This is a genomic window from Niallia sp. 01092, from assembly GCF_052318935.1.
In the GTDB taxonomy this organism is placed as follows: Bacteria; Bacillota; Bacilli; order Bacillales; family Cytobacillaceae; genus Niallia.
The window spans coordinates 115343-225422 of record NZ_JBQRKO010000004.1 but is presented as its reverse complement, the minus strand read 5'-3'; the positions used below and the strand labels follow the sequence as shown (position 1 = coordinate 225422).

At 36.0% G+C, this 110080-nt stretch carries 90 protein-coding genes, 5 pseudogenes and 2 riboswitches (1 of these 97 only partly in view); of the genes and pseudogenes, 26 read left to right on the top strand and 69 right to left on the bottom strand.

What is annotated here, in order from left to right:
• Positions 1–215: 215 nt before the first annotated feature.
• The 12 genes from ilvD to ACTXGU_RS06130 form a co-directional block, all read right to left on the bottom strand.
• Complete coding sequence (gene ilvD / locus ACTXGU_RS06185; protein WP_443480613.1) at positions 216–1892, bottom strand: dihydroxy-acid dehydratase; 1677 nt, start codon at positions 1890–1892, stop codon at positions 216–218.
• A gap of 305 nt (positions 1893–2197) precedes the next feature.
• The gene (locus ACTXGU_RS06180) at positions 2198–3331 is read right to left on the bottom strand and encodes an alpha-hydroxy acid oxidase (RefSeq protein WP_443480612.1); all 1134 of its coding nucleotides are present in this window, start codon (positions 3329–3331) and stop codon (positions 2198–2200) included.
• 89 nt (positions 3332–3420) lie between these two features.
• Positions 3421–4779, bottom strand: coding sequence for an MmgE/PrpD family protein (locus tag ACTXGU_RS06175; protein ID WP_443480611.1), 1359 nt, complete (start codon positions 4777–4779; stop codon positions 3421–3423).
• The gene (locus tag ACTXGU_RS06170; protein WP_443480610.1) at positions 4770–5921 is read right to left on the bottom strand and encodes a M20 peptidase aminoacylase family protein; all 1152 of its coding nucleotides are present in this window, start codon (positions 5919–5921) and stop codon (positions 4770–4772) included. Before ACTXGU_RS06170 ends, ACTXGU_RS06175 begins: the two co-directional genes overlap by 10 nt.
• The gene (locus ACTXGU_RS06165) at positions 5902–6687 is read right to left on the bottom strand and encodes an amino acid ABC transporter ATP-binding protein (protein WP_443480609.1); all 786 of its coding nucleotides are present in this window, start codon (positions 6685–6687) and stop codon (positions 5902–5904) included. The genes ACTXGU_RS06170 and ACTXGU_RS06165 overlap by 20 nt, the downstream gene beginning before the upstream one ends.
• A gap of 12 nt (positions 6688–6699) precedes the next feature.
• Positions 6700–7365 (bottom strand): amino acid ABC transporter permease, encoded by a 666-nt coding sequence (locus tag ACTXGU_RS06160; protein ID WP_443480608.1) that lies wholly within the window; start codon positions 7363–7365, stop codon positions 6700–6702.
• 22 nt (positions 7366–7387) lie between these two features.
• Positions 7388–8173: an amino acid ABC transporter substrate-binding protein gene (locus ACTXGU_RS06155; RefSeq protein ID WP_443480607.1), complete on the bottom strand. Its 786-nt coding sequence runs from the start codon at positions 8171–8173 to the stop codon at positions 7388–7390.
• A gap of 252 nt (positions 8174–8425) precedes the next feature.
• On the bottom strand, positions 8426–8911 hold the full coding sequence (locus ACTXGU_RS06150) for a GNAT family N-acetyltransferase (RefSeq protein ID WP_443480606.1): 486 nt from the start codon (positions 8909–8911) through the stop codon (positions 8426–8428).
• A gap of 24 nt (positions 8912–8935) precedes the next feature.
• Positions 8936–10297 carry an adenylosuccinate lyase gene (purB, locus tag ACTXGU_RS06145; RefSeq protein WP_443480605.1) on the bottom strand — a complete coding sequence of 454 codons (1362 nt, stop codon included), beginning with the start codon at positions 10295–10297 and terminating at the stop codon, positions 8936–8938.
• An 87-nt stretch (positions 10298–10384) separates the two neighbouring features.
• A riboswitch (SAM riboswitch) is annotated at positions 10385–10490 on the bottom strand.
• A gap of 237 nt (positions 10491–10727) precedes the next feature.
• The gene (gene mobB, locus ACTXGU_RS06140) at positions 10728–11204 is read right to left on the bottom strand and encodes a molybdopterin-guanine dinucleotide biosynthesis protein B (protein WP_443480604.1); all 477 of its coding nucleotides are present in this window, start codon (positions 11202–11204) and stop codon (positions 10728–10730) included.
• Positions 11201–12463 carry a molybdopterin molybdotransferase MoeA gene (locus ACTXGU_RS06135; protein ID WP_443480603.1) on the bottom strand — a complete coding sequence of 421 codons (1263 nt, stop codon included), beginning with the start codon at positions 12461–12463 and terminating at the stop codon, positions 11201–11203. Before ACTXGU_RS06135 ends, mobB begins: the two co-directional genes overlap by 4 nt.
• A 43-nt stretch (positions 12464–12506) precedes the next feature.
• On the bottom strand, positions 12507–13091 hold the full coding sequence (locus ACTXGU_RS06130; RefSeq protein ID WP_443480602.1) for a molybdenum cofactor guanylyltransferase: 585 nt from the start codon (positions 13089–13091) through the stop codon (positions 12507–12509).
• Between the two features lie 610 nt (positions 13092–13701).
• On the opposite strand from ACTXGU_RS06130, the gene ACTXGU_RS06125 reads away from it, so the two are divergent.
• From ACTXGU_RS06125 to ACTXGU_RS06115, 3 genes are all read left to right on the top strand, one after another.
• Positions 13702–14325: a VanZ family protein gene (locus ACTXGU_RS06125; protein WP_443480601.1), complete on the top strand. Its 624-nt coding sequence runs from the start codon at positions 13702–13704 to the stop codon at positions 14323–14325.
• 287 nt (positions 14326–14612) lie between these two features.
• Complete coding sequence (locus ACTXGU_RS06120; protein ID WP_443480600.1) at positions 14613–15806, top strand: glycosyltransferase; 1194 nt, start codon at positions 14613–14615, stop codon at positions 15804–15806.
• Between the two features lie 49 nt (positions 15807–15855).
• Positions 15856–17289 carry an oligosaccharide flippase family protein gene (locus tag ACTXGU_RS06115; RefSeq protein ID WP_443480599.1) on the top strand — a complete coding sequence of 478 codons (1434 nt, stop codon included), beginning with the start codon at positions 15856–15858 and terminating at the stop codon, positions 17287–17289.
• A gap of 138 nt (positions 17290–17427) precedes the next feature.
• Here ACTXGU_RS06115 and murB read toward each other — a convergent pair whose 3' ends face one another.
• The 16 genes and pseudogenes from murB to ACTXGU_RS06035 form a co-directional block, all read right to left on the bottom strand.
• Positions 17428–18339 (bottom strand): UDP-N-acetylmuramate dehydrogenase, encoded by a 912-nt coding sequence (gene murB, locus ACTXGU_RS06110; protein WP_443480626.1) that lies wholly within the window; start codon positions 18337–18339, stop codon positions 17428–17430.
• 1017 nt (positions 18340–19356) lie between these two features.
• Positions 19357–20210, bottom strand: a pseudogene (locus tag ACTXGU_RS06105) (ABC transporter ATP-binding protein).
• A 68-nt stretch (positions 20211–20278) separates the two neighbouring features.
• Positions 20279–20905 (bottom strand): annotated as a pseudogene (locus tag ACTXGU_RS06100) (LysE family translocator).
• Between the two features lie 101 nt (positions 20906–21006).
• Positions 21007–21357 carry a histidine kinase N-terminal 7TM domain-containing protein gene (locus ACTXGU_RS06095; protein WP_443480625.1) on the bottom strand — a complete coding sequence of 117 codons (351 nt, stop codon included), beginning with the start codon at positions 21355–21357 and terminating at the stop codon, positions 21007–21009.
• A gap of 65 nt (positions 21358–21422) precedes the next feature.
• The gene (locus ACTXGU_RS06090; RefSeq protein WP_443480598.1) at positions 21423–22820 is read right to left on the bottom strand and encodes a protoporphyrinogen oxidase; all 1398 of its coding nucleotides are present in this window, start codon (positions 22818–22820) and stop codon (positions 21423–21425) included.
• A 181-nt stretch (positions 22821–23001) separates the two neighbouring features.
• The gene (gene tuaH, locus ACTXGU_RS06085; protein WP_443480597.1) at positions 23002–24165 is read right to left on the bottom strand and encodes a teichuronic acid biosynthesis protein TuaH; all 1164 of its coding nucleotides are present in this window, start codon (positions 24163–24165) and stop codon (positions 23002–23004) included.
• Between the two features lie 22 nt (positions 24166–24187).
• Positions 24188–24946 (bottom strand): teichuronic acid biosynthesis protein TuaG, encoded by a 759-nt coding sequence (gene tuaG / locus ACTXGU_RS06080; RefSeq protein WP_443480596.1) that lies wholly within the window; start codon positions 24944–24946, stop codon positions 24188–24190.
• A gap of 84 nt (positions 24947–25030) precedes the next feature.
• A complete protein-coding gene (locus ACTXGU_RS06075; RefSeq protein ID WP_443480595.1) occupies positions 25031–25717 on the bottom strand; it encodes a hypothetical protein in 687 nt (228 codons plus the stop codon).
• Positions 25714–27174 (bottom strand): teichuronic acid biosynthesis protein TuaE, encoded by a 1461-nt coding sequence (gene tuaE, locus ACTXGU_RS06070; RefSeq protein WP_443480594.1) that lies wholly within the window; start codon positions 27172–27174, stop codon positions 25714–25716. Before tuaE ends, ACTXGU_RS06075 begins: the two co-directional genes overlap by 4 nt.
• Positions 27175–27197: 23 nt before the next feature.
• A complete protein-coding gene (locus tag ACTXGU_RS06065; protein ID WP_443480593.1) occupies positions 27198–28136 on the bottom strand; it encodes an NAD-dependent epimerase/dehydratase family protein in 939 nt (312 codons plus the stop codon).
• A gap of 186 nt (positions 28137–28322) precedes the next feature.
• A pseudogene (locus ACTXGU_RS06060) lies at positions 28323–28469 on the bottom strand (glycosyltransferase); the annotation flags it as partial.
• A gap of 185 nt (positions 28470–28654) precedes the next feature.
• Positions 28655–29095 carry an oligosaccharide flippase family protein gene (locus tag ACTXGU_RS06055; protein ID WP_443480624.1) on the bottom strand — a complete coding sequence of 147 codons (441 nt, stop codon included), beginning with the start codon at positions 29093–29095 and terminating at the stop codon, positions 28655–28657.
• Positions 29096–29116: 21 nt separating this feature from the next.
• Positions 29117–29776, bottom strand: coding sequence for a sugar transferase (locus tag ACTXGU_RS06050; RefSeq protein ID WP_443480592.1), 660 nt, complete (start codon positions 29774–29776; stop codon positions 29117–29119).
• Between the two features lie 468 nt (positions 29777–30244).
• Positions 30245–31048 (bottom strand): DUF4097 family beta strand repeat-containing protein, encoded by an 804-nt coding sequence (locus ACTXGU_RS06045; protein ID WP_443480591.1) that lies wholly within the window; start codon positions 31046–31048, stop codon positions 30245–30247.
• Positions 31045–31602, bottom strand: coding sequence for an HAAS signaling domain-containing protein (locus tag ACTXGU_RS06040; RefSeq protein ID WP_443480590.1), 558 nt, complete (start codon positions 31600–31602; stop codon positions 31045–31047). Before ACTXGU_RS06040 ends, ACTXGU_RS06045 begins: the two co-directional genes overlap by 4 nt.
• Positions 31595–31918 (bottom strand): PadR family transcriptional regulator, encoded by a 324-nt coding sequence (locus ACTXGU_RS06035; RefSeq protein WP_443480589.1) that lies wholly within the window; start codon positions 31916–31918, stop codon positions 31595–31597. Before ACTXGU_RS06035 ends, ACTXGU_RS06040 begins: the two co-directional genes overlap by 8 nt.
• 563 nt (positions 31919–32481) lie before the next feature.
• Here ACTXGU_RS06035 and ACTXGU_RS06030 point away from each other — a divergent pair.
• From ACTXGU_RS06030 to ACTXGU_RS06020, 3 genes are all read left to right on the top strand, one after another.
• Entirely contained in the window at positions 32482–33363 is an 882-nt protein-coding gene (locus tag ACTXGU_RS06030) for a dihydrodipicolinate synthase family protein (RefSeq protein WP_443480588.1), read from the top strand.
• A 149-nt stretch (positions 33364–33512) separates the two neighbouring features.
• The gene (locus ACTXGU_RS06025; RefSeq protein ID WP_443480587.1) at positions 33513–34202 is read left to right on the top strand and encodes a metal-dependent hydrolase; all 690 of its coding nucleotides are present in this window, start codon (positions 33513–33515) and stop codon (positions 34200–34202) included.
• A 135-nt stretch (positions 34203–34337) separates the two neighbouring features.
• Positions 34338–34583 (top strand): YkuS family protein, encoded by a 246-nt coding sequence (locus ACTXGU_RS06020; protein WP_443480586.1) that lies wholly within the window; start codon positions 34338–34340, stop codon positions 34581–34583.
• A 140-nt stretch (positions 34584–34723) separates the two neighbouring features.
• Here the strand turns inward: ACTXGU_RS06020 and ACTXGU_RS06015 are convergent, their stop codons facing one another.
• Both ACTXGU_RS06015 and ACTXGU_RS06010 read right to left on the bottom strand, forming a co-directional pair.
• Entirely contained in the window at positions 34724–35395 is a 672-nt protein-coding gene (locus ACTXGU_RS06015) for a DUF975 family protein (RefSeq protein WP_443480585.1), read from the bottom strand.
• Positions 35396–35622: 227 nt separating this feature from the next.
• On the bottom strand, positions 35623–36549 hold the full coding sequence (locus tag ACTXGU_RS06010) for a DMT family transporter (protein WP_443480584.1): 927 nt from the start codon (positions 36547–36549) through the stop codon (positions 35623–35625).
• 387 nt (positions 36550–36936) lie between these two features.
• Between ACTXGU_RS06010 and brnQ the strand changes: the two genes are divergently transcribed.
• On the top strand, positions 36937–38328 hold the full coding sequence (gene brnQ, locus ACTXGU_RS06005; protein ID WP_443480583.1) for a branched-chain amino acid transport system II carrier protein: 1392 nt from the start codon (positions 36937–36939) through the stop codon (positions 38326–38328).
• Between the two features lie 246 nt (positions 38329–38574).
• The gene (locus ACTXGU_RS06000) at positions 38575–40026 is read left to right on the top strand and encodes a SulP family inorganic anion transporter (RefSeq protein WP_443480623.1); all 1452 of its coding nucleotides are present in this window, start codon (positions 38575–38577) and stop codon (positions 40024–40026) included.
• A gap of 162 nt (positions 40027–40188) precedes the next feature.
• Here ACTXGU_RS06000 and nifV read toward each other — a convergent pair whose 3' ends face one another.
• From nifV to modA, 14 genes are all read right to left on the bottom strand, one after another.
• A complete protein-coding gene (nifV, locus tag ACTXGU_RS05995; protein ID WP_443480582.1) occupies positions 40189–41313 on the bottom strand; it encodes a homocitrate synthase in 1125 nt (374 codons plus the stop codon).
• Between the two features lie 32 nt (positions 41314–41345).
• Positions 41346–41657 carry an iron-sulfur cluster biosynthesis family protein gene (locus ACTXGU_RS05990; RefSeq protein WP_443480581.1) on the bottom strand — a complete coding sequence of 104 codons (312 nt, stop codon included), beginning with the start codon at positions 41655–41657 and terminating at the stop codon, positions 41346–41348.
• Positions 41648–41977 (bottom strand): nitrogenase-stabilizing/protective protein NifW, encoded by a 330-nt coding sequence (locus tag ACTXGU_RS05985; protein WP_443480580.1) that lies wholly within the window; start codon positions 41975–41977, stop codon positions 41648–41650. The genes ACTXGU_RS05990 and ACTXGU_RS05985 overlap by 10 nt, the downstream gene beginning before the upstream one ends.
• The gene (locus ACTXGU_RS05980; protein ID WP_443480579.1) at positions 41974–42747 is read right to left on the bottom strand and encodes a HesA/MoeB/ThiF family protein; all 774 of its coding nucleotides are present in this window, start codon (positions 42745–42747) and stop codon (positions 41974–41976) included. Before ACTXGU_RS05980 ends, ACTXGU_RS05985 begins: the two co-directional genes overlap by 4 nt.
• 26 nt (positions 42748–42773) lie before the next feature.
• A complete protein-coding gene (gene nifX, locus ACTXGU_RS05975) occupies positions 42774–43163 on the bottom strand; it encodes a nitrogen fixation protein NifX (protein ID WP_443480578.1) in 390 nt (129 codons plus the stop codon).
• Positions 43164–43180: 17 nt separating this feature from the next.
• Positions 43181–44467, bottom strand: coding sequence for a nitrogenase iron-molybdenum cofactor biosynthesis protein NifN (gene nifN / locus ACTXGU_RS05970; protein ID WP_443480577.1), 1287 nt, complete (start codon positions 44465–44467; stop codon positions 43181–43183).
• A gap of 4 nt (positions 44468–44471) precedes the next feature.
• Entirely contained in the window at positions 44472–45827 is a 1356-nt protein-coding gene (gene nifE, locus ACTXGU_RS05965; RefSeq protein ID WP_443480576.1) for a nitrogenase iron-molybdenum cofactor biosynthesis protein NifE, read from the bottom strand.
• Between the two features lie 105 nt (positions 45828–45932).
• Positions 45933–47462 carry a nitrogenase molybdenum-iron protein subunit beta gene (nifK, locus tag ACTXGU_RS05960; protein WP_443480575.1) on the bottom strand — a complete coding sequence of 510 codons (1530 nt, stop codon included), beginning with the start codon at positions 47460–47462 and terminating at the stop codon, positions 45933–45935.
• A 20-nt stretch (positions 47463–47482) separates the two neighbouring features.
• A complete protein-coding gene (gene nifD / locus ACTXGU_RS05955) occupies positions 47483–48916 on the bottom strand; it encodes a nitrogenase molybdenum-iron protein alpha chain (protein WP_443480574.1) in 1434 nt (477 codons plus the stop codon).
• Positions 48917–48947: 31 nt separating this feature from the next.
• Positions 48948–49823: a nitrogenase iron protein gene (nifH, locus tag ACTXGU_RS05950; RefSeq protein WP_443480573.1), complete on the bottom strand. Its 876-nt coding sequence runs from the start codon at positions 49821–49823 to the stop codon at positions 48948–48950.
• 40 nt (positions 49824–49863) lie between these two features.
• Positions 49864–51240: a nitrogenase cofactor biosynthesis protein NifB gene (gene nifB, locus ACTXGU_RS05945; protein ID WP_443480572.1), complete on the bottom strand. Its 1377-nt coding sequence runs from the start codon at positions 51238–51240 to the stop codon at positions 49864–49866.
• A gap of 684 nt (positions 51241–51924) precedes the next feature.
• The gene (locus ACTXGU_RS05940; RefSeq protein ID WP_443480571.1) at positions 51925–52563 is read right to left on the bottom strand and encodes an ATP-binding cassette domain-containing protein; all 639 of its coding nucleotides are present in this window, start codon (positions 52561–52563) and stop codon (positions 51925–51927) included.
• Positions 52564–52583: 20 nt separating this feature from the next.
• Positions 52584–53261 carry a molybdate ABC transporter permease subunit gene (gene modB / locus ACTXGU_RS05935; RefSeq protein ID WP_443480570.1) on the bottom strand — a complete coding sequence of 226 codons (678 nt, stop codon included), beginning with the start codon at positions 53259–53261 and terminating at the stop codon, positions 52584–52586.
• A 95-nt stretch (positions 53262–53356) separates the two neighbouring features.
• On the bottom strand, positions 53357–54160 hold the full coding sequence (gene modA / locus ACTXGU_RS05930; protein WP_443480569.1) for a molybdate ABC transporter substrate-binding protein: 804 nt from the start codon (positions 54158–54160) through the stop codon (positions 53357–53359).
• A gap of 194 nt (positions 54161–54354) precedes the next feature.
• On the opposite strand from modA, the gene ACTXGU_RS05925 reads away from it, so the two are divergent.
• The 5 genes from ACTXGU_RS05925 (at position 54355) to ACTXGU_RS05905 (ending at position 62625) form a co-directional block, all read left to right on the top strand.
• On the top strand, positions 54355–55308 hold the full coding sequence (locus tag ACTXGU_RS05925) for a substrate-binding domain-containing protein (RefSeq protein WP_443480568.1): 954 nt from the start codon (positions 54355–54357) through the stop codon (positions 55306–55308).
• 298 nt (positions 55309–55606) lie between these two features.
• Positions 55607–56623, top strand: coding sequence for a 2-oxoacid:acceptor oxidoreductase family protein (locus tag ACTXGU_RS05920; RefSeq protein ID WP_443480567.1), 1017 nt, complete (start codon positions 55607–55609; stop codon positions 56621–56623).
• Positions 56624–58918 (top strand): thiamine pyrophosphate-dependent enzyme, encoded by a 2295-nt coding sequence (locus ACTXGU_RS05915; protein WP_443480566.1) that lies wholly within the window; start codon positions 56624–56626, stop codon positions 58916–58918.
• Between the two features lie 271 nt (positions 58919–59189).
• Positions 59190–61073: a squalene--hopene cyclase gene (shc, locus tag ACTXGU_RS05910; protein WP_443480565.1), complete on the top strand. Its 1884-nt coding sequence runs from the start codon at positions 59190–59192 to the stop codon at positions 61071–61073.
• A gap of 370 nt (positions 61074–61443) precedes the next feature.
• Positions 61444–62625, top strand: a complete 1182-nt coding sequence (locus tag ACTXGU_RS05905; RefSeq protein WP_443480564.1) for a DHH family phosphoesterase — start codon at positions 61444–61446, stop codon at positions 62623–62625.
• Positions 62626–62703: 78 nt separating this feature from the next.
• Here the strand turns inward: ACTXGU_RS05905 and ACTXGU_RS05900 are convergent, their stop codons facing one another.
• The 13 genes from ACTXGU_RS05900 to ACTXGU_RS05840 form a co-directional block, all read right to left on the bottom strand.
• A complete protein-coding gene (locus ACTXGU_RS05900; protein WP_443480563.1) occupies positions 62704–63648 on the bottom strand; it encodes a sugar ABC transporter substrate-binding protein in 945 nt (314 codons plus the stop codon).
• A gap of 33 nt (positions 63649–63681) precedes the next feature.
• Complete coding sequence (locus ACTXGU_RS05895) at positions 63682–65742, bottom strand: PAS domain S-box protein (RefSeq protein ID WP_443480562.1); 2061 nt, start codon at positions 65740–65742, stop codon at positions 63682–63684.
• Positions 65684–66547 (bottom strand): CheR family methyltransferase, encoded by an 864-nt coding sequence (locus tag ACTXGU_RS05890; RefSeq protein WP_443480561.1) that lies wholly within the window; start codon positions 66545–66547, stop codon positions 65684–65686. The genes ACTXGU_RS05895 and ACTXGU_RS05890 overlap by 59 nt, the downstream gene beginning before the upstream one ends.
• Positions 66548–69286, bottom strand: coding sequence for a response regulator (locus ACTXGU_RS05885; protein WP_443480560.1), 2739 nt, complete (start codon positions 69284–69286; stop codon positions 66548–66550).
• 542 nt (positions 69287–69828) lie between these two features.
• Entirely contained in the window at positions 69829–70434 is a 606-nt protein-coding gene (locus ACTXGU_RS05880) for an NAD(P)-binding protein (protein ID WP_443480559.1), read from the bottom strand.
• Positions 70415–71173: a sirohydrochlorin chelatase gene (locus ACTXGU_RS05875; protein ID WP_443480558.1), complete on the bottom strand. Its 759-nt coding sequence runs from the start codon at positions 71171–71173 to the stop codon at positions 70415–70417. Before ACTXGU_RS05875 ends, ACTXGU_RS05880 begins: the two co-directional genes overlap by 20 nt.
• The gene (gene cobA, locus ACTXGU_RS05870; RefSeq protein WP_443480622.1) at positions 71173–71949 is read right to left on the bottom strand and encodes a uroporphyrinogen-III C-methyltransferase; all 777 of its coding nucleotides are present in this window, start codon (positions 71947–71949) and stop codon (positions 71173–71175) included. Before cobA ends, ACTXGU_RS05875 begins: the two co-directional genes overlap by 1 nt.
• Positions 71950–72090: 141 nt before the next feature.
• Positions 72091–72693 (bottom strand): adenylyl-sulfate kinase, encoded by a 603-nt coding sequence (cysC, locus tag ACTXGU_RS05865; protein WP_443480557.1) that lies wholly within the window; start codon positions 72691–72693, stop codon positions 72091–72093.
• 18 nt (positions 72694–72711) lie between these two features.
• Positions 72712–73860, bottom strand: coding sequence for a sulfate adenylyltransferase (sat, locus tag ACTXGU_RS05860; protein WP_443480556.1), 1149 nt, complete (start codon positions 73858–73860; stop codon positions 72712–72714).
• A gap of 167 nt (positions 73861–74027) precedes the next feature.
• Positions 74028–75104: an inorganic phosphate transporter gene (locus tag ACTXGU_RS05855; protein ID WP_443480555.1), complete on the bottom strand. Its 1077-nt coding sequence runs from the start codon at positions 75102–75104 to the stop codon at positions 74028–74030.
• A 19-nt stretch (positions 75105–75123) separates the two neighbouring features.
• Positions 75124–75813, bottom strand: a complete 690-nt coding sequence (locus ACTXGU_RS05850) for a phosphoadenylyl-sulfate reductase (protein WP_443480621.1) — start codon at positions 75811–75813, stop codon at positions 75124–75126.
• Between the two features lie 118 nt (positions 75814–75931).
• Complete coding sequence (locus tag ACTXGU_RS05845; protein ID WP_443480554.1) at positions 75932–76078, bottom strand: YezD family protein; 147 nt, start codon at positions 76076–76078, stop codon at positions 75932–75934.
• A 90-nt stretch (positions 76079–76168) separates the two neighbouring features.
• A riboswitch (SAM riboswitch) is annotated at positions 76169–76275 on the bottom strand.
• A 252-nt stretch (positions 76276–76527) separates the two neighbouring features.
• The gene (locus ACTXGU_RS05840) at positions 76528–77427 is read right to left on the bottom strand and encodes a LysR family transcriptional regulator (protein ID WP_443480553.1); all 900 of its coding nucleotides are present in this window, start codon (positions 77425–77427) and stop codon (positions 76528–76530) included.
• A gap of 295 nt (positions 77428–77722) precedes the next feature.
• On the opposite strand from ACTXGU_RS05840, the gene ACTXGU_RS05835 reads away from it, so the two are divergent.
• Together ACTXGU_RS05835 and cysI are read left to right on the top strand one after the other, a co-directional pair.
• Positions 77723–79525, top strand: a complete 1803-nt coding sequence (locus ACTXGU_RS05835; protein ID WP_443480620.1) for an assimilatory sulfite reductase (NADPH) flavoprotein subunit — start codon at positions 77723–77725, stop codon at positions 79523–79525.
• Between the two features lie 115 nt (positions 79526–79640).
• Positions 79641–81359: an assimilatory sulfite reductase (NADPH) hemoprotein subunit gene (gene cysI / locus ACTXGU_RS05830; protein WP_443480552.1), complete on the top strand. Its 1719-nt coding sequence runs from the start codon at positions 79641–79643 to the stop codon at positions 81357–81359.
• A gap of 300 nt (positions 81360–81659) precedes the next feature.
• On the opposite strand, the gene mmuM is transcribed toward cysI, so the two are convergent.
• The 4 genes from mmuM to ACTXGU_RS05810 all read right to left on the bottom strand — a co-directional run bounded on the left by mmuM (position 81660) and on the right by ACTXGU_RS05810 (position 85552).
• Positions 81660–82607 (bottom strand): homocysteine S-methyltransferase, encoded by a 948-nt coding sequence (gene mmuM, locus ACTXGU_RS05825; protein WP_443480551.1) that lies wholly within the window; start codon positions 82605–82607, stop codon positions 81660–81662.
• Between the two features lie 37 nt (positions 82608–82644).
• Positions 82645–83286 carry a GntR family transcriptional regulator gene (locus tag ACTXGU_RS05820; protein WP_443480619.1) on the bottom strand — a complete coding sequence of 214 codons (642 nt, stop codon included), beginning with the start codon at positions 83284–83286 and terminating at the stop codon, positions 82645–82647.
• A gap of 105 nt (positions 83287–83391) precedes the next feature.
• Complete coding sequence (locus ACTXGU_RS05815) at positions 83392–84294, bottom strand: DMT family transporter (protein ID WP_443480550.1); 903 nt, start codon at positions 84292–84294, stop codon at positions 83392–83394.
• 82 nt (positions 84295–84376) lie between these two features.
• Positions 84377–85552, bottom strand: a complete 1176-nt coding sequence (locus tag ACTXGU_RS05810) for a trans-sulfuration enzyme family protein (protein ID WP_443480549.1) — start codon at positions 85550–85552, stop codon at positions 84377–84379.
• A gap of 452 nt (positions 85553–86004) precedes the next feature.
• On the opposite strand from ACTXGU_RS05810, the gene ACTXGU_RS05805 reads away from it, so the two are divergent.
• Positions 86005–87426: an amino acid permease gene (locus tag ACTXGU_RS05805; protein WP_443480548.1), complete on the top strand. Its 1422-nt coding sequence runs from the start codon at positions 86005–86007 to the stop codon at positions 87424–87426.
• A gap of 65 nt (positions 87427–87491) precedes the next feature.
• Here ACTXGU_RS05805 and ACTXGU_RS05800 read toward each other — a convergent pair whose 3' ends face one another.
• From ACTXGU_RS05800 to ACTXGU_RS05790, 3 genes and pseudogenes are all read right to left on the bottom strand, one after another.
• Positions 87492–88337: an Ig-like domain-containing protein gene (locus tag ACTXGU_RS05800; RefSeq protein ID WP_443480547.1), complete on the bottom strand. Its 846-nt coding sequence runs from the start codon at positions 88335–88337 to the stop codon at positions 87492–87494.
• 86 nt (positions 88338–88423) lie between these two features.
• Positions 88424–91355 (bottom strand): annotated as a pseudogene (locus ACTXGU_RS05795) (Tn3 family transposase).
• Between the two features lie 2 nt (positions 91356–91357).
• The gene (locus tag ACTXGU_RS05790) at positions 91358–91915 is read right to left on the bottom strand and encodes a recombinase family protein (RefSeq protein WP_443480546.1); all 558 of its coding nucleotides are present in this window, start codon (positions 91913–91915) and stop codon (positions 91358–91360) included.
• A gap of 239 nt (positions 91916–92154) precedes the next feature.
• On the opposite strand from ACTXGU_RS05790, the gene ACTXGU_RS05785 reads away from it, so the two are divergent.
• The 4 genes and pseudogenes from ACTXGU_RS05785 to ACTXGU_RS05770 all read left to right on the top strand — a co-directional run.
• Positions 92155–92727 (top strand): TetR/AcrR family transcriptional regulator, encoded by a 573-nt coding sequence (locus ACTXGU_RS05785; protein ID WP_443480545.1) that lies wholly within the window; start codon positions 92155–92157, stop codon positions 92725–92727.
• Positions 92728–92897: 170 nt separating this feature from the next.
• Positions 92898–94031, top strand: a complete 1134-nt coding sequence (locus tag ACTXGU_RS05780; RefSeq protein ID WP_443480544.1) for an NADH-dependent flavin oxidoreductase — start codon at positions 92898–92900, stop codon at positions 94029–94031.
• Positions 94032–94115: 84 nt separating this feature from the next.
• Positions 94116–94958, top strand: a complete 843-nt coding sequence (locus ACTXGU_RS05775; protein ID WP_443480543.1) for an SDR family NAD(P)-dependent oxidoreductase — start codon at positions 94116–94118, stop codon at positions 94956–94958.
• Positions 94959–94988: 30 nt separating this feature from the next.
• Positions 94989–95135 (top strand): annotated as a pseudogene (locus ACTXGU_RS05770) (alcohol dehydrogenase); the annotation flags it as partial.
• Here ACTXGU_RS05770 and ACTXGU_RS05765 read toward each other — a convergent pair.
• Genes ACTXGU_RS05765 through ACTXGU_RS05755 form a run of 3 tightly spaced genes read right to left on the bottom strand, consistent with a single transcriptional unit; the run spans position 95124 to position 97463 of the window.
• The gene (locus ACTXGU_RS05765) at positions 95124–95837 is read right to left on the bottom strand and encodes a hypothetical protein (protein ID WP_443480542.1); all 714 of its coding nucleotides are present in this window, start codon (positions 95835–95837) and stop codon (positions 95124–95126) included. The pseudogene ACTXGU_RS05770 and the gene ACTXGU_RS05765 sit on opposite strands and share 12 nt — an antisense overlap.
• On the bottom strand, positions 95782–96327 hold the full coding sequence (locus tag ACTXGU_RS05760; RefSeq protein WP_443480541.1) for a transposase: 546 nt from the start codon (positions 96325–96327) through the stop codon (positions 95782–95784). The genes ACTXGU_RS05765 and ACTXGU_RS05760 overlap by 56 nt, the downstream gene beginning before the upstream one ends.
• Positions 96324–97463, bottom strand: coding sequence for a tyrosine-type recombinase/integrase (locus ACTXGU_RS05755; protein WP_443480540.1), 1140 nt, complete (start codon positions 97461–97463; stop codon positions 96324–96326). The genes ACTXGU_RS05760 and ACTXGU_RS05755 overlap by 4 nt, the downstream gene beginning before the upstream one ends.
• 841 nt (positions 97464–98304) lie before the next feature.
• Here ACTXGU_RS05755 and ACTXGU_RS05750 point away from each other — a divergent pair.
• The 4 genes from ACTXGU_RS05750 (at position 98305) to ACTXGU_RS05735 (ending at position 102024) form a co-directional block, all read left to right on the top strand.
• Positions 98305–98751 (top strand): MarR family winged helix-turn-helix transcriptional regulator, encoded by a 447-nt coding sequence (locus ACTXGU_RS05750; protein WP_258535796.1) that lies wholly within the window; start codon positions 98305–98307, stop codon positions 98749–98751.
• Positions 98752–98849: 98 nt separating this feature from the next.
• Positions 98850–99896, top strand: a complete 1047-nt coding sequence (locus ACTXGU_RS05745; RefSeq protein ID WP_443480539.1) for a saccharopine dehydrogenase family protein — start codon at positions 98850–98852, stop codon at positions 99894–99896.
• A gap of 4 nt (positions 99897–99900) precedes the next feature.
• Positions 99901–101283 (top strand): cytochrome P450, encoded by a 1383-nt coding sequence (locus tag ACTXGU_RS05740; protein WP_252204368.1) that lies wholly within the window; start codon positions 99901–99903, stop codon positions 101281–101283.
• 375 nt (positions 101284–101658) lie between these two features.
• Positions 101659–102024: a cupin domain-containing protein gene (locus tag ACTXGU_RS05735; protein WP_249598936.1), complete on the top strand. Its 366-nt coding sequence runs from the start codon at positions 101659–101661 to the stop codon at positions 102022–102024.
• Between the two features lie 217 nt (positions 102025–102241).
• Here ACTXGU_RS05735 and ACTXGU_RS05730 read toward each other — a convergent pair whose 3' ends face one another.
• Entirely contained in the window at positions 102242–103702 is a 1461-nt protein-coding gene (locus ACTXGU_RS05730; RefSeq protein ID WP_443480538.1) for a glycoside hydrolase family 31 protein, read from the bottom strand.
• A gap of 196 nt (positions 103703–103898) precedes the next feature.
• Entirely contained in the window at positions 103899–106934 is a 3036-nt protein-coding gene (locus ACTXGU_RS05725; protein ID WP_443480537.1) for a TIM-barrel domain-containing protein, read from the bottom strand.
• Positions 106935–107437: 503 nt separating this feature from the next.
• Here ACTXGU_RS05725 and ACTXGU_RS05720 point away from each other — a divergent pair.
• Together ACTXGU_RS05720 and ACTXGU_RS05715 are read left to right on the top strand one after the other, a co-directional pair.
• Positions 107438–108760, top strand: a complete 1323-nt coding sequence (locus ACTXGU_RS05720) for an Ig-like domain-containing protein (RefSeq protein WP_443480536.1) — start codon at positions 107438–107440, stop codon at positions 108758–108760.
• Positions 108761–109254: 494 nt separating this feature from the next.
• On the top strand, positions 109255–110080 hold the 5' end (the start) of the coding sequence (locus tag ACTXGU_RS05715) for a GH32 C-terminal domain-containing protein (protein WP_443480535.1). Its footprint extends 1277 nt past the window's final position; only the first 826 of its 2103 coding nucleotides appear in the window; the start codon lies at positions 109255–109257; its stop codon lies beyond the right edge, outside the window.

Genomic DNA, 110080 nt, shown 5'->3' with positions numbered 1-110080 from the left:
TCCAGAGTATACCCTTTTTTATTTATATGACTCTGTTAAACTTGCCTGTTGATTGCAGCTTTCCGCGGGCGGTCCGGGAGCCTCCTCGGCGCTGTGCGCCTGTGGGGTTCCCTCTGACTCGCTTTTCCCGCAGGAGTCTCTCGCTTGGAACGAAAATCAACATGGTGCCAAAATCAACAATTAGCTTTAACATTGCCATTTATATAAAAAACTTGTTAGATTTTCATTATTCCACCAGTGCTTGCAGATGTTACAAGTTTAGAATAACGAGCTAAATAGCCTGTTTTTACTTTTGGCTCAAAGCCTTTCCATTCTGCTTTTCTTTGTTCCCATTCTTCTTCTGGAACGATAGCATCCATTGTACGGTTTTCAATATCGATTACAATCTGATCGCCATCTTTTACAAATGCTAGCGGGCCGCCTTCTGCTGCTTCTGGAGATGTATGGCCAATGGATAAACCTCTTGATGCCCCGGAAAAACGACCGTCTGTTACTAAAGCAACCTTCGCTCCAAGACCCATTCCAACGATTTGAGAAGTTGGTGCTAACATTTCCGGCATTCCTGGTCCACCCTTTGGTCCTTCATAACGGATGATTACAACATGGCCTTCTTTTACTTTTCCTTTTGAAATTCCTTCTAATGCTTCTTCTTGCGATTCAAAAACAATAGCAGAACCTTCATGGCGTGTAATACCTTTCTGTACTCCACCCGTTTTAATAATAGCACCATCTGGAGCCAAGTTTCCGAATAATACCGCTAATCCGCCTTTTTCCGAATGAGGATCCGTAATTGGACGGATAACATTATGATCTTTCACTTCACAACCTGCAATATTTTCTCCTAATGTTTTAGCTGATACTGTTAATGTATCAAGATGCAAAGCGCCTTCTTTTTTCGATAATTCATTTAGGGCTGCTGATACTCCTCCTGCCTCATGCAAATCTTCAATATGCACATCAGATGCAGGTGCTAATTTTGAGATATGGGGTACTCTAGCAGCAACCTCGTTAATTCTTTCAAGTGGATATTCAACCCCAGCTTCGTTTGCTAAAGCAAGCGTATGAAGCACTGTATTTGTTGATCCACCTAACGCCATATCCAACGCAAATGCATTGTCAATTGCTTTTTCTGTTACAATGTCTCTTGGTTTAATATCCGCTTTGATTAAATTCATCAGCTGTTTAGCAGATTTTTTTACAAATTCTTTACGCTCAGGAGCAACAGCTAAGATTGTCCCATTTCCTGGCAAAGCAAGTCCAAGCGCTTCTGCCAAACAGTTCATAGAATTGGCTGTGAACATACCTGAACAAGATCCACAAGTCGGACAGCCAAATTGCTCTAATTCTTTCAGCCCTTTTTCATCAATTTTTCCGGATTGGTATGCTCCAACCCCTTCAAATACAGATGATAACGAGATTTTTTTGCCATCACTTGTTACGCCGGCTTTCATTGGTCCACCACTGACAAAGATAGTCGGAATATTTAAGCGCATCGATGCCATCATCATTCCTGGCGTGATTTTGTCACAGTTCGGAATACAAACCATTCCATCAAACCAATGTGCTGCTACAACCGTTTCAATGGAATCTGCAATAATTTCGCGGCTTGGCAATGAATAGCGCATTCCAATATGCCCCATTGCAATCCCGTCATCAACGCCGATTGTATTCATTTCGAACGGTACTCCGCCAGCTTCACGAATTGCTTCTTTGACAATTTTTCCGAACTCTTGTAAATGTACATGTCCTGGCACAATATCTATATATGAATTTACAACTGCAATAAATGGTTTTCCAAAGTCTTCTTCTTTTACCCCTGCTGCACGCAATAAGCTTCGATGCGGTGCACGGTCAAACCCCTTTTTTATCATGTCACTTCTTAATCCTGTCACTTCTACCCCTCCATATATGCAATAAAAACAAAAAATCAGTATATTTAAACTTTTGTATATTGTAACATTATTACTTCAAAAATGGTAATATTGTTTTTATTTTTTTCTCTTGGAGAATAATTTTTAGATGAATTTACAAAAAATTTTTTTGTCACATTTCCTAACATATCACATTAGAACAAACTTGTTAAGTGTAAGATTTTTCCCTAAATCATACATACTACTTTGTAATTATTCGATATTAATCTTTATACCATAAATTATTTTAATATAACTTTATTACGGAAAACCGATGAAAGTCAGTGTTACTTTATCCGATATAAATTATCCTTTGATAAATCACGCACCGATACCTCACCAGATAGTGCCAAAGCTAATTCAAATTCTTTTTTCAAATTTTCAATAATAGAGGTTACGCCTAATTCACCAGAAACACATAATCCATACATAAATGGACGTCCAATTGCAACCGCATCCGCTCCAAGGGCAATCGCTTTAAACATGTCGGCTCCATTGCGTATTCCGCCATCAACCATTATTGGTATTTGTTTATTTACTGCCTTCGCAACAAGTCGCAATGCATCTAAACTAGAGATTGCTCCATCAAGCTGACGTCCACCATGATTGGAAACAATGATACCATCAAACCCTAGTTTAACTGCTTTTTTTGCATCTTTTGGATGAAGAATTCCTTTTAAAATGATTGGTAATTTTGTATGTTTTCTTAAAAAAAGGACATCTTCCCAGTTTAAGTCTGGATGCAGAATATTTTTTAAGATAGTCTCCACTATATTTTCATTACTCCAGTTTGGTACACTTTTTTGAAATGCTGGATCATTCCGATAATTCGCGTCCCCTAAAGACTCCAGCAACGGAACAAAACCATTTTTATAATCACTTTTTCTCCATCCAAGTAAACCTGTATCCACTGTAACAACTATTGCCTGAAAACCAGCCTTTTCTGCTCTTTTCACCATGCTGGCAGACACTTCTTTATTCCGTGACCAGTATAACTGAAACCAATTGTTTCCGTTTGGAGCAGCTTCAGCTATTTCTTCTAGTGAATAAGTAGAAACAGTGCTTGCTATATAAGGTATCCCAGCACGGGCTGCTGCTCTTGCAGCCGCTTTCTCTCCTTCTTCATCTGCAAGCCCTTGATAGCCTACTGGCGATAATATTAACGGAAACGATAAGTCTTTTCCGAAAAGAGTGGTTGTTACAGCACTTAACGATACATCTCTCAAAACTCTTGGTAGTATCGACCATTTTTGAAAGGCGAGCCGATTTGCATTTAACGTCTCTTCATCACCAGACCCACTTCTTATATAATCAAAAGGGCCTTTTTCCAGTTTCGCTTTTGCTTTTTCTTCCCATTCTTCAATGAATATTGGCAAGTCTTTTGTTTCTTTATTAATCGTTGTAAATGATTGAGTACTCATCTTATCCCCCCTCAAGTTCATACCTTTAAGATTACTTTATTTTTACAAAAAAAGCACTTCTGGAAAAATAGAACAGAAGTGCTTTTTCATTATAAAATCGATAAAAATGTAGAAGCTTTATCTTTTGGAAGGTTATCTATTATCTGTTTTAAACAATAAGAAAGAGCTTGATCCTCTATACTGTTATCTAGTTTTTCCTTCAACTTATCAAGGGTTAATGGATTATTCGGAGATCCTTTCGGAGCATCCACCCGCTTACTTATAATCTCATTACTATTTGTTACAATCTGGACAATGGTAAATCTGCCTTTTGGCATACTATCAACCGCTGGATGAATACTTTCATCGTATTCTCTCTTGATTATTTTCATTAATTTTTTTATCTCAGCCTTAATTTCCACTGGCTGAAAATGTTCCAATGTTAAAGGAAACTGAAGCAATATCGAAGCGACAATATACTCAGCACTAAACCGCCCCTGTTCACCAGTGCGCGGGTTTTGCTCGACTAGTGCAGCATCTCCTCCAGGAGGATAAATAATGGTGATTTCTTTCATTTCTTCTATTTTAACGCTTGTTTCATTCATGAGCTCAAGTGCCGCATCTGCTGCATGGCAAGCTGCTGAACAAAACGGATATAATTTAAACCATAAACCCTCAATTTTCCACGATTTATTCCAATCGTTTAATAAAAAGGGGCTTGCAAAATCTGCTCCTTCTCCATACACAGAAAAAAATCCAACTCGGCCATCTAAACCTGTTAAAGAACCACTTAAACCGATCTCTATAAAATCAATTGACTGAAGCGCTGCCTGTGCAGCTAAACCAGCATGCAATGGTTTCGTTTCTGTGCCAAACTGGAAACGGAGACCACTTGCCTGAGTTGCTGCAAAACCAATGACTTTACATAACTCTTCTTCGTTAAATCCTAGCAAATAACCGCCTGAGACTGCTGCAGCTATTATCCCTAAAGTACCTGTATTATGCCAGCCTTTCACATAGTGATCCTTCCCAACAGCCTGACCAAATCGCGCCATTACTTCTACACCGATTATATAAGCAGCCAACAGTCTTGCTCCTTCTATTTTCGGGTTTTTTCCAGCTAAAGAAAAGAGCACAGGTAATATTACTGTACTCGGATGACCACGTACTTCAGCATGCACATCGTCATAATCCAGCGCATGACCAATAAAGCCATTGATAAGCGCTGCTTGTATAGGAGAGGCTTTTTTCGATTGACCAATAATCGGAGCTCCTCTTTTTTCATCTTCTAAATCTATTAATCTGCAAAGCTTCTTTACACTATAATCCTCTTTAGCTGCATAGCTGGAAGCAAGGTAATCAATAATGCCCATTTTTGCATATTGAATGACTCTTTTAGAAGCAAGTGGATCACTATTTAATATAGATTGAACAAACTTTGCTGTTAACGTTTCTTTATTTACTGCCATTCGTCCAACACTTTTACAGCAAGATGAGAGAAATAATTAGCTGCCACAATAAGCGCATCTTCATTTAATGAATATTCTGGATGATGCCATTCCTTCGGTCCATCTACACCAACCCATACAAAATGACCAGGGATGCTTTCTTGATAAAATGCAAAATCTTCTCCACCAGGGCTTTGAACAGCATCCACTACTTTATACCCTAAATCTTCCGCAGCATCTTGAACAACCTTCGTATATTTACTGCTGTTATTGACAACAGGCAAATACTCATTCCAGCGGAAATCAATGGTTGCCCCAAAACCTGCCGCTATTCCTTCTGCTGTACGCTTCATTAATTTAGGAATTTCTTTGCGTGCTTCGTCTTGAAACGTTCGGACAGTTCCTTCCATCTCTGCCTTCTCCGGTATAACATTCCACGTATTCCCTGATTGAAAACGTGTGACACTGATTACTGCGTTGTGGAATGGACTTAAACTTCTGCTCACAATCGATTGTAAACTAGAAACAATTTGTCCGCCTACAACAATTGGATCAATGCTGTTATTCGGAATGCCCGCATGACCGCCAACACCAATTACATCTAATTCAAACCGGTCTACACTTGCCATTAACGGACCTTCTTTAACGCCGATGGTCCCTACTGGAAGATCTGGTTTATTATGCATTCCAAAAATAGCTTGCACTCCTTCAAGAGCACCGGATTCTCCTATTACCTTTGCACCTTGGGCTATTTCTTCCGCTGGTTGAAAAATAAACCGCACAGCACCTCTTAATTCTGCTTTTTTTTCTTTTAAAAGAATGGCAGCACCAATAATGGATGATGTATGAAAATCATGTCCGCAAGCGTGCATGACACCATCTTTTTTCGATACAAAATCAACCTTTGTTTCTTCCTTAATCGGTAGCGCATCAATATCTGCACGTATTGCAATCGTCGGACCTGGCAGATCTCCTTTTATTTCAGCAATCACTCCTACTTCCAATGAATAGTCTAAAATAGTGATATCCGCTTCTGATAACCATTTTTTAATTCTATTCGTTGTCTCTACTTCTTGGAATGACAACTCTGGATTTTCATGCAGTTCACGTCGATATGCAATTAATTTCTGCTGTAATGTTGCTTCAACTTGAGATAGTGCCATTTAATAGTGCCTCCTCAGTGGAATCCCCATTTTCTCTGCTTGTTTGTTTCAGGAATTGTTTTGTTCTTGGATTAGTCGAGTTTACAAATACGTCTTGAGGTGTACCTTGCTCGACAATATTGCCATCTGCCATAAAAATAACTTTATCTGCCACTTCTTTCGCAAAGGCCATTTCGTGTGTCACAATAATCATTGTCGTATTCTTTTTGGCGATTGTGCGAATGACTTGCAGCACTTCTGATACAAGCTCCGGATCCAACGCCGATGTTGGCTCATCAAATAAAATCGCATGAGGATCAACAGCTAAAGCCCGGGCAATTCCAACGCGCTGCTGCTGTCCACCTGATAACGTAATCGGGTAGCTATCTTTCTTCTCAAAAAGACCCACTGAACGTAGAAGCTCAAACGCTTTTTCGTTTGCCTCTTGCTTCTTCATTTTTTTCGTTATTAGTAAAGATTCAGTAATATTTTGCAACACTGTTTTATTTTTAAATAAGTTGTAGTTCTGAAAAACCATGGCTGTTTGTTGTCTTAACTGATACGCTTCTTTTCTGGAAAACTTTTCTGCATTAATTTTCGCACTCCCTATTTCAATTTCTCCTTGATCAGGGGTTTCCAATAAGTTTAAACAACGCAAGAATGTAGATTTACCAGACCCAGAAGGACCAATAATTGCTACAACCTCACCTTGTTTCACTTCCATATCAATACCATTTAGGACAACTAAATCTCCAAATCGTTTATGCAAATTTTTAACGGAAATCATTTTGTCATCCTCCTACTGTTGATACGCTCTATTTAATCTTTTTTCTAATAATTTTTGCAAGAATGATACAACGATGACAATTCCCCAGTAAGTAAGCCCGATAGCTAAGTATGTTTCAAAAAATATAAAACTTTCCGCTGCCATCATTTTTGCTTGCGCAAACATTTCTACAACACCTAACGTAAAAGCAAGGGCTGTTTCTTTAATAAGGGTAATAAATGTGTTTCCAGATCCAGGAAGAGCATTTTTTGCCGCTTGTGGCAATATTACTCTTCGATAAGCTTGAAACTTTGTCATCCCGACAGATAAACATGCTTCCAACTGCCCTTTTTCAACAGAATTTAACGCTGCACGGAAAATTTCTGCTAAAAAGGCGGATTCTTTTAAGCTTAACCCAATAATAGCTGCGGTTACTGGCGACATATCATTTAATCCCGGAATAATCTGTGGAATTCCATAATAAAAAAGAAATAATTGCACTAGCATTGGAATGGCACGGAAAAAAGAAATATAAACAGCCGCTAGTTGTGTCAGTACAGGAAGGCGGCTTTTTCTAATTAATGCTAATATTAATCCAAATATACAAGCTATCATCATAGCAGAAACTGCCATGATGATCGTTTGTGGTGCGTATTTTATCACATTGGGAAAAACGGATAAAAAATATTCAATATTCATTCAGGTATACACCTCAAGTCTTTTATTCTATAGTTATATCTTCTCCATAATATTTTTCAGAGAGTTTTTTCAACGTGCCGTCTTCACGTAATTTTTTTAGTTCTTCATTAAACGCTTTTAAAAGCTTGTCGCCTTCTTCGTTTTTAGCAAATGGAAATGCTGTTACATCGTGGGAAATTGGCTCCCCAACTAATTTAAGTGGAAGCTTGCTCTTTTTAATTTCGGCTTTTAAAATCGCAGAACTGTTCACATATCCGTCTACTTTGCCTGTTACTGCTTCATGCATTGCACTTTCACGTGTTTCATATGGTTTTAATGTTGCTATTTTATTTTTATCCCATGCTTCAAAGTTCTTTCCTTGGTTAGAACCAATAACGGAAGAGATTGTTTTTCCTTTTAAATCATCCAATGTATTAATTTCATCGTTGTCTTCTCTTACAGCAACCTGTGTACCAGAAAATGTGTATCCATCTGTAAAATTATATTTTGCTTTTCTTTCTTCTGTTACTGCAACATTGTTTGCAACTGTATCAAGTTTACCAGCTTCTAACTGCCCCATTAAACCAGCAAAGTCCGTTAATGTCCACTTCACTTCATAGCCTAAATTTTTCGCAATTGCTTCTGTAAGCTCAACATCAAAGCCAGTTAATTTTTCTCCATCTTTAAAGGTATTTGGAAAACTTTGACCTGTTGCTCCGATTTTAATTACTTTTTCTTCTTTATCTGCACCAGATTTATTGCCATTGCCGCAAGCTGCTAATGCAACTACTAATAATCCAATTAATAATAAACTTAAAAACTTTTTCATTATTTGTTCTTCCTATCTGTATAATTATTTTTTCTTTTGGCTGTTTTCATATAGAATGTTGCTTTTAAACTCGCAGCCTGAATACACTTCGTCCGTTTAGCGAGCGTCGAGCCTCCTCGTCGCATTACGCTCCTGTGGGGTCTCGTCTTTCTCGCATTCCCACAGGAGTCTACGTGTATTCAGTCTGCTGAGTACTGCTTCTCCCATTTTTTTACGTAAAAAACAACTAACTTTGAGAAAACAGCCTTTCTTTTAGACAAGGTCTTTTTTATAAAAGACCGTTGTATGACCTCGTCCGAGATTTGTTGTTCCTATTTGATAATATCCTTTTTTCTCATACATTTGCGATAGCCACGGATGATTTTCCGCTGTGCCCAATGTTACAGCAGGACTTCTTAACTCTTTGGCTATCTTGTCTTCTATTAAGGACAATACTTTAGAGCCGATTCCTTTTTGTCCAATCGTAGGATCGACTGCAAACCAGCCAATATGCGGAAAACCAGCCGGACCTGGCTGCGCTCCCCAAGGAAGGCGAATGCCAATGGTAGCAATAATAGATTCATCTTGCTCAAGTACGTAGCATAAATTATTCGTAATATGCTTTTTCACCATTTCTATATCTGCATGTGCTGCCGCAAAATTTATTCCTAAATCTCTAATCGACTGATATGCTTTTAACGTAACATCTAATACCTTTTCAGCATCTTCCAGAACCGCCAGACGGAAATTTTCTTTCATGACTAACCCCCCGCTTTACTTTGATTAATCAAGCAACCCTGTTTTTTGTATGCTGTTAAGCACTTGCTCTACCTTTTCAACAGCAGATCCTAAATAGGTTTCTGGGTTTAAAAGATCCTTTATCTCGTCAGCAGTCAACACATTCGATACTTGCTCGTTTTCTAGCAAGACATGTTGAAAAGCTTGTCCTTCTTCAATAGCTTTCATGGATAGTTCATAAACTAATTCATGAGCCGTTTGTTTACCGTACTTTTCAGCAAGAGCAAACATAATGCGTTCTGATAAAAGTAAACCGCCTTGTAAGTTTAAGTTTCTTAACATATTTTCCGGTTTTACAATTAATCCTTTTAAAATATTTTTTGTAGAAGCAAGCTGTGCAGATAAATAGATGCAAATTTCCGGAAGGGCAATCCACTCCCCTCTCCACGACATAGCATCTCGTTCATGCTCTACAATTTGAGAATCTTGAATAAGGGAAACACTATGTAAAATAGGACGTGTTAAACTTACAACACCTTCCAACGCTGCCGGATTGCGCTTATGCGGCATGGTTGTACTTCCAATTTTCCCTTTGCTGAACGGCTCTTCCACCTCATCAATTTCAGAGCGCATCAAATTGTAAAATTCATTTGCCAGCTTACCTAAAGTTCCACTTATTAAACCAATGACACTTGCATATTCTGCCACTCTATCCCTTGAAGAATGCCAACAAATTTCTGGAACCAATAATCCGAGCTTTTCTAATGTTTTCGCTTCTATTTCCGGTCCTTTTTCTCCAAAAGAAGCATACGTACCGACAGCACCTGCCATTACTCCGGTAAAAGTGCGAGATTCTAATGACTTTAAACGTTCCAAATGTCTTGCTGCTTCACTTAACACAACAGATAGCTTAAACCCAAAGGTTGTTGGCAATCCTTGCATTCCGTGCGTTCGGCCTGAAATCGGTGTAGTTTTATATTCTGAAGCGAGTCGTGCAAGCTCTCTCGCTACTTCTTTTAACTCCGACACAATCAATTCATGTGCTTCTTTTAATTGCAGCATCGTTCCTGTATCAACAACATCTTGTGTTGTCGCCCCGAAATGCACAAATTCTCCGTCTTCTCCTGCAAGAGACTGCAGAGCTTTTATCGTAGCATTTAATGAATGTTTGGCTTTTGCTGATTCTTCGGCAATTTCATTAAAATCAACTAAATCTGCTTTTGCTTTACTTGCGATTGTTTCCGCTGCTTTTTTAGGAATAACACCTAATTCCCCCTCTGCCAAAGCAAGGGCAGCCTCTACATCAAAGTGTTTTTGTAATCGATTTTGCTCTGACCAAACTTGACGCATTTGTGGTGTTCCAAAATTATTTTGCAGCAATATCATATCAATAACATGAGATCCCATTTGTTTCGTCCTCTCTTGTCGTACTATTCGTTACTAAGCGTTCTAGCAAATTAAAAAACTCTTCTTGCTCATCCAGAAGAGTTTGAATACTCATCTTCCGAAACAATGTATGTTTCAGTGGAATTAGCACAGTGCTGTTAAGCCTGTTGCTGAAGCTTCATCGGGCCAATCCCTCCACTTCTCTGGATAAGTTTTATTTATACATTATTTATCATTTAATTCCAACTTAGCTTATAAGAATTATAATAACTGGTTACTAATATACCTTCCGTGATATTTAATGTCAATATTAATATTCGACAAATTTTTTATTATTTACTATCTCTTTTTTCATCACTAATATTCGTTTATTTTAACCATTGACATCAATTACACACAAGCGGGCTGTCTCATATACATATCTTTGAGCCGCTCTTTTTTAGGGAAGAATCTAGTTGTTTTTATTTATTTCATCCTCTATCCACTGTACAATTTTATGTAAATATCCTTGTTTTTCATCGAGTGTTTCACAATATGGAACGATATACTGAATATTTGCAAGTGAAGCAAACTCTTTTTTCTCTTCCTCTGAACGTAAAAAAACAACTTTAGGAAACCGCTCTTTTTTATATCCCTCCACCAACAGAACATCATAATCTAAAAAGGAAAGCAATTGTTGTACCTTTTCAAAGCTCCATTCCTGTTTAGCCATCTCTAATTGTAGAATACCTTCTCCTTCGACGACACTGGCAAGAGCTCCTGCCTTTCTATGCTTTGTCGAATCTTTTAAATACGAACTGGGTGTTCCACCATGCCCGTGGTGCTTTAGAGCAACTACTCGAATTCCTTTTTCTGTTAATGCCTGAATCGTCCACTCCATCGCAGTCGTTTTTCCGCTATTTTGATAACCTACGAATTGAACAATCAATAATTTTCCCTGCCTTCTTGATCTTCTAATAAAAGCACATCGACTTCCATTCCTTTTTGATAACCTCTTGTTCCTCCCGGCAAAACGAGCAAACAATCTGCAAACGCAAGAGAGTAGATCACACTTGATTTATCCCTCCCTACTGGTGTTACAAATATTCTAGCATCTTGAAAATGAAGTTTACTACGGACAAATCGAGGAAATGGATTCGCTTTTGGAAAATCGCTTGCCAAAATAGCTCTTACTCTTTTCGCAAATGGCTTCTTGCTTCCCAGCATATCTCGGATAATAGGGCGTACATAAAGCTCAAAACCAACATAACATGCTGAAGGATTTCCTGATAATCCATACAATAATTTACCATCTAATGCAGCGATAGTTGTTACACTTCCTGGCCTCATTCCAATTTTATTACAAAGAACTTCTGCTTCAAGCTTCTCGTATACTAAGGGCATGTAATCAAAATCACCAACAGAGACCCCTCCAGTAGTTATAAACACATCCACCTCATCTATTGATTTTTTAATGAATTCACAGATATCTTCAAATGAATCAGGAAATTTCCCATAATATTTAGCCACAGCCCCGCTTCGTTCAATCTGAGCACAAAGCATGTAGCTATTGCTGTCGCGGATCTTCCCTGAGACAAGAGGTTCATCCACATCCAGCAATTCATTGCCAGTAGCAAATACTCCGATAACAGGTTGACGCATAACTTTCACTTCACTATAACCAAAGGTTGCTAATAGAGACTGCACCCCAGGATTTATCTTCACTCCCTTTTCTAGTAATCTTGTACCTTTCTGAATATCTTCTCCTTGAAAAGAGATATTATCGCCTTTTTTCAGGCTTCTTTTTATTTGAATATATGGCTTCCCATTTTTCTTTATTTCCTTTACTAGCTCAAGCATCATGACAGCATCACAGCCTTCTGGTATTTGTGCACCTGTCATAATTCGCACTGCCTGAGATCGCTGAATCTTTTTAGCGCTTACCATCCCTGCTCCTATATAATCCACTACCTCCAGCTCTACAATATTTTCAGAAGTAGCCTCAAATGTATCCTCTGTCCGCAAGGCAAATCCATCATAAGGTGATTTATCAAACCTTGGTATATCTGTAGTAGCTATAATTGTTTCTCCTAAAAAATGCCCCATCGCTTTTTTAAGTTTAACTGTTTGCGTAGTCCCCCGCTGGCGGTACTTCCATACTTTTTCTATAGCTTCCTCCACTTGAATCGGTTTACGAAAAAGTGTCATCGACTCTTCCTCCCTACATTCATTACGTTATCGCTTTAATTCCTCACAATATATATTTTGTATAATCGCTTCGGTTATTAATATTAACGAATATCTCCTCGTTAAAGTCTTCTACAAACTTAACAGAAATATGTTCTAATAAACCGTTCACCGACAAAGCATTTTTTCTTAATGCTTGATGTATTTGTTCTTTCACCTTTCGATGGTAGACAGCAATCAGCGGCTGAGCTTTACCGTTTACTAAGGGAACCACAGCTTCCACTCCCTCTTGAATAGAATTTAGTAGTTTCTCAATCGTCTGTTTCGTAATAAACGGACTATCTATTGGTAAAACGAAATACCATTCTGCTTCTATTTCATCCATTACTGAGTAGATTCCTGCCAATGGACCATACCCTTGAAATGGTTTAAGATCTTCTATCACTTCCACTCCCTTATTACACTTAAATCGATTTTTGATATTCGGGTGGGCTACAAGATAGATTCTAGCCGCAACTGATACCAAAGCCTCTATGGAATATTGATAAAAAAATTTCCCCTCTCTTTTAGCAAACGCTTTTGGTTCACCATACCTTTTTGATTGCCCGCCAGCTAATATAATGCCAATTAATTCATCTACTTTAGCCATCTATACTATTCCTTTCTACAACAACGTTTTATTTAATTATCAAATAGATAGAATTAAAAATTATTTTGGCTGTTTTCTCAAAGTTTGTTGTTATTCACGTAAAAAAAAATGGGAGAAGAAGTACTCAGCAGACTGAATACACGTAGACTCCTGTGGGAATGCGAGAAAGACGAGACCCCACAGGAGCGTATGCGACGAGGAGGCTCGACGCTCGCCCACGGAAAGCGAAGTGTATTCGGGCTGCGGGGTTAAAAGCAACAATCTATACAAAAACAGCCATTTTTTTATGATGATAAAGCCTTAATACAAATATGATAAATACATCTTTTAGAAAGTATTTTACCACATTAGCCAGGATCTTATTATGAGAAAATTTCGACAATGTAGAGAAGAGACAGTGCTGTGTATGTTCAATTTTTCCAACAACGTAGAAATGTTTGACATTGATTAAGCCATCTTGATAGTATGGGCTCTGCAAGTACTTCTTTTCCAACAGAGGTTGTGAAGAGAACCTTATGATTATTTCCCAATAACAATTACTCTTCTACTTTTAAAACAACCTCCATATATATATAATAAAGATACTACTTGAAAGGATTTTAGATCAAAAGTGAACCTATTTAATAAGTTTTTTCTCCCAATATTAATTATATTCATCTTTTTCCTTATTTGGATTAAAAGCGATATACAGCTGTCTCTCAACTTTCCAATTATCCTATTTATGATTGTTCCCTTTTGGATTTATTATCGTTTTCATAGATATAAGCAGCATCGGAATTTTATATTCACGAGAGAAATATTAAAAAATATTTTCTTTCTTTACTTATTAATTGTTTTGTATGTTACGTTAAACCCATTTCACTTTTCGCCGCCAGGAAATCAAGGAAACTTAAACTTAGTTCCTTATGTACAAATTCTTTATCAGTATAAATATAAACCACCTATGTTCTGGATGCTCTATACGCTTGGCAATATTATTATGTTTGTTCCTTTCGGATTCCTTTTTCCAGCCATCTATAGAAGACGTTTTAAACTGATTGTTACTATTATGGTGGCTGCTTTATCTTCGTTAACAATTGAATTAACACAGTACTTCTTTACCATCGATCGTGCAGCAGATATAGATGACCTTATCTTGAATATGGCAGGAGCAATTATTGGGTATCTATTCTTCAGCTTAACAAAAAAAATAGTAGATAAAAGCAAAACGATTATTTTTTATTTTAATCAGTAAATAGGTAATCTGAAGAATATCAAAAACGATTTTCTTCCTGACCCCCCAATGCCTAAAAGCGTCTTCTTGTAGGAAGACGTTTCTTCTTTATTCATCTAGGGGAGTTTTGTAAAAAAGGTGCGAATTAGGTAAAGTTTATGTTAATTTTTTGGTCTTTCGTTGAAAATTGCTGATTATTTTATGGATAATATGTTTAGTCCTAGACTTCATTCAAGCTGATTTGAGAAAAGTTCATACAATATAGCATCACAAGTATAATACTAAATGTTAAATAAAAGAGGTCGCTAATGAAAATTTTATTTGTAGTTAATCGGTTTCCTAATCTTTCTCAAACCTTTGTTAGTAAACAGGTGGACGGCATGATTGCCCAGGGTCATGAAGTTAGTGTATTAGCTGGTTCGAGTGATGAAAAAACTGGATTTTCTTTTCTCCAACAAAATATCAAAAATATGATTTATTATAAAAATCCTAGCAAACATCTTTCAAAGATAACTAGATTTATGGCGCTGTTGCCAAAATGTTTTTTTAGAAGACCAATTCTTACATTAAAAGCTTTAAAGTATGGAAGTTTATCTTTTAAACTACTGTTTGCAATAGACGCTCTTAGTAAACAGAGTGGAAAATATGATATTCTTTATGCACATTTTGGGCCAAGTGGAAATTTTGCGTCTGCTCTTAAAAATTTAGGAGTATTGAATGGAAAATTAGTGACTGTTTTTCATGGATACGATATGTCAACTTACATTGATAAAGCAGGAAGCGATATTTATCGTGATTTATTTATATACGGAGACTTATTTTTGCCGATCAGCCATTATTGGAAAGGAAAGCTGGTGGGAATGGGATGTAGTGAAAATAAAATAAAGGTTCACTATATGGGAATCAATGTAGATGATTTTCAATTCAATCCAATCGTCCCGACAAAGCGGATAAAACTTTTAACAGTGGCAAGATTAACGGAAAAAAAAGGGACAATTTATGCAATTGAAGCTGTTCAAAAGCTGATAGAAAAAGGATATGATATCGAATTAAATATAATCGGAGATGGACCATTAAAGAGCCAACTTGCAGAAATAATTGGTAATCAGGATAACATTCATTTATTAGGGCCAAAACCGAATGAAGAAGTCAAAGCCTATTTACAAGACTGCACCATTTTTTTACTGCCAAGTGTGGTTGCTCAAAATGGCGATATGGAGGGAATTCCAGTTGCTTTAATGGAAGCCATGGCAATCGGGAAATTAGTCATTTCAACCTATCATAGTGGAATACCAGAGTTGATCCAAGATAATGAAAACGGCTGGTTAGTACCTGAAAGAGATAGTGCTGCATTGGCGGAAAAAATCGAGGAAGTTCTTTCCAATAAAGAAAAATGGGGCACTATTCAGCAAAATGCCAGAGCAAAGATTGTCCAAGATCATAATTTGCAGCCTTTAAATAAACAATTAGAAGACTATTTTTATGCTATTTTGGAAGAATAATACAAACAAAAAGGAGTAGACAATAGATACCGATCTATTGCAAAATTGTATGAACCAAGTTATAAAAAAATTCATTGGTTTTTCTGTGGGACCTGTTTTGGGTGCGTTTATTGCATTTATCACGATACCATTAACGACTCATTTTGTTCATCCGGATGAATATGGAAAAGCAAGTATGTTTTTATTGCTTCAAATGGTTTTAGCGTCCTTCTTGTACCTAGGATTAGATCAATCGTATACAAGGGAGTATCATTCATCCAAAAATAAATTGCACTTATTTCAACAGGCAATACTTATCCCATTGGCAATAGCCGTTTTAATACTTTTGATTTCCATTATATTTTCCAGACAAATATCCGTTTGGCTATTCAGCAGTCCAAATCATATCATCCCAGTGATACTTATTGGTGTCATGGTCGTATTTATGGTAATCGAAAGGTTTATTTTGCTATCTATTCGGATGGAAGAAAAAGCGTTAGAATATTCCTTGCTTAATATTTTTGTTAAACTTTTTATGTTGATATTGACTTTAATTTTTGTCTTGTTTATTAGAAGAGATTTTCTGGCTGTCGTCTACTCTACTATTTTTGGACAAATTTTAGGCGACTTGTATTTAGTAATTAGGTACAGATATCTCTTTTCATTCAACCATTTTTCCGTTGATAAAGATATGCTGCGAAAAATGGTGATATTTGGGCTGCCGCTCGTTGTGGCTACTTCTTTAACAGGCTTATTAAACTCGCTTGATAGAATCTTTTTAAGAATTTGGAGTGACTATTATAATATCGGGATATTTACGGCAACGCTGAAAATAGCGGGAACATTGGCCATTATTAAAACTAGTTTTACTAGTTATTGGGTTCCGATGGCGTATAGATGGCATGAAGAAGGAAAAGAGCTGAAATATTATAAATTAATGAGTGATTCCATTTTATTGTTCATGTCTATTGTGTTTTTTGGTATTTTAATTTTTAAGGATTTTATAGCAGCTATTCTTTCAAGCGGCTATTCAGATTCGAAGTATCTTATTGCGTTTTTATGTCTGCAGCCTATTATGTATACAGTAAGTGAAACTACTTGTTTAGGGATTGTATTCTCTAGAAAAAGCTATCTGAATATTTGGGTTAGTGTCGTTTCGGTCATCCCGAATTTAATACTTAATATTCTATTAGTCCCTAAATTCGGGGCAACAGGGGCAGCTATCGCGACATCTGTATCCTATCTGTGTTTCTTTATTGCCAGAACTTATTTTTCCAATAAAAATGGCATGAAATTTTCAACGGTTAAACATCATCTTGTATTCTGCATCTTGTTAGTAAGTGCTGTTTTAAATGTATTTCATCTAAATTATATTATTCTATTTACGATATTACTAATGGTGATTGCCTTGCTGATTCAAGCATCTACTATTAAAGAGTTATTAAAAGTAAAGAGTGGAGTAAGGGAGGCTGACCCAATAGCCATCAAGTTAGAGAAAAAATGACCAGAGAGGCGGATAGTCTCTCGGTCATTTTTTGTTATCCTTATCGTAATTTAAGAAATCTTCATTCGCATTTAAATCATTGTATAACATTAAAAAAGCCTACCTTCCTATAAAATGCAATAGAAAGAACGCTGAAACTTATTCTTCCCCAATAATTCTTACTTCCGTTTCTAAGTCTACATCAAAATTCTTTTTTACTGTTTTTTGGACATGCTGAATTAAAGAGAGGTAGTCATTTGCTGTTGCATTTTCAACATTTACGATAAAACCAGCATGCTTCGTTGATACTTGTGCACCGCCGATTTTTGTCCCCTGCAGCCCACTGTCTTGTATTAATTTTCCTGCAAAGTGATTTGGCGGTCTTTTAAAGACACTTCCACAAGAAGGATATTCAAGCGGCTGCTTGGATTCACGCAAAAAAGTCAACTCATCCATCTTTGCTTTAATCGCTGCATGAGTTCCTTCCGTTAAGCAAAATGTGGCTTCTAATACAATAAAACCATTTTTTTGAATGCTGCTCGTTCTATATCCTAATTCTAAATCGTCTTTTGTCAACACCATCACTTCACCGGATTTTGTCAACACCTTTGCACTTTCTAAAACATCAGCTACTTCTCCGCCATACGCACCAGCGTTCATATATAAAGCACCACCAACAGAACCGGGAATTCCACAAGCAAACTCTAATCCTGTTAACCTTTGCTCTAAAGCAAATCTTGATGTTTCAATAATTGCTGCACCACACTGTGCAATTATTTTATTATCCTCTAATGTAATATCTGTTAACTTAGTTAAATTAAAGACAACCCCTCTTATTCCCCCATCTCTAATTAACACATTGGATCCGTTTCCTAATATCGTGATAGGAAGACCTTGTTTTAATGCATATTGATACGCATCTTGTATTTGCTCATATGTTGTAGGGAATAACAGAAAATCAGCTTTTCCGCCAATTTTAGTGTACGTATATTTATTTAAAGGTTCATCTATTTTAACATTCTCTACCGATAAAATTTCCATAAAGTCAGTAATTATTTTATTTTTTTCCATCATATCAACCTTTACCTTCTCTACATATTTGCTTCTATTGTATACCATTATGATAAAAGCGTACGACAAATGTAATCAAATTTATCTGACACTCCCATCGCTTAAGCAATGGGGTTCTGAAAAACTCTTGCTTCTCTTAATTCATACATGTACAAGTACATTCACACACTCCACACTCTTACTAGTGGACGGCTTGGGAATTAAGCACTGACATTAATAAACATTATGTTTAAAGGTTTATTCAGAACTTTCACAGCCAAAGCAACCTCTGTTACCATTTGCGACTGCATCTATGGTCCTCACAGACTCGGTAGGTCACACCGCCATTTTTGTTTTTTAAACTACTGCTGCAGCTTTCTTGTTTTTTAATTGAATGCCGGAATTTAACACTATTATACCTTGTTTCTCTATTCGTTCTACTTCTTTATCATGTAAAGATTAAACATTTCAAACGTCTTTTCACAACGCTTTCACGTTTTAATAGTTCTCCAAGACACGACTTACTTCTAAATCACTCTCTATATCTTTTATAATAGAAGGATTTGTCCATAATTCCATCGTTAATACGTAGGAAGGCGTTGTCTCCTTTACCATTACAAAACCCCATATCGAACATTTGTTTGCACAATAATTATAACATATAAAACAGGACAATTGTATCTTTTAACAAAATGTTCAAAAAAGAAAATTACTCCCACACCTGAAGGAATGGGCTTCCTTTGCCTAAAATTCTGTGAACTTTTTATATATCTTACATAAGAAAAGCGCAGGCGCCTTGCTCAGCCCCGAAGAAAAATGTTCTCTTGACTCAAAAAGTAAAATACACTTTTTGAGTCAAGAGGTTATCTTTCACAGGAGCTAGGCGCTGGCCGGCTAAATACGCAAAAAAGGAAAATCGACTAAGTACGCCACGTCCTGTACGTCGAAGCTAGACAGTTATCTAAGTTAAAACTCTTATGCTTTCTTATCTTTAAATATATGTTTTCGAATCTATTTCATGTTAAAAATTTCTATTTTTCACACACTAGCTGTAGCTTGTTTCAAAGTCTTATCTGCATGTGCTTCTATTAAGTCATAAGACAAACATACCGGTTTATTTGTTTTCGGATCTTTTACAATAACTGCTTCGATATGAAAAACATCTTTTAATACTTCAGACGTCATCACTTCATCTGCAGTTCCTTCTTTCATTAATGTCCCTTTATTCATGGCCACCATTCGATCAGAAAAACGAGCAGCATGATTTAAATCATGGATAACCATTACAATCGTTCTATTTTCCTCTTTATTTAGTTTTTTTAACAGCTGCAATACCTCTAATTGATGAGCCATATCTAAATACGTTGTCGGTTCATCTAAAATTAATAAATCTGTTTCTTGAGCAATGGCCATCGCTATCCACGCTCTTTGTCTTTGTCCGCCAGACAATTTATCGACATCTTGGTCCATTAAATCTTTTAAACCTGTTACTTGCAGTGACCATTCAATCACTTCTTTATCTTTTTCACTTAAGCGAGCAAAACCTCGTTGATGAGGTGAACGACCGTATGAAACCAAATCAAAAACAGTCAAACCAGCAGGTGCATCTGGTGATTGCGGCAGAACGGCCATCTTTTGGGCAATTTGCTTTGTAGGAATTTTATGTATTTGTTTCCCATCTAAATACACAAATCCTGACTTCGCTTTATGTATTCTTGCCAATGTTTTTAATTATGTATTCTTGCCAATGTTTTTAAAATAGTCGATTTCCCACATCCGTTAGGGCCAATAATCGTTGTTATTTTTCCGGCTTGAATGTCAAAGCTTAAATCTTTCACAATGATTTTTTCTTCATAACCAATTTTTAAATGTTCAGTTGAAAGTATATTCAAGGTGATTGCTCCTTTATTACGTTTTCGACATTTAAAAAACAGGAACAGCAAATACTGCTCCTGCCTTTTTATAAATTCCGTTTTGCTAATGCTAATTTTAATCCAAATCCTATTAATACGACACCTGTAATTCTATCCATCGCTTTTTGCACCTTAGCGGATAATAGCCATTCCCGCATAAAATGAATAAAAAAAACATATACAAAAAACCAGCTGATGGATAATAGTGTATAAACGATGCCCATTGTTATAAGCTGCCATGTAGTGCTTGTTCCAGGCTGGACAAATTGTGGTAAAAATGTGATGAAAAACATCGCCACTTTTGGGTTAAGGATATTGGATAATGCCCCTTGTTTAAAAGCAGACACTTTAGAATAGGACTGTTTTTTCTGCTCCACCCCTGTATTTTTTTTACTTTTATGTGTTAAAAAAGAGGATACCCCCAAATAAATTAAATAAATAGCACCAACATATTTAACAATTTCAAAAGCAAGTGCAGACTGCATTAGAATAGCCGATAAACCAAATGCCGCAGCAAATGTATGAACTAATGATCCTGTTGTAATTTCTTATGCAATTTTAAATCCATCTTTTTTGCCGCCCGAAATGGTTCGTTTTGTAATAAGCGCTGTATCTACACCAGGACTCATCACAACAAATAGTGATAATACAATAAAAGTAAAAAAGTTATCCATCTTCCTCACTCCTTAACTATTCGTTCCATCTAAATATTGGCTATATTCTAACATATTGAAATAGTATTTAATACCTTTTCTTAACAATTATCATTATTTCATTAGAAATCACACTTGCTAGCGGCTACGATAACCCCATCCCTCATACTCTCAAAAATATAATCCTTTGCAATCGGATTAATTACTAGCCAATGAGTTGAAATGATTGCCCATAAATACATGCAGGAAGTAAAAAACATCACAAAGGGGACAGGATCTATTCCTTTTGGTGTGATGCCAATTAAATAAGAAAAGGAAGCTAATACTTGTAAGATGATCCCTAATAATAATATTAATATTTGTTTCCACTGCTTTGTCCTCGTTTTTATCCAATGCCGGATAAGAAGAAGACCCCAATCACATAAGTTCCAAACGTATAACTGCCGTGGACAACATGGAAAATAATTTTTCATCAACAAACAAAAAACTGGTGATAAAAGATTACAGCATCTTCTATCACCAGTTTTTTATTCATGGATTAAACCTTTTGCAATAAAGCGTTGGCAACTTTTTCAGCAGTAGCTTCTCCATTCGCAATACACGCCGCTATTCCTACTCCATAATAAGAGCATCCTGCCAATAATACATCAGGATAAAGGCTCGCCAATTTAGATGTTAAATTGTCGATTGCTTCTTTATGATGTAAAGAATAAACCGGCATCAAGTTATTCCATTTTGTAATCTCATAACTTGTTGGTTTTACTTTAATGCTAAGGCTTTTTTCAATATCCTTTACTGCTACGTTTACTAGTTCTTCCTCTGTTAATTCATTCAAATACTCATAAGCTGGATTAGATTTTTTATAAAATACTCTAAGGAGCAATTGATTGTTTTTCGATGTATGTTTCCATTTTCTGCTCGTCCAAGTGCATGCATTACATGTTAATTCGCTATCCTCTGCGACAATAAAACCCGTCCCATCTTTAGGAAGAACATCGTCTGAAACATTATATGCTAAATACATGGTAATATTAGATGAATTTTCCAACTTGTTAAAATCTGTATCCAATTCTTTATTCGCCAACAGCTGTTGAGACACATCTTGTGGTGTTGTTAATATAACGGAGTCTGCTTCTATGTCTTCGTGATTAGAAAAAGATAATCGATAGTTGCGATTATTTTTATTAATTTTCGTAGTTTGTACCCCTTTTAAAATCGTTACATCAGTTAGTACTTCTTCTAATCGATTAATAATGGTGGATAACCCATTTTTAAAGGAAATAAATTTTTTATTGGCAGCAGATTGAAAGCTATTTTTATTTTTTGCTAACCCTTGAATAATGCTTCCGTATTCATTTTTATAATCTAATAAATACGGAAGAGTAGACGCCATCGTTAAAGAATCTAAATTTCCAGAATAAACACCTGCCAACACAGGAGCGATTTGTTTCTCTACTAATTCTTTTCCAAAAAAATACTCTAAAAATTCGCCAATCGACGTTTCTTTTGTAAAATGTTTATTCCGTTTAAATAGATCTTTTAACGCTTCTAATTTTCCTCTTGCAGAAACAAGTTCACTTGAAAATAATGAATCCAAACTCATAGGAATGCCAAAAATAGAGTCTTTAGGTATTTCTAAAAGCTTATCTTTTGTGTGGATATACGAGATTCCTGTCGCATTATAAACAAGCTCGTCTTCTAATTGAAGCTCCTTTACAAAGGGGAGCACATTTTTATTTCTGGCAACAATCGAATCCGCTCCCGTCTCCATAATAAAATTATCTTTTTCGATAGAATGTATTTTTCCGCCCAACGTCTCTTTTTCTTCTACTAAAAGAAGCTGCACATTTAAATTATTTTTTTGTTTTATTTTTTGCAAATAATACATCGTAGATAATCCAGTTATGCCTCCACCTACAACGACGATTTTTTTCAAACGATTCACTCCTAATTCCATTTAGTTATACGGTCATTATCCCATGTTTTATATCGATGAACAGCTAATCTTTTGTGTCTATTTGTTAACAATTATCTGTGGTTATTATAACGTAATCCAGTTTAAAGACAAAAAGCATCACCTCATCCGTAAGATGAAGTGATGCCTCTTTCAAAAACCTCTATTTGCTCGAAGCTATCTTTAGCATTTCGGCAAAGATATTATTCCAGTCTTTCGTCTTTGCTAATTGAATTCTTCTGTTAATTAAGCCTTTATTGTCCAATTCCTTCTCCAGCTCTTCACAAGCCTCAATAAAAACTTGGCTGCTTGATGTGTCAATAGAACTGTAAACTCCAGCCTCTTTGTATTGGTTGGTGGATGGTAAATGGACGCCAACTGCCGCTTTTCCTGCTGCCAAGAATTCAAACAGCTTCAGTGGAAAAATAGCTTTATTATAAAGAGATTGTTTATATGGCATCATCCCTATATCAATTAGATTCATATATAACGGAACGGTTTGCGGCGGAACACTCCCTGTCCACACTACATTTTCCTCCGTTAATAATTGCTGAAAATCATGGCTATTATTGGTGCCGTCTGGGCCAACAAATAAGAAAAACCAGTCTTTTTTTTGTTGAGCGACTTTTTTTATTAAAGCAAAATCTAGTTTAGGTTTAATTCCACCAATATAACCAAACACCGTTCCAGTCGCACTTTCAGGAAGAACGTTCTCCGCTTTTTCAGCCATTTGGAAAGAAGAAAATTCTACGCCGTTCTCATATATAGAGACATTTTTGCTCACTGGCACTCGTTCTAGTATTTTATTGTATAAATAGATAGACGTACAGGTGATATGATCTGCCTTTTTAATTATCTTTTCTTCGCTGCGATAAATCAGTTTTTGCCGAACAGCTGATAAAAACGACGATGTTCCATTGATTGGCTGTGACCACAAATCACTGCAATCATATAGGATTTTATCCCATGGAAATAGATCAGAAAGGGCAGAGAATGCTGGATACGTATACCAAAGCGTTAGTTTACATTCCTTCTTCCTTTTATTTAAATAAGCTAAGAGAGACTCTAGTTTTTTTTGATAAAAAAAAGAAAGAAAACGACTGAAACGAAAAAGTTTATTTTCACCTGCATCTGCTATAGGCCATTGTGTAATACCATTTTGCAGCTTTATTTGAGACGATTTATTGTTAGAAGCAGGGCATAGCCAAATAACTTCCTCTGAATCTTCCTGTTGCTGCAAGTATTCTGCAAGACGATGCCTACGATAACGCAATAAGTCTCCTGTCCATTCTCCAGTTGCAACAACTACATGGATGTTTTTTATCATTATTCCCTACTGCTCCTTATCGTTATAGTCTTTTGCGGACGGCATGAAATGCATAGTGAGAAAAACACCAAGTTGCTTGTAAGAAATTCAACTTTTCGATCTGACGGTAGACATACCATGTTTTTTGAGCTGCCTTCCACTTGTTCCCGGAGATAGATAAATTCCCTACTCTGTATTCTGCCAGCACTTCATTGATTCCGTATGCTTTATGCCCTTTTTTTAATATGCTTAACCATGTTGCCAAGTCTTGCCGAGTTCGAATATTTGGCATTTGGATAGAACCCGTTTTCATACGGTCAATAACAACTGTTAAACAGCCGACAATTGTATTTTTTAACATATCATGATATGAGACTTCTTTTGGTGCCGATATTATTTTTCCTAAAAGAACGGCATCTTCCGACATATACTCATATGCTGTGAAAGTAAATGCATATTGATGCTGTTTCATAAATCCCAGCTGCACAGATAATTTATTTGGTTTCCACTTGTCATCACTATCTAAAAAAGCAACAAATCTTCCTTTTGCATGCTCGAGTGCTTTATTTCTTGCTACTGCTGCTCCCCCGTTTTCCTTCTCGTAAAAGACATGTATTCTTTCATCTTCTTTTTCTACCTTCCGCAGCAAGCTTTGCGTTCCATCTGTTGAACAGTCATCGACAATGATCAATTCCCAATTTTTATACGTTTGTTTTAAAACAGATTGAACACTTGCTTGAATATACTTCTTGCAATTGTATGAAGGCATAATAATAGAAACTAGTTCTTTTTCATACTTCATCTGAAGACACCTTTCTTTTAGAGGTTGTTCAAAAAGCCACTAAATGATAGCTGCTAATCTCTTCGTTTGCTTTCTTCTTATTTGTTACCTTTTTGAACTCTCGCTTTTCGGATATCTTGTCTGCCTTTCCGGTATGAGCACCCAAAAGAAACTGAAAGTGATTCCTAATAAAGCACCTAAAATCCCTCTATCTTTTGCCGATAATTGTCTACCTTTCTCTAGTAGCACAACATCTTTAACTATCGAAGCAGGCATCGTATCTAGCTCGCTCATCTGTAAATCATATAAAAAACGCTGTTTATCAACAGCCGTTTCCGGACTGGCTTTGATTTTTTCTAAAGCTGTAATATTTTCATCAATTATCGACTTTTTTACAGCATAATGTTCATTATCTACCTTTAAAAATGCGTTAATGATGCTTGTTAAGTGTGCTGTCGAATCTGCTTCGGAGTCGCTTGTATACGTAAAATGAAGGGTATTATTGGTAGAAGCAGTTACACTCAAAGATTGATCGAGAGTTTCATACCAACTTTTATCAATATATTGATCGTAAAACCCTTTATTCGTTATCATCTGTATTACTTGTACGGTATTATTAAAGGCAGGGTTATCATAGCTTCCTAACTTTACATCCGCTTCCGTTGTAAAGGTTTGCTTTTCCTTTCCAAAGGGTATCAGTGCACCAATCAGGCTGCACATAATAATCACGCCTAAACATAACCATATATATTTTTTCAAACGTTGAGCTACTCTAACAATAATTTCTTTCATTTCAAAACATACTCCCTCGTTCTTTTTTGTTTCCGCTTTTTTAAAACTGATATGGCAGCAAGAACAAATCCTAAAAACACCCAATGGAAATAAAGATTGCTAACCGAGCTTGGGCTGATGCTTGAAACAAGAAAAGCGATTTGAGCTGTTAAACATGCTTCTAATAACATCTTGTATGTTGGACTGTTAGATAACTCATATAGTTTATATAAAGAGAAACAGAGGTAGAAAATAATACTGATATAGCCTAACAAGATGAATATTCCGAAATTCCCAATAATCTCTGCTAACCAGTTATGAACTTGCCACACATTCCCAGTAGGGAAAATGGGGTATTTTTCTAAATAATAGGGTAGATTACCTGCACCTACGCCTATTCCATATGAATCGAGCACATAATAAAAAGTGTTTTTTAATAAATTAATTCTTGCTAAATTAGAAGGAAGCGGCTCTGTCCCCCCATAACTTGCTGAAAGCATCGTCCATTCTTCCATTTTATTGATGACTTTAGGAACAGCGATTAACATACCAGCTATAGCACCAAAAACGGCGGCACTGCCGATTATTTTTTTTATCTTTTTATTTAACAATAAAAAGAAATAAACACAAAGGCCAACGATAATCGCTAATAAACTAGCACGGGATTCTGTTAAGTAAATAACATAAGCCGAAACACATCCTAAAATTAAAGAAACGTTTCTGATCCATACACTGCTGCTGTTTCTTGCAGCAGCTATATAAAAAAAGAAAGAAATAGATAAAAAGGTGGCAAAATCGTTTTGATTAAAAAATACGGCCGTTGGGTAGGAAAGCTTATAGCTTGGTCCACCATAAAGACTAGAACTTGGGAGCTGAATTTGCATAAAATGATTGATTAACCCAAGTACCAACAGAACGGCCGTCATGCCCATCCATATTCCGTAAAAAACAAGCACTTGAGAAATTCTTGTAAATAGTATGTTGACTAAATACATAAACAAGATGCCGATTGTCAGCAGCATCATATATTTGACTGCATCCATTACAGATTTTGACCAAAGAATAGAAATGCTGCCGTAACAAAACCATATACATAAAAACAACCAGACACCCTTTAATGGGAGCTTCTCAAAATCTTTTACAAGCCGTTTTTCCTTGATGCTATATAAAAGATACATAACAACTGCTACAATCAACATAAATCGATAAAAAAACAAATTAAAAAAACCAATATTTATACTAAAAACTGACTGATTAAGAAAGGTGGCAGCAACTAATATATACATGACACCTCTCAACTGTTGCCCTGTTGTAAAAACTGAATGCATATAGGTAATTACTACAAATGCGATCCATACTGCTGAAAAAACAAACAGCCATTTTATTTCCAACTGAAAGAAGGTAACGAAAAAAGATACAATGACAAACAGAAGGATGGATGCACCTATTGTCTGGCGAACCGTTTGATTACTTTCCATGTACTTCATATCCTTCCATTTAATCACTTTAATTGCTGCAATAGTTGTTTAGAATACAACAATGTTTCTCTTAAACCAATATCCATGCTTGTTTTTGGAGCCCAGTCCAATACCTTTTTCGTTTCATTGTTACATAATAAGCTATGGCGAATATCCCCTGCTCTTTCTTGTTCATACTTTACTTGAACCTCTTCTACAAACGCAGCCTCTTTCATTTTTGTCCATAGTTCATTTACAGAAATGGCCGTATTGGAAGAAACATTCACACAAATGTTTCCAATTGTATTTAATGCTTTAACATTTGCAGCGGCCACATCTTTTACATAAATAAAATCCCTCGTTTGCTCTCCATCTCCGTATACGATCAGATCTTTGTTTTCGCTTAGTCTTTCTGCAAAAATGGAAACAACGCCGCCTTCCCCTTTGGCGTCCTGCCTTGGGCCATAGACATTGCTGTATCGAAGTATGCTGTATGGCAGTTGATAAAATTTATAAGCCATCTTTAAATATTTTTCTACTGTCAGTTTCGTTAACCCATATGGTGATTCTGGCACGGTCGGATGTTCTGTTGTTACTGGCAAATATAGCGGATTTCCATAAACCGCAGCTGATGATGCAAATACTAATTTTTGAACAGAAGCCTTTACAGCTGCTTTCATTACATGAAGAGATCCTTTAACATTCACGTTTTCATCATGTAATATATTGTGCACGGAATCTGCAACACTCACTTGTGCTGCTTGATGAATAATATAATTAGGTTCTAATGATGCAATAAAATCAATAATTTTCGGATTAGTAATATCATATTGGTAAATTTCAACAGGAAGATGTGCAATATTACTGTATGAACCTGTAGAAAAATTATCGATGACGATTACTTTATATCCCTTTTCCAGCAGTTCTTCTGCAATATGTGATCCTATAAAACCTGCTCCACCCGTTACAACCACTTTATTCATCCTTCATCCTCCTAAAATCTCCTGTTATGATTTCTTATCACACTTGTGAAATGAGTGTTCAGGCTGTCGACAAACGCTTTCGATCAGTCTGAACGTTTTGCAAATTGTAAATTGTCTACACTCTGACCACTTGTGAAATGAGTGTTCTATAGTAATACATGTTCAAACTGTCCAAAATTAATCAGGAACTCCTCCAACAAGTGTACAAACAACGGGTATTTTTAACGAAAGTGCCTCTATGACAACAGTTGGCATTCCTTCTGTATAGGAAGGCAAAGCAAAAATATCACTAGCAGACAAATACTCTGCTACCCTATCATTTTGAAGCTCTCCCAGGCTGTTGTTAATTAGGATACACACTTGTAATCCATAAAACTTTTATAACCATCTTCCCATCACAAAATTAATAAAGCTTATCGCGGTATAGGTTCACGCAACAACTTCTAATTGATTCGTTAATACAACTGCAAATAAGGTGATGCCGTATAAAAACATAACGGCAGTATCCCAATAAAACGCTATATTTTAGCAGTTTCTATTTTTCCTATTTTTTGAAAAAATAGGTCCTTCTGCAATAAATATAGTGCCTGCTGGCCAATTGGCGCCAATAAAAATAGAAGAGCAATTAGCCTGACATCAGGAGTTAATGCCTCTTCGTCAAAAAAGTTTACTAGAATTGGACTGCTCAGCTGCAAGCCTAAAAATAGAAAAATGCCGAGCACAATATTCAACCAAAACAACGTGGACAGCTGCTTGTGGGATGCTTGTTCTTTTTGAATAATGGCAGATCCTAGGCCAAGGTCCAATATTATTTGTGAAAACATAATAATCGTCGTAAGCATGCCGACCGTGCCAAATTCATGAACAGTTAAGGTATTTCCAAGCAGCCAAAATTGCATTATTTGTATTACTGTAATAATAATGGTGGAAAAACTAGTCCACTTCGCACCATTTGTTATTTATTTTTTTACAGAGAACAATTAACGAGCACCTTCTCCTGTTAAAATAACCTTTATTGTTTTAACTAAAATTTTCAGTTCTAATTTAAAGGTTAAATTACCTATATATTCCATATCATATTTTAGTTTTTCTTTTGGTGTGATATCGTAACCACCATTTACTTGCGCTAATCCGGTTAATCCAGGCTTTACAATAAGACGATTGGAAAACCCAGCAATTTCACTGTCGAACTTCGCTGTAAAATAAGGTCTCTCAGGCCTTGGGCCAATAAGGGACATATCTCCTTTTAATACAGATAGTAGTTGGGGCAATTCATCGATTCGCGTTTTTCGGATAAAAGCACCCACTTTTGTCACCCTTGGATCATTGGCTTCTGCCCATTTAGCGCCATCTTTCTCAGCATCATTTCTCATCGAACGAAGCTTGATTAAATTAAAATATTTGCCTCCTTTTCCTACTCTTTGCTGTACATAAAAAGGAGATCCTGGCGTTTCTATTACAATTAATACAGCAAATAACAGCAAGATTGGTAAGGAAACAACAATACCAATTGTGGCTAAAACGAAATCCAACGCTCTTTTCACATACAAATAATATTCCACTTGTTTAGGCAAGGATATTTTAGAAGCTTGGACGAACGAATAATCGTGAAAGACATTGAAACTCTTTTCTTCACGCATAATGCTTCACCTCATAGATTCAATTGATGTAATGGCAAACCTTTCTGTTAAGTATAGGCGGTGATTATGTAGGAATCGTTTAGGAAACATAAAAGAATGGTAAATGTTTGTAAACTTTTTTGAAGAATGTTACAGGCAGGTAACTTCCTTTCGATTTAAGGGGATAATAAAAAAAAGGCTGTTTTCGTATAGATTGTTGCTTTTAAACGCGCAGCCTGAATACACTTCGCTTTCCGTGGGCGAGCGTCGAGCCTCCTCGTCGCATACGCTCCTGTGGGGTCTCGTCTTTCTCGCATTCCCACAGGAGTCTACGTGTATTCAGTCTGCTGGATACTTTTCTCTCATTTTTTCACGTAAAAAACAACAAACATTTAGAAAACAGCCTAAAAAAAAGAGGCTTCTATTAGAGAAGACCCCGAGTGTACATATTGCTTATTTTTCATGTAGATAAAAAATACTTGTCAAAATCTATTCATGTGTTACTTCAATACTTCCATTACTTGTTTTTAACTTAATTAAATATTCTCCTTTTCCAACTACAGTATGATCATCATTCTTTCCAAAAACATCAACACTTCCATTATTTGTATCTATATCAAAAGTTGCATTTTTAGGCTCTTTTTCTGATTCAATTGTAATGCTTCCATTATAACTTCTGAGATTAACATCCCGGTCTAAATGATCTGTCAGCAATTCAATTCTTCCATTACTAGTTTCTCCGTTAACAGTTCCTGTCACATCATTTAATAAGATTCGTCCATTATTTGTTGTTGCTTCTACATCACTTGCTGCTATCTTTTTTAATTCTATTCTGCCGTTAGATGTATGAATATCTGCCTTGGTCACGCTAACATCCTCAACATCTACTCTTCCGTTTAAATTGGTAATATTCAGCTTATCGTATTGCTTTGTAGGAAGATATACTTTCATCTCCAATGTTTTATAGAAGAAATTAAACATAACTAGCTGCGGTTGACTATGCCTTAACTTGATGTTTAATCTTTTCCCTTCTATATTTGCAGTAAAGTTCAGCTTGCTGCTTTCTTGTTTTATTCCGTTCAGTTCTACCGTCGCTTTCATATCTTGTGTAGGGATAACCTCAACTTTTGCATCATCGGAATCTATATAGATTTCATTAAAATCAGTACGTTCTATTACTTTTGTTTCTGCTACTGTTTGTTTTGCCTTTTGCTGTTTAAAGGTACTTGCAGCACCTACTAAACCAACTATTAATAAACAAGCAGCAAAAAGACTTAATTTTTTTCTATTCATTTTCTCAACCCACCTTTTACTAGTGATGCATTAAACTTTAAATAACGGACAAATACTCGAATCAACACTTTTGTAATGATTTGCATTCCCATAAATAGAAATATTCCTAGACCACAATAGGCTAATGAAAGAAAAAATGAAAACCACTGAAGGGAAACGGAACTGACTATAATATTGACAAAAATAAGCAACGGTGCAAAAATTCCTATAATACTAACAAGCCACCCTGATAAAATAACAGAAACAAGTGCAATAAAAGGAGCCAATACAATCATCAAATTAAAGAAGCCTAAACCAATCACTGCCCATAATGCGCGCATAATATTTCCTAGTGATGCGGCATTTCCTACTTTTTCAATATGATAGTTCGCTAAAATTTCTTTTGCAATTGTTTTTGGCGACCCTAAAGTGGCGGCTATTTCTTCTTCTGTTTTCCCCTCTTCTTCTCCAAAACGAAAATGTTCTTCATAATCTTGTAAAATATCTTCTCGCTCCAATTTTTTCAAATTCTTTAACTGAGAAGATAATTCGTTTAGAAATTGTACTTTATTCATAATTAACTCCTTCTTTTATTAATGTATTAACCCCTTTTGAAAATTGGTTCCACTCTTCAAGAAGTTGATGCAGATACTTTCTGCCTTTATCTGTTAATGCATAATACTTTCGCGACGGACCTTCTGTTGATTCTTGTAAATAGGTTGTAAAATACTCTTCTTTTGTCAACCTTCTAAGAAGGGGATAAACGGAACCTTCTGATATCTCAATTTGATCAGAAATTTTTTGTACCAGTTCATACCCATAACGATCCTGTTTATCTAAAAGAACCAGTACGCATAACTCTAAAACACCTTTTTTAAATTGAACGTTCAAGAAACAGCCTCCTTCCTTGCTTTTATTTCGGTACTATATAATGTGTAGTACTGGTTTATACTAAATATTTCCTAATTTCAATATAACACCTACTATTGTTCAATGCAAGGTACTGAATAAAAAATAATTAATATATGGCATTAGCAGCTCCACCAAATCTCAAAAGAAGTCTCCTCTTTTTAATAAAAATTCCTTTCATTCTATCGTTCATTTTGTTCCATTAATAGCTGGGGTTTCAGCGTCCTCTTTTATTTTGGCTGTTTTCGTAAAGAATGTCGCTTTTAAACGCGCAGCCTGAATACACTTCGCTTTCCGTGGGCGAGCGTCGAGCCTTCTCGTCGCATACGCTCCTGTGGCGCCAGAGTCTTTCTCGCATTCCCACAGGAGTCTACGTGTATTCAGTCTGCTGAGTACTGCTTCTCCCATTTTTTTCCGTGAAAAACAACAAACTTTGAGAAAACAGCCTTTATTTTCAATCATTCAAATATCTAAATTATTTTATATCGATTTAAGAAATGTATTAATATAGGTACTATATACTTTTTTTGCAAGGAGGAAAAACCATGAAACATCCATTTATCCCTTTTAGCGTAGCAATGGTTACCCCGTTTTCTTCTAAAGGCGAACTTGATTTTGAAGGAATTTCATCGTTAATTGACTATTATAAAAAACAGGAAGTTCCAGCTTTGCTTATCAGCGGCTCAACAGGTGAACAACATTCGATGACGATCCAAGAACGATGCGATTTCTTTTCAGCAGTAAAACAAGAAGCAAAACAAGATTTGCTTCTGTACGGTGGAGTGGCAGCTGTGCAAACAAAAGATGCTGTCACACTTGCTCGTGCTGCTGATAAAGCCGAACTAGATGCGATTATGCTAGGTTTTCCGCCATATGTAAGAATCAGTCAGCAGGAAGCATTTCACTATGTAAAAGCTATTTGTGCCGCTACCTCCTTACCTATCATGCTTTATAATAACCCACCGCGAACAGGCTTTCATTTAGAAACAAATACAGTATTTAAGTTAGTAGAAGCATTTCCGCAAATTAAGGCATTAAAAGAAGCAGGTGATCCCACTACAGTAAAAACAGTAAAGAAGCAACTTGGCGAAGACTTTATGATCCTATCGGGAACTGATTTAGCACTAATAGAAAATGCTGAATTCGGATATGATGGCATCACCAGCATTATTGGCAATATTTTTCCGAAAGAAGTGCAACCAATAATTACAGCATTGCAAAAAAAAGATAAAGCAGAGGCGACTAAATTATTTACACCTATAAAACAAGCAGCATCTGATATTATCGATCTTGGAGCATTGCGCACCATTAAGTATTTATTAACCTTAAAAGGAGTACACGCAGGAATCTGCCGAGAGCCTTTATCTACTTTAAATGCAGAAGAAAAAGAATTAGCCGCTGCTAATTTGCAAAAAATAACAACATAAGAAGATGCAGACTAATATTATCTATTTAAGGGCATATCAATAAAGATGATACGTTTATACAATAAGCTGAGGGATATATTCGATTTTTTTCGATTCAATGCTAGTTGATTTTTAACATTCTAATTTCTGTATGAAGGAGATGTTCGTTTATGAAAATCACGTTTCATGGCCAGTCGACAATCGAAATTTTTACAAATGGAAAGTCCCTTATCATTGATCCATTTATAAGCGGGAACCCATCAGCAAAAACAAAAGTTGAAGACATCAAAACAAACGCCGTTCTTTTAACACATGCACATAAGGATCATATATTAGATGCTGCACCAATTGCTAAAGCAAATAATGCACCTGTTATTGCCAATCCTGAACTTGCTGCCTATATGTCATGGAAAGGTGTCAAAACGATCGGCATGAATATTGGTGGTACGTTTGATTTAGGATTTGCAACAGCAAAAATGACACATGCTTTTCATAGCTCTGGAATAGTTGATGAAGAAAATCACAACATTTTATACGGAGGTATGCCTAGTGGGTATATTATTAAAGCAGAAGGTTATACCATCCTTCATGCAGGTGATACCGGCCTTTTTAGGGATATGAAAACTATCGGGGATAGACATCCTATTGATATCGCCTTCCTCCCGATAGGTGATCACTACACAATGGGACCAGAAGACGCAATTCAAGCTGCTGAATGGTATAACGCAAAACTTGTTGTTCCTATTCATTACAATACGTTTCCTGTTATAAAACAAGATGGCGAAGCATTTGTGAAAAAACTAAAAGAACGCGGCTTAACAGGAAAAGTATTAAATATTGGAGAATCGATTGAATTATAAGCTTACGTTAATTTTCCGTTAAATTGAATAAAAAAACTAGGATTGTATCTAATTCTACATGTTCTCTTCTTCAGATTTTTTTAAGAATAATTTTCTTTCCAAATGGAAAAGTTAAATTTGGAGGAGGTGTTACATATGGCAAAAGTTGGAGTGGAGCAATCTCTATCGAATATTTCAGAAGCACTAAAGAATAAAGGCTATGATGTAGTAGAACTAAAACAGGAATCTGATGCAAATGGATGTGACTGCTGTGTCGTTTCAGGCGGTGATTCTAACGTGATGGGCATGCAGGATACCGAAATGCAAGGATCTGTTATTGAAGCAAGCGGGCTTTCTGCAGAAGAAGTTTGCTCACAGGTTGATCAAAGAATTGGTAAATAATCTTATTATGTTCGCAATCAAAAAGGGACTTCTAGGCAGTCGAAATAACCGGCTTAGAAAGTCCTTTTTCTATTTTTTCCTAAATATTTAAGGAAATGCAGCTTAAAACATCTGAGCGTATACTTAAGATATATCTAACATCATATTAATTCTGAATCTAGATTTTCTTTATCTGCTATTACCTCATCGTAAAAAGCTGCTAATGATGCACTAATATATGGAGCTAACCATAAAAAACCAATACCAATTGTTATTAAACATAATATCGCCCATCCGATAAAACTAAGATTTAAAAGAAAATATTTCCATTTATATCCTTTCATTCTTTTTCTGCTCTCTGTAATGGCCTGGGTAACTGTATATTCCGGATGATCTTTTAGCAGGAAAAACGTTTGAGAATACGCGAAACTTTTTATAATTCCAGGGATAATAAATAATAAGAACCATAAGAACAGAAATATTCCTTGTACGATAGATGCCCATATTAGTTTTAACGAGGTTTTTACATCTTTATAAACAATAAATACATCCGCTATTTGGGCAAAATCCTCTCTCATTATCCTTAAATAAAACCAAGTATAAGCTATGCCTAATGGAATTAGGATAATACTAATGACCGTACTAGCAATGCTTGCTCCAATTGGGATATCCTTTTGCAAAATCCAATTAGAAAAACCTCCACTTAACGGAGCCTCCACAATTGATGGCAATATGGCATTTATTAAAAAAACAATAACGGTTAATAAAACCCCTTTCCCCCAGTTTCCACTTAACGATGCTCTAGCTGTTCTTTTTAATTCTGAAATACTCAATCTTTAACTCCTCCTTTAAAGTTAATTCATACCATAACATAAAGGATTTTGTTTCTTAACGCAAAAAAATTCTCTTGTTAGGGTATGTCAAGATTGTCTCTGTTTTATTTTATTTTTATACCTCTATAATTATTCTAAAAATTAGGAAGTTACAATTTTGAAAAGAAGGTCCTGAAAAGGTTAAAAATATTCTTTTGAATACAATAAAAGCAGCGAACTAATGGCGTTCACTGCTCCAATGTATTACGTATTAACTTTTCAGGTTGACTACTTGCTGATTTTTTCCACTGTGTACCTTTCTTAAAAAAGGCAAATAAATAACATCCAGCTATAACAACGATGCTTCCAGCTCCTTGTATCCAAATCATTTTTTCTCCTAAAATTAAATAAGCAAGCATTGCTGTAAAGATTGGATTAAAATTCAAAAATAGTCCGCTTGTTGTAGCGCCAATTTTCTGTACCCCGATATTCCATAAAACCATACATATTACAGTAGACAAACCTGTAAACAACATGGCTAAAATAAAAGAACTATTTATGTTCTTTACAGTAAAAGTTAGTATATTAAATGGTAAAATAACGATTACACCAAATAAGCCTGAATAAAAGGTAGACATTAACGGACTAATATTTTTTGTCATTGCCCATTTGCTGCAAACAGAGTAAATTCCCCAAATACAAACCGCACAAATCATATACAGATCTCCTGTATTTAATTGAAAACTCACTAATAACTTCATATTTCCTTTTGTCAGCACTAAAATCACGCCTAAAAAAGACAATAACATCGCAAATATTTGCAAAATATTTATTTTTTCTTTTAAAAATAAAAAAGAACAAACGGCAATCGTCATCGTATTTAATGTAGAAATTAACCCAACATTTGTTGCTGAAGTTTTATGCAATGCCACAAATTGTAGTAAATTAAAAATGACAACACCTGTTAATCCCATCAAAAACAAAGGAAAAATAGCTCCTTTTGGAGGCAGTAGCCTTTTTTCTTTCCACCATACTAATGGCAACAGGCACAAAACGGCAATAATCCACCTTAAGCTAGTTAATGTCATCGGCGATGCGTGACCAACAAGTAACTTTCCAATTACAAAATTCCCTCCAAACAATAAACTCGTTATAAGCAAAAATAAATATGCCATATCCTTGTTCTCCTTTTTTCATACCTTATCAATGACATACATAATCACGAAATCATTACTAATATCTTACCACTTTCATCTACTAAACTATATAAAGTTTTATCTGTAAAATATGAAATTCAACAAACTAACAATATATTAGAAAAGTAAGAAAAAACACAATAAACTTTTAAATTGACGTGTATTTAAGAGCTTGTTACTATTTCTCCTAATAGATCGGTAAATAAAACGGATCGGTTAAAACTTTCAAAACACACATTAAAAATTCCTTAACTTTACTTTTTCGGAATAATTTCCATAAAAGTCTTTTGAATTGTTATACACCATAATTTCGCCGTTTATCAACGATAAGGGTGTACAGAATATCATCATATGTGGAGGTCAGCTATGAAAAAGAACTTATCCTTTTCATCGTATTTAGTTATCGGAACCATGTTATTCGGTTTATTTTTCGGTGCAGGAAACCTAATTTTCCCTGCGCAATTAGGTCAAGAGGCCGGAAGTCACGTTTGGATTGCCATTCTAGGATTTTTAGTTACTGGAATCGGACTTCCTTTTTTAGGAATTTTTGCGATGGGGATTTCAGGAAGCAACAAATTACAAGATTTAGCAAGTCGTGTTCATCCAGTGTATGGTCTTGTTTTTACGATAGCCTTATATTTAACCATTGGACCATTTTTCGCATTGCCGCGAACAGGGACCGTTTCTTATGAAATAGGGATTTCCCCATTTCTTGATCCGTCACATTACCAGATTGGATTAGCGGTTTTTACAACGCTTTACTTTTTAGCAGTACTTTGGTTTTCATTAAACCCAGCTAAAATAATCGTTTGGGTCGGAAAAGTTTTAACACCTGTTTTCTTAGTGTTTCTTGGTGCTTTAATCGTTACAGCAATTGCAAATCCTGTCGGTACAATCGGAGAACCGCATGGCGTTTATGCCCATCAAGCATTTTTTAAAGGATTTACAGAAGGCTACAATACAATGGATGCCCTAGCTTCACTAGCTTTTGGAATTATTGTCGTACAAGCTGTCAAAGGCTTCGGCGTAACAAAACCCGCACAGATTGTAGCTGCTACTGCTAAAGCAGGGTTAATCGGTGTACTGCTCATGGCTGTAATTTATGTAAGTGTGGCTTATATGGGAGCAACTACAACAGAAACTTTTGGATTATTTGATAATGGCGGACAAGTATTTTCTCAGTTATCGAAGCATTTCTTTGGCCCATTTGGCAGTATATTACTTGCAATCATCATTATTCTTGCATGTTTGAAAACAGGGATCGGTTTAACAACAGCTTGTGCTGAATGCTTTCATCAATTATTCCCTCGTATTTCTTATAAAATGTTTGTCATTTTATTCTGTGTCTTTTCAGGTGTGGTTGCCAACGTTGGATTAACAAATATAATTAAATTCGCTGTTCCTGTGTTGGTGATGCTCTATCCACTAGCCATTACATTAATGTTTCTCACCTTTTTATCGCCGCTGTTTAAACATCGTCGTGTCGTATATGTTATAACGACATTATTTACAGCTGTAATAAGTATCGTTGATGGCTTAAATGCAGCAGCTGTTAAATTAGAAACAGATGCATTGTCCTTAATTGACCCAATCACAGCTTTTTTTGCAAATAACTTGCCATTATACAGCGAGGGACTTGGCTGGGTAATGCTTAGCATGACAGGACTTGTACTTGGTTGGATTGTGAGTCTCATTACAAAAAGAAAAGCCAGTATACAGAGTAATAGTAATTTTTCACGAAAAGCGTCTACCAATTAAAGAGGTAGATGCTTTTTTGGAATAAAAAGAGTCGAAGTAATTATAGAAGCATTATCGTCCGTCACTCCTATTTCTCTTACTCATTGCGTCGCTACCAAAGTATACCACTTGTTTATTTTAATTGGTTACTATCCCCTGGCCAAAGATATTCCTTTTTAGAAAGATTCATGATAAACTTTTTTAATATTCATTGAACGTCTATTATTAGGTGTAAGATCTACACTACTTGTTTATGGGGTGACTAAACTGTTAGAAAAGATTAAAAAAGATTGGTTTTCCAACACCCGAGTAGATATTCTCGCGGGAATGGTCGTGTCACTTGCATTAATTCCCGAGGTTATCGCATTCTCCATTATTGCAGGGGTGGACCCAATCGTTGGTTTGTATACATCCTTTTGCATTGCGGTTATTATTTCATTTGCTGGCGGAAGGTCTGCCATGATTTCTGCTGCTGCTGGAGCAATGGCTTTAGTTCTAGGACCATTAGTCAAAGAGTATGGACTGCAATATTTATTTGCGGCAACAATTTTAACTGGAATTATTCAAGTTATTTTTGGTGTATGTAAAATTGCTAAATTAATGAAGTTTATTCCACGTCCTGTAATGATGGGATTTGTTAATGCACTTGCAATCCTAATATTTGCAGCACAAATTCCTAGCTTTTGGGGCATTTCCAATATTACCTACATATTTGTTGTTCTTACTCTATTAATCGTATATATATTGCCAAAATTTATAAAATCCGTTCCAGCACCATTAATTGCGATTATTATTTTAACAGCCGCAAGTATCTTTGGTGATATTAATATTGGTACAGTTGGAGATTTAGGAGCAATCACTCAAACATTGCCAACTTTTCTAATTCCCAACATCCCTTTTTCTCTTGAAACGCTTGCTATTATCTTTCCATACTCAATTGCACTTGCCCTTGTTGGCTTATTAGAGTCATTACTAACAGCAACGATTGTGGATGATGCAACAGGAACAGACAGCAATAAAAACAGAGAAGCACGTGGGCAAGGAATTGCCAATATCATTACTGGTTTCTTTGGCGGTATGGCTGGATGTGCGATGATCGGTCAAACTGCTATCAATATCAAGTCGGGGGGACGAACAAGACTCTCTACTTTGGTTTCCGGGCTATTTTTATTACTTTTAATCCTTGTATTAGGAGAATTAGTCGCGCAAATTCCAATGCCTGTACTTGCTGGAATTATGATTGTGGTTTCCATTAGTACATTTGATTGGTCTTCTTTTTCTTATTTAAAAAAAGCGCCCAAAACGGATGTACTTGTCATGTTAACAACTGTATGCATTATTGTTGCAACACACGATTTATCAAAGGGAGTTATTGCAGGTGTTATTTTAAGCGCTATATTCTTTGTAGCAAAAATCTCTAAAGTTCGAGTAAAGAAACAAAACAATCATACTTATGCTGTTGAAGGTCAGCTGTTTTTTGCATCAGTGGAAGATTTTATCTCTGCTTTTAACTTTCAAGTAGAACATAAAACGATTACCGTTGATTTTTCCAACGCACGCCTTTGGGATGATTCTGCGGTTGGAGCACTTGATAAGGTAGTGCTAAAATATCGAGAAAATCATAATAAAGTAAAGATACTCGGCCTTGATGCCGCAAGTCAAAAAATTGTTGATAAACTCGCAGTTTTTGATGATCCAAATTCTAAATTATCCTCTTAAAAGATTTATAAATAATAGAAGAAAAAAGATGAATCTTAGAGCTGATTCTTCTTTTTTCTTTCTCCAACTTCCCATTTGATGAAAATTAATTTTGCTTTTTTAAGCGATAACAAGCAAAAAAGGAATGATATCAGATCATTCCTTTCAATAATTTACTCTTCTCTATGTATTTAATTGATTAAAAAAAGTTTTTAGATCTGATACCTCAATCGCTTTTTTTGTTTCACTTGTCAGCATTCGAACATAATCTATTATATCTTGCCCTTGTTGTTTGTTAATATGAATTCCTTCTTTTTGTAAAAAGTAAACAATCGACGCCAAACCAGAATGCTTTCCTAAAATAAAATGATGTGTACGGCCTACCTCCATTGGATCAAATGTTTGATACGTATCGCTATGTTTTAACAGTCCATCCACATGTATTCCTGATTCATGAGTAAAAACCTTCGAACCAATAATTGGCTTATCATCAGATATCTCCCTGCCAGATGCTCGGCTTACTACTTCTGCCATTTTATGAAAATGAGTAGTATTTACATTTAATTTTCCATTATAAAGATGTCGCCAACCCATTGCCACCTCTTCTATAGGAGCATTCCCTGCCCGTTCTCCAATTCCGCAAATAGTAGTACTTGCCCACTTTGCACCTGCAAAAAGAGCAGAAAGAGTATTGGCAGTTGCTAAACCAAAATCATTATGACAGTGAATTTCCAGTTCGATATCAGCCCGACATTCCTTCATTATTTTTTGCACATTTATTTGGGTTGTGATTGGATTTAAAACCGATACTGTATCTGCATAACGGAATCTTGTTACCCCATCCTTATATAAGGTGTTTATTAGCTCAATTAAAAAAGAAAGACTTGCCCGTGAAGCATCTTCAAATCCGACTGACACACACAAATCAAAGGACTTTGCATAATCAACAGCACGTTGAATGAGCAGCGATATTTCCTGCCGGTTTAACCTTAATTTGTGATACATTTGAATATCAGAAGTTGGGATAGAAATATGAACCCAATTTACACCTGCTTGTCTAGAGGCATCAATATCTTGTTTCACTGCACGATTCCATGTGATTAATTGAATCGGCAAATTCATATCAACAATGGAATGGATAACCTCTTGCTCTTCTTTCCCCATCGCAGGTATTCCAACCTCTGCCTGCTCTACCCCAGATTCAGATAATAATTTTGCTATTTGTCTCTTTTCTTCAGCAGTAAAAACAACACCTGCCGCTTGCTCTCCATCTCTTAATGTTGTATCGCAAAATTGAATATACTCCACTTCTATTCCCCCTCTCTTTTTTATAATCGTTTTTAAAAACAAACGGTAGAACAACTAGAACAGTCTGAAATTGCATTCATGATAAACAACCCTTCTTTTCCATCCTGTACCGTATAAAAGATTGTCATTTCTTCTAATAGTTTACTAGAATCATCATCTAAAAATATTTTCAATCCTTCTTGTTGGATAATCTTATCAGAAGGCAATTCTTCACTTTCCCAATATAGTTGAAAATCTACTTTATCTTCTGCAGGCATCGCTTTAATACGCAGACCCATTTCCCTATTATCTTGCTGCTCCATCAGATCCAGTACTTTTTTTACTGCATCTTCCGTTATTTGCATGATTGATCAGCTCCTATTTTTTTTATTTGATCAAATGCATAAAATGTTCCGTTTTTTTGATAAAAAGTTGGGAAAAACTTCTGTCTCATCGGAGTTGGTTTTACAAATTCATTATAAGCTCTAATGAGTAGAGCCCTTTGTACATTCCAAACTTCTTTATCTGTGGAATCAGCCTCAAGATACCCTTCTTCCTGCAAATAATTTCGGAAAGTTTTAAGGATATGCATGCGAGATACATTTAGAATTTCCAGATGATATGGTACACGATAAAAATCAAAAAAATCTTCTGCATCATATAGTTCTTTTAATGGGTTTTTCATGCATTTACTTCCTCCTTTTTTGTAGCACAATGTTTACATGAAGGATTCCGTTTTAACGAAAAAATACTGGATTGAAACTGCAATGAGTCCAATCGAAATAGTTTATTATAATATGGCTCTCCAATCCCTGTTACTATTTTTGTTACCTCTATCGCAGCTAAACATCCTGCAATTCCAGACGTTGCACCTAATACTGGAAACCCCAACGGCTCCCAACTTTTATCTCTTTCTGGAAAAATACAAGCTAAGCAAGCTGTTTCATTCGGTTTAATTGTTGTAAGTGAGATTTCAAAACCAGACATTGCCGCTTCTACCATTGGTTTACCTATATCTACACACAACTGGTTTAAAGCATATCTTTCAGGAGGATCATAACGTGCATCCACAACAACATCTGCCGCCTCTACTAGTGAATAGGATGATTCATAGGTAATTTTATGAGAATACGCTTCAATTTCCACCTCTGGATTAATTCGTTTTAAGCTCTCGATTGCACATGGAATTCGTTCGGTTCCTAGCTTTTCACTGTCCATTAATATTTGTCGGTTTAAATCAGGCAGCACGATATTTCCTTCATGTGCGATTATTAGCTTTCCAACCCCTGCGGCTGCTAAATAAATGGCTGTTGTTCCTCCTAAACCACCGATTCCCGCTATAAATACTGTTGTATTTTTTAGTTTCTGCTGGCCTTCTTTTCCTAAGAGCTTTAATTGTCTGCTATAGCGATTTGATACATCCTGACTCCCACTTTGATAAAGCACCGAATTCATATCCACTCACCCCATTCTAATAACTATTAAAATGTACGTTCTTTTTCAACTTTACTATTCATTGCTTTTACTAACCATAATGGAGGATTTGTTTGTAACATTGTAAGTAACCGATCTAATTGTTCTTGGATAGATGTTCCTTCTTTTACTTTCACTGGCATAATTTTATTTCTTGTAACACGTGCCGCAGCTGTTGGACCTATTTGATTAATAAATAACAAAGTACAATCCATCACAATGTTTAGCCGTTCTTCGATTCGGTCACTTTCATTATTATCTTCCTTATACTTTATGACTCTTGTTGCCAACTTCTCGTATTTGTCTTTTGTCACTTCATAAACATCAAAGGCTTCAGAGTATCCGAAATGCGTATTCACATATATTCCATCTTCTGTAGCAAATGCCACTTTAATCATCTCTTTCACTTCCATTCCTATTTGATTAAATTCCCCAACTTAATAATTGTTTCTGTCGTCCCCCGATATCCGACACTTGTGATTAACGAACTGCCTATTTGGTGGAAAATTGGAAATCCCATTGGCATAAACGGAATATTCATTCGACTTGCTCCTTGCTCCCCATGAGAATTACTAATCCACAAGTCTGCTCCTATCGCCATTTTTTCTAAATCGTCCAAATCCCCTATTGTGATTTGCTCCTCTAGTTTAGACAACGAGTCTGTAGGAAATGTTGTCACTAATCCGGATAATGTTATTCCTAACTCCTTACATACGCTTATTACGGAATAAAGATGATCTGGCTCCAATGCAGCAACTATTTTTTTCCCTAAAAAATTAAAATGAGCATCTAATAAACAATCTACTAGATTATCTCTTTCCCACCGATAAAAGGGGGAAACAGGCTTTTCACTAAGTGTTTGTAAAAAGGAAAAAAATGCATCATTCGCTTCAAGTCCAGATAAACTAGTAAATACTCGATATGGAATACTAGCAGACTCTTCTAAAATCTGAGCAGCATTTTCCATACTTGCTCCAACTGCAATGGTAAATTCTGAAGAAAGCATTTGCTGTAGTTCTTTTACAGATATACCTCCTTGAGATAGAGGGGAATATCCTTTTGTAAGAGTTCCTGCAAGTGAAGTGGATAAATCCGGTGCTGTTATGACACTTAATCCAAAAGATGCAAGAATCCTTTTAATTTCCATCACATCTCCTGGCGTCAAATGTGCTCCAGGAATAAAGTTTATTTGATTTTTTATCTTTTTTACTGGATGACTATCTTTTGTATATATAATTAACTCCTTTAGCATTGCTTCTACCGTTAATCGATAACCGGACTCTAGTGATCCTTCAAAATCCGGCAAAGCAACTGGGAATACAAAGCAATTTGACGGATTGGTCTCTTTTACATAGTTTTTTATGTTTCCCTTTATGTCATCACCAGCGGTTTCCGTTAAACCTGTACTTAAAACCGCTATAATGGATGGTTGATGTTTTTCCATCACCACATCCAGTGCTTCTATCATGCTTTGTTCAGCGCCAAAAATAATGTTCATTTCTTGCAAAGCTGTTGTTTGTACAGAGATAGGTTCTCGATAATGCTGCGTCATTAATGCTTTAATAAAAGCCGCACAACCTTGTGACCCATGTACAATTGGAATTGCTCGGAAGAATCCTTGTAAAGCCAATACTCCACCTAAGGTTTGACTGACTTTTAAAGGGTTGATGGCTAATTTTTTTTCCTTTTTTAAAATAACCATACCTCTAAAGCTCCTTCCATGGCGGCTGAATTTGTATTTTCTCCCAAATCGGATTTTCTAGAGTATAAACAAGCTGTTCCGCTAACCTTTTTAATCCTACATATCCAGCATAGGCATGATGCCTTTCTTGATTGATATCGATAAATGGAATATGTTCCTTTAAAGCAACATACATATTACGTCCGCCCGCAATAATGATATCCGCATTCTCTTTACGGAATGTTTGCAATATTCTTTTCGCCCCACCGGACTCTATTAATTCCACATGATTTTCAACACGTTTTCTTATTCTTGCAATATCTTCTTTCGTACTTTTATTTGTACCAACACCTACTACGTCAATGCCAAGCTCTTGCAAAGCAGTAATAATAGACCAGCTCTTTACACCACCTGTATAAAGAATGGCTCGTTTCCCTTTTAATTTCTTTCTATAAAACAGCAGCTCTTTATCTAATTTTTCTTCTTCCTCTTTTGTAAAGTGATGCACACGAGTTATTAGATCTCTATCGTTTAATAAATAGGCAATCGTTTTTAATGACAATGTTGTTTCTGTTGCTCCATAAAAGGATCCTTCAAAATAAGGAATTTCATATTTTTCTTCCATTTTTCTTGCCATATTTATTAATGCCCGGCTGCATACCACCATATTAACCTTTGCTCTATGTGCCCAACGAATTTCATTAAACCTTCCGTCCCCTGTAATTCTTGATAAAATTTTAATGCCAACTTGATCAAATAAAGCTTTTATATCCCACATCTCACCGGCAATGTTGTATTCACCGATTAGATTAATATCCCATTTCGATTCCACAGGAGGCAACCCTGTCCCTATTACATAATCCAATAAAGCCTCACCCGCTAGTCTGTTTCCAAGATTTTTACTGCCGACAAATCCTGGACTATTAACGGGAATGACGGAAACGCCTAATTTTTCTGTTTCACTGCGGCAAATAGCATCTAAGTCGACTCCAATTAAAGCTGTAATACACGTTGAATAGACAAAAACAGCAGGAGGATTAAATCTTTTTACAATCTCTTGGATAGAGTCTCTTAATTTTTGTTCTCCTCCAAAAATAATATGTTGCTCATTTAAATCAGTCGTTAATCCGTATTGATAAAGATGAGAACCTGAGCTTAAGCTTCCTCTCGCTTCCCAGCTATTACCCCCACACGCAATCGGACCATGAACGAGATGCGCTGCATCAACAATCGGCAAAAGGGTAATTTGCGCTCCATCAAAAGAACATCCTCCAGCAGCTTCCCCTGGCTTAGGTCTTGCGCAGCCTTTATTACGATCGGTTTTAGACGCATTGTGTTCACATGCTGGTTCTTGTAATGCATCTACCACATAATTTTTCACATCTCCACCGCCCTTTGTAAACTAATAGTCAGTGAAGAGCTGCAACTCCCCACTGACTAACTATTTTTCTTTATTTCCTATAGAATTTGATAACGACAATCCCCATTATCTAACAGTATCAAAACTATGACCAGGTGCATTATCATCTAATTGCTGTAATAGAGTATTAACGATTAACGTTAGTAAATTTAATGTACCTTGGTATCCAATAATCGGATAACGGTGCATATGATGACGGTCAAAAATAGGGAAACCTACACGAACCAATGGAATGTCAGCATCTTTTGCACAATATTTCATATGTGTACTTCCAATCGCAAAGTCAACTGGTTCTGTTAATAATAAAGAACGCATATGCCATAAGTCTTTGCCGATATGAACTTTCCCTTCTATTCCATAAGGGCTTGCTTTTAAAAGGGCCTCTGCTTCTTCTAAAAATTTCTTATCTCCATTTGTACAAACAATATGCACTGGTTCAATTCCTACTTCTAAACAGAAGGAAATTAAACCTAATAATAAGTCAGGATCTCCAGCCATTGCCACTCGTTTTCCATGTAGATATGGATGAGAATCCGTTAAAGCATCTACTACACGTCCTCGTTCAATCTTCAATTCTTCTGGAATATCCTTTCCAGTTGCTTCTTTAATATTTTTTAGCAGCTGATCTGTATTTTTAATCCCAATTGGAGTAGACATTTCAACTGTATCCTGCTTCCACTTTTTACCAATATATTTAGCAACTTTTTTCGTAGAATATTTTTGCATAAGGAGAGTAGCATTAGCATTATGCGCTTGTGCCACATCTTCTAATTTTGTACCACCGTAATAATAGCTGTATTCTCCATTTGCAGGAGAATCTAAATTGCCACTATGATCTCCTAAAATGGTATAATCAACATCCATTAGACTAAGGATTCTTTTTAATTCTTCAAAGTTTCCTGTGTAAGTATCAAACCCTGGAATAATATTTAATTTTTCATTTGGTGCTTTATATGATAAATCCCCTTTTTTCTCTGAAAGATACTCTAATATAGAACGCATCATGGCATCATATCCAGTTAAATGTGATCCAACAAAACTTGGCGTATTTGCATATGGAACAGGAAACTCCTGATCAATTGCTCCTTCAATGCGAGCATTTTCAATAAAGGCGCCTAAGTCATCTCCAATAACTTCTGCCATACAAGTCGTACTCACCGCTACCATTTTTGGTTTGTACAACGTAGTACTATTTTGTAGTCCTTCTATTAAGTTTCTCATTCCTCCAAAAACTGCTCCATCTTCCGTCATAGATGATGATACAGCAGGTACCGGTTCTTTAAAGTGACGAGCAAAATGACTGCGGAAATATGCAACACACCCTTGTGAACCATGCACAAATGGAAGAGTTCCTTCAAAACCTAATCCAGCAAGTACAGCCCCTAACGGTTGGCATGCTTTAGCAGGATTTATCGTAGCTGCTTCCCGTCCGAAATTCTTTTCTTTATATTCTTCTGTTTTTAGAAAATCAATCGTTTCTTCTACCTCTTGTGCAGAACAGGCCGCCTCAAATACTTTTTTATTTTCTGCCTGCTTTACATATTTTTCTGATTGAAACAATGTATTATGGTCTTTAATTTCAATTTTTTTTGTCATCTTTTCCCCCCCTTTTCTGCTTAAAATGGTGCCTTTACTAAATCCCAAACTGGACTGTTAATAGCCGTATCCATATCTTGTGCAAAGACTTTAAAGCCATCAAAACCATGATATGGACCACTATAATCCCATGAATGCATTTGTCTAAATGGAACACCTAATTTATGGTACACATATTTCTCTTTAACACCTGCACCCATTAAATCAATATCCAATTTATCAGATAAAAATTCTACATCATATGCACCTGGATCATCATAAAGAATCGTACCTTCTTTTAACTCAGTAATTGTTTTTTCATAATCATCTTTATGAGCGAATTCATATCCAGTTGCCACAATTTCCATTCCAAGATCTTCATATGCGCCAATCGTATGTCTTGAACGTAATCCCCCAATGATGAGCATTACTTTTTTACCTTCTAAACGAGGGCGGTATTTCTGAATAATTTCTTCCGTCTCTGCTTGATATGCTGCGATTACTCTTTCAGCATTAGCCTGTATTGTTTCATCAAAATGAGCAGCAATAGCACGTAAGCTTTCAATTGTTTTAGTTGGTCCAAAGAAATTATATTCCATCCAAGGAATACCATATTCTTTTTCCATTGTTTTCGCCATATAGTTCATAGAACGATAACAGTGGATTAAATTCAGTTTGGACTTATGCGTAATTCCCAATTCATTAATGGAACCATCCCCGGACCATTGAGCAATTACTCTTAAACCAATTTCTTCTAACAAGATACGAGATGCCCATGCGTCTCCACCTATGTTATAGTCACCAATTATTGCTACATCATATGGTCCAGCTTCTTCAAGCTCACGAGTTCCCATAACATGGTCACGTATGGTATCATTAGCAATATGATGACCTAAAGACTGGCTCACTCCCCGGAATCCTTCGCAACGAACCGGTATAACAGGAATGTCAAGTTCTTTGGTCATTTTTTTGCCGACCGCTTCAATATCATCTCCAATTAGTCCTACAGGACATTCGGATTGAATGGAAATGCCTTTTGCTAATGGGAACATTTCTTTTACTTCTTTACATAATGCTTCTAGCTTTTTATCCCCACCGAAGACAATATCGCGCTCTTGGAAATCAGTTGTCACTTGCATAACAGTGAAATTATTAACGCCTAATGTGCCATTCGCATAGTTTCTTCTAGTTCCCCAACTATATTGTCCGCATCCTACCGGACCATGGCTTATGTGAATCATATCTTTAATTGGGCCCCAAACCACCCCTTTGGATCCTGCATAAGCACAACCACGAATAGTCATAACACCTGGGCGTGATTTAATATTAGACTTAACGGAACATTTTCCACTTTCAATACTTTCTTCATCTACTACTTGAAAATGTTTCTTTTTAAATTTCTTCGTTCTTTCCGGATAGACCTCAAGCAATTCCTCAATGATTTGCTGTTTATCAGTAATTTCTTTTGTACTCAATTCATATCACCTCCATTTTGGATAATATAATTTATTTTGCTGAAGCCTCTTTTTCTTCTAATTTTTTAATTTGAGTTTCGTCATCCTCGATAACACCATACTCCATTAATAATTCTTCTAATTCTTCCATTTCAATTGGAGTTGGGATATTTAACATTTTATTATCAAGAATTTTTTGTGCTAATATTTCATATTCTTTTGCTTGTGGATCTTCTGGTTTATATTGCGCAACCGTCTGTTTACGCAATTCAGCATGCTGTACTACGTTATTTCTTGGAACAAAGTGAATCATTTGTGTATTTAATCGGCGAGCAAGTTCTGAGATAAGCTCCGCTTCACGGTCTGTATTACGGCTGTTACAAATTAAGCCACCTAAACGTACTCCACCGCTATTTGCATATTTTAAAATTCCTCGGGCGATATTATTAGCAGCATACATTGCCATCATTTCTCCGGAACAGACAATGTAGATTTCTTGTGCTTTATTTTCACGAATCGGCATTGCAAATCCACCACATACAACATCCCCTAAAACGTCATACGATACAAAATCTAACCCTTCATATGCTCCTTCTTCTTCTAGGAAATTGATAGAAGTGATAATTCCACGACCAGCGCAACCAACACCTGGCTCTGGACCACCCGATTCTACGCATAAAATATCTCCAAATCCTGTATCTAATACATCATCTAATTCTAAATCTTCCACTGTACCCATCTGAGCAGCAAGCTCTAATACTGTACTTTGTGCTTTCGTATTTAAAATTAAACGAGTTGAATCCGCTTTTGGGTCACAACCTACAATCATAATTTTTTGACCGAATTTTGTAGCTAATTGAGCCAAAGTATTTTGAGAAGTTGTTGATTTTCCAATTCCACCTTTACCATAAAAAGCTATTTGACGCATTTGATTTTCCCCCTCAAGTTTTTTGAATTTTGAGATTTTTTTAACTAAAAATTGGTTCAGAACTATTCATATAGCGGTAAAATTTGCTGCTTTCATAAAGCAGTTCCTCTATATCACCAGATTTTACAAAAGGAACAATTCCTCTATCTAACAAATATTTTTTTGGTGTTTCACCAATCCCAGAACTTAATAACATCTGACAATCTTTTAAAATTTCTGCCGTTTCTGCTAAAATTGGACCTTTATTCGTCCCACAGTTCACTTTACCGACACAGTAAGATTGAACTTTTCTTACACCTACAAACTTTATGGAATCATTTTGAACATCAAATATTAAAAACTCTTTTGCGTGGCCAAAATGCAAGTTTACTCTTGCATTCCCACGAGTAGTGGCTGCAATTCTTACAGCAGGAGAAGGAGATGCTATTTCTTCTCTTATTTTAGCTGCTCTTTCCTGTTTCTTTTGTTTGTTTTGCTTTACTTTCATTTCAAGCTCATCTTGAAATTGCTTTCTAGCTTCAAGATCATAACGGACAGGATAGTCCATAATATTTTCCTTTGAAAACTCAGCACTTCTGTCTTCCCCTAGTAGACCAATAGCATCAGCACGACATTGTCTACAATGTTTCATCATTTTTAAACTTCCTGAACACTTTTCCTGAATTTGCTGTACTTCTTTAGCAGTCGGATTTCTAACTCCATTTTTTTCAAAAACAGTATCTGGAGTAACAATTAAAGGCATAATGTTATGAACAAAGGCACCTCTGTCCTTAACCGCCTTCGAAATTTCTTCCATATGATGGTCGTTTACACCTGGTATTAAAACAGAATTAACTTTACATAAGATTCCACGCTCTGTTAATGCTTCCAGTCCTTTTAACTGGTTATTAATTAAAATTTCTGCTGCCTCTAATCCTTTATATCGTTTACCTTCATAGAATATCCATGAATAAACATGCTGCCCGATTAATGGATTTACTGCATTAATTGTTATCGTTACATGATCGATATTCAATTCATGTATTGTATCCACAAATTCCAATAGCCGTAATCCATTTGTACTTAAACATAACTTTAAATCCGGAGCTTGTTCTGCAATGCCACGAAAAGTATCAAACGTTTTTTGTGGATTTGCTAAAGGATCTCCAGGACCAGCAATACCAATAACGGAAGTTTGCTGAATTTCACCTGCAACTATTAAAGCTTTTTTTACTGCCTCTTCTGGTTTTAATACTTCACTTACTACACCCGGTCTACTTTCGTTTGCACAATCAAATTTGCGGCTGCAATAATTGCATTGAATATTGCATGCCGGTGCTACAGGTACATGCATACGTGCAAAATAGTGATGAGCATCCTCACTATAGCAAGGGTGACGGGCAATTCGATCTTCTAGTTCTTGATTAATCGTCTTCACACTCTCTCCCTCCCTGAAAATATGTTTTTTTCTAAACACGAATGCACCTTTTAATGCTTTGCCACTATTTTCTTTTATCAATCACTCTCCCACTTTTAGGTTTTACTAGGAGGTTTCCAACATGCCAGTGTTATAAATGACATTAATTGGAATTCTCTGTTGTTATTTCGATAATATTTTTTGTGCATTTTTAAATCAATATAATTGTCAGATAATATGACACCCTTTTTTGTAAAAACGTTTCCATTATGCTGTTTTATTCAATAAATCGTAACAATTACAGATTTCTATAGGAAAATATATCCGTTTTTCACAAAAATTCAAAATGAAATATCGTTTATCGTCTACTTCTTCAGAAATTTTTTATTAAATTTGGCTGTGTTAAAGCTAATTGTTGATTTTGATACTTTGTTGATTAAAGCGGAAGGCGTGAGACTCCTGCGGGAAATGCGAGTCAAAAGGAGACCCCACAGGAGCATAGCGACGAGGAGGCCCGGCACTCGTCCGCGGAAAGCGAAGTGTATTCAGGCTACGGGTTACATAACAACAATCTATACGAAAAGAGCCTTATAAAAAAAGGGGATAAAATTCAAAAGAATTGCCATTAGCTATATTCTGCTAATGGCAATCGATAAACAATTTCTATACTAATTATTCAGCTTGTCCAACCAATTATTACACGCATCAACTTACTGATAATTGCTCACTATCGACAATTTGTCCCTGTCTCATATGCAATATACGGCTTCCTAATTTTTTTGCTTCTTCATAATCATGTGTAACCATGATTATTGGTATTTTCCAAATATCATGAAGTCTTAAAAGTTCTAAATGACATTCATTTTTTGTTTGCTGATCCAGGCTTGAGAACGGTTCATCAAGCAACAGTATTTTTGGTTCCGTCGATAGCGCACGAGCTAATGCAACACGTTGTTTTTCGCCGCCTGAAATTTGTTTTGGATATTTTTTCAACAAATGTTCAATGCCAATTACATGAACTAGGCGATCCATAAGCTCTTGACTTTTCATGCCATATTGAATGTTTTTTTCCACCGTCATATGGGGAAATAACGCAAAATCCTGAAATAAATAACCAATATTTCGTTTTTGTATTTTTAAAGGCTTTTCATTTGTCTGATAAAAAACGCAATCGTTTAGTCGGATGATGCCTTCATCTGGATGATCCAAGCCGGCAATACAGTTTAACACCGTTGTTTTTCCGGAACCTGACTTGCCAAAAAGAATAATAATATTATTTTCTGCTACTAATTCCATATCCAAAGTAAAATGCGGAAGATGTTTTTTTATTTGTATGGCAAGCATGTGCTTATTCTCCTTTCTTCTCACTTTTCACTTTTATATTTCAACATATTGCGTTTACTCCACCAGTTCAGCCAAATAATAGCACAAAACCCAAGTATGATAAGGATTACTACCCAATAGTTTGCCATGTCTGCATTACCTGATTGAACAGCAAAATATATGGTAAGTGGAATAGTGTCGGTTTTACCAGGAATAAAGCCAGCAATCATTAATGTTGCTCCAAACTCACCTAATGATCTGGCAAAAGTTAACACAAGTCCTGCCAGAAGTCCTGGCCATGCTAGCGGAAAAGAAACAGTCCAAAACACTCTCCATCTAGTAGCCCCCATCGTTAATGCTGCATTTTCTAAGTTTTTTTCATAGTTTTGAAAAGCTGCTGAAGCACTTTGATACATTAAAGGAAACGCAACTACTATCGATGCAATAACGGCTCCAATCCATGTAAATACAATCTGAAAATCAAACCATTGCAGAAGTAGTTTCCCAACCAGTCCGTTTTTACCGAAAAAATAAAGAATCGAAAACCCAACTACGGTTGGCGGCAGTACCATTGGCAATAATATCACCGCTTCTACTACACTTTTCCCAAAAAAATCTCTACGCGCTATGAGTTTTGCTAAAACAACGCCTAATATAAAAACAATACAGGTAGCAATACTCGCAACTTTCAATGACAAAAATAGAGGTGTATAATCCATATATGTTAATAACTCCCTACTTGAAGTAAACTAAAAACTTTTTTAATATTCAGATTTCAAAAGGCGTTTGAATACTGAATCCTTATAAAGAAAAACTATTTTTTAAATCCGTATTTGCTTAAAATTTCTTGCGCCTCATCTGTTAATAAAAAGTTTACAAACTCTGTTGCTTCATCAGGATTTTTCGATTCATTTAAAACAGCTGCCGGATAAATAATTGGTTTATGCCATGCCGAATCTGCTTCTGCAAGGACTTTTACTTTATCTGATGTACTAGCATCACTAGAATACACAAAGCCAATATCTGTATTTCCTGATTCTACGTATGTTAAAGTTTGTACTACATCACTGCCAAACACAAAATGTTTTTCTAATTCTTTCCATTTGTTGATTTTTTCAAGGGCTTCTTTCGTATAAGTTCCTGCAGGTACGCTTTTTGGATCACCGATTGCAACTTGACCAATTGCATCTGCTTTTATATCGTTAAAGGACTTAATAGCAAGATCGCTATCTTTTTCAGTGATTAGAACAATTTTATTTCCTGAAAAGTCTTTTCTTGTATCATCTTTAATTAATTTGCCATCAGCCAACGTATTCATCCATTTTTGATCTGCTGACAGAAAAACATCCGCCGGTGCACCTTGTTGAATTTGTTGAGCTAAAGTTCCTGAGCTCCCAAAGTTATTGACAAACTTTACTTCTGAATGAGATTTTTGAAATGCTTTTTGCAAGTCTGCCATTGCACCTTTTAAACTAGCAGCAGCTGAAATATTTAATTCTACTGTTTCTTTTTGTGTTTCTTTTGGTGTGTCTTTGGTTGTTTTTTCATTTGCCCCACATGCTGCTAAAAGTAAAAGGGCAAAACTGAAAAAAAATGCTAATACGTGTTTTCTTTTCATCTCTTGTTTCCTCCTTATAATTATTAACTATAATTAAATATAACTAAACATCACAATAAATAAAAAACAATATTTCGATAAATATATTTAGTTATGTTTAAATATAATTAGTTATTTGTGATTATAAGTGTGATTTAAAAGTTAGTAAATGGTAAAATGAAAAAAATTTCAAAAAAATTTTTGGGGGATTAATGATGAATCATAATGAATCCTTTACAACTGAAGAGATTGCCGATATTTTAAAGGTTTCCAAATTAACTGTTTATGACCTTATAAAAAAAGGGAAAATTAAAGCCTATAGAGTTGGCAGGCAAATGCGAGTAGATGCTGAAGACTTAGAAATTTTTAAAAATAATGCGAAGGAGACACTGGTAGACCGCAAAGAGAAAGATACATCGCAAACAACTGTTGATATTGATCATTATTTTAATAATCCGTTGACAAACCATCGCTCCATTATTATTAGTGGACAAGATAGTTCTTTGGATATTTTAGCAAAACATTTTGAATTAAGGGGAAAAGCATATAGGCCTCTTCGCTCTTATATTGGCAGTTTAAATGGATTACTAGCCTTGTATAACGGAGAAGCGGATATTGTAAGTACACACTTATATGACGGGGAAACTAGTTCTTATAATATTCCTTATTTAAAAAAACTGCTTGTCAGTCATTCCTTTATCGTTATGAGGTATATTACAAGGAAAGCTGGCTTGTATATTGAACTTGGAAATCCAAAAAATATTAAAGGCTGGACCGATTTAAAACGTAATGATATTAAGATCCTTAATAGAGAAATAGGTTCGGGAGCCCGAATACTACTGGATGAACAATTAAAACTGCATCATATAAAAAAAGAAGAGGTAAATGGTTATCATCATGAATGTATGAGCCACTATAGTGTAGCCGCAGGCATTAACCAAGGAAAAGCAGACATCGGAATAGGAATTGAAAAAGCATCCTACACAGCAGGGATTGATTTTATCCCACTTATTACAGAAAGCTACGATTTAGTGATTCTTAAATCAGAAAAAAATAGAGAGCTCATTCAACTAATAAAAGAATTATTAACGTCAAAAGAGTTCAAAAACGAATTAAAAGCTGTTGGATATGATGCCGTGGAAACAGGAAAAATCATTTATGAACAATAAGAACTGGCTAGCGTCTTTACTAATGGCTCTGTTAAAAAAACAAGATGCCTCACTAATTTACATCGAAAATTAGTGAGGCATCTTGTTTTTGTTCAATTTTTCGTCACTTTTAAACGGAATTTTTAAGAACTCATCATATAGAATCTAGAAAGTTACGATAATTGTCACAGCTTAACAAAGATTTATCTATTAGAATAAAAGCTATACTCATTTTTTAAATTTTCTGTTTTTTTCTGAATATTTCTACTTTTCAACGCAGTTCAACGTATTCAAAATTATGCTATGAGGGGGGAGTTCAATGTCTATATTACCGACTAAAAATGAACTCGGTTTTTTTGAAATTCGATTAGAATCAATTGGTGGATTAGGTGCAAACCTTGCAGGAAAGATGCTAGCTGAATCTGGTGTACTTGGCCTCGGTTTAAACGGCGCAAATTTTTCCTCCTATGGATCCGAAAAAAAAGGATCTCCAGTAAAAAGTTTTATTCGTTTCTGTGATCCAGATACAGAAATCCGGGCACACAGCCCTATTGAAGAGCCTCATGTTATCGGTATATTCCATGAGGCATTATACAAATCTGTCAATGTTACAAGTGGTTTTAATCCAAATGGAATCATCTTGGTTAACTCAGCTAGAGACTTTGATGATGTAAAAAGAGATCTCAATCTGGAATATGGAAAACTTGCAATTGTTGATGCTCTTCAAATTGCTGTAAAAGAAAAAACAAGAGTTAACACTGCTATGCTTGGAGCCCTATTTCGCATTTGTGATTTTCTTGACCCTGATGCGATGCGAAATGTAATAAGAAAAACATTTGAAAAAAAATATCCTCATCTTGTGGAATCCAACATTCGAACATTTGATAGAGGGTATAACGAAGTAACTTTTAAAACTTATGAAACTCCTCAAGATGCTCACATAAAACCATTTTCACGACCACGTTCATCACTAGGATATGATAACCAGCTAATTGGTGGTGTTATTACTGCACAAGGAAATAGCCTTGTAAAAGATTTAGGTGGATCTCGCCAAGGGTTCTTACCGAAATTCGACAAAGAAAGCTGCATAAGCTGTGCTTCTTGTGATGCCGTTTGTCCAGACCTTTGCTTTGTTTGGGATAAAAAAGTAAACAAAAAAGGACGTACGATTATGTCTTTACAAGGAATTGATTACCAATATTGCAAAGGATGTTTAAAATGTCTTGAAGCATGCCCGACTAGTGCACTTAGCTCTGTTCGAGAAACAGAAGGATTTACGGAAACACATCAAGTAAAACAAGAGTTTCCTTATGTAACTACAGGGGGGAGTTTATAAATGTCAGTATTAGAGAATGATTTAATTATTCAAAATGCTCCGGTGCAAGTAACAACATTTGAATCTGGGAATGAAATGGCTGCAATGGCCGCTGCACAAATCAATTATCATGTTATGGGTTATTTCCCAATCACCCCATCAACAGAGGTAGCTCAATATTTGGACCAAATGAAAACTCGTGGAGAACATGATATTCAATTGATTCCAGCTGATGGAGAACATGGCTCTGCTGGAATATGCTACGGAGCTGCAGCTACAGGAGCTCGTGTTGTGAATGCAACAAGTGCTAATGGGTTTATGTATATGCTAGAACAAATGCCTGTTCAATCGGGAACACGCTTTCCGATGGTATTAAACCTTGTTACTCGTGCTATCAGCGGACCACTGGATATCCGCGGAGATCATTCTGATTTATATTTTGCTTTAAATACCGGTTGGGTTATTATAACTGCAAGAACACCACAAGCGGTTTATGACTTAAATATTATGGCCTTAAAAATTGCCGAACACGCAAAAGTTCGTTTGCCAGTAATTGTTGCTTACGACGGGTTCTTTACTTCCCATCAAAAAAGAAAAGTACAGTATTTTAAAGATAAAAAAGTAGTACAAGATTTTGTTGGTCCTTGTCCAACTGACTATCCAGCTATTCGAGATCCGAAGAAGCCAGTAACCATAGGAGCTCATATGAACGGAGATGATTTGCTGAATAACCATTATCAGCAGTCAGAAGCTATGTATCAGGCAAAAGATGTATTTGCTGAAATCTCCAAAGAATTTGAAAAAATGTCTGGCCGATCTTATCCAATTATAGACGTTTATATGATGGAAGATGCGGAAGTTGCTTTATTCCTTCTTAATTCAGCGGCTGAAACAGCTAAAGATGTAGTCGATCAGTTACGTAAAAAAGGAATTAAAGCAGGTGTTATTAGTCCAAATATTATCCGTCCATTCCCTGCAGCAGAAATTAGAGAAGCTTTAAAAAATGTAAAAGCTTTATTAGTCGGGGAACGTGCTGATTCATATGGTGGAAATGGACCAAACTTAACCCATGAAGTAAAATCTGCTATTCAAGAAGATAAAAACAATGAAACAATCGTTTTAAGCAGAGTGTTCGGATTAGGCGGAAAAGATTTTTATGCAGATGACGCAGAGCAATTTTTTCAAATGACACTTGATGCATTAGATAAGGGATATGCAGAGAAGCCATTTGATTATTACGGACATTATATTGGTAAACCGGAAAACGACTTAACTCCTGTCATTGAACCTCAGTATGGAGAAGCTTATAATACTGGATTAATACAAGTTACTCCGGACGAAGATAATAACCGCTTAAATGTAAAAGTACCGCCTTTACGCTCTCTTGCAGTTAAGCCAAAAAGATTGGCACCAGGACATGGTGCATGTCCTGGCTGTGGAATTTTATCTGGCTTAGAATTATTTTTTAAAGGAATTGAAGGAGATGTGGTTGTTCTATTTCATACAGGCTGTGCTTATGTTGTCACAACTGCATATCCACACACTTCACATAAACAAACAATGATGCATAACTTATTCCAAAATGGACCAGCTACCCTTTCCGGAACAGTGGAAGCCTTTTTAGAATTGCAGCGACGAGGAGAAATTGAAGTTCAAGAGAACACCACTTTTGTCATGATCACAGGCGATGGCGGAATGGATATTGGGATGGGTTCTGCAATTGGAACCGCTTTAAGAAATCATAACTTAATCATGCTAGAGTATGATAATGAAGGCTATATGAATACTGGCTCACAATTGTCTTATTCTACACCTATTGGTCATATGACCAGTACAAGTGGCGTAGGGCGTGCACAAAAAGGAAAATCATTTCACCATAAGGACACTGCTCAAATTATGGCTGCAACCAATATTCCTTATGTGTTTACCGCTTCGGAAGCTTTCCCACAAGATTTAATTAAAAAAGCTGCTAAAGCGCAATGGTATGCTCAAAATGTTGGAACCGTATATGGAAAACTACTTGTATCCTGTCCTTTAAATTGGAAAGCAGAAGATCAATTCGGAACAAAAATAGTAGAAGCTGCTGTAAATTCCTGCTTCTTTCCACTATATGAAGTGGAAAATGGAATTACTACAATTACTTATGATCCTGAAGCTAAGGATAAAAAAGTTCCTTTAACAGAGTGGTTAAAATTTATGGGAAAAACTAAACACTTGTTAAAAGAAGAGAATAAAGAAATGTTAAATGATTTTAATAAAGAGGTTGAAAAAAGATGGAGTAAGTTAAAAGTAAAACACGAAAATGCTTTATTATAAATTCTAACCATTCCATGTAAGGCAAGGGCTATCATCCCTTGCCTTTTCTCCTTTCATATTCTTCATAAAATTTGCATATATACATATATAATAGAAGAAACTCGGATTATTTTATAAATCATCAGTTACTATATTCCATTTTTCTCCTACATCATTGAAAGACTAAACCCATTTTTTCTATTCATGAATATACCGCCTATTTGCGTACGTATATAAAGAGGATCTTCATTCAGCCGGATGGTTTACTTAGGATTGTGAGGTGACAGTATGAATGCTAATGAAAAAAATAGAGAAAGAAATAGGGAAAAGAATCAATGAATTAACGGAACTACAACATATAGATGGTTCCTGGAGGTTTCGATTTCAAGGCAGCTTAATAACAGATGCCTTTTTTATTATTACTTGTCGAGCATTGGATTTCACGGACGAAGAAAAAAATATTCAATTGCTGGTTAAAAGTTTAAAAGCATCCCAACACGATAAAGGATTTTGGCAGGCTTATAATGACGAACATAACGGCAATTTGTCTGCGACTGTTATTGCCTATACAGCTCTTTTATATTCCGGATATGTTGATAAAAATGATGAAAAAATGCAAAATGCAAAAACTTTTATTCTTGCAAACAGGGGGTTGGCAAAAACCCACTTTATGATTCGCTGGATGTTATCGGTTAATGGCATGTATCCATGGTCCAATATGATTTACATACCAATGACATTTTTACTTCTTCCTACCTACCAACCGATTAATTTTTTTCAATTTAGCTCATATGCCCGAATACATTTTATTCCTATGTTAATTGCATCAAATAAAAAGTTTGCTGTTCTTTCTAAACATACACCTAATATGGATGATCTATTTGACAGAAATATACCACTCTACCCTTCCTATTCAGAATTAAACGATACACGTTCACCATTATCACCTATTTGGAAAGAAATAAAGAAAATAGGCAAGCTTCCTATCTATATGCATAATCTTGGATATATGTATGCTGAGAAATATATACTCGACCGTTTGGAGGAAGATGGAACACTTTATAGCTACGCAACTGCTACTTTTTTTATGATCTATGGGTTGCTTGCTCTAGGTTATAAAAAAGATTCCATTGTAATCCAAAAAGCAATGAAAGGCCTTTCTTCCCTTATACATAAAAAAGGAAAATATATTCATTTGGAAAATTCATCTTCAACTGTTTGGGATACTGGTTTAATTAGTTATTCTTTACAACAAGCTGGTCTATCGATCGATACACCAGCTATTCAACGGTCTATATCCTATCTATTAAAAAAGCAGCATTCAAAAAAAGGAGACTGGGCCATTCATAATCCACGCATCAAACCTGGGGGATGGGGGTTTTCTAATATTAATACAAATAATCCAGATAATGATGATACTGCCGTTGTATTGCGTGCCTTAACAAAAATAGCCACTGTTGATAATAGAAGCTATCAAGCTTATCAAAGGGGGTTAACGTTTTTATTATCCATGCAGAATAGGGATGGAGGATGGGGTGCTTTTGAGAAAAATACAAACTGGGAGCTACTACAACATATCCCCATTGAAAATGCAAGAGATGCAGCTGTTGATCCTTCCACAGCAGATTTAACAGGGCGGGTATTAGAATACTTAGGCAATTTTGCTGGTCTAAACAAATCACACACTCCTATCCAAACAAGCATCAATTGGCTGCTTGACCATCAGCAAAAAAATGGCTCATGGTATGGCCGTTGGGGCGTATGTTATATCTATGGCACTTGGGCAGCAATAACTGGACTTATTGCAGTTGGTGTACAAAAGACAGATCCTAGCATTGTAAGAGCTGTAAAGTGGTTAAAAAGGATACAAAGACAAGACGGCGGATGGGGAGAGTCTTGCCAAAGCTGTGAGAAAATGTACTATGTCCCTTTACCCTTTAGTACAGAATCGCAAACGGCATGGGCAATCGATGCTTTAATTGCTGCAGGAGAAGCAAAAAGTGAAACTGTTTCAAAAGGAATACCCTTTCTTTTACAAGAAGTCAAAAATTCTAATAGCGTCGATTATCCAACAGGCATTGGCCTACCTCGTCAATTTTATATTCACTATCAAAGCTACAATAAAATATTTCCTTTACTTGCCCTTGCACATTATGCAAAAGAGTTTCGTAAATAAACCTATCATCTATTTAAAAAGCTCATTCTGGGGACTATTCACAGTAGTTCCCTTTCTTTTAAAGTAAGTATAAAAATAAGGCTGTTTTCGTATAGACTGTTGCTTTTAAACTCGCAGCCTGAATACACTTCGCTTTCCGTGAACGAGCGTCGAGCGCCTCCTCGTCGCATACGCTCCTGTGGGGTCTCGTCTTTCTTGCATTCCCACAGGAGTCTACGTGTATGCAGGCTGCTGAGTACTTCTTCTCCTATTGTTTTACGTAAAAAACAACAAACTTTAAGAAAACAGCCAAAAATAATAAAAGAAAAATGTAACAAACGGTTCTATTTTTTCCATATTAGATTATACTATTGGGCAGAGGTGAAAAAAAATGTACAAATTGTTATCACATAATGATTTAGATGGTATCGGCTGTGGAATTTTAGCAAAGCTTGCTTTTGGAGAAAAGGTGGAAGTACGTTATAATTCTGTTTCCAGTTTAAATCAAGAAGTAGAGAAATTCCTGCAACAGGAAGAGAATCATCCTTTTCTATTCATAACCGATCTTTCTGTTAATGAAGAAAATACGAAAAGATTAGATGCATTTTATAAAAAAGGAGGAAAGGTGCAATTAATTGATCATCATAAAACAGCTTTACATTTAAATGATCATGAATGGGGATATGTATCAGTTGAAGATGCTGACGGAAATTTAACATCGGCTACTTCTTTATTATACGAATATCTTGTTCAGCATGATTATCTTACTCCATCCGATTGTATTACTGAGTTTGTTGAGCTTGTAAGACAATACGATACTTGGGATTGGGAGAAGAATGACAACCAGCAAGCGAAAAGATTAAATGCCCTGTTTTTCCTGATTTCAATGGGAGAATTCGAAGACAAAATGATGGCAAAACTTCAAGAAAGCGATCATTTCTTTTTTGATGATCTCGAAGAAAAGATTTTAGAGATGGAAGACAGTAAGATTGAACGATATATTCGCCGCAAAAGACGGGAGCTTGTTCAGACAGAAATAGACGGATACTTTGCTGGTGTTGTGTATGCAGAATCGTATCATTCAGAGCTTGGGAATGAACTCGGCAAAGAATATCCACATTTAGATTACATCGCCATTCTGAATATTGGCGGTAAAAGAATGGGTTTCCGAACGATTCATGATCATGTGGATGTTTCTAAAATCGCAGGACAATACGGTGGCGGTGGCCACGCAAAAGCTTCTGGCTGCACCTTAACAACAGACGCATACAAAAACTTTGTGACAGATACATTCCCGCTTGAACCGTTAAGAGAAGATGTCAGAAAAAATACCTTTAATATAAAAGAGTCTCCATTAGGCACGTTATACGAAAATAAGGCAGAAGAAACATTTTTTCTTTATCCTTTAACGAATAAAGAATGGGCCATTGACTATAAAAAACAACAGCTTCCAGAAAGATTTTCTTCCTTTATAGAAGGAGAAAGCTTTATTAAAAGAAATCATGCAGCATGGCTGGCAAAAGACTATAAATTTACAAGCTATTTAATCGCCTATGTAAAAAATAAAAAGTAAGCATACCAAAAAATAATGTGGCTGTCTAAAATCATTTAAGTACAGCCACATTACCTCTATTTCCTTAAAACCCCTGCATTATTCATTTTGAGTTATTTTTTCAATAAATGACATTTTACTTTTTGCATTATCTCTCGTAATGATATCGACATTACTATCTATTTCCTTATTCACTTTCTTCCCATCAATTGCCTTAAGAGCATTTTCTACACTAATATAACCCATATCATATGGATTTTGGGCAATAGTAGATTTTAAGGTGCCCTTTTCAATTAATTCAACCATTTTTATAATGCCATCCGCACCTACAACAGGAATCTCTAATTTTTTTTCTTGTAAAATCTTCATTACTTTAAGGGCTGTAATGTCATCTCCGGCAAATATTCCTTTTAGCTTAGGATTCGTTTGAAGAACTCTGGTAAGTATCTGTTCAATTTTTTCTCCATGTTCCGATTGATCCTCAATAATTGTATGAATGCCAGCATTATTTAAGGTTTCATTTGCTCCTTCAATCCGATCTCCAATGACAATATCATTAGATTTCCAACCCATAAGTAATATTTTATCATTCGGCTGGGCCATAGATGACAGTAGTTCACCTGCTTTTTTACCTAATGCAATATTATTTGTTCCGATAAATGAAGTTTTATCCAACCATTCTAAATTTGTATCAACAAGTAAAACGGGAATGTTATTTTTCTTATATTCCTTTAATATCGGTATAAAAGCCTTCGGATGATCAGGAGAAAATATTAATGCATCTGGTTTTTCCTCTAACACTTGTTTTAGGATGACTAGCTGCGTTTCGTTCGTATTGTCCATTGCCAGCACTTTTCCCTCTACTTCATAATTAGTAAAGGCATTTTCTAGACCAGCAATCATCATCCTCCAATAATCTGTTTTTGTTTCTTTTAAAACTACTACTATCTTAGGTTTTTTTTGATTCATTTCTTTTATTATATAACTTAATAATCCACCAAAAAAAACGATACATACTAATATGATAAACCATTTTTTTCGCAACTATTATTCTCCTATCTTAAGTTATAATTATGATCATACTGCTCTAAAATAAATGGAAAATGTAGTTCCTTTATTACTTGTATTAATTTTAATATTTGCATGATGACGATCTGCGATACTATAGCAAACAGCTAGTCCTAACCCTGTGCCATTTTCTTTTGTTGTGAAAAAAGGTGTTCCTAACTTATCTAGAATTTCTTCTTTTATTCCTTCGCCACTATCTATGACTTGTAAAACAACATGTTCTTTTTCAACAAATGTTTTAATCGTAAGAATTCCACCATAAGACATTGATTCAAGTCCATTTAATGCTAAATTCAACAAAAGCTGACGAATTTCTTTTTCATCCAGGTAAAGCATTGGACTTGTTTCTAAATGAAGCAATACCCTTTTCCCCGATAAGAGAGCTTCTGCATTTAGAAGTGGATAAATTATTTCAATAATGTCATTAAGCGATTGATATTTTTTATCACTTGTTTTATTTTTGGCTAAGGTTAAAAATTCTTTAATAATTTTATTTGCCCTGTCTAATTCATCTATCATTAAATCCATATGCTCTACCGATAATTGCTGATTATCTAGTTTTCCCATTTGTAAAAAACCATGAACAGTAGTCATTGGATTTCGAATTTCATGAGCAATCCCCGCAGCCATTTCCCCTACCAAATTCAATTGATCCAATTTATACATTTCTTTTTCCATTAATGTTCTTTCTGTAATATCATTTAATACGATTAAGACACAATTCCTATTTTCAATCATAATTGTTTCTGTTGACAATAAGGCTTCCCTTTTCATGCCAGATTTCGTATTATATGTAACTTTCCTATTGTTCATTGGTGTATTCCATTCACATTCAGAAATGCTTACATAATTCCCCTCTTCTTCTTCGAAAACTCCCCAATCACTATTATTGCTTTTCCATTCATCGGCATCGTAACCCGTATTGTTTATCCAGTTATTATTTACAGCAATAAATTTTCCTTCTTGTATAGAGCGTATCGCCATTAAGCAAGGGCTTGCCTCAAAAATCTGCTGAAAGCGTCCTTCTGATAATAAAAGGTCTTCAGCTACCTTATTTCTTTCCTCAATTTCTTGGATTAACTTTTGATTAACCAATAACAAATCTAACGTTCTCTCTTTCACTACTTGTTCTAATTTATCTATTTGTTCTTTCCTCATTTTTTCTATTTCTTTCCGCTCTGTAATATCACGAACAGTGCATACAAAGATATGGTCATTCTCTAACATTGCCTCACCAATTTGTATATCTGCCGGAAATGTACTTTTATCTTTTCTCTTTGCAACACCTTCAATAATCTTACCTATAGAATCAAACAAACAAGTTATCAAAGAGGAAGTTTTATCTTCTTCCTTTATTCCAATTGAACAAAGGAGAATAGATATATGTTTTCCAATTAATTCTGCAGGCTGGTAACCAAACATCTTTCCGCCTATTGGATTAACGGATAATATGAAGCCTTCTTCATTAAATGTAATGATTGTATCAAGCATTGTTTCTTGTATAACCTTTGATAAAGCCTCCTGTTTATGTAAATCTAATTTAGTAAGGTTTAGCTCTAAGTTTATCCTTTCCCTTTCAAGAGAGCGTTCGAGTTCCATTTCTCTTAAATTCTCCGTATGATGCTCATATATATTTACAAGTTGTTCAACCTTACTCTTTAATACATCAGGATTAAAAGGTTTTACAATATAATCAATCGCTCCTACTTCGTATCCTTTAATGATATGGTCTATCTCATTACTAATAGCTGTAATAAAAATAATGGGAATATCCATTGACCTTTTTCTCTTTTTTATTAAATTTGCTGTCTCAAAACCGTTTAGCCCGGGCATTTGTACATCAAGAAGGATTACCGCAAAGTCGTATTGCAAAATATATTTTAATGCCTCTACACCTGATTTCGCACTGACTAAATGATAATTAGGGGAGCTTAATACCGCTTCTAATGCAAGCAAGTTTTCCGAAAGGTCATCTACCATTAAAATGTTGACAGGTTCTGTTCTTTTCGGTTCATTTAATTTTACGGTATATTTTTTCTTCGGAAGCATATTCTTCGTAATGTCCTGCATAATCTGTAAACCGAACCTCCTCTCTTTTGCCTAATCCAAGAAAACCTGATGGAATGAGGCTATTATATAATAATTGATGTACTCGGTTCTGCAGCTTTTTATTGAAATAAATCATTACATTGCGGCATATAATGATATGAAAATCATTAAAAGATTGATCTGTAGCTAAATTATGTTGAGAAAATATAAAATTTTCTTTTAAAAAAGGATGAAATGCTGCTGCATTGCTTCTCACGGAGTAGTACTCTGAAAAAGCATTTTTCCCTCCTGCTTTCATATAATTTTTTGTGTATATTTGCATTTTTTCTAAAGGGAAATTTCCTCTTTTTGCTTTTTCTAAATTATTGTTATTCATATCCGTGGCATAGATCCTCGTTTTATTTAGCAGCCCTTCTTCGCTCAACATAATTGCCATCGAATACACTTCCTCACCGGAAGCACATCCAACATGCCATATACGAATAAAAGGAGCATCTCTTATTATTGGAATAACTTTTTTCCTTAACATCAAAAAAAAGAGAGGGTCACGAAACATTTCTGTTACAGAAATAGAAAAATCCAAAAGCAATTTCTTCATTATTAATGGGTTATGAAAAACCATATTTTGCAATTCTGATATACTAGTTAAATTTTCTGCTCCTACTCGATATAACACTCTTCTTTTGAGAAATGGGAAAGCATAATTTCGAAAATCATATCCATAATACCGATATATTCCTTCTAATAATAATTCGATTTCAATGTTCTCCAACTCACTATCTTTCAACTTTTTATTATTAAGATATCCGGAAATGATGATTCCCACCTAACTTCTATACAACCATACCTGAATTAATGAGTATAGTTGTTCTAAATTTATTGGTTTACTTATATAATCAGATGCACCAGCGTTTATACATTGTTCTCGATTATGTTTCATTGCTTTTGCGGTCAAAGCAATAATTGGCAGACTTTGAAACTTCGGCATACTTCTAATTTTAGACATGGCCTCAAATCCGTCCATTTCTGGCATCATTATATCCATTAAAATAAGATCGATATCCTTATTTTCTATTAAAACAGCAATTCCTTCTTTTCCATTTTCCGCAAAAAGCACTTCCATGTCATACTCTTCTAATACAGCAGCAAGTGAAAAAATGTTTCTCATATCGTCATCCACAATTAATATTTTCTTTCCTTTAAGTGAGGATTCACCTTTCACTTCCTTATTAAAAATAGCAGACTTGTTCTCTCCATTCATCATAGCTTCTATTTTCTCAATATCAGCTGCTGCTTCTTTTTCTATTAAGCTTGATTTTTGATTTTTTGTTCTTGGTTTATATGGTAAATAAAAAGTAAACGAACTTCCTATTCCTTCTTTGCTTCTCACCGTAAGTACGCCTCCAAGCAAACTAGATATTTCCTTACTTATAGAAAGGCCTAATCCAGTCCCCCCATATGTACGGCTAGTAGTTCCATCTGCTTGATGAAAGGCTTCAAATATAAGATTTTGTTTATCTTTTGCAATACCCACTCCTGTATCACTAACTGTAAATGTTATCGCCGAACCTGTTAGAGGTAGATCATTTACTTTAAATTTAGATTCTGAAACATGTTGTATGTATAATGTCACACTTCCTTTATTAGTAAATTTAAAGGCATTGGATAATAAATTTGTGAGAATTTGTTTTAAACGATGTTCATCCGTATAGATTGATACTGGTAGGTCTTCACTTGCAATCACTTTAAAATCTAATCCTTTTTTTTCAGCTAAGTGATAAAATTGTTTTTCCGCAAATACTTTAATATTTTCAAGCATCACATCCTCTTCAATGATGTCCATTTTCCCAGTTTCTATCTTAGCTAAATCTAGAATATCATTTATTAAATGCAGCAGGTCATTACCAGAAGAATTGATTGTCTGTAAATATTCTACTTGTCTCGATGATAAATTATCATTGTTTTTTTCCAATAACATTTGGGCAAGTATTAACATACTGTTAAGCGGTGTACGAAGTTCATGAGACATATTAGCGAGAAATTCTGATTTATACTGAGAACTAAGCACAAGCTGCTGTGCCTTTTCCTCTAAAATCACACTGAGCTTTTCCAGCTCCTCATTTTTTTGCTCAGAATATTTATATTGTGCTTCCAGTTCCTCATTTATTGCTATTAATTCTTGCTGCTGTGCTTGTAGTTCTTCTGATTGGTTCTGTAATTCTTCCGTTAAAGCTTGTGAATCTTCTAACAGTCTTTTAACCTGCATTCGGTTCTTAATACTATTAATTGTTACACCTAAATGCTCTATTACCTTCTTTAATAATTTTTGTTGCATAGGACTAAATAGTTTAACGGAAGCAAACTCAATTACTGCCAGTACTTCACCTTTATATTCGATAGGGAGAATAAGAATATGTTTAGGCGCCGCTTTTCCTATTCCAGATTCAATTTCTATATAATCATTTGGAATTTGCGTAATATTTATTGGTCTATTCTCTAAGGCACATTGCCCCACCAGCTTTTCTCCTAAAAGAAAGCTTTGTTTACCTTCATTGTTATTCACAAACCCGTAAGTTGCAATTATGTCTAAACACTGTCGTTCTCCTAATCCTTCTTTAATGTAGAATACCCCGTATTGAGCTTCTATCGCTGGTGTAATCTGGGAAATAAATAAATTGGCTAAAAATTTAAAGTCCTCAGCACGTGGATAAGTAGCCGTAATAGATGCAATTTGCGAATCAAGCCAGCTTTGTTCTTCTGCTTTTTTCTTTAGTTCTGTTTCATGTTTTGAGTGCTCTTCTAATGATGATGCCATTTCATTATAGGCTTCTGCAATTTTCCCCATCTCATCTTTTGTACTTACTTTAATTCGAGGGAATTGAGTTCCGTGATAATATGCAACACTAGACATGACAGAAGAAACACGATTAAGATTTTTAGTCATCCCTTTTATCATCCAAATCGCTAATGCTACACTAATGAAAACACCTATAAAAGCATAAATATAAATCATTTTAACGGCTAAATTATATGTTTCTTTTGTGCGAAAAAGTTCATCTTTCATTTCTTGTTCTTGCAAGGTATATAGTAAATTAACAATTTGGAGAAGGCGTTCCTTTTCTTGATTCGGGAATATCTCTGAAGAATCTGACTCACTATTCCTATCCCTTTGGTGTTTCATAATAATTTCTTGTCCACTTTCTTCATATGTCTTATAAATGGTAGAAAACTTCATAATCAATTCCTGAGACTGTTCCCTTTTATCCATTTCCTTTAATGTTGCAACGGATGTGTTAATATTTGTTTTAGAGTCTTCCCAATCATTCCCTATCTTTATTAGCGTTTCTTCCGAAGGGTTGGTTGAAATTTCAATGACTTCCCTGCTCATGTTATTTAATTCATTTTGAATAATAGCGGTACTTTTAATTCTCTCAGACAATTCATTAACAATAATATGCATGTTAACATTTTGTTGTTTTAGCATATTCAAAAGTACTGCTATAAGAATCGTTATTAAAATAATAATAATTCCAAGACCTCCATAAAGCTTTGTACTAAAATTCATTTAACCCCTTCCTTCCACTTTATTAAGATACTATTTAAGGAAGAATTAGCATCAATAAGTATTGTAATAGGTTAATAATGTACTTGATTCAAGACTCTAATTTTTCTAAAATTACCAATTGCAGGTTTCTTACCGAAATTATATTACAGGAAATATAAATCATTCAATATAATGTTAATGAACTTTTCAGGAATATTCTGTATTTTTTATTTAAAATATAAGTCACCTTAATTATAATATGTGTTGAAAAAGGGAACAAATTAGAAGCAATAAGAACGAGGCAGCGCAGCCCCCTGCAACTTGCTTCTACAGGATGTAGCGAGCACAGGCTTTAAACGTTTTTAGTTGAAGATTCTCTATCATTTAGAAACAGGAAGAGCGGATAAAGCTTTAGATTGGTGACTGCTTGAACATCCTATTAAAAGAAGATTCTTTTACTAACGCTCTTTTCGTATAAATTGTTGTGTTTATTATTTTATTCAAAAACAACAAACTTTTAGAAAACAGCCTTTACTAACAAAAAACTTCTAACTCAAAACGAATTAGAAGTTTTTCAGAAGGGTGTAAAAAGATTTTCGAAGGGTTGCCGAATTTTTATATTGTTCGTCAATAATTTCTTGCAACAGCTCTCTTTTATGTTGAGCTGACAAATGCAGCTGTTTTATTATTTCTCTTGCTTCATATAAAAAGTCAAGATATTGTTCAAAATTATCATCATAAACGGAGGACCATTCATCCCTAATTTTTTTGGCTAGCATGGGACTGGCACCACTAGTTGAAACAGTAAGAATTAGCTTTCCTTTTTGGAAGCTTGCAGGGACTTGGCAGTTGCCATCTAAAGTTGAAGAAGCAATATTAACGAGCTTTGTTTTCTCCAACTTCTTGGCTATTTGTTTGTTTACTTGTTCATCATTTGTTGCTGCCACCACATAAAAGGCAAACGTGAAGTCATCATCCACCGCTTGCCTTTTAATGATGGTAAGTTTCCCATCCGCTTCTAAATCCTCTAATTCTGGACAAACTTCAGGACTTATAATCGTTATATTTGCTTTCTCTTTTAAAAGGGTGGTAGTTTTTCGAAGTGCTACTTTCCCTCCACCTACAATGATGCATTCTTTGTTTTCCATCTTAACCATTAATGGATACATGTTTATTTTCCTCGGTTATTTCTGCTAGTCTTTCTTTTAAAATATCTGCAATATAAGGATGATAGCCTAAATAAGATGCAAGTTCATATTTTTTGCTTGCATCGGCGTATTCCTTAATTGCTTTTTTCATTGAATTCATTAATATTCCGGTAAACAACAAATAAGGAAGGACTAATACATTAGAATGAGAAGATGCATTAGCAATACCTAGACCATCGATAAAACTCGGGTTGGCAGCAGTTAAATAACAATCTTGTACACGGATGCCTGAAAGTTTACTTTCTATTAAAGCAGCTATCTCTCCTAAATCCTGTTTTACATCTGGATCACTGCTTCCTCTGCCTACAAGCAATACTAGTAAGTCCTTCGAATTGTACACAGAAGATTGCTTTATTTTTTCCACGACAATTTCAACCATTTTGTCATGAACTCCTATTGGACTGCCGTAGCGGATTTCCGTGTTGGGATATTCCTTTGCAAGCTTTTCTAATACTTCTGGAATATCTTTTTTTGCATGGGCAGCGGTTAATAATAAAACAGGCACTGCATGAATAGTGGTCGCTCCTTTTTCGATGCATCTTTGAAAGGCTTGTTCAATTGTTGGTTCAGCCAGTTCTAAAAATGAATATTCCTGTATGGGAAAGGATTGATTATCCATGCATTTTTTTATAAAGGAAACAGCCTGATCGCATGCCTCTTTTATTCTGCTTCCATGGCATATATATAAAACAGCTTGCATTATAAAACCACTCCTTCCGGTAATCTTTCAAGAAAAGCATCTTCAAACCAGCTGATTTTTTCTCTCATTTTCACTACCTCTCCTACTACAATCATACAAGGGTTTTCTATTTTTCCGTCTGCTGCGTCTTTTACTACATCTGCAAGATTTGTCACAACGGTTTTTTGTAAACTTGTTGTACCCCAATTAATTAATGCAATAGGTGTGGATTCTTTTTTACCGTGGAAAAGCAGTTTTTCTCGAATAGAAGGCAGGTTTTTTACGCCCATATAAATGGCGAGGGTATCAATCTGGCATAAAGCTTCCCATTTAATATGATCTTCTTGTCCATTTTTGATATGTCCTGTGACAAATGCAAAAGAAGAACCATAATCTCGGTGTGTAACAGGAATTCCTGCATAACTTGGTGCTGCAATTCCTGCTGTGATGCCAGGGACGATTTCAAAAGGAATATGGTTCTTTGCTAATTCTTCTGCTTCCTCTCCGCCTCGGCCAAACACAAATGGATCGCCGCCTTTTAATCTTGTAACAACCTTCCCTTTTTGAGCATGCTTCACAAGTAAATGATTAATCATTTCTTGTTTCATAATATGATGATTTGGAAACTTTCCACAAAAAATAAGCTCTGCCTTCGGTTTGGCATACTCTAATAATTCCTTGTTTACAAGGCGATCATATACTATAACATCCGCATTTTTTATACACTTTATACCTTTGACTGTTATTAAATCTGGATCTCCGGGACCGGCTCCAACCAAATAGACAATTCCCACTATTTTCACCTTCTCTCTTTCTCCTATTAAAGAAAGAGCTGTTTACTAGAGCAGACGTATTCCTCTCTCTATTGCCTTTGTAAACAGCTCTTTTTGTTCTCCTCTAATCAAAAAACAATCATCTTTACTGTTTTTGATTATTACCTATATATAATATTGTTGTCCTTGTAAATATTGAACAATCTGCTCTACACACTCTTTAATCGAGTATTTTTCTGTATCAATCGTTAATTCTGGATTTTTTGGCTCCTCGTAAGGAGAACTAATTCCAGTAAAATCTTTAATAATTCCTTGACGCGCTTTTTCATAAAGTCCTTTTGGATCTCTTTTTTCGCAAGCTTCAAGAGAGCATTTTACATATATTTCAATAAATTCATTATCTTCAAGTAATTTTCTTACATTATCTCTATCTTCTTGAAAAGGAGAGATAAATGCTGTTAAAACAACTTGTCCACTGTCTACAAACAGCTTGCTGACTTCTCCAATTCTTCTAATATTTTCTGTTCGATCTTCTTCAGAAAAGCCTAAATCTTTATTTATTCCGAAACGAATATTATCCCCATCCAAAACATAGCTACTTACTTGATCATCAAATAAACGTTTCGCCACCGCATTCGCAACCGTTGATTTGCCGGATCCAGACAAGCCTGTAAACCAAAGAACATAGCTGTGATGCTTATTCTTTTCTCTTCTTTGCTGCTTAGTCACTGCCTGGTCATGCCATGTAATATTTGTACTCTGACTCACTATTTTATCCCCCATTACTTAAGAATGAATCTGTTGTTTTTTTAGTCCGTTAATCAATACCTCAACCACTTCTTTTCTGCTGAATGTGCTTGGCGGTATTTCCCCGTCTCTTAGTAATTGGCGAACCTTCGTACCCGATAAAATTTCATGATGCTCTTTGCCATGCGGGCAAGTTTTTGTGGAAGCCATATTTTCACATTTTTTGCAGTAGAAGCTATGTTCAAAGAACAATAAATTGATACCTAATTCTTCTGCTGTAAAGTTCTCAAATATTTTTTGTGCATCGTATGTGCCATAATAGTCGCCTACTCCTGCATGGTCACGTCCAACAATAAAATGCGTACATCCATAGTTTTTTCTTACCATTGCATGGAAAATGGCTTCTCTTGGACCTGCATAACGCATTGCTGCAGGAAATACAGCTAAGAATACTCGATCTTCTGGATAATAATTTTTTAATAATACTTGATAACTTTCCATCCGTACATCTGCTGGAATATCATCGGATTTCGTTTCGCCCACAAGCGGGTTCAGAAATAATCCATCTACAATTTCCAATGCAGTTTTTTGGATGTATTCATGGGCTCTGTGAACAGGATTTCTAGTTTGGAAGCCTACTACTGTTTTCCAGCCTTTTTCTTGGAAAACAGCTCTTGTTTCTTGTGGATCTAAATAGAAATCAGTAAAGTCCGTCTTCTCGATTTTCTTTACAAGCTTAACAGCTCCCCCTAAATAAACATTTCCCCTTTCGTACATTTTTTTCACACCAGGATGTGCATCATCATCTGTACGATATACAGATTTCGCTTCGGTAATTTTATCTGGTACATAAATGTCTTCTACTTGCAATACACCGTATGTTTCACCATTAAAAATAAGCTTTACTGTATCTTTTACTCCAATGCCTTGAGCTTGTTCCTCTTTTATCGGCAATGTAATTGGAATACTCCAAACTGTTCCATTTGCTAAGCGCATATTTTCAACAACAGATTCATAATCTTTTCGTGTTAAAAATCCTGTTAATGGACTGTATGCACCATTTCCAATTAGCTCTAAATCACTAAGAGCAATTACGTCTATATCTAGTTCTTTTTCTGTTCCATCAAATTTGTAGTTAGGTTCCCATAAATTAATTAGTGTTCCGCCATGTGGTATACTTAAAGCCATTTTTTTGCACCTCATTATAATATTTTAAATATTTTTATTATTTTACTAATAATTATACAACTATCTTTCCCAAGTTTTAAGATATGATAGTATAAATTTTTTCAACTTAGATGAGTGTCTACGACGTAAAGAATGTACTAGTGCCGGTATCGACACTTGTGCTTTTCTTATATACCGCCACCATCTTCATATATTGTTCGGTTGTCTTCTCTAATTGTTTTTACTAAACTGATTAACCCAACTGTGGCAATACAAACACTTAGCAGAATAAGCACAGTATATAAATCAGACTCAATGAAAAGCTGCACTAATCCGTAAGAGATAACAAGTGACAGAACAGGAGACACAATCCAAACCTTTACAATCCGGTGAATAACTTGTTTCTTTAATATGCCAAATCCAGTTTTAGAAGCACCAATTCCAATAATAGCAGTACTCGTAACTTGTGTTAAAGGAACTGGCAATCCAAATATAGATGCAATAATAACAATTGTTGAACCGGTTCCTGAAATAAGACCGCCTTCTAATTTGCTAAAACGGACAATTTTTTTCCCATTTGTCTGCAGTACTCTTCCTCCTAGAAGAAAAGCACCTGCTGCTATAAAAAACCCTCCAACAATGATTCCTGTCTTAATAGAAATCAGCTGGGCTCCCACTAACGGCCCTATTGCATTGGCAACATTGTTCATTCCAGCAGAAAAAGCTTCCAAGAAACCAACAATAATTACAAAAATTGATAAATAACGCTGATTTTTTTCTTCTTGCAGCCAAGTATATTTCGGCTCTAGTTTTTGAATAAGCTTTCCTGCATAAAAAGCGATTGCAAAAGCAACAAACGGCACTAATATCCAGAAGAAAACAATCCATAAAATATGACCAACAAAAAGACTTTTATAAGCAACGCCTACTCCTACCACGCTTCCAACGGTTATTTCACTTGTTGAAAGAGGGATTCCCATTAAATTAGCAATAAATAAAGAAATAGCAGCAGAAGACAAGATAATCAACACAATTTTTGCATTTAGAATAGAGCTTGGAATAAGACCTTCTCCAATTGTTTTGACTACTTCGCTTCCTCCTATTATTGATCCTAAAAGGATAGCGACCGCACAAACAGACAACGCTATTCTTTTACTTTTAATGGCACCAGATCCGTACGCTACTCCAAGACTTGCTGCCGCCCCGCTTGCACCGATATTCATTGCAAAAAACAGGGACATAATACATGCTAGAATTAAAATCATTTTTCATTTCCTCGAATCATTATTGTAAGTGTAGTCCGCATTCTGTTTTCCCTTTCCCTGTCCATCTTCCTGATCGTAAGTCGTCCATATTAATGGCAGGCTGTGTACATGTTTTACATCCGATGCTTGGATATCCTCTATCATGCAAGACATTATAGTCTAATTGTTGTTTATGTGCATATCTCCATACATCTTTCCATGTCCAGTGAATAAGCGGACAAATTTTAACAGATTTAAACCGGTTATCTTTGTTGATAAATTCTGTGTTCTTTCTTGTTTCTGACTGCTCTCTTCTTAAACCGGAGATCCATGCAATTGAACCAGAAAGCACTTCATTTAACGGAATAATTTTACGGATTTCACAGCATTTATTCGGAGCTGTTTTCCAAAGCTCATCTCCATACTGTTCTGCTTGTTCTTCCAAGGTTAATGCAGGCTTCTTCATCTCAATTTGCAGTTCAGGATATTTCTTTTTTACTTTGTCAATTAACTCATATGTTTCCTGAAAATGAACATCTGTATCCAAGAAAACGATTTTTGCATTCTTTTTCACTTTAGAGATTAAATCGATCAGTATAATTCCTTCAATTCCAAAGCTGCAGGCATAAACAATGTCCTCACCATACGTTTCGTATGCCCACTTTAATACTTCTAATGCTCCTTTTGTGTCATTATCAATAGAAAAATCAATTCCTTGAAAACCATCTATATTTTCATAGGTTACTAAGTTTCTCAAACCATTACCTCTCCCATCTTTTTACGCTCATACAAAAAGGCAGCTTTAACTAACGTTGTTAAAACTGTCTCTTAGTTTTTTAGTCAGCGTTTTATTTTCCTAATCGAATTTTTTCATTTTTTTCTATTTGAATCACTTTACCATCTTGTACAACTAAGGTAACGGAGCCGAATTTCATTTTATTTAAAATTTGCTCTAGCTGGTCTCTTACTTTCTCAAGCTGATTTGCTTCCCCCATAAACAAATCCCTCCTTAAAAAGGAAACTTTTAACATTCATATTCGATAAAAAAATCCTTCCACACGGAAAGATAACAGGCAATTCGTATTACCTTATCTTCCAAAATGGAAACCATTTTGTTGGAGTTAGCACCTTGCTTTTTAAGCAGGTTGCCGGACATCTTTGGGCCAATTCCCTCCGTCTCTCTTGATAAGCGACGCATTTTTCTAAATTTTATCATAATTGATATTATTGTCAACTAGTTTTTCTAGTTGTTTAGTCGGATTAAAAATCATCAGCAATAAGGGCAAGAAAAACCTGCGATGGATAACTGCCTTATTTTTTATAGCTTATGAAACTTTTATAAAATTGTTCATTAGCTAGGGTTCAAACTGTGCAGCAGTTTTCCTGCTGCTCGAAAACTGCTGCTAACTTATCTGGTTTAAACAATTTATCTTCTAATTTGTTATCATCCATCAATTTGCTTAGAAAACTTTTTCGTTAAGGCATTCATAAAAATCTTCACATTTTTTTTATCACCCATGATAGGTGAATAAACATATGACAGTGTTCGAATAAAAGTTTGATTTTTCAATGGTATAATAGAAAGATTACCGTTTTTTACATCTCTTTCAATAACACTTTGAGATAAAAGCGACAGCCCGATTCCTCTAATTAATGTTTCTTTAATTCCTTGGTTGCTGCTAATGGTTAGAAATGATTTAGCTTTTAATCCATTAGAACGGATTACATGATTTAAATATTCCCTTGTACCAGAACCAACTTCTCTTGTAATCCACGTTTCGTTTTGCAAGTCAGTTATTGTGGCTTCTTCTAATGATGCCAGTTTGTGAGAATTAGAAGAAACAATAAACAATTCATCTTCCATAAAAGCATGTACAGCTACATCTTTTTCATTCGTTTGTCCCTCAATTAAGCCGATATCTACTTGGTAACGTCGAACGGATTGGACAATTTCCTCGGTATTGCCGATAATTACTTCCAGTTCAAGACTCGGATATTCTTTTTGCAAATCCAATAAAAGCGCAGGGAGAATATATTCACCGATTGTAAAACTTGCTCCGATTTTTAATTCCCCTTTTATCGCATGGTGGTGTTCTAATATATTTTGTCGAGTCTGCTCATAAATGGATATCATTTGTACAGCACAATCGTATAATATTTCACCGGTTGGTGTGATTTTTAAATATTTTGGGGAACGTTCGAATAATTTTGTTTGAAACTCTTTTTCTAAATTTTTTATATGCAAACTGACACTTGGTTGAGACATAAGCAGTAATTCTGCTGTTTTTGTAAAATTTTTCACTTCTACAAGGGTAACGAATGTTTTTAATGCATCATAATGCAAGCTAATCTCCCCTTTAATTATTAAAAATCCTAATAGTTATTATAAGTTATATGTATTTTACTAATTCTATAACTTCCAGTAAAGTACAACTATAAGACTAATTGTGGAATGGGAAGTACTCATTCTTTAGAGAAAAAAATTCGCGTCTAATTCCGATTTGTCTGATTGGATTAATAAAAAAAGTGTCAACATGATAAAAAATTGGACAATTCTCCTTTGTAATGCTTCCTATTATGCAGCATTACTGGTTAATATTATGTAGTACATGTTAAAATTTCTTAGTGAGGTGATTATGTTGCAACTAAAAGTAATAAACAGTCCGTTTAATCAAGAACAGGCAGATCTTCTTAACCAGCTTTTGCCTAGTTTAACGGAAACACAAAAAATTTGGTTAAGTGGTTATTTATTAGCAACTCAAACTAAAGATAATGCTGAACCTTCAGCACAACAGGAAAGCAGCCAAAGCTTAGTGTCTAAAGAAATTACAATCCTTTTTGGATCACAGACTGGAACTGCAGAAGGGCTGGCCAAAGGTAAAGGAAAGCAACTAACAGATCTAGGCTTTGATGTTACGGTTTCTTCTATGAATGATTTTAAACCGAATCAATTAAAAAAGGTTAAAAATCTACTAATTATCGTTAGCACACATGGCGAAGGCGAGCCGCCTGACAATGCTCTTTCTTTCCATGAGTTTCTTTATGGAAGACGAGCTCCGAAACTTGATGGTTTACATTTTTCTGTTTTATCTCTTGGCGACAGTTCATATGAATTTTTCTGTCAAACAGGAAAAGAATTCGATCAGCGTCTAGCAGAATTAGGAGGCACAAGATTATATCCTCGAGTTGATTGTGATCTTGATTATGAGAAACCAGCAGAAGAATGGCTTGCAGGCGTTTTATCACAACTAAATGAAGCAAAAAGCGAAACAGTGGTAGCTGCGTCAGCACCTTCAGCACCAGTTGCTGAAACAGAATATTCTCGAAAAAACCCATTCCATGCAGAAATTCTTGATGTCTTCAATTTAAATGGTCGAGGATCAAATAAAGAAACGATGCATATAGAATTTTCATTGGAAGGTTCTGGCCTTACATACGAACCAGGAGACTGCGTTGGTATTTACCCAACTAATGATCCTGTTCTTGTCGATATGCTTCTTGATGAAATGAAATGGAATCCAGAAGAAACTGTAACGGTTAATGATGAAGGGGATGTTCTGACACTAAAAGAAGCGTTAACTTCCTATTTTGAAATTACCGTTCTTACAAAAAAGCTCCTTGAACAAGCTGTTCAGTTTACAGGAAACGCTGCCTTGCAAGAGCTTTTAAATCCAGATAACAAAGAAAAATTAAAAGATTACACAAACGGACGAGATCTTTTGGATTTATGTCGTGATTTTGGACCGTGGGCTGCTTCGGCACAAACATTCGTTAGTATTTTACGAAAACTGCCTCCTCGTCTTTATTCGATTGCAAGCAGCTATAATGCTAATCCAGATGAAGTTCATTTAACGATAGGTGCGGTTCGATACGAGTCTCACGGAAGAGAAAGAAATGGCGTTTGTTCGATTCTTTGTGCAGAGCGTCTGAACCCAGGAGATACTTTGCCAATTTATATTCAGAAGAATAAACACTTTAAGTTGCCTGAAAATCCAGAAACACCAATTATTATGGTTGGACCAGGGACTGGCATCGCACCATTCCGCTCTTTTATGCAAGAAAGAGAAGAGGCAGGAGCTAGCGGTAAATCATGGCTATTCTTCGGAGATCAGCATTTTGTCACAGATTTCCTTTATCAAACAGAATGGCAAAATGTATTAAAAAATGGCGTCTTAACAAAAATGGATGTAGCTTTTTCTCGTGACAGCGAACAAAAAGTATATGTTCAACACCGTATGCTGGAGCAGAGCAAAGAGTTATTCAGCTGGATAAATGAAGGTGCTGTTATTTACATTTGCGGTGATAAAAAACATATGGCACATGATGTTCACCAAACTTTAATTGAGATTATTGAAAAAGAAGGCAACTTAAGCAAAGAGAAAGCAGAAGAATATCTTGCTACTATGAAGAAAGAAAAACGTTACTTGCGTGATGTTTATTAATATATGATGTTCAAAAAGGCATCAAATGATAAGCGGCGAATCTCTTCGTTGGCTTGCTTCTAATGTGTTACCTTTTTGAACACACACTATATACTTTCGAAAGGAGTTTTAAAAAATGGTTAACCCAATATTAAAAGCACCAGATGGACCGGCAAGTGATGTAGAACGTATTAAAGAAGAAAGCAATTATTTGCGCGGCACATTAAAAGAATCTATGCTTGAACCCATTAGCTCCGGTATTTCTGATGATGACAACCGTTTGATGAAATTCCACGGCAGCTATTTGCAGGATGATAGAGATTTACGAAACGAACGCCATAAACAAAAATTAGAGCCTGCCTATCAATTTATGCTGCGCGTTCGTACGCCAGGCGGTGTCGCAACACCAGAACAATGGCTCGTAATGGATGAACTTGCAGATAAATACGGCAATCATACATTAAAACTGACTACACGTCAGGCATTTCAAATGCACGGTATTCTGAAATGGAATATGAAAAAAACGATTCAAGAAATTCACGCTAGCCTTTTAGATACTATTGCTGCATGTGGTGATGTGAACCGGAACGTGATGTGCAATCCTAACCCATATCAATCAGAAGTACATGCAGAAGTATTTGAGTGGTCAAAGAAATTAAGCGACTATTTATTGCCGCGTACAAGAGCTTATCATGAATTATGGCTGGATGAAGAAAAGGTTGCGAGCACTCCAGAAATAGAAGAAGTAGAACCTATGTATGGCGCACTTTATTTGCCAAGGAAATTTAAGATCGGCATCGCTGTTCCTCCATCTAATGATATTGATGTCTATTCACAAGATTTAGGGTTTATTGCTATTATCGAAGAGGACAAACTTATTGGTTTTAATGTCGCTATCGGCGGCGGCATGGGAATGACTCATGGCGATAAGGCCACTTATCCGCAGCTTGCAAAAGTAATTGGCTTCTGTACACCTGACAAAATTCTTGATCTTGCAGAAAAAGTGATCACGATACAACGTGACTACGGAAACCGTTCAGTACGTAAAAATGCACGTTTTAAATATACGGTAGACCGCCTTGGATTAGAAAATGTCGTAGAAGAATTAGAAAACCGTCTCAGCTGGAAGCTGGAAGAAGCAAAATCATTCCATTTTGATCATAACTCAGACCGCTACGGCTGGGTAAAAGGCATCAACGGAAAATGGCATTTTACTTTATTTGTTGAAGGCGGACGTATAGCAGACTTTAAAGATTATAAACTAAAAACAGGTTTGCAAGAAATCGCTAAAATTCATACTGGTGATTTCCGTTTAACTGCGAATCAAAATTTAGTTATTGCGAATGTATCTAGTCAGAAAAAGAAAAAAGTACAAGCATTAATTGACCAATATGAATTACAGGATGGCAAACATCACTCTGCACTTCGCCGCAGTTCTATTGCTTGTGTGTCCCTGCCAACATGTGGTCTAGCAATGGCAGAAGCAGAAAGATATTTGCCAACATTAATCGATAAAATTGAAACAATCGTCAACGAAAACGGCTTGCGGGACGAAGAAATCACGATTCGTATGACAGGCTGTCCAAACGGCTGTGCTCGTCATGCGCTTGGCGAAATTGCTTTTATCGGCAAAGGACCTGGCAAGTACAATATGTATCTTGGGGCAGCTTTTGACGGCAGCCGCTTAAGCAAACTATACCGTGAAAATGTTGGAGAAGAAGACATACTGAACGAATTAGGTATACTCCTTCCGCGCTATGCTAAAGAACGAAACGATGGCGAGCATTTTGGCGACTTCGTTGTACGTAAAGAAGTCGTTAAAGCAGTAACAGATGGTACTAATTTCCACGATTAATATAGTAATAATTAAAGGAGCAGAATCATTCATTCTGCTCCTTACAGTGTCGAAAAAGTAAGACTACAAACTTTCAGGCTGATTGAAAACGTTTGTCTATCGAGGAACGACCCTTTTTGAGGAGCGGCGGGCAACAGGACGTTGGTCAGAACGACGTTGTCACAGGACGTGACGTACTTAGTCGTTCATCCTTTTTACCTAGTAATGAGCACCGCAAAAAACGGGGAGTGACGAAGAGAGCGAACGTTTTTCAACAGCCTGAGGAGCAGAATCATTCATTCTGCTCCTTAACTATTACTATTAACTACGTACCCAATCATTAATTTGTTGAATATGCTGCGGTGTTGTTCGGCAGCATCCGCCGATTAATCCCGCCCCATCATGATGCCATTTTTTTGTTATTTGACCGTAATGATCATCATCTTGTTCTGCAGTCCATGTTTTTGTTACTGCATCATAAGATCCACCTGCATTTGGATAAATGACAATCGGTTTAGATGTTGCTTCTTTTAGCGTCTTGATGACATCTGGAATATGTAACATAGATGTACAATTAACACCGATCGCACAAATATTGTCATACGAATTAAAATAAGAAACAGCTTCCTTTAAAGGGGTGCCATCACTTACATGCTTTTCATCTGCAATGCTAAAAGAGAGCCATGCATAATCATTTGGAAAATAAGACGTTAACATCTTGGCGAGCGCTTTGCTTTCTTTAAAATTCGGAATCGTTTCAAAGGCAAATAAATCAGCTTTGGCCTCTTTTATTAGCTGCATACGAGGCAAATGAAATTGCTCAAACTCTTCATCTGTTAAAGTATAGTCTCCTGTATATTCTGCCCCATTTGCCAAATAAGCTCCATAAGGGCCGATGCTGCCAGCAACAAGCGGAAATGATCTTGCCACTTTATCTTGTTCTAATGCATTCTCCCAAAAATCATCTCGTGCTTCTTTGGCTATGGAGACCGTTTTTTTGATTAGTTTTTCTGCCTCTTCCTTTGTCCAGCCATTCTTCCTAAATCCGTCAATACTTGCTTGATACGTATTTGTTGTCGCAATATCTGCTCCAGCTTTAAAATAATCCATATGCACTTGTTTAATGCTGTCAGGATTATCAATAACAGCTTTCGTAGACCATAATTCATTTTGAATATTAACGCCCTTTTTTTCTATTTCCGTTGCTATTGCGCCGTCTAAAATAACTACATTAAATTGGTCTAGTATTTTTTGAATTTGGTTATCCACACTGCGTTTCTCCTCTTGTCCAATGGATGTATTAAATCTAAATCATATCCGTATGTTCAATAATCCAATGTTTTTTAATAAGTTGTTCTAGTCTATCTTTCTCTTTATTTTTAAAACACTTTATTATTTCTTTATGATCTTCATTCATTTTTGTGGACGCATTAAAAAGCTTATCTATGTCATTGCTTAAATAAACTTGTCTTACAAAACTATTTTGCAGCGTCTTCAAAATACCTGTTAAAGTAGAGTTGTTGCACTTATCCATATAAACATCATGAAATTTCTTTTGATATTTTTGATAATCTTCATAGTTTTTTTCCAAAATCGAAAGATCAATTATCTTCACGTATTCTTCCATTTTTTCTATATCATCTTCTGTTATGTCTTCCAATGCCAGGGTGGCTGCTAATGCGTCCAGTACACTTACTACTTTAAACACATCAAGTTTTTTCTTCGTATCAACTTCTTTTACGATAAATCCTCTTCTTGGCAAATACTCCAAAAGATTCTCTGAAGCCAGCTGAATCAATGCCTCTCTAACAGGAGTTCTGCTTACTTCTAATTGCTTACTGAGCGCCACTTCATTGATTTTATGATTAGGCAACAGTATTCCCTTTTGAATTTCATTGGCTATATAATCATATACATGGTCTTTTAATGATTGATATCTCTTGCTAATAATGATTCCTCCTAAATTATATAAAATGATTGTTTATATTATACAATATATTATATTAAGGAACCAAACCATCCTAGCAAATAGATTCAACCTGCAAAGCAATTTTTACCCTACAACCTCCACATCCTTCTTCACTAAAGACTCCCCTTTTTTATTCGATAAATAAACGCCTATAAAAACAAATAAGCCGCCAACCATTTGAATCATCGAAATCGGGTTTCCTAAAAAAGCACTTATTATTGCTGTAAATACGGTAATTAAATTCAAATAAATGCCAGCTTTACTTGCATTCATTTTACTAATTGCCATATTCCAAAAAACAAAGGACCATACGGATGGAAAAAACCCAATATAAAGGAGGCCTATAACCGCATTCTTACTTTGCGGCAGACTAATTCCCGTATATAAGATAAATGGAAGCAATAGAATCAGTCCTAATAACACGGAGATTGCTGTTGCAGAAATCGGAGGAACTCCTTTCATTTTTCTGCTAAAAATAGAGTACAACGTCCATAATAGGATAACAAATAACATGATAAGTTCGCCCTTGTTATAATGAATCGAAAAAACTTGTTCTAAATGTCCTTTCGTTAATATAAGTAATACACCTACTAGCGAGATAAATATCCCACCTATACTTACTACCCCAAGACGTTCCTTCAAAAAAACAACCGAAAATAAAACGATTAACACTGGATTTAATGAATTGATAAGCGCAGCATCAATAGGCGTTGTATATTGTAATGCTGTATATAAGAAAAAGTTATATCCGATTACGCCAGTTGCAGCCATAGCTAATAAAATCTTCCAGTGTTTCCATACTTCTTTCCACTTTGGACGTTCAATTAATTGCGCAATCGGAAATAAAAAAATAACAGCTATTATCCATCTGGAAAATGTAATTTGCAGCGGATCCATATCAGCAACAACAAATTTCCCAAATACATAATGTCCTCCCCAAAATAAATTAGCTAAAATTAACAATATAATGACCCAATACTTTTTCATCTTTAAACAGGCTCCTTCATGTTAATATTATGAAACAGAATAGGGATTTCCTCTATCCACTTATGATTTTCTCTGGCATTATTTAGATCAACTCTAAAACCTTATTAAATTCATTCATTAAATCATCAATATTTTCCAGACCTGTAGATATACGAATAAAACCTTTAGATATACCTGATTCCTCCAATTCCGCATCATTTAAATTCCGATGAGAAGTAATCGCAGGTGCACAAACAGATGTCTTCACACCAGCTAAACTAGGCACAAACTTAATTCCTTCTAAATTATCTATAAAAATACGATAACTTTCTTCATCCCCTTTTAAATCAATCGTCAGCATCCCGCCAAACAATCCATTGTTAAAATGAGAACTTGCAATATGAAAATATGGAGAAGATTCCAAGCCAGGATAAAATACCTTATTGATTTTTGGATGCTTTTCAAAGAAGGCTGCTAATTTATATGCATTATTAGAATGTTCTTTCATGCGCAGTTCTAATGTTTTTAAGCTGCGGATTAAAATCCAAGCATCAAACGGGCTCATACAACCGCCATAAAGCGTTCCAACCTTGTCGATTGCTTTGATCGGTTCTTTATTAGACACAATTATGCCCCCTGTAACATCTCCGTGTCCGCATATATATTTAGTTGCACTATATATCACGATATCTGCTCCAAATTTTAATGGCTGGCAAACAATTGGGGTGGCAAATGTATTATCAATGACTAATTTCGCCTTATGCTTATGTGTGATGTTTGCTAATTCTTCTATATTCTCCACACCCATCAGTGGATTTGAAATTGTTTCTGTATAAACAAGTTTTGTATTCGGTCGAAAATACTGTTCAAAATCATCCTGAAGATCAATAAAAGAAACATCGATATTAAATTTTTTCAACTGATATTTTAAAAACTCATACGTTTCCCCATATAAAACTTGTGATGCGATAACATGATCCCCTGCTTCTAGGTATGTCATAAAGGTTGAAGTAATCGCAGACATCCCAGAAGAAAACACAAGTGCATCCTCTCCACCGTCAATAGAAAGCATCACCTCTTTTAACGCTTCATGAACAGGGTTTGTCATACGTGAATAAATAAAACCTTCCGCCTCGCCATTGTAAACTTTATTTAAAGTATCTACATCATCAAAAGCAAATACCGAACTCATCGTAAGCGGTATAGTTTCCGGAGTAGATAATGATTTAGGATTATGACTGCCTAATCTAGATAATAATGTATTAAAATTTTGATTCATGACGAATTCCTCCAATCTATCATTCAATAGGGTTATATAAAAATGCATTTATTGCATATTGTATATTGTATTATATAAATAATCAAACTTAATTTTTATTTTCCCCTTTCCCCTCAACAATAAAAATCGACTATAAATGGTAAAGGTTTTAGCTTTTTCATTATATATCTTCTTCTTAAAACAAAATAACACGTCATAATTTCTGACAATATAGTTGTATATTCTACAAATGAATGATACATTCTTAAAAAAATACAATATGCAATATACACACTTTCATCATACTATCCAGTTTAAAAAGGAGGTTAAAAAGGAGCTCCTTATCATTTCAGTAGATATTTTTAATTCAGAAAATTTAATCTTCTATTAATTTTTCTGAAAAGCTTGTATTTTATATATTTTTCAATAAAACTGTAATCTATAAGTAGATTGCTAATAAAGGAGACATTCATATGTTAGACACGAAAAACACAAAGGAAAATTCCTTGCACCGATCGATGAAAAGCAGGCATTTATTTATGATTTCGCTTGGCGGCGTTATTGGGACAGGTCTTTTTCTAAGCTCAGGCTACACTATTAACCAAGCTGGACCAATAGGAACCATTCTTGCTTATCTACTAGGATCCGTTATCGTCTATTTAGTCATGCTTTGTTTAGGAGAATTAACGGTTAAAATGCCTGTAACCGGTTCTTTCCATACTTATGCGACAAAATTTATTGGCCCTGGAACTGGATTTACGATGGCATGGCTCTATTGGTTAACTTGGACAGTCGCGCTCGGTTCTGAATTTACAGCTGCAGGTTTAATCATGGAAAGGTGGTTTCCTTCTATCCATGTTTCGATTTGGAGTGCATTCTTTATTGTATTGCTTTTTGCCATTAATGCTTTTTCTGTCCGCTTTTTTGCAGAAACAGAATTTTGGTTCTCTAGTATAAAAGTAATTGCTATCGTTTTGTTTATCCTTATTGGCGGGTTAGCGATATTTGGAGTCATTCCAATGGAAGGATATAATGAAGCCCCATTGTTCTCCAACCTTGTAAATGATGGTCTTTTTCCAAACGGATTTAGCGCTGTGTTTTTAACGATGTTGGCAGTTAACTTTGCTTTTTCCGGTACAGAACTAATTGGTGTTGCAGCTGGAGAAACAACTGAACCTGAAAAGGTTATTCCAAAAACAATTCACACTACACTTATAAGACTTATTATCTTTTTCATAGGGAGCATTACCGTTATTTCCGCTTTAATCCCTTGGAAGGAAGCTGGCGTAGATAAAAGTCCCTTTGTATTAGTTTTTGAAAGCATCGGTATTCCTTATGCCGGAACAATTATGAACTTTGTCGTTTTAACCGCTATTTTATCTTGTGCAAATTCTGGTTTATATGCAGCAACTCGTATGCTTTGGTCTTTATCAAATGAAAAAATGATTTCGAAATCCTTTAGTAAAGTGACTAAAAAAGGCGTTCCGATGAATGCTTTAATTCTGACTATGCTTGGTGGAATTTTATCACTTATCTCGAGTATCATCGAAGCTAAAACCGTTTATATTGTATTAGTATCCATTTCTGGATTAGCAGTGGTCATTGTGTGGATGGGAATCGCAGCTTCTCAATTTATGTTCCGTCGTTCCTATATAAAGGAAGGAAATGATATCAAGGATTTAAAATTCAAAACACCTTTGTATCCCATTGTCCCTATCGTAACATTTATTTTATGCTTACTATCTTGTGTTATGGTTGTATTTGACCCATCACAAAGAGTCGCATTATTTTACACCATTCCTTTTGTAGCTTTCTGTTATATTTTTTATTATGCAAAAGAGAGTATTCGGAAGAAGAAAATGTTGAAACAGCAGACAGGAGTAACAGAGTCGTAAATTTCTTTTGAAAAAGCAGGTGGGATGCCCCTCCTGCTTTTTTATTTTCATATAAATACATTCAACTAGTTAGATACTGTCAGTACTTTTGTTGCACTTGTTTTATTTTCTGAATCTGTTGCAGATACATAAATTTTCGTTCCAGCTTTTTGCTTAGGAATATTCACTTTAAATTTCCCTTTAGAATCTACAGTACCTTTATATAATTGTTTACCTATTTTAATGGTAATTTTAGCTTTTTTCTCTGCTGAACCAGTTACACTTGTGTTTGTTTTTTTCACTTTATTAACACTTGGCACATTTGGAGCAACACGTGTTACAGTGATTTCATTTGTAAGACTCTTGATTCCATTTTTATCATGGCTATATACAGAGATTTTTTTACCTGTATTTTGAACAGGCATGTTGATTTTGAAAGAACCATTTGAACTTGCTTTCGCCTTATAGCTTTTACCTGAGATAGTCGCTGTAACAGTAGAACCACCTTCAGTTTTTCCTGATATTGATGTTGAGTTATTATTAACGCCGTTTAATGTTAAAGGATTAGCCTCTTTAATCGTTACTTTTGAAGCTGTAGTTGGAATATGAACATATAAAGTTTGACTGCTGCTATCAAAATAGTACGAACGATTCGTTTTGTTCATATCATCCATTGTGTTGACTCTTGCATATTGACGAGTAGATTCAACTACTTCAGATGGTTCTTTTGCATTATTTATTTTTAAATTATACGCTTTGATTGTTGATTTGTACTTTGAAACTGCGCTGCTCTTAGTAAATTCAATTTTCTTGCCATTACGCTTCAAATTAAAGTTTGTTAAGTTATATTGGCCTTTTTTGTGATTTAGTGAATGTCCATCATCTTCATAAAAACTATAGCTTGCTTGATTATCAAGATACGTATCAAGCACTAAGGGGGCACGTCACGAAACGGAAAAAATCGTACGTTAAGCAGATACAGCCGACCTATCGTGTTTTTGGCCGACTGTATTTTTTATTAATAGTTATTATCTGAACGAAGGGGTCTGAATGCGCCACGTTCCACATAGGTGTTCTGTTGCCACGTGTAGTCACCTGTCAGATTGATGTGTCCCCAACCAAGTGGAGAAAGGTGCTGTAATAGATTGTCGTCAATCAATTGACCGCGTGATCTCAACTCTTGTACAGCTCGTTCCAAGTAGACCGTATTCCACAATATGATGGCTGCTACTACTAGATTAAGACCGGAAGCTCGATAGAGCTGATTTTCAAAGCTACGGTCACGTAATTCTCCCAGGCGGTTGAAGAATACAGCACGAGCTAGTGCATTTTTAGCCTCCCCTTTGTTCAATCCAACCTGTACTCTACGACGCAGCTCAACATTCTGTAGCCAGTCCAGCGTAAATAACGTACGTTCGATACGCCCTAATTCCCGAAGTGCCATAGCCAGCCCGTTCTGACGTGGATAGCTCCCTAATTTTCTCAACATAAGGGAGGCAGTTACGGTACCTTGTTTGATTGATGCTGCTAGTCGAAGAATTTCGTCCCACTCTTTTCGAATGTGTTTTAATTTGATGTTGCCACCGATCAAACTCGATAGTGTTGGATATGGCTTCGTATCACTTGTCACATAGAGTTTCTTGTCTTTGAGATCGCGTATGCGTGGTGCAAACCGAAAACCCAGTAAGTGCATTAAACCAAATAAATGGTCAGTAAAACCTGCCGTATCGGTGTAATGCTCCTTAATTTGTAACTCCGACTCATGGTACAGCAAACCGTCCAATACATGAGTTGCATCTCGTACGGCAGCATTGATGACCTTGGTATGAAAGGGTGCATACTGATCTGATATATGGATGTAGAATGTAACGCCTGGATCTTTCCCATATTTTGAGTTTAAGTGACCAATGGATTGACCGGTTCCACCAACTACGAACCACTGACCATCTGACGATGAAGTTGTTCCGTCCCCCCACCATGCGCTAAATGACTGTCGGGACTGTGCGTTTACTAGTTCAGCTAGTGCTGCCGAATAAGTTTCATCGCGAATATACCAAGCCTGTAACCAGGACAACTTTGCATATGTTGTCTCAGTGTAGGAAGAGGACTCCGCCATTTTAGTTAGTCCTAAATTAATTGCATCAGCTAAGATCACAGTCAGAAGGAGATTCTTGTCGGTGATCTGATCGTTGGTTTTAAGATGAGTAAAATGACTGGTAAAATTGGTCCAGCTATCCACTTCCAGCAGTAGATCGGTAATTTTCAGGCGAGGTAGTAAAGAATATGCTTGGCGCATCAGAAAGTCCGCTTCTTTTGGAACCGTATTGGAAAGTGGGGTGATTTTAAGTCCACTTTCTGTTATGATCGCATCCGGCAATTCGTTTTGCGAAGCAAGCCGTTCCGTTTTATCTAATTCGCATTCTAATACTGTCATCCGTTCTTCCAGGAATCGGTCACAGTCGGTTTCTACAGCCAGGCCAAGCTCTTGTCGATTATGCTGATCTATAAATCGCGATACAGGCAATAAATATTCCTCAAAGTCTTTAAACTGACGTGAACCTTGCACCCAGATGTCGCCGGAGCGAAGGGAGTTCTTCAGTTCTGATAACACACAGAGTTCATAAAAGCGCCGATCAAGTCCGTCCTCGTTCCGGACAACTGTTTCCCATCGTTTGCGAATAAAACTTGTCGGTGCATCCTCCGGTACTTTACGCGCCTGTCGTTGATTCATACCTTTAATCGTGTTTACTCCTTTTAAAATGTCTTCTGCTACTGGCGCTGCCTTCAGTTGAAGTGATTCTAGTAGCGAAGGGGTGTATCGACGAAGCTGTGGGAACCCGTCGCCGATTAGCGGAAGAAAGTCGAAATTGGCCGGTTGAGCCAACTTCTCCGTCTCTGTGACGCTTTCTGCGAATATCTCCCATGGCAAAATGGATTCGATGGCTATGTATGGATCACTTCCATTTTGTTTTGCTTCGACCAATGCACGACCAATACGGGAGTACAAGCGCAATTTATCGTTTATTGCTTTTCCCGACTGCTGAAAGCGATCAGAATGATGTCGCTTGGCTCGGTTATATAGCTTTCCAAGCATACGGTCATGCATATCAATGGTTTCGTCAATTAGCGTAGCGCGTGTATTGAGTACAACAGCCACCAGGGTGGCGTAGCGGCGAAATGATTCCAAATCGCGTAGATGCTGTGCAGTCATCTGCCCACCCTCACGGGCTATTTTTAATAGTCGGCTTTGGTGAACAGAACGTTCTAGTCCCTCCGGTAATGCCAAGTTTTCAATTGTACGTAGTCGCTCGATATGAGCAATAATATTCTTGGCATTTGGTACACCAGGTGACTGACGTAGCCAAGATAACCAACTTATCATGGTTCCTTCACGAATCGAAAGCAAGTCATCAAGCTTTTGCCGATGGTACTCTGACAAAGGCGCAATCAGTGCCTCATACAACTTTCGAGTTCCTCGGGTGAGAGCTTCTGTACACACTCGCTCAATCACATCGATTGAAGGAACAATAATATGCTGTTGTCGTAACATTCCCAGCAGAGCTGTTGCTAACGCTACTCCTCTGTCGGTCTGTTGTGCTAGTTCAGATAGATGGTGGACGAAATGGCGAGCATGAGACGTACCAAACGGTGTTAAACCAAGCCAAGTTTGTAACTCCAAGAAATGTTCTCGTCGTGTTTCAGGCCGTTTCGCGTACTGAGACCAGAGAGTGGGATCTAGATCTAATTGTCGTGCAACCATGGATAAAAGGGTCTCCGGAGGTTGAGCATCTGTTGGCAAAGCCAAGACGATTATGGCCACCCCTGTGCTGACGAATGACGGATAAGTCTTGTTCATTGAATGTGTAATGTTGAATGAGTTCTTCTTCAGCAGTTGGAAACTCTAAAAGAGAGGTTCGTTCAGTTGTGGTAAGGATGCTTCGGCGCGGCATATTCAGTCTCCCCGTAGGTATTGGTACACTGTTTCGCGACTGATGCCGTACTCACGGGCTAAATCAGATTTCTTTTCTCCAGCAATTGCACGTTGGCGTAATTGTGCCACTTGCTCAGGAAGCAATGATTTTTTTCGCCCCCGGTATACGCCACGTTGTTTAGCCAGGGCAATGCCTTCACGCTGTCGTTCACGAATCAAGGCCCGTTCAAATTCTGCAAAGGCCCCCATAACTGACAGCATTAAATTTGCCATTGGTGAATCCTCGCCAGTAAAGGTTAGATGTTCCTTAACAAATTCAATCCGTATGCCTCTTTTGGTCAAATCTTGAACAATTTTCCGAAGATCATCTAAATTGCGAGCGAGACGATCCATACTATGTACAACTACGGTATCTCCCTCGCGTACAAACGCAAGTAGTGATTCTAATTGCGGCCGTTGCGTATCTTTACCAGATGCTTTGTCCGTGAATAGTCGATCTACTTGAACATGTTCTAATTGGCGTTCTGGATTCTGATCGAAGCTACTTACACGGATATAACCAATGCGTTGACCGTGCATAAACTATTCCCCTTCCTTATTGTGTCAGGAATAAGTCTATGACCCTTCATTGAATATGTCAATAAATTAATTTCACAACCCTAAACTGACGATATTTGGAGCATCTCCCTGACGTCAGTTTAGGGTATAGTTTATTATGACAAACAGAAAGACTCAGATGGGGATTAAGCTACCGGGAAGATAGTTTATCCTTGAAGGATCTACTTGACTTTAATCGAACGGTCGTTTAACTTTGAACTATGAGACATAAAGATGAAAATAAAAGTGAGAGCATTTTTAAGGCAGCGATCCAGCTGATCAATGAAATTGGTTTATCGGATGCTTCAATGTCCAAGATTGCGAAGAAAGCAGGCGTATCTGCTTCGACGATTTACGTTTACTTTGAAAACAAGGAGGATATGCTGAATAAATTGTATTTGAGCATCAAAAAGAAGATGAGTCTAGAAGTGTTTTATAATTACGATGACTCCATCTCCATCCGAGCAGCATTTGATCATACCTTGAGACAGTTTATTAACTTTATTTTGACCAACAAAGATGAATTTTTATTTGTTGAGCAATTTTCAAACTCGCCTCTCCTTCATAAGCTATCCCTCAAAGAAGGAATAGATTTATTTGAGCCTATCTTTAACTTATTTGATAAAGGTAAGAGTCAGAAAGTTTTCAAACAGGTTGATACGAGTCTGCTCCATATGTTCATGTTTAATCCAGCCATGCAATATGCTAAAGGATATTTTGGTGGACAAATGGAGTTGAAAGAGGAAAGCGTGACCGAATTGATTCAAATGTGCTGGGATGCTGTAAAAGCATAGTTCGATACTTTCAGAGGGGCAAGTCCCTCTGATTAAAAACCATTTGATTTTAATCGAATGATCGTTTATTATAAAATAGATCAACCGGGAGATCATAAGGTAAGCCAGAATTTTTTTGTTTTGACAATAAACGAACGTTCGATCAATATGTTATGAAAAGAGGACAAAAAGTGAATACTAAATATAATCAACTGTTCCAACCTTTCACCTTCAATAACGGCATCACGATCAAGAATCGCGTCGTTATGGCACCAATGACAACCTGGGCAAGCAACGATGATCTAACCATCTCCGACGAGGAAGTCAGCTATTACCGCAAAAGAGTAAAAGGGGTTGGACTTGTTATAACCGGCTGTACGCATGTGCAACCAAACGGTATAGGTTTTACTAATGAATTCGCAGCTTATGACGATTCCTTTACTCCAAGCCTACGTAAATTAGCTGATGCTGCGAAAAGCGGTGGAGCTACTGCGTTACTTCAGATTTTTCATGCAGGTAACAAAGCCCTACCGGCTTTAACTCCAAATGGTGAAGTGGTTAGTTCCAGTGCTGTAGAGACTGAAGCTACTGCATTTGCTCCGTCAGTATTACCTAGAGAACTTTCACATGATGAAATAATAGAAGTGATTCATGCGTTTGGAGAAACCACAAGACGAGCCATTGAAGCTGGTTTTGATGGTGTTGAAGTTCATGGTGCACACGGATTTTTACTTCAAAACTTCTTCTCTCCTTTCTTCAATAGACGTGACGATAAATGGGGGGGCTCTCTAGAAAATCGCTTACGTTTCCCATTGGCAGTCGTTCAGGAAATGAAAAAAGTGATTAAGAAGCATGCAACAAAACCGTTTATTTTAGGGTACAGAATTTCTCCTGAAGAATCAGAAGAAGGTGGTCTGAGAATGAGGGATACCTATGCATTGATTGAACGTCTGATTGAAGAGGACGTTGATTATGTGCATGCTTCATTGGCTGATGCTCTTTCTTCAAAGCCAGTCGACAGTCAAGATGAAAAAACGTATCTTGAGTTACTTGTTGAACATGTACAAGGCAGAGTTCCTGTGTTGGCTGCCGGTTCTATGACTACTGCTGATGATGTGGCAAAAGGAATAGATAAAGGTCTTACCCTAGCTGCGATTGGCCACGCGTTAGTCATGAATCCAGACTGGGTTGAAAAGGTACAAAATGGACAAGAGTCTGAAATCCAAACAGTGATTAAGACTTCACAGGTTAGTGAGCTTGAGCTTCCGGAAAAACTTTGGGGCGTAATTCAAGCTTCAGCCCCATGGTTTAAAATCGAAGAATAACAGCGTAATAGAGAGAAGTTAACTGTTTTGTATCGCATAGTAATCCTTTCATCAATAATGAAACCACATTTAGGGGGAAACAAGATGTCTGAGAATAAAGTTTGGTTGATCACGGGCGCAGGACGCGGTATGGGCGCGGACATCGTGCGGGCCGCGCTGGCTTCCGGTCACAAGGTTGTCGCTACGGGAAGAAATCCAGACGCAGTAGCTAAAGCGATCGGCGCAGCGGAGAACCTGTTCGTCGTTAAACTGGACGTAACCAACCCAGAAGATGCAGAGGCTGCGGTTAAGGCTGCGGTGGAGCGATTCGGAACGATCGACGTACTGGTCAATAACGCCGCCAGCTGCTATGTCGGTTTCTTCGAGGAGCTGACCCAAGAGCAGATCGAACGTCAAATCGCGACCAATCTCTATGGTCCGATGAACGTCACCCGTGCCGTGTTGCCTGTGATGCGAAAGGCTCGTTCCGGTCACATTATTTCGATTTCTTCCCTGGCAGGCCTCGCCGGATTTGAATTTAACGCCGCTTACGCTGCTTCGAAGTTTGGTCTTGAGGGTTGGATGGAATCGTTGCGTTATGATGTTTCTCCATTCGGCATCAAAACAACCATCGTCGAACCGGGCTTCTTCCGTACCGAACTTTTAGAACCGGAATCAACTTTCTGGGCCGAGCGATCTATCGATGACTACGCTGCGCGTAATCCTCAATTCCGGGCGTTCTTTAAAGAAAAGAATGGCAAACAGGAAGGCGACCCGGCAAAGCTTGCGAAGGCGTTAATCACCATCGCGAATCAGGAGGAACCACCGTTTCGCTGGATCGCGGGTAGCGATGCGATCGCTGGTGCAGAGCAGAAAGTCGCTGAACTTGAACAACAGATCAACGCCTACCGTTCCCTTTCGACCTCCCTTGCTTACGAGGATGCTTAAGCTATTTCTTGTCCCACAAAACCAATAATTCTAGCTGTGAAGTCCACTTGGGCCATGGGGGCGGAGGTTGCTGTTCTTTCGCAATCATTCGACAAGAAAGAAGACGGATTGCGAATGGGTGCGGAACATTATCATGCCACAAGCGATCCAGACACGTTTAAGAAACTACCGGATTCCCTTTAAGGGTCCGGTTTTTTTCATGCAACGCGTGCTTAGCGTACGATTATTTCCGTTTCGTGAGGTGACCCCAAGATAATTAATTTTTTGAAACAGTTGCTCCAGCACATAATCCGGAATATAGTCAACATGATCGTAACTCTTTTTTCGTCGTTTCGGAATGTCCTCAGAGAAAATAAGCACCCTTGCACTCTTTTTAGGGGCAATACTATATTCATAGGTTTGAAGATCTTCTAAAAAGTTCCGAATGATAACCAAGGTGGTTCCTATATGATGTTCTGGGTGCGAGTTCTTTCCTTTTAAATTTACCTTCGCATGGTAATGCACTTGTTCTATATATCTCAATACGTGTTCTCTAGATAATTCAGTTAAGTCGTTCCATTCAGGTTCAAGACTGCAAATAAAATTGATAAACTTTGGAATGAATCCCATGTAGTTCATTGCTGTTGCCCATGAAAAACCCCGATGTCCTAATAGGCGCTGCTTAAAATATCCTTTCACTTCATCGCGAATATATACATTTTCTATTTTTAAGAAGTTGATATAATGTCTAGGAACAGATTGGTTAAATTCAATGCCGTACAATTGATTTAACACTCTCACATCCCATCTTTCCTTATCCCACTCATCGCGTGAATCCGCCAACTTACATACGAAAAGAATATATGATTCTAAGAAAGTTAACTTCAGCTGTATAAACAATAGACTCCCCGTATAGCTTTTTATTTGTTTTTTTTGTTGTCTTAATCCCATTTTCATTCAGCCACCAAAACCATCTCTTTTGAGCTTTTTCTAAATTTAATTCTAAAAGTGAGTCCATATTAGGATAAACTTCATTTAAAAATTGGGCCAACCTCTTTAACAAAGTTCTTTGACCACCAAATATGCTTGTCAGTGCCCATTCTTGACTAAATAATTTTTTGTAAAAAACGTATTTTAATTCTAAGTTAATAGAGAAATTATGTGCTAAAAAATATAAACTCTTGCTTCTAAAGTTTTTCTGTTTATACCGAACGAAATCTTCCATTTCAATTATAATATCTAGGTTCCAGACATCATTTACTAAAAAATAAGAGTTAGGAACGGAGCTGTAATGCCCAACCTTTGATGCTATACTAGTAGCGAGCTCATTCTGAATTTTTTGGTGAAACTTTTGCTGTTCCAAAATAGACTTAACATCTGGTTTAATCATTTTTTTACTCCCTTATTACAATCTTTGCTAACCTGGAAAGCTGATTGTGCCTTCTCCCAATTCTCACGAATTTCTTCACCGGAAGGATGGACGTACATGTTCATTGTGGTCTGAATATTGGCATGGCCTAGACGTTCTTGAACCTGTTTAATATCTTTTGTTTCACGATAGAACAGGGTGGCGTGAGTATGACGCAATAGATGGGGATGTACCTCTACTCCTGTTTTTTCTCGTAGACGTTTGAAGAGTGCATGAACATCCCAATCTGTCATTGGAAACCCTTTATTTTGACCATGTAGTTTTACAAATAGAAAGTTTGTATCAATTTCCATCTCATCAATAACCTCGTAGAGGTAGTCATCAAACAAATCCATAAGCCCTTGTGACACGTAAATTTCTCGTTCTCCTGTTTTCAACTTAGCACCGTTGGATAATTCCCCCCGATCACGTAATCGTATGCGATGTCCATGCTTATGATCAAAGATGAAATCTTCTATAAATAGTGCCAAAGCCTCACCAATCCTCAGCCCCGTCTCAAAGAGAAGGGAAAGAAGAAAGCGATCCCGTATATTACTAGTTGATGCATATAATACTTCTACTTCTTCTTTTTCTAAAACTTTCACCTTGCGACGAGGCTCTTTCAGTTTCAGAATGTTTTTGTTTACAGGCTTACCTGCATTTACATGGTGGAGGAAGCTCTTGTACCGTCTCCATCCCCCAGTAAATACTTCTTTTATAAGCCTGTCACGAACGTCCTGTTCTAACTCTCCATTACGGTACAGGTAATCATAAAAAGCTGTAACTACTGTAACCGTAAGGTTAACTGTTCTCTCTGTCTTCTTTGACCTCATCTCTTTAAAAGGAGTAACTTTATGGCTGCTATATGGATTCCGCAACCATCCGATAAACTCTGCTAGGTCCTGTAAGATGATCTCCATATAATCCTTGTCAATTTCCCCTAAGTAATCAAAATACTGTTTCAAAGCATAACAGTACGTCTTTTGAGTATTGCTACTCTTTCCAGTATTATCTAAATATTTGAGGTATTTTGCCACTGGCATCACAGGAATACCATCCGAGTCGAGTAATAAATATCTCCTTTTGTTTCCATCCAACTTCACTTCTTGAACCTTCATTTGTCCTCCTCCAATAGCTTAAACATATGATTATATTAAACTTATTAAATAAGATTTAAAAGGTCTTGTTTATCTTTCTGATTTATAGAAAAAGAGAGGATATTCGCTCATATATTGAACGAATTATCCTCTCTTTATGATAGTCTAATTAACGTATGTTTTCCGCGTTTTGTTGGTAGGACCCCTTATAGAAAGTGGTAAAGTTCATAAACCAACGATAGAATCGATTTATGGATGATCGATGTTGATTAATGGTAGAGTGGCTTATCCTTTTTGACCAGGTAGTCATAACTCCTTCATTTTCCATTCATTTGATTATGACTAGAATTCCATGAGTTAATCACCCAAAATACCATAATTCATCATAATCTTTAATAGAATACGACAAGTCCATTTAAAATCGTTGGTAACTATTTTTAACTTGACTCCAGAAAGTTTATTATCTAAACTAAAAATGCGCTTAGACGAATGACAGGGCTAAATTTTTTTGGTTATTTAGTTTAGTTATTAAACAAAATGGAGATGGGGAAATGAAGATACCATCTAGAAATTTGACCAGAATGATTCTGTATTCCGTTATGTAAATGATTCTATCAGCTATTCATCATTACTGTGCGCCCACTATTTATCAATCACCTTGGAGACTTCATGTTGTTCAAGTGAGTATCGTCGTGATTATTTATAGCTTGTGGTACTTGTTGTTTGCCGCAAATGGCAAAATACTTTATTTACAAAAATTGATTTCCATCTTTTTGGTCGTTAGTTTCAGGATTGGCATTTTTGAAGGTGGTTACAATTATTTTGTCAAAAACATTGTTTTTTTGATTGGAGTGTCCGAAATATGAAACAGAAAAAAGTAGATCGTACAAAGTCAGGTAGCCAGCATCTAGGCCAATTAATTATGCTGCTCCAACGTTTAGAAAAACATCCACATACGTTTGGAGAGGCGGGTCCTTTGACACCGACTGAGATTCATACTATTGATGCGATTGGCGTGGAAAGAGGTGTGCTAATGAGTGAACTCGCCAATCGCCTTCAGGTAACCAAGGGAGCCGTTACGCAAATTATTATCCGTTTGGAAGACAAGAACTTAGTGGAACGAACTCCAAATCCAACCGATTCAAGAAGTGTGATTGTATCTTTGACCAAAAAAGGCAAAAGTGCCTTTCGAGCCCATGAAGAGGTGCACTTACATTTCTATCGAGAGTTACGTTCGCAATTAAATGATCAGGAGATTGAGATTTTTGAGAAGTGCATAGAGAAGCTGTGTACCCATTTACGAAAGTAATTTTTTTACCTTTTTAGTTTAGTTTCTAAATAAATTAGCGATGTAAAGATAGGTACTAATAGAAGTTAGGTGGGATTTGATTGAGAGAAAAAATCATTGTGGTCGGTGGGTATGGTCAGGTTGGCAAAGTGATCTGCGATGAATTAGGAAAGATTTATCCATATAAGGTGTACGCTGCTGGACGTAACTTCCAGAAGGCAGAACAGTTCTCGATTCATACAGGGAGGAAAGTTTTACCTCTACAACTTGACGTGAATGAACCGATAGCTGGCGATTTTTTCCGTGATGTTTCCATGGTTGTCATGTGCTTGGACTTACAAAATACCAACTTTGTTCAAGCGTGTGTTAAGCATCAGGTTGATTATATTGATATTACGGCTGATTATTCTGTGATGTCAAAAATTCAAGAGATTCGTCCTACGGAATCGACAGTTGTCCTAAGTGTCGGGTTGGCACCTGGAATAACCAACATGCTAGTGAAACAAGGAAAGAATCAATTGGATCAGGTCGATTCTGCAGATATTTATATTTTGTTAGGTTTAGGGGAGGTACATGGACGTGCAGCGATTGAATGGACAGTGGATAATCTGAGTGCTGATTATTCTGTCATCCACCAAGGAAGCAGAAAACAAGTGACCAGTTTCTCTGATGGAAAGAAGATGAATTTTCCAGCGAGATTAGGACAAAAAACAGCTTATCGGTTCAACTTTTCTGACCAACACGTTTTACCTCAGACGTTGGGTATTCCCTCTGTTTCCACTCGTCTATGTTTTGATTCAGCGATGATGACAAGTTTAATAGTGAGTTTAAAACGTACAGGGATTGTACGGTGGCTAGAGCAGCCCTTGATCCGAGAAAAGGTAGTGGATCTCTTTGAAAAATCGCAATGGGGATCACAAGTATATGTAGCAAAGGTAGATGTTACAGGGCAGTTGAACGGTCAGAATGTACGCTATCAAGGTTCGATTCACGGAGAAAATGAGTTTGTTGCAACAGGAAAAGTTGCGGTCTATGTGGCGAAAAATATCTATGCAGGGCAACATCCACCTGGTGTATTTCATATGGAAGAGCTGTTCCAACCTACTGATTTATTTACTGATTTAAGAGACATGGTCACATTGGATGAAAAAATACTGGAGGTATAGACAAATGGAGATGAGAAAAATGGGGAAAACAGTCCCTGGACCTAAAGAGATCCCTTTTATCGGTAATCTGCTGGAAGTAGGTTCAAAGCCGCATGAATTTTTTAAAACTTGTGTAGAAAAGTATGGTCCGGTTGTTCGCGTACGGTTGGAAAAAGACCGCGATACGTATCTGTTAAGTCGTCCACAGGATATTCAGTATGTCCTTAAAAATTCACAGAAGTTATTTGCAAAAGGGTATCACCGGGATCGGATTCTTAGTATGGTGCTAGGCAATGGTCTGGTCACGAGCGAAGGAGATTTCTGGCTCAGACAACGGAGATTATCGCAGCCAGCGTTTCATAAACATCGTATTGAGAAATATGCGGACACTATGACTCACTATGCTAGCCGAATGCTTCGTAACTGGGAAAATGGCCAAATGCTTGATCTTCATAAAGAGATGATGCAATGTACCATGGAAATTGTTGCTAAAACACTTTTTGATATAGATCTGCAAGAAGCCGAGCATCAGGGGTCAAATCAAGTTGGTAAAGCGCTTGATCAAGTTTTTCACGAATATGTTAATCAGTATACAAGCATTACTCGTATGTTGCTTGAAATGCTCCCTTTTTCTCTGCCTACTCCTGGAAATAAACGACTGAAGGAAGGTATTCGCCAATTGGATCAGGTAATCTATGAGATCATTGAGCACCGAAAAAAAGAGAATCGGGATCGGGGTGATCTTCTTTCTATGCTGATTGCAGCACAAGATGATGATGGAAAAGGGATGACTTCTACACAATTAAGGGATGAAGTGATGACGTTATTTCTTGCTGGTCATGAAACAACGGCTAATGTTTTATCGTGGACTATCTATCTACTTGCTCAACATGCAGATGCGGAAGAAAAGTTAGTTACAGAGTTAAAAAATGTGCTACAAGGAAGACTTCCTTCTTTATCCGATATTCCACATCTCCCCTATACGCAAGCAATCATCAATGAATCGATGCGTCTCTATCCGCCCGTTTGGTTTATTTCTCGTGAACCACTTGAGGATATATGGATCGATGAATATTGTTTACCAGCAGGATGTGAAGTTGCCGTTAGTCAGTGGGTGATGCATCGGCACCCGGATTATTTTTCAAAACCCGATTCTTTTGTTCCCGAACGTTGGTTCCGTGAATTTGAAAAAAGCTTACCTTCCTATGTCTATTTTCCGTTTGGCGCAGGGCCACGTGTCTGTATTGGAAATAATTTCGCGATCATGGAGGCCACTTTATTGCTCGCTTCGATTATGCAAATGATTCATATGGAACTCGATCATCAACATGATGTGGTTCCAGAACCTTCGATCACGCTACGACCAAAAAATGGGATTCGGGTACGTGTCGAAAAGAGAAACAACTAATAGTTTAACCTTACTACCCGGTTTCTTAGTTTCATGATCGAGCAAAACGGTGCAACTTTATTAAAACGGTATAACTTTATTTTAAACGGTACGACTTTATTTCAAATCCACAATGGAAACAAAGAAAGTAAATAAAGAGATAACAATATACCCCCAAAATCCTTTTTTGTCTTTTTAAAGTTCGGCTAATCCTGTCACCAACATAAGTGCCCCCAAGAACAACATAGAATATGGCATCAACTCAAAATTTTCAGTAATTAGCTGATAGGCTGATAAAGTAAGAACAATTATTTCCTAGGTTGGTTACTTTTGCTTTTTTTATTCACAATGCTTATAATGATAATTTAGAACGTTACTAGTTTGGGAGGGATAACAGTGATTGAAAAAGTAAATCTTATGTCTAAGTTTGAATTGATTCATGAGTATTATCAGCCCAAAAGTATTGCAAATGTAAATGATTCAGCGTTTAAAATAGTAAAATTGAAAGGTGATTTCATATGGCATCACCATGATAAATCTGATGAATTATTCTTGGTTATTAAAGGACAAATGAAAATAAAAGTAAAGGATCAAGATGATATACATTTGAATGAGGGCGAATTAGTTGTTATCCCTAAGGGTGTAGAACATATGCCGGTAGTTGAAGAAGAAGCTTATGTTGCTCTGATTGAACCTTATGAGTTGATTAATACAGGAAACGTACAAAGTGAACGTACTGTACACAATGTTGAAAAAATATAAAATGCTATCTGATTCCAACTTGTGTGGATTCTATGTCCCGTCAGTACTTAGTTTAAGATAAAGGATAGTTAAGCCTTATTTCAATTAGAAATAGGGCTCTTCATTTTTTATTTCTCAAACGGTGTTAATTGTACTTTTAACACCAAAATTTAACAACTACTTTATTTGTTTTTAAACGAATTTATTGTAAATGGGGTAGCGTCAGGAAAATGCGGATTTACAACGATTCATTCGAATTGTTTATTCTCCAAGCATTGTACGTTGCTTCATTTTCCAAATGGCCATAAATATTATGGAACTCTTTAGAAAGAACAGTATTATCGTTATCGTCTTTCCCATAAGCATCTAATGGAAGCGTAAAATAAGTTTCTGCAGCACCTAACAGCGAAGGTTCATTCATATCATTCCATATCCCATCAGCACCATCATTAAGAATAGGTCCTAAACTGGTTGCCCACCAGTTTCTCACGTCACTTTTTAAAAAGTTAGGAAAAGCCGAATCACCAGGCCAAACAGGGCCAATAAAATCACTTCCATCAGCATTTTTCACCCAATATCCTTTTGCTGTTCCTTCTTGATAAATCAAATAGTTTTCATCTTGTTTAACACCAGGATCATTAATTAAAACCGCATGAAAACCACCTAATGCTTTTAATTGTTGTAAGGCTTGTTTATATTGTTCATTCCATGTAAATATACGGTAACCGTTCATATAGTCAATATCAAAGTGCATCGTATCAAGTGGTATTTGCTTTTCGCGATAGGTTTTAGCTATATCAATGATCTCAGTTGGTGAGTATCCAAATTTGCTTTGATTTAATCCTAGAGACCATTCAGGTGGAAGATCCATCTTTCCAGTTAAGTCAGTGTATTGCTCAAGTACATGAGAAATCTCAGGTCCGTACATAAAATAATATGTTAGTGGTCCACCGTTGGCATAAAAATAGTAATAATTATCCGAATCACTTGCCATATTGTAGTAAGATCGGTATGTATTATCAAACAAAAGCCCATAAGCTTTTCCGTTTTTTAAACCGATAAAGAATGGAATGGAGGCATAAAGATATTTTGCCTCTGGTCCATATGCGTATGCATCTGTGTTCCACATACCCATGTTTTTTCCACGCTTATTAAGCGTTAAACCGGATTGTTCACCAAATCCGTAAAAATTTTCATTGCTGTCCGTTTTTTTGAAAACATATGGTTTACTATTTTCATAACCAGATGATGTACCATTTTTCATATAATCTTCATTAATAACATGCCCTTTTTTATCTAGAATTTTAATTCCAAATGGCTTTTCTTTAACAATGATATTAAGCTCACTAGTCTTAATCAAATATTGATTATTCATTTGTTTTGTAGTAAACGATGGTGTTTCCCAGTTTTTCTTTTGTATAGCAGGAGAATCCTGTTCTGTTTTATCTTTAGGAAGTATTGAGATTTTTACCATATCCTTGGATAAAAGATGTATGTTACCGTTATAATCACCTAAATCAAATGAAACACTATCATTTGTTTTATTTTTACTTTGAACAGAAAGTTTTTGTAGGTTGTTAGTATCTAATAACGTATCTGGATCAGGTTCAACTGCTAAAACAGTTTGAAATGTAGTTGAAAATAGAATGACTATAGTAACAAAAAAAATACTAATACCTTTTAGCCTAAAAATAGACATTTTTCCACCTCAAGAGTAATTATTTTAACGCAGGAAGAATATTCCGAAAATATCAGCTCCTAATAAGAAAAGCGCAGGCGTCGGAGCTAGACACTCATCTAAGTTGAAATTTTTATACTTTCTTATCTAATAAAAAGAAACCCCAAAGAAAGATCTTAAGCATCTTTTTTAGGGGTATAGAAAGGAAATTATTTAATTAATTAGATACTGTCACTACTTTTGTTACACTTGTTTTATTTTCTGAATCTGTTGCAAATACATAAATTTTCGTTCCAGTTTTTTGCTTAGGAATTTTCACTTTGAATTTTCCTTTAGAATCTACAGTACCTTTATATGATTTTTTGCCGATTTTAATGGTAATTTTCGCTTTTTTCTCTGCTGAACCAGTTACACTAGTGCTTGTTTTTTTCACTTTACTAACACTTGGCATATTTGGAGCGTAACGTGCTACAGTGATTGTTTGTGTAAGACTCTTGATTCCGTTTTTATCTTGGCTGTATACAGAGATTTTTTTACCTGTATTTTGAACAGGAATGTTGATTTTAAAAGAACCATCTGAACTTGCTTTCGTTTTATAGCTTTTACCTGAAATAGTTGCTGTAACAGTAGAACCACCTTCAGTTTTTCCTGATATTGATGTTGATTTATTATGGACACCGTTTGCTGTTAATGGGTTAGCATCGTTAATCGTTACTTTTGAAGCAGAAGTTGGAAAATGAACATATAAAGTTTGACTGCTGCTATCAAAATAGTACGAACGATTCGTTTTGTTCATATCATCCATTGTGTTGACTCTTGCATATTGACGAGTAGATTCAACTACTTCAGATGGTTCTTTTACATTATTTATTTTTAAAGTATACGCTTTGATTGTTGATTTGTATTTTGAAACTGCGCTGCTCTTAGTAAATTCAATTTTCTTGCCATTACGCTTCAAATTAAAGTTTGTTAAGTTATATTGGCCTTTTTTGTGATTTAGTGAATGTCCATCATCTTCATAAAAACTATAGCTTGCTTGATTATCAAGATACGTATCAAGCACTAAGTTCGTTAATGGCTTTTCTCCAGTATGTTGTTGGACATCACGAGTAGGAATAATTGAATTCTTTTTCACGAATAGCGGCAAATAGTCTAATGGTGCATCGACCGTAATCGTTTGTCCACCTTTGTATTCCTTTTTATCCCAATAATTCACCCATGTATTTCCTTCAGGTAAATAAACTTCACGCGTTGTTTGTCCTGGATTAACGATTGGAGCAAGCATCAATGAATCTCCGAACATATATTGATCACTGATATTATATGTTTTTGCATCTTTTTGATATTGATAAACAAGTGGCTGCTGTACAGGTTTTCCTGTTTTAGCTGCATCGTTAAATGCGTTATATATATAAGGAAGAAGTTGATAGCGCATTTCAATATACTTTTTACTGATTGCTTCTACTTCTGGGCCAAATGACCAAGGCTCTTGATGATATTGTGAATCACTCCACCCATCATAATGAATACGTGCGTAAGGCAAGAATGCCCCTACTTGAATCCAACGGGCAAATAGTTCTGGTGTCGCTTGACCACCAAATCCACCAATATCATTTCCAACAAATGGTGCACCGGATAAACCAAGATTCATATTTAATGGAAGAGACATTTGCAGATGTTCCCAAGTGCTTAGACTATCCCCTGTCCAAACTGCTGCATAACGCTGCGTCCCAGCAAACATGTCCCGTGTTAAAATAAAAGGTCTTTCATTTGAGTTAATCTTTTTCCAAGCATCATAGGTCGCCTCATTTTCTAAGTGACCAAAGATATTATGAAATTCTTCATGTGTAACTTTATTATTATTGTCATCTTCTCCGTATGCATCTAGCGGCAAGGTATGATTATATCCAGGACCATCAATAAATACTGCCGGTTCATTCATATCATTCCAAATGCCATCGAAGCCAGCATTAAGAAGTGTAGATCCAGTACTTTCTGCCCACCAGTTACGTACATCTTTCTTTAAAAAATTAGGGAAAGCAGAATTTCCTGCCCAAACAGGACCATGAAAGATATTACCGTCCGCTTGTTTAAACCAGTAGTCCTTAGCGGTTCCTTCTTTGTAAACGGAATAATTATCATCTTGTTTAACGCCAGGATCATTAATTACGACAGAGTGGAATCCACCCATTCCTTTTAATGTTTGTAGTGCTTGCTTAAATTTATCGTTGAAAGTAAATACTCTGTACCCATCCATATAATCAATATCAAAATGCAATGTATCAAGTGGAATTTGTTTCTCTCGATACGTACGTGCAACACTTGTAATAGAATGGTCTGTACTATCTTCTTCTGTTGCTTTATAACCCCAGCTGCTTTGGTGAAGCCCTAATGTCCATTCAGGCGGCAAATCAATTTTCCCAGTCAATTGGGTATATTGATCAAGAACATGTTGAATATCCGGTCCATACATGAAATAGTACGATAATGGCCCACCATTAGCATAAAAGTAGTAATAATTATCCGATTCACTTGCCATTTCGTAATAGGAACGATAAGTATTATCAAATAAGATACCATATGCCTTTCCGTTATTTAATCCAATAAAGAACGGAACTGCGGTATAAACATACTTTGTATTGCTATCATAACCATAGGCATCGGTATTCCACATACCTAGACTTTTACCGCGTTTGTTTAACTGCAGTCCAGCTTGTTCTCCGAAACCATAAAAATTTTCACTGCTGGATGTTTTTTTGAATACATATGGTTTTCCGTCTTCATAGCCAGAAGATACACCGTTTTTCATATAATCTTCATTAATGACACGACCTTTTTTATCAAGGACTTTAATCCCAAACAATTTTTTGTTGACAACTACACTAATTTCACTAGTTTTTAAAATATATTGGTCGTTCACTTCTTTTGTGATAAACGAAGGCGCTGACCATTTTGTTTGAGCAATGGCTGGCGAATTCTTCTCTTGTTGACCATTTGGAAGAATAGATACTTTGATCATATCTTTAGATAACAAATGGATATATCCTGTATATTCACCTAAATCAAATTTAGCACCGTCAGCTGTTTTTATTACTTTATTAACGGATAGTTTTTGCAATTGGTTTTTATTTAAAGGCGTATCGGCCTCAGGTTGAGTTGCAGCAAATGCAGAAGAAATAGCTGTTGAAAAAAACATGACAAAAGCAATTGCTAAAATACTAATAACTTTAAATCTTTGCTTATATATAGACATATTACACCTCAATCAAGTTTTGAAAACTAATTTATTCCATTTGAACAATGGTAAATATTCGGATGTTTCACCTCCTTTATAATGTAAGCGCTTTCTAATGATCGCATTTTCCAAAAGAATACGTAGATTAATAGAATAAAAACATAAATAATCATTACGCATTTATGTCAAAATAGTGAAGTTCACTTATAAATTTGCATATATTTAACATTTTAAAAGTTTGGGCAAAATATGTCTACCGTATTTTTTTTATATAAAACCTTAAAAAAATACGGTTGATTAGTCGACTTTCTATTCGTTATCATAAATAGAAGGATTGAAAATAATTCCTATTTTCGCTAAAAAAAACATTTCCAAAGCTAACTTTCTATTATTCACTAACAAAACATTAGCAATTTTCTAAAAAATTATAAATATATCATTAAAATGATAATAGAGTTTATTTAGAGTTCTATTTGAAAGGTTATTTTAATGGTAATGAATACCAGGGAGGAACAAATGTTTTGAAGAAGTTATTATCAATTGCAATATGTTCACTTATTGCTATAAGTTTATTTAATGGTGCAAATCAAGCATTCGCAGAACCATTAACTACTGATAAGGATGTGACAGCACCTGCGCCACCACAAGTCAATAAAACGACTAATAAGTCAACTGAAGTTACAGGACAGACTGAGGCTGGTTCTACTATCGTTATAAAAAATGACCAAAACGAACAATTAGGTACAGATACAGCAAAAAATACAGGTGAATTTTCAGTAGCTATTCCAAAGCTTAAACCAGGTACAAAAATTATCGTTACAGCAACAGATTCAGCTAACAATACGAGTTATCCAACAATAAGCTACATTTTTCCTACTACATTGAATTTCAATACAATAACGGATCAAACGACAATAATGCAAGGAACAACAACTCCTAATACGTTTGTGATAGTAAGCAGTGATGACAATCAATGGATAGGAAGATCAAAAGATGATGGTTCTTATATCGTAACATTACCTCTTTTTAAAGCAGATACAAAACTCAATATCTCGTCTCTAGATATTGATAGTGGATTAAGAAGTGATGTTATATCAGTTACGGTACAAGATGTGACACCTCCAGAAATGCCAAAGGTAGACGCAGTAACAGATCATTCAAAAGTAATAAAAGGTAAAACAGAACCTGGGGCACAGGTTTATCTCGTAACTGCAGATGACTTTTTTAGTGTAACTGCTGGGCACGATGGTAAGTTCAGTGTTGACATTCCTGTTCAAAAATTAGGTAGTTTTATTTATGTAAATGCAACGGATACAGTTGGCAATCAATCTGACAGCATTGAGGTAAAAGTTACAGAAGCAGTTCCAGTGAAAATAAACAGCGTAACAAATAAAGAAACATCTCTAACAGGAAAAACAGTCAAAGGTGCTACAGTAACTGTTTCTATCTCAGGTAAGAATTATACTGCTAAAGCGAATCCAAAAGATGGTTCATTTAGTGTTAAAATACCTGTACAAAACGCTGGTAAAAAAATCTCTGTATACGCTAAAGATAAAGCAAACATTAAAAGTCTTACTAAAACAACAACTGTAAAACGTACAGCTCCTAATATGCCAAGTGTTAATAAAGTAAAAAACACATCAACAAGTGTAAGTGGAGCAGCTGAGAAAAAAGCCAAAATTACCATTAAAATTGGTAAAAAGTCATATAAAGGTACTGTCGATTCGAAAGGGAAATTCAAAGTGAAGATTCCTAAGCAAAAAACTGGAACAAAAATTTATGTTTCAGCAGCAGATTCAAAAAACAAAACAAGTGTTGCCAAAACGGTGACTGTTGTTAAATAAATCTATTAATCAAATGCAAGTGATAATTATTTCAAGGGGCTGTTCAATAAGTCGATTTTTCGACTTTTGGAAGCCCCTTTTCATATTCGAGAATGTTGATATACCAACATTCTTAAATTTTGAATTTATCGGATTTGCTCTGTTCGGACAGCCTCTCTTAATTGCATAAAAAATGAGATTAACCCAGGTGAATAACTTTGTGGAGTCAGCTTTTATCTTTTCCTTCACTCTATTATTTATGCTTAAAAATAATTCTATTAGATTATTGACTTTATACACCTTCTTCTAATATAAATATATTGGAATTTCATACAAAAAACATTAACATAGTATTATAATAGTTACTTTGTATTTATGAATAAAAAACACCAAAAGTCTTTTCATTTTATCACACACTGGATTATGATAAAATGAGGTTTTAAGAATCAGGATGATAGGAATAATGTATCATTCCTATCATCCTGATTCTTTAAATACAATTATAAGGAGAAAAGATGACAAAAAAAAGAAAACTACTTACCACTATAATTACTTTTTGTATTTTTATTGCAGGGTTTTTCACTCTTTATTTTTACATAAAAGAAAAGCCAGCATCCAATGAACACCACGCAAATAACAAAACATCATCACCTGCTACCACCATGAATTCTGATGGATATTACGACGAACCATTTCGACCACAATTTCATTATTCACCTGAAGCTAATTGGATGAACGATCCAAATGGAATGGTTTATTATAAAGGAAAATATCATTTGTTCTATCAATATTATCCTTATGGTACTCAATGGGGGCCTATGCACTGGGGGCATGCTACAAGCAAAGATTTAGTTCACTGGGAGCATCTTCCGGTTGCTTTAGCACCTGATAGCAACGGTCAAATTTTTTCAGGCAGCATTGTGGTTGATTATGATAATACTAGTGGTTTTGGAGTTGAAAATAATCCACCACTAGTAGCAATCTATACACAAAATAACAATGGTCAACAAAACCAAAGCATCGCCTATAGTATAGATGAAGGAAACACCTGGACAAAGTATGAAGGTAATCCTATTATGAAAGATTTTCCTAAACCGGACTGGCGTGATCCAAAAGTATTCTGGCATGAAGAAACCAATTCATGGATTATGCCTTTGGCTGCAAAAGACCAGATTATGTTCTATACCTCACCCAACCTTAAAGATTGGGAGTTTGCTAGTGAGTTTAAGCCTCAAAATGCAACAGATCAAACATTATTCGAATGTCCTGAAATATTCCCATTGCCTGTAGATGGTAATAAAAACAATCAAAAATGGGTATTAGCAACGAGTCTAGGTGATG

Excerpts from the sequence above, each read along its gene's own strand:
- ACTXGU_RS05990 (WP_443480581.1), bottom strand. The coding sequence starts at position 41,657 with ATGCAAATAACGGAAGATGCAGTAAAAAAAGTACTGGATCTGATGGAG.
- ACTXGU_RS05980 (WP_443480579.1), bottom strand. The coding sequence starts at position 42,747 with ATGAATTCGGTGCTTTATCAAAGTGGGAGTCAGGATGTATCAAATCGC.
- nifN (WP_443480577.1), bottom strand. The coding sequence starts at position 44,467 with ATGGTTATTTTAAAAAAGGAAAAAAAATTAGCCATCAACCCTTTAAAA.
- ACTXGU_RS06170 (WP_443480610.1), bottom strand. The coding sequence starts at position 5,921 with ATGGCACTATCTCAAGTTGAAGCAACATTACAGCAGAAATTAATTGCA.
- tuaH (WP_443480597.1), bottom strand. The coding sequence starts at position 24,165 with ATGATAAAAAACATCCATGTAGTTGTTGCAACTGGAGAATGGACAGGA.
- ACTXGU_RS06050 (WP_443480592.1), bottom strand. The coding sequence starts at position 29,776 with ATGCGTGAAGAAAAGAGTTTCAATGTCTTTCACGATTATTCGTTCGTC.
- nifK (WP_443480575.1), bottom strand. The coding sequence starts at position 47,462 with ATGACAAAAAAAATTGAAATTAAAGACCATAATACATTGTTTCAATCA.
- ACTXGU_RS05805 (WP_443480548.1), top strand. The coding sequence starts at position 86,005 with ATGTTAGACACGAAAAACACAAAGGAAAATTCCTTGCACCGATCGATG.
- ACTXGU_RS05885 (WP_443480560.1), bottom strand. The coding sequence starts at position 69,286 with ATGAATTTTAGTACAAAGCTTTATGGAGGTCTTGGAATTATTATTATT.
- ACTXGU_RS05750 (WP_258535796.1), top strand. The coding sequence starts at position 98,305 with ATGAAACAGAAAAAAGTAGATCGTACAAAGTCAGGTAGCCAGCATCTA.
- ACTXGU_RS05785 (WP_443480545.1), top strand. The coding sequence starts at position 92,155 with ATGAGACATAAAGATGAAAATAAAAGTGAGAGCATTTTTAAGGCAGCG.
- ACTXGU_RS06075 (WP_443480595.1), bottom strand. The coding sequence starts at position 25,717 with ATGAAAGAAATTATTGTTAGAGTAGCTCAACGTTTGAAAAAATATATA.
- ACTXGU_RS05845 (WP_443480554.1), bottom strand. The coding sequence starts at position 76,078 with ATGGGGGAAGCAAATCAGCTTGAGAAAGTAAGAGACCAGCTAGAGCAA.
- ACTXGU_RS06045 (WP_443480591.1), bottom strand. The coding sequence starts at position 31,048 with ATGAATAGAAAAAAATTAAGTCTTTTTGCTGCTTGTTTATTAATAGTT.
- ACTXGU_RS06155 (WP_443480607.1), bottom strand. The coding sequence starts at position 8,173 with ATGAAAAAGTTTTTAAGTTTATTATTAATTGGATTATTAGTAGTTGCA.
- ACTXGU_RS06175 (WP_443480611.1), bottom strand. The coding sequence starts at position 4,779 with ATGGCAGTAAATAAAGAAACGTTAACAGCAAAGTTTGTTCAATCTATA.
- ACTXGU_RS06115 (WP_443480599.1), top strand. The coding sequence starts at position 15,856 with ATGAACCAAGTTATAAAAAAATTCATTGGTTTTTCTGTGGGACCTGTT.
- ACTXGU_RS06120 (WP_443480600.1), top strand. The coding sequence starts at position 14,613 with ATGAAAATTTTATTTGTAGTTAATCGGTTTCCTAATCTTTCTCAAACC.
- ACTXGU_RS05895 (WP_443480562.1), bottom strand. The coding sequence starts at position 65,742 with ATGCAGGACATTACGAAGAATATGCTTCCGAAGAAAAAATATACCGTA.
- ACTXGU_RS05755 (WP_443480540.1), bottom strand. The coding sequence starts at position 97,463 with ATGAAGGTTCAAGAAGTGAAGTTGGATGGAAACAAAAGGAGATATTTA.
- ACTXGU_RS05855 (WP_443480555.1), bottom strand. The coding sequence starts at position 75,104 with ATGATTTTAATTCTAGCATGTATTATGTCCCTGTTTTTTGCAATGAAT.
- ACTXGU_RS05905 (WP_443480564.1), top strand. The coding sequence starts at position 61,444 with ATGTACAAATTGTTATCACATAATGATTTAGATGGTATCGGCTGTGGA.
- ACTXGU_RS05810 (WP_443480549.1), bottom strand. The coding sequence starts at position 85,552 with ATGAATCAAAATTTTAATACATTATTATCTAGATTAGGCAGTCATAAT.
- ACTXGU_RS05915 (WP_443480566.1), top strand. The coding sequence starts at position 56,624 with ATGTCAGTATTAGAGAATGATTTAATTATTCAAAATGCTCCGGTGCAA.
- purB (WP_443480605.1), bottom strand. The coding sequence starts at position 10,297 with ATGGGATCTCATGTTATTGATATGATATTGCTGCAAAATAATTTTGGA.
- sat (WP_443480556.1), bottom strand. The coding sequence starts at position 73,860 with ATGGCTTTAAGTATACCACATGGCGGAACACTAATTAATTTATGGGAA.
- ACTXGU_RS05775 (WP_443480543.1), top strand. The coding sequence starts at position 94,116 with ATGTCTGAGAATAAAGTTTGGTTGATCACGGGCGCAGGACGCGGTATG.
- murB (WP_443480626.1), bottom strand. The coding sequence starts at position 18,339 with ATGGAAAAAAATAAAATAATTACTGACTTTATGGAAATTTTATCGGTA.
- ACTXGU_RS06030 (WP_443480588.1), top strand. The coding sequence starts at position 32,482 with ATGAAACATCCATTTATCCCTTTTAGCGTAGCAATGGTTACCCCGTTT.
- ACTXGU_RS06040 (WP_443480590.1), bottom strand. The coding sequence starts at position 31,602 with ATGAATAAAGTACAATTTCTAAACGAATTATCTTCTCAGTTAAAGAAT.
- ACTXGU_RS05815 (WP_443480550.1), bottom strand. The coding sequence starts at position 84,294 with ATGAAAAAGTATTGGGTCATTATATTGTTAATTTTAGCTAATTTATTT.
- cysI (WP_443480552.1), top strand. The coding sequence starts at position 79,641 with ATGGTTAACCCAATATTAAAAGCACCAGATGGACCGGCAAGTGATGTA.
- nifX (WP_443480578.1), bottom strand. The coding sequence starts at position 43,163 with ATGATTAAAGTGGCATTTGCTACAGAAGATGGAATATATGTGAATACG.
- ACTXGU_RS06160 (WP_443480608.1), bottom strand. The coding sequence starts at position 7,365 with ATGAATATTGAATATTTTTTATCCGTTTTTCCCAATGTGATAAAATAC.
- ACTXGU_RS05760 (WP_443480541.1), bottom strand. The coding sequence starts at position 96,327 with ATGATTAAACCAGATGTTAAGTCTATTTTGGAACAGCAAAAGTTTCAC.
- ACTXGU_RS05730 (WP_443480538.1), bottom strand. The coding sequence starts at position 103,702 with ATGTCTATTTTTAGGCTAAAAGGTATTAGTATTTTTTTTGTTACTATA.
- ACTXGU_RS06180 (WP_443480612.1), bottom strand. The coding sequence starts at position 3,331 with ATGAGTACTCAATCATTTACAACGATTAATAAAGAAACAAAAGACTTG.
- ACTXGU_RS06150 (WP_443480606.1), bottom strand. The coding sequence starts at position 8,911 with ATGAAAGAAAATTTCCGTCTGGCGGTTCTGGAAGATGCTGAAAAGGTA.
- modA (WP_443480569.1), bottom strand. The coding sequence starts at position 54,160 with ATGAAAAGAAAACACGTATTAGCATTTTTTTTCAGTTTTGCCCTTTTA.
- modB (WP_443480570.1), bottom strand. The coding sequence starts at position 53,261 with ATGGATTATACACCTCTATTTTTGTCATTGAAAGTTGCGAGTATTGCT.
- tuaG (WP_443480596.1), bottom strand. The coding sequence starts at position 24,946 with ATGAAGTATGAAAAAGAACTAGTTTCTATTATTATGCCTTCATACAAT.
- ACTXGU_RS05790 (WP_443480546.1), bottom strand. The coding sequence starts at position 91,915 with ATGCACGGTCAACGCATTGGTTATATCCGTGTAAGTAGCTTCGATCAG.
- ACTXGU_RS06130 (WP_443480602.1), bottom strand. The coding sequence starts at position 13,091 with ATGGCTAAAGTAGATGAATTAATTGGCATTATATTAGCTGGCGGGCAA.
- ACTXGU_RS05940 (WP_443480571.1), bottom strand. The coding sequence starts at position 52,563 with ATGCTTGCCATACAAATAAAAAAACATCTTCCGCATTTTACTTTGGAT.
- ACTXGU_RS05740 (WP_252204368.1), top strand. The coding sequence starts at position 99,901 with ATGGAGATGAGAAAAATGGGGAAAACAGTCCCTGGACCTAAAGAGATC.
- shc (WP_443480565.1), top strand. The coding sequence starts at position 59,190 with ATGCTAATGAAAAAAATAGAGAAAGAAATAGGGAAAAGAATCAATGAA.
- ACTXGU_RS06065 (WP_443480593.1), bottom strand. The coding sequence starts at position 28,136 with ATGAATAAAGTGGTTGTAACGGGTGGAGCAGGTTTTATAGGATCACAT.
- ACTXGU_RS06025 (WP_443480587.1), top strand. The coding sequence starts at position 33,513 with ATGAAAATCACGTTTCATGGCCAGTCGACAATCGAAATTTTTACAAAT.
- nifH (WP_443480573.1), bottom strand. The coding sequence starts at position 49,823 with ATGCGTCAAATAGCTTTTTATGGTAAAGGTGGAATTGGAAAATCAACA.
- ACTXGU_RS05875 (WP_443480558.1), bottom strand. The coding sequence starts at position 71,173 with ATGCAAGCTGTTTTATATATATGCCATGGAAGCAGAATAAAAGAGGCA.
- brnQ (WP_443480583.1), top strand. The coding sequence starts at position 36,937 with ATGAAAAAGAACTTATCCTTTTCATCGTATTTAGTTATCGGAACCATG.
- ACTXGU_RS05880 (WP_443480559.1), bottom strand. The coding sequence starts at position 70,434 with ATGTATCCATTAATGGTTAAGATGGAAAACAAAGAATGCATCATTGTA.
- ACTXGU_RS06165 (WP_443480609.1), bottom strand. The coding sequence starts at position 6,687 with ATGATTTCCGTTAAAAATTTGCATAAACGATTTGGAGATTTAGTTGTC.
- ACTXGU_RS05920 (WP_443480567.1), top strand. The coding sequence starts at position 55,607 with ATGTCTATATTACCGACTAAAAATGAACTCGGTTTTTTTGAAATTCGA.
- ACTXGU_RS06020 (WP_443480586.1), top strand. The coding sequence starts at position 34,338 with ATGGCAAAAGTTGGAGTGGAGCAATCTCTATCGAATATTTCAGAAGCA.
- ACTXGU_RS06135 (WP_443480603.1), bottom strand. The coding sequence starts at position 12,463 with ATGACACTTTTTCGTAAACCGATTCAAGTGGAGGAAGCTATAGAAAAA.
- ACTXGU_RS06010 (WP_443480584.1), bottom strand. The coding sequence starts at position 36,549 with ATGGCATATTTATTTTTGCTTATAACGAGTTTATTGTTTGGAGGGAAT.
- ACTXGU_RS05725 (WP_443480537.1), bottom strand. The coding sequence starts at position 106,934 with ATGTCTATATATAAGCAAAGATTTAAAGTTATTAGTATTTTAGCAATT.
- ACTXGU_RS05985 (WP_443480580.1), bottom strand. The coding sequence starts at position 41,977 with ATGAAAAACCCATTAAAAGAACTATATGATGCAGAAGATTTTTTTGAT.
- ACTXGU_RS06095 (WP_443480625.1), bottom strand. The coding sequence starts at position 21,357 with ATGAAAAATTATTTTCCATGTTGTCCACGGCAGTTATACGTTTGGAAC.
- ACTXGU_RS05925 (WP_443480568.1), top strand. The coding sequence starts at position 54,355 with ATGAATCATAATGAATCCTTTACAACTGAAGAGATTGCCGATATTTTA.
- tuaE (WP_443480594.1), bottom strand. The coding sequence starts at position 27,174 with ATGGAAAGTAATCAAACGGTTCGCCAGACAATAGGTGCATCCATCCTT.